Source organism: Streptomyces griseofuscus (assembly GCF_014673495.1).
In the GTDB taxonomy this organism is placed as follows: Bacteria; Actinomycetota; Actinomycetes; order Streptomycetales; family Streptomycetaceae; genus Streptomyces; species Streptomyces murinus.
Genome location: NZ_CP051006.1, coordinates 4,953,603 through 5,067,051 on the forward strand (window position 1 = coordinate 4,953,603; position 113,449 = coordinate 5,067,051).

The 113,449-nt window shown below is 71.1% G+C and carries 111 protein-coding genes, 2 tRNA genes and 1 riboswitch (1 of these 114 running past the window's edge); of the genes, 78 read left to right on the plus strand and 35 right to left on the minus strand.

Annotated elements, in window-relative coordinates; translation table 11 throughout:
* Positions 1-12 precede the first annotated feature (12 nt).
* Positions 13-237: a hypothetical protein gene (locus tag HEP81_RS22225; RefSeq protein ID WP_037663571.1), complete on the plus strand. Its 225-nt coding sequence runs from the start codon at positions 13-15 to the stop codon at positions 235-237.
* A gap of 46 nt (positions 238-283) precedes the next feature.
* Here HEP81_RS22225 and HEP81_RS22230 read toward each other — a convergent pair whose 3' ends face one another.
* Positions 284-3,571, minus strand: a complete 3,288-nt coding sequence (locus HEP81_RS22230; protein ID WP_037663572.1) for a S41 family peptidase — start codon at positions 3,569-3,571, stop codon at positions 284-286.
* Between the two features lie 205 nt (positions 3,572-3,776).
* Here HEP81_RS22230 and HEP81_RS22235 point away from each other — a divergent pair, with 205 nt between their 5' ends.
* The 7 genes from HEP81_RS22235 (at position 3,777) to HEP81_RS22265 (ending at position 9,464) form a co-directional block, all read left to right on the plus strand.
* Positions 3,777-4,370, plus strand: a complete 594-nt coding sequence (locus HEP81_RS22235; RefSeq protein WP_037663606.1) for a TetR/AcrR family transcriptional regulator — start codon at positions 3,777-3,779, stop codon at positions 4,368-4,370.
* A gap of 111 nt (positions 4,371-4,481) precedes the next feature.
* Positions 4,482-6,692: an MMPL family transporter gene (locus HEP81_RS22240; protein WP_037663577.1), complete on the plus strand. Its 2,211-nt coding sequence runs from the start codon at positions 4,482-4,484 to the stop codon at positions 6,690-6,692.
* Positions 6,693-6,841: 149 nt separating this feature from the next.
* On the plus strand, positions 6,842-7,687 hold the full coding sequence (locus HEP81_RS22245) for a helix-turn-helix domain-containing protein (RefSeq protein ID WP_037663609.1): 846 nt from the start codon (positions 6,842-6,844) through the stop codon (positions 7,685-7,687).
* A complete protein-coding gene (locus HEP81_RS22250) occupies positions 7,684-7,875 on the plus strand; it encodes a DUF397 domain-containing protein (RefSeq protein WP_037663580.1) in 192 nt (63 codons plus the stop codon). Before HEP81_RS22245 ends, HEP81_RS22250 begins: the two co-directional genes overlap by 4 nt.
* Before the next feature lie 4 nt (positions 7,876-7,879).
* Positions 7,880-8,071: a DUF397 domain-containing protein gene (locus HEP81_RS22255; protein ID WP_037663583.1), complete on the plus strand. Its 192-nt coding sequence runs from the start codon at positions 7,880-7,882 to the stop codon at positions 8,069-8,071.
* A 9-nt stretch (positions 8,072-8,080) separates the two neighbouring features.
* Entirely contained in the window at positions 8,081-8,602 is a 522-nt protein-coding gene (locus HEP81_RS22260; RefSeq protein ID WP_037663585.1) for a YbaK/EbsC family protein, read from the plus strand.
* 79 nt (positions 8,603-8,681) lie between these two features.
* Positions 8,682-9,464 carry a hypothetical protein gene (locus HEP81_RS22265; RefSeq protein WP_051850696.1) on the plus strand — a complete coding sequence of 261 codons (783 nt, stop codon included), beginning with the start codon at positions 8,682-8,684 and terminating at the stop codon, positions 9,462-9,464.
* Here the strand turns inward: HEP81_RS22265 and HEP81_RS22270 are convergent.
* The gene (locus tag HEP81_RS22270) at positions 9,461-9,904 is read right to left on the minus strand and encodes a hypothetical protein (protein WP_051850697.1); all 444 of its coding nucleotides are present in this window, start codon (positions 9,902-9,904) and stop codon (positions 9,461-9,463) included. The two genes, HEP81_RS22265 and HEP81_RS22270, sit on opposite strands and share 4 nt — an antisense overlap.
* Before the next feature lie 94 nt (positions 9,905-9,998).
* On the opposite strand from HEP81_RS22270, the gene HEP81_RS22275 reads away from it, so the two are divergent.
* Both HEP81_RS22275 and HEP81_RS22280 read left to right on the plus strand, forming a co-directional pair.
* Complete coding sequence (locus HEP81_RS22275; RefSeq protein ID WP_037663587.1) at positions 9,999-10,889, plus strand: NAD(P)-dependent oxidoreductase; 891 nt, start codon at positions 9,999-10,001, stop codon at positions 10,887-10,889.
* A 112-nt stretch (positions 10,890-11,001) separates the two neighbouring features.
* Entirely contained in the window at positions 11,002-11,277 is a 276-nt protein-coding gene (locus HEP81_RS22280) for a DUF1876 domain-containing protein (RefSeq protein ID WP_037663616.1), read from the plus strand.
* A gap of 69 nt (positions 11,278-11,346) precedes the next feature.
* On the opposite strand, the gene HEP81_RS22285 is transcribed toward HEP81_RS22280, so the two are convergent.
* The 4 genes from HEP81_RS22285 to HEP81_RS22300 all read right to left on the minus strand — a co-directional run bounded on the left by HEP81_RS22285 (position 11,347) and on the right by HEP81_RS22300 (position 15,285).
* On the minus strand, positions 11,347-12,525 hold the full coding sequence (locus HEP81_RS22285; RefSeq protein WP_182787995.1) for a serine hydrolase domain-containing protein: 1,179 nt from the start codon (positions 12,523-12,525) through the stop codon (positions 11,347-11,349).
* A 100-nt stretch (positions 12,526-12,625) separates the two neighbouring features.
* The gene (locus HEP81_RS22290; RefSeq protein WP_051850698.1) at positions 12,626-13,432 is read right to left on the minus strand and encodes an energy-coupling factor ABC transporter ATP-binding protein; all 807 of its coding nucleotides are present in this window, start codon (positions 13,430-13,432) and stop codon (positions 12,626-12,628) included.
* Between the two features lie 7 nt (positions 13,433-13,439).
* Complete coding sequence (cbiQ, locus tag HEP81_RS22295; RefSeq protein ID WP_037663589.1) at positions 13,440-14,201, minus strand: cobalt ECF transporter T component CbiQ; 762 nt, start codon at positions 14,199-14,201, stop codon at positions 13,440-13,442.
* A gap of 1 nt (position 14,202) precedes the next feature.
* Positions 14,203-15,285 (minus strand): energy-coupling factor ABC transporter permease, encoded by a 1,083-nt coding sequence (locus HEP81_RS22300; protein ID WP_037663591.1) that lies wholly within the window; start codon positions 15,283-15,285, stop codon positions 14,203-14,205.
* Between the two features lie 161 nt (positions 15,286-15,446).
* Here HEP81_RS22300 and HEP81_RS22305 point away from each other — a divergent pair, with 161 nt between their 5' ends.
* The gene (locus tag HEP81_RS22305; RefSeq protein WP_037663593.1) at positions 15,447-15,785 is read left to right on the plus strand and encodes an SsgA family sporulation/cell division regulator; all 339 of its coding nucleotides are present in this window, start codon (positions 15,447-15,449) and stop codon (positions 15,783-15,785) included.
* A 9-nt stretch (positions 15,786-15,794) separates the two neighbouring features.
* Here HEP81_RS22305 and HEP81_RS22310 read toward each other — a convergent pair whose 3' ends face one another.
* The gene (locus HEP81_RS22310) at positions 15,795-17,459 is read right to left on the minus strand and encodes a penicillin-binding transpeptidase domain-containing protein (protein WP_037663595.1); all 1,665 of its coding nucleotides are present in this window, start codon (positions 17,457-17,459) and stop codon (positions 15,795-15,797) included.
* A gap of 137 nt (positions 17,460-17,596) precedes the next feature.
* Positions 17,597-18,025 carry a hypothetical protein gene (locus HEP81_RS22315; protein ID WP_157854664.1) on the minus strand — a complete coding sequence of 143 codons (429 nt, stop codon included), beginning with the start codon at positions 18,023-18,025 and terminating at the stop codon, positions 17,597-17,599.
* Positions 18,026-18,362: 337 nt separating this feature from the next.
* On the opposite strand from HEP81_RS22315, the gene HEP81_RS22320 reads away from it, so the two are divergent.
* Positions 18,363-19,472 carry an IS630 family transposase gene (locus HEP81_RS22320; protein ID WP_182786078.1) on the plus strand — a complete coding sequence of 370 codons (1,110 nt, stop codon included), beginning with the start codon at positions 18,363-18,365 and terminating at the stop codon, positions 19,470-19,472.
* Positions 19,473-19,493: 21 nt separating this feature from the next.
* Here the strand turns inward: HEP81_RS22320 and HEP81_RS22325 are convergent.
* Positions 19,494-20,368 (minus strand): IS5 family transposase gene (locus tag HEP81_RS22325; RefSeq protein ID WP_207748323.1). Its coding sequence is split into 2 segments (ribosomal slippage): positions 19,494-19,975 and positions 19,975-20,368, totalling 876 coding nucleotides; the frame shifts between segments, so codons are not numbered across the junction.
* 44 nt (positions 20,369-20,412) lie between these two features.
* Positions 20,413-22,161, minus strand: a complete 1,749-nt coding sequence (locus tag HEP81_RS22330) for a dolichyl-phosphate-mannose--protein mannosyltransferase (protein ID WP_037653777.1) — start codon at positions 22,159-22,161, stop codon at positions 20,413-20,415.
* 105 nt (positions 22,162-22,266) lie between these two features.
* Here HEP81_RS22330 and rsmI point away from each other — a divergent pair, with 105 nt between their 5' ends.
* The 10 genes from rsmI (at position 22,267) to HEP81_RS22380 (ending at position 35,074) form a co-directional block, all read left to right on the plus strand.
* Positions 22,267-23,115, plus strand: a complete 849-nt coding sequence (gene rsmI, locus HEP81_RS22335) for a 16S rRNA (cytidine(1402)-2'-O)-methyltransferase (RefSeq protein ID WP_037653828.1) — start codon at positions 22,267-22,269, stop codon at positions 23,113-23,115.
* Positions 23,116-23,375: 260 nt separating this feature from the next.
* Positions 23,376-23,795, plus strand: a complete 420-nt coding sequence (locus HEP81_RS22340) for a hypothetical protein (RefSeq protein ID WP_037653776.1) — start codon at positions 23,376-23,378, stop codon at positions 23,793-23,795.
* A 57-nt stretch (positions 23,796-23,852) separates the two neighbouring features.
* Positions 23,853-24,758 carry a TatD family hydrolase gene (locus HEP81_RS22345; RefSeq protein ID WP_037653775.1) on the plus strand — a complete coding sequence of 302 codons (906 nt, stop codon included), beginning with the start codon at positions 23,853-23,855 and terminating at the stop codon, positions 24,756-24,758.
* Positions 24,759-24,799: 41 nt separating this feature from the next.
* Entirely contained in the window at positions 24,800-26,053 is a 1,254-nt protein-coding gene (locus HEP81_RS22350; protein WP_078967260.1) for a resuscitation-promoting factor, read from the plus strand.
* A 51-nt stretch (positions 26,054-26,104) separates the two neighbouring features.
* Positions 26,105-26,974: a 16S rRNA (adenine(1518)-N(6)/adenine(1519)-N(6))-dimethyltransferase RsmA gene (gene rsmA / locus HEP81_RS22355; protein WP_037653773.1), complete on the plus strand. Its 870-nt coding sequence runs from the start codon at positions 26,105-26,107 to the stop codon at positions 26,972-26,974.
* A gap of 31 nt (positions 26,975-27,005) precedes the next feature.
* Positions 27,006-27,899, plus strand: coding sequence for a 4-(cytidine 5'-diphospho)-2-C-methyl-D-erythritol kinase (locus tag HEP81_RS22360; RefSeq protein ID WP_037653772.1), 894 nt, complete (start codon positions 27,006-27,008; stop codon positions 27,897-27,899).
* 255 nt (positions 27,900-28,154) lie between these two features.
* Complete coding sequence (locus tag HEP81_RS22365; RefSeq protein ID WP_037653771.1) at positions 28,155-29,963, plus strand: ABC-F family ATP-binding cassette domain-containing protein; 1,809 nt, start codon at positions 28,155-28,157, stop codon at positions 29,961-29,963.
* 271 nt (positions 29,964-30,234) lie between these two features.
* Complete coding sequence (locus tag HEP81_RS22370; protein ID WP_037653770.1) at positions 30,235-32,232, plus strand: outer membrane protein assembly factor BamB family protein; 1,998 nt, start codon at positions 30,235-30,237, stop codon at positions 32,230-32,232.
* Between the two features lie 75 nt (positions 32,233-32,307).
* Positions 32,308-34,182 carry an outer membrane protein assembly factor BamB family protein gene (locus HEP81_RS22375; RefSeq protein WP_078967259.1) on the plus strand — a complete coding sequence of 625 codons (1,875 nt, stop codon included), beginning with the start codon at positions 32,308-32,310 and terminating at the stop codon, positions 34,180-34,182.
* 217 nt (positions 34,183-34,399) lie between these two features.
* Positions 34,400-35,074 (plus strand): helix-turn-helix transcriptional regulator, encoded by a 675-nt coding sequence (locus HEP81_RS22380; protein ID WP_078967258.1) that lies wholly within the window; start codon positions 34,400-34,402, stop codon positions 35,072-35,074.
* Between the two features lie 144 nt (positions 35,075-35,218).
* Here HEP81_RS22380 and HEP81_RS22385 read toward each other — a convergent pair whose 3' ends face one another.
* Both HEP81_RS22385 and HEP81_RS22390 read right to left on the minus strand, forming a co-directional pair.
* Positions 35,219-35,518 (minus strand): hypothetical protein, encoded by a 300-nt coding sequence (locus tag HEP81_RS22385; protein ID WP_037653767.1) that lies wholly within the window; start codon positions 35,516-35,518, stop codon positions 35,219-35,221.
* Between the two features lie 20 nt (positions 35,519-35,538).
* The gene (locus HEP81_RS22390) at positions 35,539-37,233 is read right to left on the minus strand and encodes a sodium:solute symporter family protein (protein WP_037653766.1); all 1,695 of its coding nucleotides are present in this window, start codon (positions 37,231-37,233) and stop codon (positions 35,539-35,541) included.
* 159 nt (positions 37,234-37,392) lie between these two features.
* On the opposite strand from HEP81_RS22390, the gene galT reads away from it, so the two are divergent.
* Genes galT through galK form a run of 3 tightly spaced genes read left to right on the plus strand, consistent with a single transcriptional unit; the run spans position 37,393 to position 40,567 of the window.
* Positions 37,393-38,454: a galactose-1-phosphate uridylyltransferase gene (gene galT, locus HEP81_RS22395; protein ID WP_037653764.1), complete on the plus strand. Its 1,062-nt coding sequence runs from the start codon at positions 37,393-37,395 to the stop codon at positions 38,452-38,454.
* On the plus strand, positions 38,451-39,413 hold the full coding sequence (gene galE / locus HEP81_RS22400) for a UDP-glucose 4-epimerase GalE (protein WP_037653762.1): 963 nt from the start codon (positions 38,451-38,453) through the stop codon (positions 39,411-39,413). Before galT ends, galE begins: the two co-directional genes overlap by 4 nt.
* Complete coding sequence (gene galK, locus HEP81_RS22405; RefSeq protein WP_037653761.1) at positions 39,413-40,567, plus strand: galactokinase; 1,155 nt, start codon at positions 39,413-39,415, stop codon at positions 40,565-40,567. The genes galE and galK overlap by 1 nt, the downstream gene beginning before the upstream one ends.
* 2 nt (positions 40,568-40,569) lie before the next feature.
* On the opposite strand, the gene HEP81_RS22410 is transcribed toward galK, so the two are convergent.
* On the minus strand, positions 40,570-41,013 hold the full coding sequence (locus HEP81_RS22410) for a GNAT family N-acetyltransferase (protein WP_037653824.1): 444 nt from the start codon (positions 41,011-41,013) through the stop codon (positions 40,570-40,572).
* Positions 41,014-41,132: 119 nt separating this feature from the next.
* On the opposite strand from HEP81_RS22410, the gene HEP81_RS22415 reads away from it, so the two are divergent.
* The gene (locus tag HEP81_RS22415) at positions 41,133-41,900 is read left to right on the plus strand and encodes a LuxR C-terminal-related transcriptional regulator (RefSeq protein WP_037653760.1); all 768 of its coding nucleotides are present in this window, start codon (positions 41,133-41,135) and stop codon (positions 41,898-41,900) included.
* Here HEP81_RS22415 and tamR read toward each other — a convergent pair.
* Complete coding sequence (gene tamR, locus HEP81_RS22420; protein WP_037653759.1) at positions 41,859-42,356, minus strand: MarR family transcriptional regulator TamR; 498 nt, start codon at positions 42,354-42,356, stop codon at positions 41,859-41,861. The two genes, HEP81_RS22415 and tamR, sit on opposite strands and share 42 nt — an antisense overlap.
* A gap of 103 nt (positions 42,357-42,459) precedes the next feature.
* Here tamR and HEP81_RS22425 point away from each other — a divergent pair, with 103 nt between their 5' ends.
* Both HEP81_RS22425 and HEP81_RS22430 read left to right on the plus strand, forming a co-directional pair.
* Positions 42,460-43,272, plus strand: coding sequence for a trans-aconitate 2-methyltransferase (locus HEP81_RS22425; RefSeq protein WP_037653757.1), 813 nt, complete (start codon positions 42,460-42,462; stop codon positions 43,270-43,272).
* 2 nt (positions 43,273-43,274) lie between these two features.
* A complete protein-coding gene (locus HEP81_RS22430) occupies positions 43,275-43,655 on the plus strand; it encodes a VOC family protein (protein WP_037653756.1) in 381 nt (126 codons plus the stop codon).
* Here the strand turns inward: HEP81_RS22430 and HEP81_RS22435 are convergent.
* Genes HEP81_RS22435 through HEP81_RS22450 form a run of 4 tightly spaced genes read right to left on the minus strand, consistent with a single transcriptional unit; the run spans position 43,630 to position 45,877 of the window.
* Positions 43,630-43,878, minus strand: a complete 249-nt coding sequence (locus HEP81_RS22435) for a type II toxin-antitoxin system RelE family toxin (protein ID WP_037653755.1) — start codon at positions 43,876-43,878, stop codon at positions 43,630-43,632. The genes HEP81_RS22430 and HEP81_RS22435 overlap by 26 nt on opposite strands.
* Complete coding sequence (locus HEP81_RS22440; protein ID WP_037653754.1) at positions 43,875-44,129, minus strand: type II toxin-antitoxin system Phd/YefM family antitoxin; 255 nt, start codon at positions 44,127-44,129, stop codon at positions 43,875-43,877. The genes HEP81_RS22435 and HEP81_RS22440 overlap by 4 nt, the downstream gene beginning before the upstream one ends.
* A gap of 60 nt (positions 44,130-44,189) precedes the next feature.
* Complete coding sequence (locus HEP81_RS22445; protein WP_037653752.1) at positions 44,190-44,873, minus strand: TetR/AcrR family transcriptional regulator; 684 nt, start codon at positions 44,871-44,873, stop codon at positions 44,190-44,192.
* Complete coding sequence (locus HEP81_RS22450) at positions 44,870-45,877, minus strand: acyl-CoA desaturase (protein WP_037653751.1); 1,008 nt, start codon at positions 45,875-45,877, stop codon at positions 44,870-44,872. Before HEP81_RS22450 ends, HEP81_RS22445 begins: the two co-directional genes overlap by 4 nt.
* A gap of 305 nt (positions 45,878-46,182) precedes the next feature.
* On the opposite strand from HEP81_RS22450, the gene ppc reads away from it, so the two are divergent.
* A complete protein-coding gene (gene ppc / locus HEP81_RS22455; protein ID WP_037653750.1) occupies positions 46,183-48,915 on the plus strand; it encodes a phosphoenolpyruvate carboxylase in 2,733 nt (910 codons plus the stop codon).
* Positions 48,916-48,981: 66 nt separating this feature from the next.
* Here the strand turns inward: ppc and HEP81_RS22460 are convergent, their stop codons facing one another.
* The 6 genes from HEP81_RS22460 to HEP81_RS22485 all read right to left on the minus strand — a co-directional run bounded on the left by HEP81_RS22460 (position 48,982) and on the right by HEP81_RS22485 (position 53,794).
* Positions 48,982-49,491: a hypothetical protein gene (locus HEP81_RS22460; protein WP_106979883.1), complete on the minus strand. Its 510-nt coding sequence runs from the start codon at positions 49,489-49,491 to the stop codon at positions 48,982-48,984.
* 52 nt (positions 49,492-49,543) lie between these two features.
* Complete coding sequence (gene pth, locus HEP81_RS22465; RefSeq protein ID WP_037653749.1) at positions 49,544-50,146, minus strand: aminoacyl-tRNA hydrolase; 603 nt, start codon at positions 50,144-50,146, stop codon at positions 49,544-49,546.
* 74 nt (positions 50,147-50,220) lie between these two features.
* Entirely contained in the window at positions 50,221-50,820 is a 600-nt protein-coding gene (locus tag HEP81_RS22470; RefSeq protein WP_037653748.1) for a 50S ribosomal protein L25/general stress protein Ctc, read from the minus strand.
* Between the two features lie 198 nt (positions 50,821-51,018).
* The gene (locus HEP81_RS22475) at positions 51,019-51,999 is read right to left on the minus strand and encodes a ribose-phosphate diphosphokinase (RefSeq protein WP_037653747.1); all 981 of its coding nucleotides are present in this window, start codon (positions 51,997-51,999) and stop codon (positions 51,019-51,021) included.
* 155 nt (positions 52,000-52,154) lie between these two features.
* On the minus strand, positions 52,155-53,603 hold the full coding sequence (gene glmU, locus HEP81_RS22480) for a bifunctional UDP-N-acetylglucosamine diphosphorylase/glucosamine-1-phosphate N-acetyltransferase GlmU (protein ID WP_078967257.1): 1,449 nt from the start codon (positions 53,601-53,603) through the stop codon (positions 52,155-52,157).
* 119 nt (positions 53,604-53,722) lie between these two features.
* Positions 53,723-53,794: transfer RNA gene (locus HEP81_RS22485), tRNA-Gln, on the minus strand.
* A gap of 640 nt (positions 53,795-54,434) precedes the next feature.
* Here HEP81_RS22485 and HEP81_RS22490 point away from each other — a divergent pair.
* Positions 54,435-55,760, plus strand: coding sequence for a sensor histidine kinase (locus tag HEP81_RS22490; RefSeq protein WP_037653744.1), 1,326 nt, complete (start codon positions 54,435-54,437; stop codon positions 55,758-55,760).
* A 25-nt stretch (positions 55,761-55,785) separates the two neighbouring features.
* Here the strand turns inward: HEP81_RS22490 and HEP81_RS22495 are convergent, their stop codons facing one another.
* A complete protein-coding gene (locus HEP81_RS22495; RefSeq protein WP_037653743.1) occupies positions 55,786-56,280 on the minus strand; it encodes an SUKH-3 domain-containing protein in 495 nt (164 codons plus the stop codon).
* A 62-nt stretch (positions 56,281-56,342) separates the two neighbouring features.
* Entirely contained in the window at positions 56,343-56,855 is a 513-nt protein-coding gene (locus HEP81_RS22500) for a YwqJ-related putative deaminase (protein ID WP_037653742.1), read from the minus strand.
* Positions 56,856-57,140: 285 nt separating this feature from the next.
* Between HEP81_RS22500 and HEP81_RS22505 the strand changes: the two genes are divergently transcribed.
* From HEP81_RS22505 to HEP81_RS22535, 7 genes are all read left to right on the plus strand, one after another.
* Positions 57,141-58,163, plus strand: a complete 1,023-nt coding sequence (locus HEP81_RS22505) for an SMI1/KNR4 family protein (RefSeq protein ID WP_078967256.1) — start codon at positions 57,141-57,143, stop codon at positions 58,161-58,163.
* A gap of 7 nt (positions 58,164-58,170) precedes the next feature.
* Positions 58,171-60,888 carry an SUKH-4 family immunity protein gene (locus tag HEP81_RS22510; RefSeq protein ID WP_078967255.1) on the plus strand — a complete coding sequence of 906 codons (2,718 nt, stop codon included), beginning with the start codon at positions 58,171-58,173 and terminating at the stop codon, positions 60,886-60,888.
* A 171-nt stretch (positions 60,889-61,059) separates the two neighbouring features.
* On the plus strand, positions 61,060-61,947 hold the full coding sequence (locus HEP81_RS22515; protein ID WP_037653739.1) for a coiled-coil domain-containing protein: 888 nt from the start codon (positions 61,060-61,062) through the stop codon (positions 61,945-61,947).
* Positions 61,948-62,336: 389 nt separating this feature from the next.
* Positions 62,337-63,125 carry an ABC transporter ATP-binding protein gene (locus tag HEP81_RS22520; protein WP_037653738.1) on the plus strand — a complete coding sequence of 263 codons (789 nt, stop codon included), beginning with the start codon at positions 62,337-62,339 and terminating at the stop codon, positions 63,123-63,125.
* Positions 63,122-65,704, plus strand: coding sequence for an ABC transporter permease (locus HEP81_RS22525; RefSeq protein ID WP_037653736.1), 2,583 nt, complete (start codon positions 63,122-63,124; stop codon positions 65,702-65,704). The genes HEP81_RS22520 and HEP81_RS22525 overlap by 4 nt, the downstream gene beginning before the upstream one ends.
* 292 nt (positions 65,705-65,996) lie before the next feature.
* On the plus strand, positions 65,997-69,530 hold the full coding sequence (gene mfd / locus HEP81_RS22530; RefSeq protein ID WP_037653734.1) for a transcription-repair coupling factor: 3,534 nt from the start codon (positions 65,997-65,999) through the stop codon (positions 69,528-69,530).
* Between the two features lie 213 nt (positions 69,531-69,743).
* Positions 69,744-70,460 (plus strand): HNH endonuclease family protein, encoded by a 717-nt coding sequence (locus HEP81_RS22535; protein ID WP_037653733.1) that lies wholly within the window; start codon positions 69,744-69,746, stop codon positions 70,458-70,460.
* Positions 70,461-70,483: 23 nt separating this feature from the next.
* On the opposite strand, the gene HEP81_RS22540 is transcribed toward HEP81_RS22535, so the two are convergent.
* From HEP81_RS22540 to HEP81_RS22550, 3 genes are all read right to left on the minus strand, one after another.
* Positions 70,484-71,596 carry a hypothetical protein gene (locus HEP81_RS22540; protein ID WP_051850043.1) on the minus strand — a complete coding sequence of 371 codons (1,113 nt, stop codon included), beginning with the start codon at positions 71,594-71,596 and terminating at the stop codon, positions 70,484-70,486.
* A gap of 66 nt (positions 71,597-71,662) precedes the next feature.
* Entirely contained in the window at positions 71,663-73,405 is a 1,743-nt protein-coding gene (locus tag HEP81_RS22545; RefSeq protein ID WP_051850042.1) for a M48 family metalloprotease, read from the minus strand.
* 72 nt (positions 73,406-73,477) lie between these two features.
* Positions 73,478-74,185 (minus strand): hypothetical protein, encoded by a 708-nt coding sequence (locus tag HEP81_RS22550; RefSeq protein WP_037653731.1) that lies wholly within the window; start codon positions 74,183-74,185, stop codon positions 73,478-73,480.
* 178 nt (positions 74,186-74,363) lie between these two features.
* Here HEP81_RS22550 and HEP81_RS22555 point away from each other — a divergent pair, with 178 nt between their 5' ends.
* The 7 genes from HEP81_RS22555 to HEP81_RS22585 all read left to right on the plus strand — a co-directional run bounded on the left by HEP81_RS22555 (position 74,364) and on the right by HEP81_RS22585 (position 82,938).
* Positions 74,364-76,532 carry an N-6 DNA methylase gene (locus tag HEP81_RS22555; RefSeq protein ID WP_037653730.1) on the plus strand — a complete coding sequence of 723 codons (2,169 nt, stop codon included), beginning with the start codon at positions 74,364-74,366 and terminating at the stop codon, positions 76,530-76,532.
* A 101-nt stretch (positions 76,533-76,633) separates the two neighbouring features.
* Entirely contained in the window at positions 76,634-77,296 is a 663-nt protein-coding gene (locus HEP81_RS42180) for a hypothetical protein (RefSeq protein ID WP_037653729.1), read from the plus strand.
* Positions 77,293-78,828, plus strand: a complete 1,536-nt coding sequence (locus HEP81_RS22565; protein WP_037653728.1) for a serine/threonine-protein kinase — start codon at positions 77,293-77,295, stop codon at positions 78,826-78,828. The genes HEP81_RS42180 and HEP81_RS22565 overlap by 4 nt, the downstream gene beginning before the upstream one ends.
* 87 nt (positions 78,829-78,915) lie before the next feature.
* The gene (locus HEP81_RS22570) at positions 78,916-79,743 is read left to right on the plus strand and encodes a glycoside hydrolase domain-containing protein (RefSeq protein ID WP_037653819.1); all 828 of its coding nucleotides are present in this window, start codon (positions 78,916-78,918) and stop codon (positions 79,741-79,743) included.
* Between the two features lie 194 nt (positions 79,744-79,937).
* Complete coding sequence (locus tag HEP81_RS22575) at positions 79,938-80,591, plus strand: SurA N-terminal domain-containing protein (protein ID WP_037653726.1); 654 nt, start codon at positions 79,938-79,940, stop codon at positions 80,589-80,591.
* A 77-nt stretch (positions 80,592-80,668) separates the two neighbouring features.
* Positions 80,669-81,658 (plus strand): nucleoside triphosphate pyrophosphohydrolase, encoded by a 990-nt coding sequence (locus tag HEP81_RS22580; protein WP_037653724.1) that lies wholly within the window; start codon positions 80,669-80,671, stop codon positions 81,656-81,658.
* Positions 81,655-82,938 carry a cytochrome P450 family protein gene (locus HEP81_RS22585; protein ID WP_037653723.1) on the plus strand — a complete coding sequence of 428 codons (1,284 nt, stop codon included), beginning with the start codon at positions 81,655-81,657 and terminating at the stop codon, positions 82,936-82,938. Before HEP81_RS22580 ends, HEP81_RS22585 begins: the two co-directional genes overlap by 4 nt.
* On the opposite strand, the gene HEP81_RS22590 is transcribed toward HEP81_RS22585, so the two are convergent.
* Positions 82,932-83,615 (minus strand): DUF899 family protein, encoded by a 684-nt coding sequence (locus HEP81_RS22590; RefSeq protein WP_037653722.1) that lies wholly within the window; start codon positions 83,613-83,615, stop codon positions 82,932-82,934. The two genes, HEP81_RS22585 and HEP81_RS22590, sit on opposite strands and share 7 nt — an antisense overlap.
* A gap of 272 nt (positions 83,616-83,887) precedes the next feature.
* On the opposite strand from HEP81_RS22590, the gene HEP81_RS22595 reads away from it, so the two are divergent.
* From HEP81_RS22595 to HEP81_RS22630, 8 genes are all read left to right on the plus strand, one after another.
* Positions 83,888-85,003, plus strand: a complete 1,116-nt coding sequence (locus HEP81_RS22595; RefSeq protein WP_037653721.1) for a LysM peptidoglycan-binding domain-containing protein — start codon at positions 83,888-83,890, stop codon at positions 85,001-85,003.
* Positions 85,004-85,181: 178 nt separating this feature from the next.
* Positions 85,182-85,351, plus strand: a riboswitch (cyclic di-AMP (ydaO/yuaA leader).
* 4 nt (positions 85,352-85,355) lie between these two features.
* Positions 85,356-86,081 carry a LysM peptidoglycan-binding domain-containing protein gene (locus HEP81_RS22600; RefSeq protein WP_037653720.1) on the plus strand — a complete coding sequence of 242 codons (726 nt, stop codon included), beginning with the start codon at positions 85,356-85,358 and terminating at the stop codon, positions 86,079-86,081.
* Between the two features lie 416 nt (positions 86,082-86,497).
* Positions 86,498-87,793 carry a phosphopyruvate hydratase gene (gene eno / locus HEP81_RS22605; RefSeq protein ID WP_037653719.1) on the plus strand — a complete coding sequence of 432 codons (1,296 nt, stop codon included), beginning with the start codon at positions 86,498-86,500 and terminating at the stop codon, positions 87,791-87,793.
* Positions 87,794-87,944: 151 nt separating this feature from the next.
* Positions 87,945-88,421, plus strand: coding sequence for an FtsB family cell division protein (locus HEP81_RS22610; RefSeq protein WP_037653718.1), 477 nt, complete (start codon positions 87,945-87,947; stop codon positions 88,419-88,421).
* Between the two features lie 66 nt (positions 88,422-88,487).
* Positions 88,488-89,027: a DUF501 domain-containing protein gene (locus tag HEP81_RS22615; RefSeq protein WP_037653715.1), complete on the plus strand. Its 540-nt coding sequence runs from the start codon at positions 88,488-88,490 to the stop codon at positions 89,025-89,027.
* Complete coding sequence (locus tag HEP81_RS22620) at positions 89,024-89,965, plus strand: Ppx/GppA phosphatase family protein (RefSeq protein ID WP_037653714.1); 942 nt, start codon at positions 89,024-89,026, stop codon at positions 89,963-89,965. Before HEP81_RS22615 ends, HEP81_RS22620 begins: the two co-directional genes overlap by 4 nt.
* 444 nt (positions 89,966-90,409) lie before the next feature.
* Complete coding sequence (locus HEP81_RS22625; protein ID WP_078967253.1) at positions 90,410-91,783, plus strand: NAD(P)/FAD-dependent oxidoreductase; 1,374 nt, start codon at positions 90,410-90,412, stop codon at positions 91,781-91,783.
* A 225-nt stretch (positions 91,784-92,008) separates the two neighbouring features.
* Complete coding sequence (locus tag HEP81_RS22630; protein ID WP_037653712.1) at positions 92,009-93,307, plus strand: SAM-dependent methyltransferase; 1,299 nt, start codon at positions 92,009-92,011, stop codon at positions 93,305-93,307.
* Positions 93,308-93,374: 67 nt separating this feature from the next.
* On the opposite strand, the gene HEP81_RS22635 is transcribed toward HEP81_RS22630, so the two are convergent.
* Both HEP81_RS22635 and HEP81_RS22640 read right to left on the minus strand, forming a co-directional pair.
* Entirely contained in the window at positions 93,375-95,903 is a 2,529-nt protein-coding gene (locus HEP81_RS22635; RefSeq protein ID WP_037653711.1) for an ABC transporter permease, read from the minus strand.
* Positions 95,903-96,673 carry an ABC transporter ATP-binding protein gene (locus HEP81_RS22640; protein ID WP_037653710.1) on the minus strand — a complete coding sequence of 257 codons (771 nt, stop codon included), beginning with the start codon at positions 96,671-96,673 and terminating at the stop codon, positions 95,903-95,905. The genes HEP81_RS22635 and HEP81_RS22640 overlap by 1 nt, the downstream gene beginning before the upstream one ends.
* Before the next feature lie 397 nt (positions 96,674-97,070).
* On the opposite strand from HEP81_RS22640, the gene HEP81_RS22645 reads away from it, so the two are divergent.
* Positions 97,071-97,157 (plus strand) — tRNA-Leu (locus tag HEP81_RS22645).
* Between the two features lie 33 nt (positions 97,158-97,190).
* Positions 97,191-99,062: a tyrosine-type recombinase/integrase gene (locus HEP81_RS22650; RefSeq protein ID WP_243279550.1), complete on the plus strand. Its 1,872-nt coding sequence runs from the start codon at positions 97,191-97,193 to the stop codon at positions 99,060-99,062.
* Positions 99,063-99,111: 49 nt separating this feature from the next.
* Here HEP81_RS22650 and HEP81_RS22655 read toward each other — a convergent pair whose 3' ends face one another.
* Entirely contained in the window at positions 99,112-99,750 is a 639-nt protein-coding gene (locus HEP81_RS22655) for a hypothetical protein (protein ID WP_157854391.1), read from the minus strand.
* 5 nt (positions 99,751-99,755) lie between these two features.
* Positions 99,756-100,238, minus strand: coding sequence for a helix-turn-helix domain-containing protein (locus HEP81_RS22660; protein WP_078967252.1), 483 nt, complete (start codon positions 100,236-100,238; stop codon positions 99,756-99,758).
* 243 nt (positions 100,239-100,481) lie between these two features.
* On the opposite strand from HEP81_RS22660, the gene HEP81_RS22665 reads away from it, so the two are divergent.
* From HEP81_RS22665 to HEP81_RS22750, 18 genes are all read left to right on the plus strand, one after another.
* Positions 100,482-100,745 (plus strand): helix-turn-helix transcriptional regulator, encoded by a 264-nt coding sequence (locus HEP81_RS22665; protein WP_037653707.1) that lies wholly within the window; start codon positions 100,482-100,484, stop codon positions 100,743-100,745.
* 50 nt (positions 100,746-100,795) lie between these two features.
* Positions 100,796-101,068, plus strand: a complete 273-nt coding sequence (locus tag HEP81_RS22670) for a hypothetical protein (RefSeq protein ID WP_243279555.1) — start codon at positions 100,796-100,798, stop codon at positions 101,066-101,068.
* Positions 101,069-101,186: 118 nt separating this feature from the next.
* Positions 101,187-101,543, plus strand: coding sequence for a hypothetical protein (locus HEP81_RS22675; protein ID WP_037653704.1), 357 nt, complete (start codon positions 101,187-101,189; stop codon positions 101,541-101,543).
* On the plus strand, positions 101,540-101,683 hold the full coding sequence (locus HEP81_RS22680; RefSeq protein WP_157854388.1) for a hypothetical protein: 144 nt from the start codon (positions 101,540-101,542) through the stop codon (positions 101,681-101,683). Before HEP81_RS22675 ends, HEP81_RS22680 begins: the two co-directional genes overlap by 4 nt.
* Positions 101,684-101,810: 127 nt before the next feature.
* A complete protein-coding gene (locus tag HEP81_RS22685; RefSeq protein WP_037653703.1) occupies positions 101,811-102,674 on the plus strand; it encodes a hypothetical protein in 864 nt (287 codons plus the stop codon).
* Positions 102,671-103,756 (plus strand): YqaJ viral recombinase family nuclease, encoded by a 1,086-nt coding sequence (locus tag HEP81_RS22690; protein WP_037653702.1) that lies wholly within the window; start codon positions 102,671-102,673, stop codon positions 103,754-103,756. The genes HEP81_RS22685 and HEP81_RS22690 overlap by 4 nt, the downstream gene beginning before the upstream one ends.
* On the plus strand, positions 103,753-104,757 hold the full coding sequence (locus HEP81_RS22695) for a RecT family recombinase (protein WP_037653701.1): 1,005 nt from the start codon (positions 103,753-103,755) through the stop codon (positions 104,755-104,757). Before HEP81_RS22690 ends, HEP81_RS22695 begins: the two co-directional genes overlap by 4 nt.
* Positions 104,758-104,762: 5 nt before the next feature.
* Positions 104,763-105,479 (plus strand): exonuclease domain-containing protein, encoded by a 717-nt coding sequence (locus HEP81_RS22700; RefSeq protein WP_037653699.1) that lies wholly within the window; start codon positions 104,763-104,765, stop codon positions 105,477-105,479.
* Positions 105,480-105,554: 75 nt separating this feature from the next.
* Positions 105,555-106,310 carry a hypothetical protein gene (locus HEP81_RS22705; RefSeq protein ID WP_037653698.1) on the plus strand — a complete coding sequence of 252 codons (756 nt, stop codon included), beginning with the start codon at positions 105,555-105,557 and terminating at the stop codon, positions 106,308-106,310.
* Complete coding sequence (locus HEP81_RS22710) at positions 106,307-106,879, plus strand: RusA family crossover junction endodeoxyribonuclease (protein ID WP_051850041.1); 573 nt, start codon at positions 106,307-106,309, stop codon at positions 106,877-106,879. Before HEP81_RS22705 ends, HEP81_RS22710 begins: the two co-directional genes overlap by 4 nt.
* Entirely contained in the window at positions 106,876-107,364 is a 489-nt protein-coding gene (locus HEP81_RS22715; protein ID WP_037653697.1) for a hypothetical protein, read from the plus strand. Before HEP81_RS22710 ends, HEP81_RS22715 begins: the two co-directional genes overlap by 4 nt.
* Positions 107,351-107,983, plus strand: a complete 633-nt coding sequence (locus HEP81_RS22720; protein ID WP_037653696.1) for a hypothetical protein — start codon at positions 107,351-107,353, stop codon at positions 107,981-107,983. The genes HEP81_RS22715 and HEP81_RS22720 overlap by 14 nt, the downstream gene beginning before the upstream one ends.
* Positions 107,980-108,264, plus strand: coding sequence for a hypothetical protein (locus HEP81_RS22725; protein ID WP_037653694.1), 285 nt, complete (start codon positions 107,980-107,982; stop codon positions 108,262-108,264). The genes HEP81_RS22720 and HEP81_RS22725 overlap by 4 nt, the downstream gene beginning before the upstream one ends.
* The gene (locus HEP81_RS22730) at positions 108,264-108,572 is read left to right on the plus strand and encodes a WhiB family transcriptional regulator (protein ID WP_051850040.1); all 309 of its coding nucleotides are present in this window, start codon (positions 108,264-108,266) and stop codon (positions 108,570-108,572) included. Before HEP81_RS22725 ends, HEP81_RS22730 begins: the two co-directional genes overlap by 1 nt.
* On the plus strand, positions 108,544-108,783 hold the full coding sequence (locus HEP81_RS22735) for a hypothetical protein (RefSeq protein ID WP_037653692.1): 240 nt from the start codon (positions 108,544-108,546) through the stop codon (positions 108,781-108,783). Before HEP81_RS22730 ends, HEP81_RS22735 begins: the two co-directional genes overlap by 29 nt.
* Entirely contained in the window at positions 108,780-108,989 is a 210-nt protein-coding gene (locus HEP81_RS22740; protein WP_037653690.1) for a helix-turn-helix domain-containing protein, read from the plus strand. Before HEP81_RS22735 ends, HEP81_RS22740 begins: the two co-directional genes overlap by 4 nt.
* A 69-nt stretch (positions 108,990-109,058) precedes the next feature.
* Positions 109,059-109,541: a hypothetical protein gene (locus HEP81_RS22745; RefSeq protein WP_037653689.1), complete on the plus strand. Its 483-nt coding sequence runs from the start codon at positions 109,059-109,061 to the stop codon at positions 109,539-109,541.
* Positions 109,538-109,972: a hypothetical protein gene (locus tag HEP81_RS22750; protein ID WP_037653688.1), complete on the plus strand. Its 435-nt coding sequence runs from the start codon at positions 109,538-109,540 to the stop codon at positions 109,970-109,972. Before HEP81_RS22745 ends, HEP81_RS22750 begins: the two co-directional genes overlap by 4 nt.
* 77 nt (positions 109,973-110,049) lie before the next feature.
* Here HEP81_RS22750 and HEP81_RS22755 read toward each other — a convergent pair whose 3' ends face one another.
* Positions 110,050-110,418 carry a type II toxin-antitoxin system prevent-host-death family antitoxin gene (locus HEP81_RS22755; RefSeq protein ID WP_106979881.1) on the minus strand — a complete coding sequence of 123 codons (369 nt, stop codon included), beginning with the start codon at positions 110,416-110,418 and terminating at the stop codon, positions 110,050-110,052.
* Positions 110,419-110,436: 18 nt separating this feature from the next.
* Here HEP81_RS22755 and HEP81_RS22760 point away from each other — a divergent pair, with 18 nt between their 5' ends.
* The 6 genes in view from HEP81_RS22760 to HEP81_RS22785 are tightly spaced (at most 38 nt apart) and all read left to right on the plus strand, a layout consistent with a single transcriptional unit that may run on beyond the window.
* On the plus strand, positions 110,437-110,967 hold the full coding sequence (locus HEP81_RS22760; RefSeq protein WP_037653685.1) for a GIY-YIG nuclease family protein: 531 nt from the start codon (positions 110,437-110,439) through the stop codon (positions 110,965-110,967).
* 38 nt (positions 110,968-111,005) lie between these two features.
* Complete coding sequence (locus HEP81_RS22765; protein ID WP_157854386.1) at positions 111,006-112,043, plus strand: hypothetical protein; 1,038 nt, start codon at positions 111,006-111,008, stop codon at positions 112,041-112,043.
* Positions 112,040-112,450 (plus strand): hypothetical protein, encoded by a 411-nt coding sequence (locus tag HEP81_RS22770; RefSeq protein ID WP_051850039.1) that lies wholly within the window; start codon positions 112,040-112,042, stop codon positions 112,448-112,450. The genes HEP81_RS22765 and HEP81_RS22770 overlap by 4 nt, the downstream gene beginning before the upstream one ends.
* Positions 112,447-112,851: a hypothetical protein gene (locus HEP81_RS22775; RefSeq protein WP_157854384.1), complete on the plus strand. Its 405-nt coding sequence runs from the start codon at positions 112,447-112,449 to the stop codon at positions 112,849-112,851. The genes HEP81_RS22770 and HEP81_RS22775 overlap by 4 nt, the downstream gene beginning before the upstream one ends.
* Position 112,852: 1 nt before the next feature.
* Positions 112,853-113,329 carry a hypothetical protein gene (locus tag HEP81_RS22780; protein WP_037653682.1) on the plus strand — a complete coding sequence of 159 codons (477 nt, stop codon included), beginning with the start codon at positions 112,853-112,855 and terminating at the stop codon, positions 113,327-113,329.
* Positions 113,326-113,449, plus strand: partial view of a hypothetical protein gene (locus HEP81_RS22785; protein ID WP_037653681.1) — the 5' end (the start) only. It continues 221 nt past the right edge of the window; only the first 124 of its 345 coding nucleotides appear in the window; it begins with the start codon at positions 113,326-113,328; its stop codon lies beyond the right edge, outside the window. Before HEP81_RS22780 ends, HEP81_RS22785 begins: the two co-directional genes overlap by 4 nt.

Sequence of the window (113,449 nt, forward strand, 5' to 3'; positions counted from 1 at the left end):
GAGTGAACCCACATGGGTACGAAGGACCAGCAGCACCAGGACCAGGGCCAGTGGCAGCAGAAGGGCAAGGGCAAGATGGACCAGGCGCGTGAGCGCGCCGGTCAGCCCGGCCAGCCGGGCCAGCCCCAGCGCGGCCAGCGTGGTCAGCAGGGCTCGCAGGGGCAGCCCAGCCGTGGTCGTCAGGACATCGACGACACGGAGATGCAGGACCGGATGGACCACGACTACGACGCGTAGTTGATACGTGGGGCGCCCTTCTTGACGGAGGGCGCCCTGCGTTGTTTCAGGAGGCCGGCCTCGGCGGCAGCTTCGGGCGGGAGCGGTTCGGGACGTCCGAGTAGTCCGGGGGAGTCGCGGCCGGGTTGGATTCGAGGAGTTTCAGGGCGAGTTGGATCGCGTCGTCCATCTGGGCGTGGCGGCCCTCGGCCCAGTCCAGGGGGGTGCGCAGGATCTCCAGGTCCGGGGTGACGCCGCGGTTCTCGATGGACCAGCCGTAGGCGTCGAACCAGGCGGCGTTCATGGGCACGGTGATGACGGTGCCGTCGCCGAGGCGGTGGCGGCCGGTCATGCCGACGACTCCGCCCCAGGTGCGCTGCCCCACCACCGGTCCCAGCCCGAGGAGTTTGAAAGCGGCCGTGATCATGTCGCCGTCGGAGGAGGTCGCCTCGTCGGCCAGCGCCACCACCGGGCCCCGGGGCGCGTTCGAGGTGTACGACACCGGCTGGGCGTCCCGCGTCAGGTCCCAGCCCAGGATGGTCCGGGTCAGCTTCTCGATGACCAGCTCGCTGATGTGGCCGCCCGCGTTGCCGCGCACATCCACGATCAGCGCGGGCCGGGACACCTCCATGCGCAGATCGCGGTTGAACTGGGCCCAGCCCGAGCCGCCCATGTCGGGGATGTGCAGATAGCCGCACTTGCCGCCGCTCAACTCCCGTACCACGTCCCGGCGTTTGGCCACCCAGTGCTGGTAGCGCAGCGGCCGGTCGTCGACCAGCGGGACGACGGCGACCCGGCGGGGTGGTCCGGTGCCCTCGGCGGGCGTGAAGGTCAGCTCCACGGTCGTACCGCCCGCGCCGGCCAGCAGCGGGAAGGGGCCGGTGACGGGGTCGACCGGGCGGCCGTCGACATGGGTGAGGACCGCGCCCTCGCGGATGCCCGTACCGGCCAGCGGTGAGCGGGCCTTGGAGTCCGAGGAGTCGCCGGGCAGGATCCGCCGCAGGGTCCAGCCGCCTTCCCGGTGCACCAGATCGGCGCCGAGCAGGCCCTGCCAGCGCTGGTAGTGGGGCGGGCCCTCGTTGCGGCGGGCGGCGGTGACATAGGCATGGGAGGTGCCGAGTTCGCCGAGGACCTCGCGCAGCAGATCCGCGAACTCGTCGGGGGAGGCGACCCGTTCGACGAGGGGGCGGTACTGGTCGAGGACCGCGTCCCAGTCGATGCCGCTCATGCCCGGGTCCCAGAAGTAGGCGCGGGTGATCCGGCCCGCCTCGTCGTACGCCTGGCGCCACTCGGCGGGCGGGTCCACCTCGTGCAGGATGCGGCGCAGATCGATCCAGACGGTGCTGTCGGCGTCACCGACCTCGGTGGAGGGCACCGCGCGCAGCTCGCCCTCGTCCACCACGACCAGGCGGGTGCCGTCGCCGCTCATCGCGAACCAGTCGAGATGGCCGACGAGTTCGGACTTTTTCGCCTTGGTGATGTTGAAGTACTCAAGCGTGGGGCGGCCGCTGGTGTCGGCCGGGTTGACGAAGGTCTCGCCGAGCGCGCCGGAGATCGGCCAGCGCAGCCAGACCAGCCCGCCGCCCGCGACCGGGCACAGCGAGGAGTACTTGGAGGCGATCACCGGGAACGGGGTGACCCGGCTCGCCAGGCCCTCCACCTCGACCATCACCGTGCCCGCCTCCCCGGTCTCCTCGTCCTCCAGCGGGTCGAGCCCGCCCGCCGCCGGGCGCCCCTCGGGGTTCAGGGCGAACGGCGAGGGGGTCGCCGAGGACAGCGGGACCAGGTAGGGGCGGCTGCCGAGCGGGAAGGACAGATCGCCGGTGTGCACGTCGTACACCGGGTCGAAGCCGCGCCAGGACAGGAAGGCGAGGTAGCGGCCGTCGCGGGTGAAGACGGGGGTCTCGTCCTCGAAGCGGCCGTCGGTGACGTCCACGATCAGCCGGTCCTTGATGCGGGCCAGCTTGATCTGGCGCAGGGAGCGGCCGATGCCGGGATGGGACCAGGTGAGCCAGCTGCCGTCGGGGGAGAAGGCGAGGTCGCGCACGGGGCCGTTGACGGAGCGGATCAGCTCGGTGACGGCGCCCTCCTCGGACTCCGCGCCGACCCCGGTGCCGGGCGACTCGGGGACCCCGGCGCCGGGCTCCTCGGGCACGTCGATCAGCAGCAGCCGGCCGTCGTGGGAGGCGACGGCCAGGCGTTCGCCGTCCGGGTCGGAGATCATCTCCAGGACCCGGCCGAGGGCGCCGCGGGCGAGCCTGCGGGGCGGGCGGTCGCCGGTGGCGCGGGGCAGCTGGGCGATCTCCACCGCGTCCTCGCCCTCGGCGTCGGTCACATAGGCCACCTGCCCCATGGAGCCCAGCATCTCCGGCAGCCGGACCCGGACCCCGGGGGTGTCCGCGATGGTGCGGGCGGGGCCGTCGCGGTGGGTGAGCCAGTACAGGCTGCCGCGCACCACGACCGCACTGGCCCGGCCGGTCTCGTCCACGGAGATGCCGTCGATGTTCTGCGCGGCCGGCACCTGGTAGCGGCGCCGGCCCGCGGCGGGCCCGGCGAGGCGGACGTCGAGCCTGCGCGGGGTGCCCCGCGGCGAGAAGTCGTCCACGAGCCACAGGTCGCCCGCGCACTGGTAGACCACCCGGGTGCCGTCGCTGGACGCGTGCCGGGCGTAGAAGGCGTCGTGGTCGGTGTGGCGGCGCAGGTCGGTGCCGTCGTAGGCGCAGGAGTAGAGGTTGCCGACGCCCTCGTGGTCGGAGAGGAAGGCGATCCGCCCGGCGACGTACATGGGATTGGCCAGATGGCCGTCGATGTCGGACAGCAGGCGCTCGCCGTGCAGCCACAGCCGGCCCGTGGCGCCGCCCCGGTAGCGCTTCCAGGAGGCGGGTTCGTGCGGCGGGGTGCCGGTGAGCAGCAGTGTCTTGCGTTCGCCGTCGAGGTCGGCGACCTGGAGCTCGCTGACCGGGCCCCAGGGCAGCCGGCCGCCCGGGTCGCCGTCGGGGGTCACCTTGTAGGCCCAGGTGAAGTAGGAGAACGGCTGCCCGTGCGAGGCCACCGCCAGGATGTCGTCGTCCGGGGACCAGCCGCACACCTGCGTGTCGGTGCTGCCCCAGTAGGTCAGCTGGCGCGCGGGTCCGCCGGTGACGTCCACCAGATGGATCTCGGGGACCAGACTGCGCCAGCTCGTGTACGCGATCCGGCTCCCGTCGGGGGAGAGGCGCGGGTGCCCGGTCTTGGTGCGGTCCGCCGTCAGCCGCCAGGCGCGGCCGGGGGCGTCGAGGGGGGACAGCCACAGGTCGTCCTCGGACACGAAGCACAGCAGATCGCCACTGAGGTGGGGGAAGCGCAGATAGCTCACCCTCCCCATGCTTTTCCGCCTGCTGGGGGCGGGCAACTTATGTGCCGTTCTTATCCGTTCCTCACGTTCGTGATGGAGCACACGTACGAAACGGTTTCGTTTCGTATGCGGGGAGGGTATCTTCATGGACGTACGAAGATGGACGTACGCCAGGAAGTTCCGGAAAGAAGTCCGAAGAAAGTCCCGGTGCGAAAGGGTGGGCGACATGACCGAGGCCGTCGCGGCTGCACGTCGCAGTCGGATCACCCCCGAGCGCGAGGCCGAGCTGTACGGCGCCGTGCTCGACCTGCTCCGGGAGGTCGGCTACGACGCCCTGACCATGGACGCCGTCGCCGCTCGCACCCGCTCCAGCAAGGCCACGCTCTACCGCCAGTGGGGCGGCAAGGCCGATCTGGTGGTCAAGGCGCTGCGGCACAGCAAGCGCGGCCATCTCGGGGACATCGACACCGGCACCCTCCGCGGAGACCTGCACGCGCTCGTGGCGATGGAGGACGACTGCGTCATGGCGCAGAATTCCGCCCTGCTGCGGGGCATCGCCATGGCGATGCACCACAACGAGGATCTGCGTGAGGCCTTCAAGGAGCAGATCGTCGACGCCGAGATCGTCAACGGCCGGCGGATGCTCCAACGGGCCGTCGACCGGGGCGAGGTCCGCCCGGACTGCCCGGCGATCGACTTCATGGTGCACATGATGGTCGGCGGCTTCGCCACCAGGACCCTCCTGGAGGACCAGCCGCCCACCCAGGCATTCCTCATCTCGTACATCGACGCCGTGGTCCTCCCCGCCCTCGGCGTCTGACCCTCCTCGCACACCCCCCATCAAGCCCATCATCTGACGTCACCGCTCACGTCGTCGGGCTGATCACCCCTGCCCTGATGAACCCCACGACCTGACCGGGAGTACGCCTCCGTGGCCACATTCCTGTACCGAATCGGCCGGCTCGCCTTCCGGCGACGGCACTTCGTCGCCCTGATATGGGTCGCGCTGCTCACCCTCGCCGGGGTGGGCGCCGCCTCCGCGCCGCCCGCCGGCAACTCCTCCTTCTCGATCCCCGGCACCGAGGCCCAGAAGGCCTTCGACCTGCTGGAGCAGCGCTTCCCCGGGATGAGCGCCGACGGCGCCACCGCGCGGGTCGTCTTCAAGGCGCCGGCCGGCGAGAAGATGACCGACAAGCTCAACAAGGCCGCCGTCGACAAGACGGTGCGCGAGCTGGGCCACGGCTCCGAGGTCGCCTCGGTCGCCGACCCGTACACCGGGCACACCGTCAGCCGGGACGGCTCCATCGCCTACGCCTCGGTGAAGTACAAGGTCTCCGGCATGGAGCTGAAGGACTCCTCGCGCGACGCGCTGAAGGACGCCGCGCAGCAGGCGCGGGCCTCCGGGCTGACCGTCGAGATCGGCGGTGACGCGCTCACCGCGATGCCCGAGGAGGGCGCGGGTGAGCTGATCGGCATCGGCATCGCCGCCGTCGTCCTCGTCATCACCTTCGGCTCGCTGCTCGCGGCCGGGCTGCCGCTGCTGACCGCGCTCATCGGCGTGGGCATCGGCGTCTCCTCCATCACCGCGCTGGCCTCCGCCCTCGACCTGGGCTCCACCACCTCCACCCTGGCGATGATGATCGGCCTCGCGGTCGGCATCGACTACGCCCTGTTCATCGTCTCCCGCTACCGCGCCGAACTCGCCGAGGGCCGCGAGCGCGAGGAGGCGGCGGGCCGCGCCGTCGGCACGGCGGGCTCCGCGGTGGTCTTCGCCGGTCTGACCGTCGTCATCGCGCTGGTCGGCCTGTCCGTCGTCAACATCCCGATGCTGACCAAGATGGGCATCGCGGCGGCGGGCACGGTCGTCATCGCCGTACTGATCGCGCTCACGCTGATCCCCGCGCTGCTCGGATACACCGGCCGCAAGGTCAAGCCGGCCGGGGAGAAGAGCAAGCTGCTCGGCGGCGGGCGCCGGGTGAAGAAGCCGGGGCGCCCCAACATGGGCACCCGCTGGGCGAGTTTTGTCGTACGACGCCCCGTCGCGGTCCTCCTCCTCGGCGTGATCGGCCTCGGCGCCGCGGCCGTCCCGGTCTCCTCCCTCGAACTGGGTCTGCCCGACGACGGCTCCCAGCCCACCTCCACCACCCAGCGCCGCGCCTACGACCTGCTGTCCGAGGGCTTCGGCGCGGGCTTCAACGGCCCCCTGATGGTCGTCGTCGACGCCAAGGGCAGCGCCCACCCCAAGACGGCCTTCAGCGAGGTCGGCAAGGAGATCAAGGGCCTCAAGGACGTCGTCGCGGTCACCCCGGCCACGCCCAACAAGGCGGGCGACACGGCGATCATCACGGTCGTCCCCAAGTCCAAGCCGTCCTCCAGGTCCACCGAGGACCTGGTGCACGCGATCCGCGACAAGGGCGCGGACATCACCGCGAAGACGGACGCCAAGCTTTTGGTGACCGGCTCGACGGCGATGAACATCGACGTCTCCCAGCGCCTGAACGACGCGCTCCTGCCCTACCTCGCGCTGGTCGTGGGCCTGGCCTTCCTCCTGCTGATCGTGGTCTTCCGCTCGGTCCTCGTCCCGCTGAAGGCGGCCCTCGGCTTCCTGCTCAGTGTGCTCGCGGCGCTCGGCGCGGTCGTCGCGGTCTTCCAGTGGGGCTGGCTGTCCGGCCTGATGAACGTCCAGCAGACCGGCCCGGTCATGTCGATGATGCCGATCTTCATGGTGGGCGTGGTGTTCGGGCTCGCGATGGACTACGAGGTCTTCCTCGTCACCCGGATGCGGGAGGCGTACGTTCACGGCGAGAAGCCGACCCAGGCCGTGGTGACCGGCTTCCGGCACGGCGCCCGGGTCGTGACCGCCGCCGCCGTCATCATGATCGCCGTCTTCTCCGGCTTCATCGGCTCCAGCGAGTCCATGGTCAAGATGATCGGCTTCGGCCTCGCCATCGCCGTCTTCTTCGACGCGTTCATCGTCCGCATGGCGATCGTCCCGGCCGTCCTCGCCCTGCTGGGCAAGCGGGCCTGGTGGCTGCCGAAGTGGCTGGACCGGATCCTGCCCAACGTGGACGTCGAGGGCGAGGGTCTGCGCACCCGGGCCGCCGACGGCAAGGAGGACGAGCGGGAGCTGGTACGCGCCTGACGTACGGCTGCCGCCTGTGAACGGCCGGTGGGGGTGCCCGTGGGGACGGGGCTGCACCCTCACCGGCTTTTTCCTTGTCCGGGGGTTGTCCCGTGCGGTCCTGGCTGCCGTGTGCGTTGTACGGGTACGGCGACGACGGGAGGTGGCACGTGAACGACGGTGTGGACGAGGCGGGTTGGGACGTCGAGCCCGGTGATGAGATCGAACCGGTGGTGCAGGCGGTGGGACGGCTGCTGAGGGTGTGCCGGGAGGCGGCGGGGCTGCGCCCCGGTGAGCTGGCGGAAGTGCTCGGGTACGGCGAGGACCTGATCCGGAAGATCGAGCGGGGCCAGCGCATTCCACGCCCGGAGTTCCTGGACAAGGCCGACCATGTCCTGCACGCGAACGGCCATCTCCGGGCCTTCATGGAGGACATGAGACGGGCCCGGTACCCGAAGAAGGTGCGCCGGCTGAAGGAGCTGGAGGACCGGGCCGTGGAGATGCTGCTGTACAGCAACCACAACATCCATGGGTTGTTGCAGACGGAGGAGTACGCACGCACGCTGTTCGGGATGACCCAGCCCGCACTGCCGGACGACGTCATCGAGCGGGAGACCGCAGGTCGCGTGGCCCGGCAGTCGGTCTTCGAAAAGGATCCCGCGCCGACGCTCGGCTTCGTACAGGAGCAGGTGACGTTGGAGCGCCCTTACGGCTCGGAGGCAGTGCTGCGTCGTCAACTGGAACATTTGCTGGAACTCACCCGGTTGCGACATGTCACGCTCCAGGTGATGCCGACCAAGCGTCACGATCATGCGGGTACCCAGGGTCTCATCGAGATACTGAAGTTCGCGGACGGCTCAGCGATCGGGCGTTCCGACGGAGCGTTTAACGGTCGCCCGGTCCAAAACCCCAGGGAACTGCGGATCTTGGAGTTGCGCTATGGCATGATCCGGGCGCAGGCTCTCCCCCCAAGGGAGTCGCAAGCCTTCATCGAGCACGCGCTGGGGAGACTATGAGCACGCCGGAACTCCACTGGTTCAAGAGCAGCTACAGCAGCAGTGGCGAGCCCGGCGACTGCGTCGAGGTGGCCACCACCCCCGCCACGATCCACGTCCGCGACTCCAAGAGCCCTCACACCGCGCAGCTGACTGTGGCCTCTTCTGCCTGGACGAGTTTCCTTGTTCTGGTCGACGAGCATCTTTAGGGTTATGAGCACGCCGGAACTGCACTGGTTCAAGAGCAGCTACAGCAGCAGCAACGAGCCCGGCGACTGCGTCGAGGTAGCCGTCGCCTCCGCCGCGGTCCACATCCGCGACTCCAAGACGCCGCACTCCGCGCGGCTGGCGGTCGCACCGTCCGCCTGGGTAAATTTCCTCGCTGTGGTCGGGGAGCGTCGTTAATGTGCCGCTATGACGACACCAGCCACTGACACCGACGGATCCGGCGCGCACCCCCGTTTCGCCGAGGCACTGAAGGAACTCGGCCTGGAGGAGGTGCTCGGGCGGGCCCGGAGGTTTCCCGAGGGGACCCGGACTGCCGTGGAGGCCGCCGCGGCCGTGGGATGTGAACTCAGCCAGATCTGCAAGTCGTTGGTGTTCGCCGCCGACGGGGTGCCGGTGCTCGTGCTCATGGACGGGGCGTCCCGGGTGGACGTGGAGCGGGTCCGGGAGGAGCTGGGGGTCACCAAGGTGGGGCGGGCCGACGCGCAGGCGGTGCGGGAGGTCACCGGCTACGCCATCGGAGGCGTGCCGCCCTTCGGGCACCGCACCAGCACCCGGGTGCTCGCCGACCGCTCACTGCTCGCGCACGACGTGGTGTGGGCCGCAGCCGGGACGCCGTACGCCGTCTTCCCGATCGGACCGAAGGAACTCGTCACCCACGCACAGGCCACCCTCGTGGACGTGCGCGAGCGGCCCGCCGACGGGGTGTGATCGCGCCGCGAGCGAGTCGTTTCCGTCAGGGACGGTTGTAGCGGTCCCATCAGAGGTGCTTCCCTGCCACCCTGGTGCGATGGCAAGCGAACTCCCGCCGGGGCGCCCACCGCGAGTCCTCAACCCGCTGTGGATCATCGCGCTGTTCCTGGGGCTCTCGGAGACCACGGTGGGTATCGCCGCCGCTGAGTCGAGCGGCTGGGTGCAAGGGCTGCTCGCGGTGTTCGCCGTCTCGTTTCCCCTCCTGGTGTCCACCGTGTTCTTCCTCATCCTGTGGCAGCGGCCGGAGGTGCTCTACGCACCCGGGGACTTCCCCGAGCACGTCCCGATCAACACCTACGTGGACGGCATGCGCCGGCGGGCCGCGCATGATCCCGACATCATCCAGGCGGTCGTCAACGACACGCTGCGGGTGGTGCTGCCCGCGGCTCTGGAGAGTCCCTCGGACGCCTCCGATGTCCTGGAGGAGGCGATGGCCTCGGCCGAACAGGCCCTCGCCGAGCGCGTTCTGACCGTCGACATCAGCCCCATCACGAAGGCCCCCGGAGACACGTACCGCTGCACGGTCTTCAGCACGCAGACGGTGAGCGGCTTCCTCGACGCACTATGGGCGGACGCCCTCGACGGCTTCGTCCGACCGTTCAGATACGGCCGGGACTGGGTGCTGGTCGACCGGCGGAGCAAGCGGCAGCTCAGGGATCTGGGCTCCGACTGGGCCTGGAAGAACGCCATGGAAAGCGACGAGAGGCTCCTCAGCGCAGTGGGCATCACCCCCGGGTCCCACCTGGTCGCCGTGCGCCTGGACACCCCCCGCCACCACCTCCCCCACCCCACCGAACCCCGCGCGACCGCGCGCAACTAGGTCTTGTTGATCCGCCAGGCGATCATGCCCGCAGCGCCGGGTTTCCCCCGCACATCGACCTTGAGCGCGCTTTCGGCCGTCAAACGCTCGAAGACCACGGACCCGTCGCAGGGAACCGCCTTCTTCCCGGCCGCGCCGGCCGACGTCACGACGAGCTCCGCGGCCCCCTTCCCGACGCACACCACGGTGAGCTTGCAGGCCGCGCCGTGAGTCAGACCGGGCTGCGTGTGCACCCCGCCCGAGACGCGTTCGACGCCCGACTCGACCATGGAACTGCCGCCGTCACTCGCCGCGTCGAGCGCGGACTGCGCCTGCGCCGTGAGCTTTCTGTCGGCCTGGGCGCCGCCCCTGTGGTGCGTAGCCGCAGGCGCGGGGTCGCCCTTCGCTGAGCAGGCGGTGAGCAGGAGCGCCGGTATCACGGCGCTGACCGAGAGCCGCACCGGTCCGTGCCGTCGCATTCGTTCTCCGGTTCCTGCGGGGCTTCCCGTGGTACGGGAAGCTGGAGACGACACACTATGACTTCAGGGAGCGCCAATGAGTGACAAGCCGATCGTCAGCGTCCTGGGTACCGGCATCATGGGCGCCGCCATGGCGCGCAATCTGTGCCGGGCGGGGCTGGAGGTGCGGGCCTGGAACCGTACCCGGGACAAGGCCGAGCCGCTGGCCGCCGACGGAGCCCGGATCGCCGACACCCCCGCCGAGGCCGTCGAGGGCGCCGATGTCGTCCTGACGATGCTCTACGACGGCAACACCGTCCTGGAGGTCATGCGGGAGGCCGCCCCCGCACTGCGCCGCGGGGCCGCCTGGGTGCAGTCCACCACCGCCGGGTCCGAGCTGATCGGCGACCTGGCGGCCTTCGCCGACGCGCACGGACTGCTCTTCTACGACGCCCCCGTGCTCGGCACCAAGGAGCCCGCCGAGGCCGGGAAGCTCACCGTGCTGGCGGCCGGGCCCGAGGAGGGGCGCGCGGCGGTCACGCCGGTGTTCGACGCGGTCGGCGCCAAGACCCTGTGGACCGGCGAGGACGGGGCCGAGGGCAGCGCCAGCCGGCTGAAGCTGGTCGCCAACAGCTGGGTGCTCGCCGTCACCGCGGCCACCGGCGAGACACTGGCCCTCGCCAAGGGCCTCGACGTCGACCCGCAGAAGTTCTTCGAGCTGATCGGCGGCGGCCCGCTCGACATGGGGTACCTGCGGGCCAAGTCCCAGGTGCTGCTGGAGGGGAAGCTGACCCCGGCGTCGTTCGCGGTCACCACCGCCGAGAAGGACGCCCGGCTCATCGTGGCCGCGGGCCAGGGGAACGGCGTACGCCTCGACGTGGCCGAGGCCACCGCAGAGCGGTTCGCCCGCGCGGCCGCGCAGGGGCACGGCCAGGAGGACATGGCCGCCGCGTACTTCGCCAGCTTCGAGGAGAAGGACGGGAACTGAGCCCGGCCGCCGAGATGACGTGCGCCGCGCCCGGGAGCACCCTGGAGACAGCCGGAATGTGCGTTGCCCGGAGGTGGCCGACATGACGCAGACCATGCAGCAGACGCAGACCATGATGCACACCGCTGTCGGGTGGCATGTCGAGCTGGAGTTCGAGGAGGACGGTCAGCACACGCGCGCGGCGGCCCTGGTCCGGTTGCCCGACGGCAGCGAGGTGAGGGGGCACGGACACGCCAGCCGCCATCACATCGACCATGACCAGCCCAGGGTCGGCGAGGAGATCGCCGGGGCCCGCGCCCTCAACCAGATCGCCATGGAACTGCTGAACAAGGCGCACACGGAGATCGACGCGGATTCGGGGCGTACCTCGCACCCGATCCACGTCTGAGCCCCCAGGCCCAGCCCAGCCCGCAGCCCCCAGCCCCGAGCCGCGACCCGGGTCCTGAGCGCGGCCGGGTCACGCCTCCAGCGCCACCTTCAGCGCCCGTACCAGCGCCTGCGCCCTCGGGTCCGCCGTCACGCTCTTGCGGAAGCCGTTGGTGACATAGCCGAACGCGACGCCCGACTCCGGGTCGGCGAAGGCGAGCGCGCCGCCGCGGCCCGGGTGCCCGAAGGAGCCGGGGGACAGGAGCGGGGACGCGCTGCCGTGCAGCATGTGGCCGAGGCCGAAGCGGGTGGCGACCACGAGCACCCGGTCCGGTCCCGCCGACTGCTCCGCGCGGGCCAGCTCCACCGTCTCGGGCGTGAACAGCCGTACCCCGCCGTCCACTTCGCCGATCAGCGACGCGTAGACGCGGGCCAGTCCGTCGGCCGTCGCGATGCCGTTGGAGGCGGGCAGGGCGGCGGCGCGGTACGCGGGGTCGTTCTCGTCCGGGAGCGGGGTGATCGCGGCGAAGGCGCGGCGGGTGAGCGAGTCCGGGTCGGCGTAGGCCGCGGACACCGAGCGCTTGGGCCGCAGCTTCAGCCCGCCCGCCGACTGCGGCGCCTCGATGTCCCCGACCCGTCCGACGCGCCCCCGCTCGGCCTCGGGCAGCCCGAGCCACAGGTCCGCGCCGACCGGCCCGGCGATCTCGTCGGCCAGCCACTCGCCCACCGGGCGCCCGGTGACCCGCCGGACCAGTTCCCCGATGAGCCAGCTGTACGTCTGCGCGTGGTACCCGTGGTCCGTGCCCGGCTCCCACACCGGGGCCTGCGCGGCGACGGCCGCCGCGCCGAGGTCCGGGTCCGCCGCCTCGGCCGGGGTCAGCGGACGGTCCAGGACGGGCACGCCCGCGCGGTGCGCGAGCAGATGGCGTACGAGGGTCCGCTCCTTGCCCGCCGCCTTGTACTCGGGCCAGTACGTGCCGACCGGCGCGTCCAGGTCCAGCTCCCCGCGCTGGTGCAGCAGCAGAAGCCCGGCGGCGACGACGCCCTTGGTGGCGGAGCGCACGATCTGGGCGGTACCGGACTCCCAGGGGGCCGTACCGTCCACGTCCCGGGTGCCCGCCCACAGGTCGACCACCCGCCGTCCGTCGCGGTACACGGCGACCGCCGCGCCGTGCTCCCCGAGCAGGGCGAAGTTCGCCGCGAACGCCTCCCTGACCGGCTCGAAGCCCTCGGCCACCGTGCCGTTCACGACCACGTCCCCGCCCTCCATGTCCCGCATTCCCTTCCGCTCGCCTGCGACAGTGGGTGCAACAGCGGGTGTGGGCCTGCGATTCCTCGGCGAGTTCAGGCGTCCGTTTTCGTTGCCTTTGTCACTCGGGGTCCGTCACCCGAGTCTCTGCCACCCGCGGGTCGAAGCCGAACGGCAGCTCCAGGCGGTGCGCCCGCATCAGCTCCTCGTCGGACAGCAGGCCCGCCGTCGGTCCGTCGGCCACGATCACGCCGTCGCTGAGGATCAGCGAGCGCGGGCACAGCTCCAGGGCGTACGGCAGGTCGTGTGTGACCATCAGGACCGTGACGTCCAGCGAGCGCAGGATGTCGGCCAGCTCGCGGCGGGAGGCCGGATCGAGGTTGGAGGACGGCTCGTCCAGGACCAGGATCTCCGGCTCCATCGCCAGCACGGTCGCCACCGCGACGCGCCGCCGCTGCCCGAAGGAGAGATGGTGCGGCGGCCGGTCCGCGAAGTCCCCCATGCCGACCCGGTCCAGGGCGCCTCGTACGCGCTCCGCCAGGGCGGCCCCCCTGATCCCGGCCGCCGCCGGGCCGAACGCCACGTCCTCGCGCACCGTCGGCATGAACAACTGGTCGTCCGGGTCCTGGAAGACGATGCCGACCTTCTGCCGGATCGTCGCCATGTGCCGTTTGCCGACGGGCAGTCCGGCCACGGTGACCGCACCGGCGCCGCCGCCGAGGATGCCGTTGAGGTGCAGCACCAGGGTGGTCTTGCCGGCGCCGTTGGGGCCGAGCAGCGCGACCCGCTCGCCGCGCCCGATGGTGAAGTCGACGCCGAACAGGGCCTGATGGCCGTCGGGGTAGGCGAAGGCGAGACCGGAGACCTCCAGCGAGGCGGTGGTCGCACCGGCCGTACCGGTCGTACTGGTCGTACTCACAGAGTCCATCCCGGATTCACAGGGTCCATCCCAACAGGCAGACGACGAGGGCCGAGCAGGGGAGCGCGAGGGCGCGGCGCCACTGCGCGGGGGAGGCGGTGGCCTCCTCGATGACCGGCATCGACCCGGCGTACCCCCGGCTCACCATGGCCAGATGCACGCGCTCCCCGCGCTCGTAGGAGCGGATGAACAGCGCGCCGGCGGACTTGGCGAGCACCCCCCAGTGCCGTACGCCCCGTGCCTCGAAGCCGCGGGAGGCGCGGGCGATCCGCATCCGGCGCATCTCGTCGGTGATCACATCGCCGTAGCGGATCATGAAGGAGGCGATCTGCACCAGCAGCGGCGGCAGCTTCAACCGCTCAAGACCCAGCAGGAGTTGGCGCAGCTCGGTGGTGGTCGCGAGGAGCACGGAGGCGGCGACGCCGAGGGTGCCCTTGGCGAGCACGTTCCAGGCGCCCCACAGCCCGTTGACGCTCAGCGAGAGTCCGAGCACCTGCACCCGCTCGCCCTCCGCGACGAACGGCATCAGCACCGCGAACGCCACGAAGGGCACCTCGATCAGCAGCCGCCGCAGCAGGAACCCGGCGGGCACCCGGGCGCCGCGCGCCACGGCCGCGAGCAGTACGGCGTAGACCCCGAACGCCCATATCGCCTCGCGCGGGGTCGAGACCACGACCAGCACGAAGAGGAGGGCGGCCGCGAGCTTGGTGTGCGGCGGGAGCGCGTGCACGGGCGAGTCCGCGTGCCGGTAGAGGCGATGGGCGTGGCCCGCACCCATGTCAGAGACCGTGGCTCACGGGCGGGACATCGGTGTCGCGGCGCCTGCGCACCGCCCAGAACACCGCGCTGCCCGCGACCACCGTGACCCCGACCCCGATCACGCCCGCGAGCCCACCGGACAGGCGTGCGTCGGAGACGTCCTTGACGCCGTAGTCGGCGAGCGGGGAACCGGCCGAGGCGTGCTCCCTCGCCCGGGTGTCGATCCCCTTGTCGTGCGCGACCTTCTCCAGGCCGTCGGGGCTCGCGGAGGCGTAGAAGCTGACGAATCCGGCGAGCACGAGGGAGGCGACGAGACCGGTCACCCACACCTTGCGCCGCGAGGTGGGCGCCGCCGCGGGGGAGACGGGGGAGGCGGGCGCGTCGACCAGTTCGCCGTCCACCCGCAGCCGGAGCCGCTGCCGCAGCCCGCGCGCGCCGTGCACCAGGTCCGGGCGTACGGCGATCACGGCGCCGACCGTCAGCGCGGTGATCACCGCCTCGCCGACGCCGATCAGCACGTGGACGCCGATCATGGCGGTCGCGACCTTGCCGATCGAGACGTCGGTGGTGCCGCCGACCGCGTAGATCAGGGTGAAGGCGCAGGCCGCGGCCGGCACGGAGACGAGGGCTGCGACGAAGGAGGCCACGGTCACCGAGCGGCGCCCCCGGGGCAGCACGGCTAGCAGGCCGCGGAAGACGGCGTACGACACCACGGTGGTGACCAGCGCCATGTCCGTGATGTTGACGCCCAGCGCGGTCAGCCCGCCGTCCGCGAACAGCACGCCCTGCATCAGCAGCACCACGGACACACAGAGCACACCGGTGTACGGGCCGACGAGTATCGCGGCCAGCGCCCCGCCCAGCAGATGGCCGCTGGTGCCGGCCGCCACGGGGAAGTTCAGCATCTGCACGGCGAAGATGAAGGCGGCCACGAGACCGGCCAACGGTGCGGTCTTCTCTCCCCCACGCTCGGCTTCGCTCGCGCGGGAGGTGCCCCCAAGTTCCCGTCGGGCACCGCGCAGGCTCACCGCGAGGGCGCCGGCGGCGATCACTCCGGTGACGGCGGAGGTGGGGGCGTCGATGAATCCGTCAGGTACATGCACCGTTTGATTTTAGACGCTTGTTGCGAACCCTTTGCAAGTACTGGGTACTCGCCTCCTGCTCGGGGGGCGGCTCGGGCGAAATGTGCGACATTGGAGAGGAAACGGTTGAAAGTGGATGAAGTGGCTTTCGTAGGCGTCACTCAGGGTGAAAGGGCGTTCCCATGTCTGTGATCGAGCAGTACGCGCGCGCCCATGTCGTCACGGACGACGAGGACCCGGGAGCCGTCCCGGTACGGCTGCGGTACGACCCCGAGGACGATCCGCGCTCGGTACGGATCGATCTCCCGGGCGCCCATGAGTGGACCTTCTCCCGCTCCCTGCTGGAGCGCGGGCTGCGGGCACCGGCCGAGAGCGGCTCCGTACGGGTGTGGCCGTGCGGCCGGGTCCAGGCGGTCGTGGAGTTCCACTCCGACCAGGGGGTCGATGTGCTCCAGTTCGACTCCAAGGCACTGATCCGCTTTCTGCGCCGGACCTACACGGCCGTGCCCGTACACAACTGACCGGTCCGGTCAGCCGCCCTTCTTGAGCAGGTCCGCCACGATCGGGCCGGCCGTGTCACCGCCGTGCCCACCGGCCTGCACCACGCCCGCGGCCACCAGGTCGCCCCGGTAGGCGGTGAACCAGCCGTTCGGCTTCTTCTGCCCGTCGACCTCGGCCGAGCCGGTCTTCGCGCCGTAGTCCGGGCCGAGGCCGGCCATCGCCTTGGCGGCCGTGCCGTAGTCGGCCGTGAACTTCATGACCTCCTTGAGCTGGGACTGCGTCTTCGCGGACATGGTGCGCGCGGCCGTCGCCAGGGTGCGGTGGTCCACGTCCGGGGAGACCAGGTACGGCTGGCGGAAGCGGCCCGACTGCACGGTGGCCGCGACGGAGGCCATGTTCAGCGGGTTCATGCGCACCCCGCCCTGCCCGATCAGCGAGGCACCCATCTGCGCGCCGCTCTGAACCGGGACGGAGCCGTCGAAGGTGGGCACGCCGATGGCCCAGTTGTCCATGCCGAGGCCGTAGACCTGCTGGGCCTCCTCGGTCAGATCGCTGTTGGAGAGCTTGGGCGCGAAGTTGATGAAGGCGTTGTTGCAGGAGGCGCCGAAGGCGGTCTTGAAGGTGCCCTTCTTGATCTCGGAGTCGTCGTCGTTGTGGAACGTCCAGCCCGCGAGCTTGTATGTCTTGGGGCAGGGGTGCGAGGCGTCCGGGGTGATGAGCTTCTTCTCGAACAGCATGGTCGAGGTCACGATCTTCATCGTGGAGCCCGGCGCCAGCGAGCCCTGGAAGCCGACGTTGAAGCCGTGCTCGCTGTTGGCGACCGCGAGGATCTCGCCGGTGGAGGGCCGCAGGACGACCACGGAGGCGTGTGTCCGCTTGCCGACCTGTGCCTCGGCCTCCGCCTGGAGGGCCGGGCTCAGGGTCGTCTTCACGGTGCCCGGGGTGCCCTGGCTCAGCGTCACCAGCGTCTTGTCGGACAGCTTCGCCTTCTGCGACGCCTTGCCGCGCACCACGCGCAGCTCCACGCCCGCCGTGCCGCCCGCCTTCTTGCCGTACTTCTCGCGCAGCCCGTCCAACACGGTGCCGAGCGAGGGGTACTTGGCGGCCGTCAGCTCGCCGCCGTCGCGGTCCAGGGCCTTGACCGGCGGGGTGCCGGCGTGGCCGGTGACCAGTGTGTCGCCGTCCCGCAGATCGGGCTGGACGACGGAGGAGTGCCAGTCGACCAGCGGCTTGCCGTCGCTCGCCCGCCGTACGACGGTGAGCGAACTGCCGTACGCCAGCGGCCTGGAGACGCCCTTGTACGCCAGCGTCGCCTTGACGGAGAAGGGCACCTCGGCGCCCTTGGCGGTGCCCGGGGTGAGTGTGACGCCCGTGAGGTGGGCGTCCTTGCCGTAGCCGGTGAGCAGGGCGGTGGCGGCCGAGGCGTTGTCGGTGGCGGCCGCCGCGTCGGCGACCCGGCCCTGCTGCCAGGAGGTGAGGAAGGCGGTGGCGGCGGTGTGCACCTCGGCCGCGCTGAGGGGGCCTGTCTTGACCTGCTTGTGGTGCGCGGTGGCGCTTGTCTCACCGGCCGCCGAACCGCCGTCGTACAGCGCGTAGGCGGTGAGTCCGGCGCCGCAGACGACCAGGGCGATGACTCCGCCTATCACGCCGGGCGGCGCGATGCGCCGTTCGGCGGCCCGTCTCCTCTTCCCCACAGCCTCTGCTCCTCCGCGCTTCCCAGGGTCCCCCGCCCCTCGACTCCCCAACGACGGCACTCACCCTAAAGTCCTGAGCGGGGTGGGTGATGTCTTCGGTCATTCCGTAGCACGGTTGCGACAATCGGACCGGAAACTCAGCCCAGGAGAGCGCGGAATTGCTCGATGTTTCGGCGGCGCATGGTGAGGAAGGCGAGCCAGGAACCATCGGCGTAGTGCACCCGGAAACGCGCCATCAGCTGAAGCCGGGGCCGCCGTTCGACCCGCGCCACCCACGCCCTGGGCACCTCCCACACCGGCGTGCCGTCCAACGGCTTCACCAGCCCGACCCGCTGGTCGGTGACGCGCAGCAGCAGCGCCCCGGACGTGGCCGGCATCTGCGACGCGATGCCGCCCGCCATCCCGCCCTGCGCGCCGACCTGGCTCATCAGATCGTTCGCGAGCACACCACCGAGGTTCACACTGACACCCTTGGCCCCGGCCGCGGGCACGACGGAGGCGTACGCCAGGAGCTGTTCCCCGGCCGCCAGCTGATTGCGCACGGCACGCTCACGCAGTTCGGACATGCTCATGATCATAGGCGGCGTTCTTCGCTCGGGGGTCAGGTCGTCCCTGGCGAGAAGTTTCTTCAGGACGCGCGCCGAGCGCCACACCTTGAAATTCACGCCCCACCTCGCGCCCTGCTCCTTCATCATCGGCAGCAAGGCGCCCGAAAGCGCGGCGAAACTCAGGACAGGACCAGGTCAGGATCGCCGGCCAGATGGTGTTCTGGGGGACGCCTTCCTCGGCGCCGTCTGCGTGTCGGTCTTTTGTCGAGGGCCTCGCTCCTCAAGAGGTGCTCATCGCCTGTTTTGGGTCTGCCCAGCTAGTGTCCTGAGTCCTTGATCCATCGTTGGTCAGGACATGGGACGTCCTGGGCCGAGACTGGCCGAGTTGGTGTTGTCGGATCACGAGCGGCGGGTGCTCGGTGGGTTGGTGCGGGGGCAATCGACGCCGCAGGCTCTGGCGTTGAGGGCCCGAATCGTGCTGGCGTGCGCCGAAATGGAGCCTGATGGACTGCCCCGGTCGGCCAGTTCGGTGGCCGCTGCCGCCGGGGTGACCACGGAGACGGTATCCAAGTGGCGGGGCCGTTTCCTCAGAGACCGGCTGGACGGCCTGGGTGACGCGCCCCGCCCGGGCCGGGAGCGGACGGTCACCGATGAGCAAGTCGCCGAGCTGGTCCGGATGACGCTGGAGACGAAGCCGAAGAACGCCACGCACTGGTCGACACGCTCGATGGCCGAGCGGGTCGGCCTGTCCCAGTCCACCGTCTCCCGGGTCTGGCGGGCCTTCGGCCTTCAGCCCCACCGGGCCGAGTCATTCAAGCTGTCCACCGATCCATTCTTCGTCGACAAGGTCCACGACGTGGTCGGGCTCTACCTCGACCCGCCCGAAAGGGCACTGGTGCTCTGCGTCGACGAGAAGTCCCAGATCCAGGCACTGGACCGCTCTCAGCCTGTGCTGCCGATGATGCCCGGTGTCCCGCAACGGGCCAGCCACGATTACGTGCGCGCGGGCACCACGACGCTGTTCGCCGCTCTGAACACGGCCACCGGCAAAGTCATCGGCTCACTGCATCGCCGCCACCGCACTGCCGAGTTCAAGAAGTTCCTGGCCAAGCTGGAGCGCGAGATCCCGACCGGCCTGGAGGTGCACCTCGTCCTGGACAACTACGCCACTCACAAGACCGAGACGATCAAGAAATGGCTGCTGGCCCATCCCCGTTTCCAGCTGCATTTCACACCCACCGGCTCGTCCTGGCTGAACCTGGTCGAGCGGTGGTTCGCCGAGCTGACCAGCAAGAAGCTCCGCCGCGGCGTCCACCGCTCCGTCCAGGCCCTCGAACGAGACATCCGGGCCTGGGTCGCCGACTGGAACGACAACCCTCGCCCATACGTCTGGACCAAGACCGCCGATCAAATCCTCGAATCCCTCGCCAGCTACTGCCGACGGATCAAAGACTCAGGACACTAGGGCGTGTTGTGAAAGTGCTGGTCAAAGCCACTCGTTGATGGCTGCGACCAGCACTGTCGCTTCGTAGCGGACGGCGAGTTTGTCGTACCGAGTGGCGACGGCCCGGTGGCGTTTGAGCCGGTTGATCCCGCACTCGACCGCGTGCCGCTGCCTGTAGTCGTCCTTGTCGAACGCCGGTGGACGCCCGCCGCGCGAGCCGCGCTTGAGGCGGTTGCGGACGCGGTCCGCAGGGACTGGGATGGTGGCTTTGATGCCGCGTCTGCGCAGGTAGGAGCGGTTGCTGCGGGAGTCGTACGCCTTGTCGGCCCGCACCCGGTCCGGCCTCTTGCGCGGCCTGCCGAGTCCCAGCCTCGGAACCCGGATGGCTTCCAGGACCGCTTCGAACTGCGGGGAATCGCCCCGCTGTCCAGCCGTGATCACGACGGACAAGGGCTTCTGCCCCTGCTCGACCGCGAGGTGGATTTTGCTGGTCAGCCCGCCGCGGGATCGTCCGAGACCGTGGTCGGCCGGCTCGACGAAGATCCCGCCGGGCGGTTCCTTCTGGAGATCCCCCTTTTCACCGCGCCGGCAGCGTGCTGGTGAGCCCGGCAGACGGTGGAGTCGACGTTCACGTCCCAGGTGACCAGGCCCTCCGCATCGGCCTCGGCCTGGAGCTGGGTGAGGATCCTCGCCCAGGTGCCGTCCCGCTGCCAGCGCCGGAACAGGTCATAAACCCGGTCCCACGGCCCGTAGCGTTCGGGCACGTCACGCCATGGGGCACCGGTCCGGGTCCGCCACCGTATGCCGTCTATCAGCTGCCGCCGCGTCCACACCTGCGGACGACCCGGCTTGATGCCTTGCGGCAGCAACGGCTCAAGCCGGGCCCACTGGCCGTTCGTCAGATCCCCACGTCCCACGAAAGGTGATCATCAACGAACAAGATCCACTTTCGCAACAGACCCTAGACCCAGGTGTCCAGCCACATCCTCGCCCGCCAGCTGTCGATCGGGATCGCCGTGCCGGTGAACAGGGGCCAGAAGTAGATGAAGTTCCAGGCGATCAGCAGGACCAGGACGCCCGCAGAGGTGGCGCCGACCACGCGGCGGGTGTCGCTGGAGCCCGGTGGGCCGAGGATCGCGCCGATCATCATGGCCACGGCCAGGCACAGGAACGGCACGAAGACGACCGCGTAGAAGAAGAAGATCGTCCGCTCCTGGTACAGGAACCAGGGCAGATAGCCGGCCGCGATCGCGCAGGCGATGGCACCGGCCCGCCAGTCGCGGCGGAACGCCCAGCGCCACAGGATGTACACGATCGCGAAGCAGGCCGCCCACCACAGCAGCGGTGTGCCGAGGGCCAGCACCTCGCGGGCGCACTTCTGGCCCGCGTCCGCCGGGCAGCCGTCGGTGCCGGGGGAGGGGGACTCGTAGAAGTACGAGACCGGGCGGCCCAGCACCAGCCAGCTCCACGGGTTGGACTGGTAGGTGTGCGGGGAGTCCAGGTGCAGATGGAACTCGTACACCTCGTGCTCGTAGTGCCACAGGCTGCGCAGCCAGTCCGGCAGGAAGGACCAGGCGCCGCCCCGGCCGTCGGTGATCGCCCAGTTGCGGAAGTAACCGCCCGTGCCGTTGGTGGGGGAGAGGATCCAGCCCAGCCAGGACAGCAGGTAGACGGCGACGGACACCGGGACCGTCGCCAGGAAGGTGATGCCGAGGTCGTGCTTCAGGACCGCCAGACGCGGGTAGCGGGCGCCGGCCACCCTGCGCGCGCCGACGTCCCACAGCACCGCCATCACACAGAACGCGACCAGGATGTACAGGCCGTTCCACTTGGTGCCGATGGCCAGGCCCAGCATCAGCCCGGCCGCCCAGCGCCAGGGGCGCCAGCCGAGCCGCACGGAGTCCGCGACCTGCGCGTTCGGGCGGACCAGGCCGTCCGGTCCGACGGGCAGCGCGGCGGCCAGTCTCGCCCGTGACCGGTCCCGGTCGATGAGCAGACAGCCGAACGCGGCCACCACGAAGAACATCAGCACACCGTCGAGCAGCGAGGTACGGCTCATCACGAAGTGCAGCCCGTCCACCGCGAGCAGGGCGCCCGCCAGACAGCCCAGGAACGTCGAGCGGAACATCCGGCGCCCGATCCGGCAGATCATCAGCACGCTCAGCGTGCCCAGCAGCGCGGTCATGAACCGCCAGCCGAACGGGTTGAACCCGAACATCAGCTCGCCGAGCCCGATCACGTACTTCCCGACCGGCGGATGCACCACGTACGCCGCGTCCGCCGGGATCGCGAGATGCCCGTGCGTCTGGAGGACCAGGTCGTTGGCGTTCTTGTCCCAGTTGACCTCGAAGCCGCGGTGGACCAGCGCCCACGCGTCCTTGGCGTAGTACGTCTCGTCGAATATCACCGCCCGCGGGCTGCCCAGGTTCCAGAACCGCAGCAGGCCCGCGACCAGCGTCACCAGCAGCGGCCCCACCCAGCCCGACCAGCGGTTGATCCGGTCGGCCAGCACGGGCGGGGCGCCGAGCGCCCGCCACAGCCGGGGACCGGGCTGCGGGTACGGCGGCACCAGCCGGTCCCGGACGTCGCCCTCGGGCGTGTCCTTCGCCGGCGCGTACCCGAACCGGCGCAGCCGCTGCTGCCACGGCGGCCGCCGGTCGTGCGGCGCCTGGCCCTGCCTCAGATCCATGGAGGACGCGGTACTGGTCACCGCGCCATCGTAGGGAACGGTGCTGTGCGAGTCCCGTGCATGCGCGGCGCGGGCCGCGAAGCGGTCGTTTTCCTCCGGCTCGCGGACCCCTGCGAGGATGGGGGCGTGACTGGAACCCTTGTCCTCGCAGGTACCCCCATCGGCGACATCGCGGACGCGCCGCCCCGGCTGGTGAAGGAGCTGGAGACCGCGGACGTCATCGCCGCCGAGGACACCCGGCGGCTGCGCCGGCTCACCCAGGCGCTCGGTGTCACACCGGGCGGCCGGGTGCTGTCGTACTTCGAGGGCAACGAGTCGGCGCGCACCCCCGAACTGGTCGAGGAGCTGGTCGGCGGGGCGCGGGTGCTGCTCGTCACGGACGCGGGCATGCCGTCGGTGTCCGACCCCGGGTACCGGCTGGTCGCGGCGGCCGTCGAGAAGGACATCCGGGTCACCGCCGTACCCGGGCCGTCCGCCGTGCTCACCGCGCTCGCCCTGTCCGGGCTGCCCGTGGACCGGTTCTGCTTCGAGGGCTTCCTGCCGCGCAAGGCGGGCGAACGGCTCTCCCGGCTGCGCGAGGTCGAGGGCGAGCGGCGCACGCTGGTCTACTTCGAGGCCCCGCACCGCCTCGACGACACCCTCGCCGCGATGGCCGAGGTCTTCGGCGCCGAGCGGCGGGCCGCGGTCTGCCGGGAGCTGACCAAGACGTACGAGGAGGTGCGCCGGGGTCCGCTGGCCGAGCTGGCGAGCTGGGCCGCGGAGGGGGTGCGCGGCGAGATCACGGTCGTGGTCGAGGGCGCGCCCGAGACCGGCCCGGAGGAGCTCGACGCGGCGGAACTGGTGCGCCGGGTGCGGGTGCGCGAGGAGGCCGGGGAGCGGCGCAAGGAGGCGATCGCTGCGGTGGCGGTGGAGGCCGGGTTGCCGAAGAGGGTCGTGTTCGACGCCGTTGTGGCAGCGAAGCGAGCCGATCAGTGAGGGGTCTGCCCGGACGCGGGGCTTGAGTAAAAACTGCCCTCTGAGCAGGGATCTTCTCGGATGAGCGAATCGGCCAATGGGCGGCAAAAGGCTGTCGCCATTGGCAAAGCGCACAGGCGGTCCGCGGGGGCGTTTCGGCAAGGAAGACTCAAATCGACTCCAACACTCGACAGCCCCGGTGCATTCGCGTCGGCGAAGGCGTCCACTGGTCGAAGGGACCCCGCTCAGGGGTGCTCGTCCAGCGGAAACGAGGAGCTGGCATGAGTGAGATCGCAGGGCAGACCGGCCTCCGCGGTACGGCCACAGCCGTTGTTCACGAGTCGTATTCATTCGCCTGCATGCGCTGCGGGCACGGCTGGGAGCAGTCGTACGAGATAGAGCACCACACGGACGCCGACGGGCAGCAGTACGTGCGGTACGTGGCCGACGGGCACGTCGTGCCGTCGCCGCTGCGCAGCCCCAGCTGCCAGAACTGCGATGGCCATGTGCTGCGGATCATGCGCGCCGGACAGGTGTCGTCGGTACGGGGCACGGACGCCCGGCGCGGCTCGCCGCTCGCCGGGCCGGTGGAGGTGCCGCAGGTGCCGGGCGCCGGTGAGGGCGCGGGGGCCGCGGCCGGGACGCCGCACCACTGGCATCTGTCGGACCTGCTGCACCCATTCCAGCGCAAGGCGGGCTGAGCCCCCCGGCCTCGGGCGCCGGAGCCCGGGGCCGCGTCCCTTTCGTAGGATCGGGACATGCCTTCGAACGCCGGCCAGAACGGCTCCCCGGGCGACAAGAACGCGGCACCGCCGCCGCCCGCACCCCTGCGGGTGCCCGTCGCCGACTCCCACACCCACCTCGACATGCAGTCCGGCACCGTCGAGGAGGGCCTGGCGAAGGCCGCGTCGGTCGGGGTCACCACGGTCGTCCAGGTCGGCTGCGACATCGACGGCTCCCGATGGGCCGCCGAGACCGCGCGGACGTACGAGAACGTGCACGCCGCCGTCGCCCTGCACCCGAACGAGGCCCCGCGCATCGTCCACGGCGACCCCGACGGATGGTCCCGCAAGGGGGCCAGGGAGCCGGGCGGGCAGGCCGCGCTGGACGAGGCGCTCGCCGAGATCGACCGGCTCGCCGCGCTGCCCCACGTCAGGGGCGTCGGCGAGACCGGCCTCGACTACTTCCGGACGGGCCCCGAGGGCAAGGAGGCCCAGGAGCGGTCCTTCCGCGCGCACATCGAGATCGCCAAGCGGCGCGGCAAGGCGCTCGTCATCCACGACCGCGAGGCCCACGCCGACGTGCTGCGCGTACTCAAGGAGGAGGGTGCCCCCGAGCGCACCGTCTTCCACTGCTACTCCGGCGACGCCGAGATGGCGGAGATCTGCGCCCGCGAGGGCTACTTCATGTCCTTCGCGGGCAACGTCACCTTCAAGAACGCCCAGAATCTGCGCGACGCCCTCGCCGTCGCCCCGCTGGAACTGGTCCTCGTGGAGACCGACGCGCCCTTCCTCACCCCGGCGCCGTACCGCGGACGGCCCAACGCGCCGTACCTCGTTCCGGTCACCGTGCGCGCCATGGCCGCCGTACGCGGCATCGACGAAGACGCGCTGGCGACGGCCCTGAACGCGAACACGGCCCGCGCCTTCGACTACCCGGCATAGCCCCCCTTTCGTAGCGTTCCGTAGTCGCGTCGCTTTGGAGAGTGGCCGAGGCTCCGCTAGGTTCTGCCCCCGATCCGGACCTTTCGGCCCCTGTGGAGCGTGTCGGCGTGAGCGGTAAACGGCGGTTGGAGACCTGCGCGTCGCCGGAGCGGCGCGGTGGCCGGCGTGCGCGCCGGCGCGGGGCGCGGGCGGCCGAACGGCCGGACTCCCTGGTGCGCCGGCTGCTGCCGCAGGCGCTGGTGGTGGCCTTCCTGGCCGGCGGCACCACCGCGTTCGTCGCACAGGACCGGGCGATCCGGCTCGATGTCGACGGCCGGCCGCGGGCGCTGCACACCTTCGCCGACGATGTGCACGCGCTGCTCGCCGAGGAGGGCGTCCAGGTGGGCGAGCACGATCTGGTCGCGCCCGCCCCCGACACCCCGCTCGCCGGCGGCGACGCGATCGCGGTGCGCCACGGCCGCCCCGTGCGGCTCACCCTGGACGGCCGACCGCACCAGGTGTGGACGACGGCGCGGACCGTGGACGGGGCGCTGCGGGAGCTGGGGGTGCGCGCGGAGGGCGCGTATCTGTCGGCCTCGCGCTCCCAGAGCATCGGCCGCGCCGGGCTCGCGCTCGATGTGCGCACCGAGCGGACGGTCACGGTCATGGCCGACGGGCGCGCCCGCACCATCCGCACCAACGCGGCGACGGTCGGGGAGGCCGTCGAGGCGGCCGGGGTCACCCTGGGCGCCGACGACATGCTCTCCGTCCCCGCCGACAGCTTCCCGCGCGACGGCCAGACCGTCACGGTGCTGCGGGTGACCGGAGGGCGGGAGGTCCGCGAGGAGGAGATCCCGTTCCGCACCGAGCGGACGTACGACCCCACGCTGCTCAAGGGCACCGAGGTCGTCGCCAGCCCCGGGCGCCCCGGGCTGCGGCGGATCACGTATCTGCTGCGCACGGTCAACGGGGTGCGCCAGGAACCGCGCCGGGAGGGGACGGAAGTGGTGCGCAGGCCGCGGCGGCAGGTGGTGAAGGTCGGCACCAAGGCGGCGCCCCGCTCGGCCGCGGGGGTCGACGCGCTGAACTGGCACGGGCTCGCGGTGTGCGAGTCCGGCGGCGATCCGCATGCGGTGGACGCCTCCGGGACGTACGGGGGTTTGTACCAGTTCGACGCGCATACCTGGCACACGCTGGGGGGCACGGGGCTGCCCCAGGACGCGTCGGAGTCGGAGCAGACGTACCGGGCGAAGAAGCTGTACGCGCGGCGGGGGGAGAGCCCCTGGCCGCACTGCGGGGAGCGGCTGCACGGGTAGGTCCGGGGGCGCTTGTCAGGGGCGCCCACCGGCGCCCCGTACCCTTGTCCCGTGAGTAGCCCCGCCCCCGACGCCCTCCTCGGCCCCGCCGACATCCGCGAGCTCGCGAGCGCGCTCGGTGTCCGGCCCACCAAGCAGCGCGGCCAGAACTTCGTGATCGACGCGAACACGGTCCGCCGTATCGTCCGCACCGCCGAGGTCCGCCCCGACGACACCGTCGTGGAGGTCGGCCCCGGGCTCGGCTCGCTCACGCTCGCGCTGCTGGAGGTCGCCGACCGCGTCACCGCCGTGGAGATCGACGACGTCCTCGCCGCCGCTCTCCCCGCCACCGTCGCCGCCCGGATGCCCGCCCGCGCCGACCGCTTCGCGCTGGTCCACTCCGACGCGATGGACGTCACCGAGCTGCCGGGCCCCGCCCCGACCGCGCTGGTCGCGAACCTGCCGTACAACGTCGCCGTCCCCGTGCTGCTGCACATGCTCGCCACCTTCCCGAGCATCGAGCGCACCCTGGTGATGGTGCAGGCCGAGGTCGCCGACCGCCTCGCCGCCGCACCCGGCTCGAAGGTGTACGGCGTCCCGTCCGTGAAGGCCAACTGGTACGCCGAGGTCAAGCGGGCCGGCGCCATCGGCCGCAATGTCTTCTGGCCCGCGCCGAACGTCGACAGCGGGCTCGTCTCCCTGGTGCGGCGCACCGAGCCGATCGCGACGACGGCCACGAAGCGGCAGGTCTTCGCGGTGGTGGACGCGGCCTTCGCGCAGCGCCGCAAGACCCTGCGGGCCGCGCTCGCCGGGTGGGCCGGTTCCGCGGCCGCCGCCGAGGCCGCCCTGGTCGCCGCCGGGATCTCCCCGCAGGCCCGCGGCGAGTCGCTGACGGTCGAGGAGTTCGCCCGTATCGCCGAGCACGCCCAGACCGGCGCCTGACGCCGGCCGCCCGCACAGTCCAAGGAGCCCAGTGAGCGTCACGGTCCGCGTCCCCGCCAAGGTCAACGTCCAGCTCGCGGTGGGCGCCGCCCGCCCCGACGGGTTCCACGACCTCGCCAACGTCTTCCTCGCCGTCGGCCTGTACGACGAGGTCACGGTCACCCCCGCCGACGAACTGCGCGTCACGTGCGCGGGCCCGGACGCCGCCCAGGTCCCCCTGGACCGCACCAACCTCGCCGCCCGCGCCGCCCTCGCGCTCGCCGCGCGCCGGGGCATCGAGCCGAACGTGCACCTCCACATCGACAAGGACATCCCCGTCGCCGGCGGCATGGCGGGCGGCAGCGCGGACGGCGCGGGCGCGCTGCTCGCCTGCGACAGGCTGTGGGGCACGGGCGCATCGCGGGCCGAACTGCTCGCGATCTGCGCCGAGTTGGGCAGCGATGTGCCGTTCAGCCTGGTCGGCGGTGCCGCGCTGGGCGTCGGCCGCGGGGAGCTGCTGACCGGCCTCGACGTCGGCGGCACGTTCCACTGGGTGTTCGCGATGGCCGAGCGCGGGCTGTCCACGCCGGCGGTCTTCCGCGAGTTCGACCGGCTGGCCGAGGGCCGGCGGATCCCGGAGCCGGTGGCCTCGCAGGACCTGCTGGACGCCCTGGCCAAGGGGGACGCCGACGCGCTGGCGGCCGCCGTCACCAACGATCTCCAGCCGCCCGCCCTGTCCCTCTTCCCGGAACTGGCGGCCACCCTGGCGGCGGGCCGCGCCGCGGGCGCCCTCGCCTGCCTGGTCTCCGGCTCGGGCCCGACGACCGCGTTCCTCACCCGGGACGCCGCCACGGCCGAGAAGGTCGCGGGGGCCCTCTCTGCCTCCGGCACCTGCCGCACCGTACGGACGGCGGCGGGGCCGGTGGCGGGGGCGACGGTCCTCTAGGACCTCAGAGGGTGTAGCCGTCGTGCGGCGGCACCGGCCAGTGGACCCGGTGCTCTGCGGACTCGGCGGTCATGGTTCCTCCCATGGACGGGATCCTGCTGCCTCCCCTCTACGGTCGTGGCCCGTTCCCGACCACGTCATCACAAAGAGTGACCATCCCCTCGCGCGTCACCCCCCACCCCCGAGGCCCTACGCTAGAAGGCTGACCGACGCGGCGGAGCCGCATGTCGATACCGCCCCGCGCACAGGAGTGAAATGGCCGTCAACCTGGTCAATGTCGAGAACGTCAGCAAGGTGTACGGCACCCGTGCCCTGCTCGACGGCGTCTCGCTCGGTGTGTCGGAAGGGGACAGGATCGGGGTCGTGGGCCGCAACGGTGACGGGAAGACCACCCTGATCCGGATGCTGGCCAAGCTGGAGGACGCCGATACCGGCCGCGTCACCCACTCCGGCGGGCTGCGCCTCGGCGTGCTCACCCAGCACGACTCGCTCGACCCCGCCGCCACCGTCCGCCATGAGGTGATCGGTGACATGGCGGACCACGAGTGGGCGGGCAACGCCAAGGTCAGGGACGTACTGACCGGACTGTTCGGCGGCCTGGACCTGCCGGGCTTCCCCAAGGGGCTCGACACGGTCATCGGCCCGCTGTCCGGTGGCGAGCGGCGCCGGATCGCGCTGGCCAAGCTGCTGATCGAGGAGCAGGACCTGCTCGTCCTGGACGAGCCCACCAACCACCTCGACGTCGAGGGCATCTCCTGGCTCGCCCGGCACCTCCAGAACCGCCGCTCGGCGCTCGTCTGCGTCACCCACGACCGCTGGTTCCTCGACCAGGTCTGCACCCGCATGTGGGACGTGCAGCGCGGTGATGTGTACGAGTACGAGGGCGGCTACTCCGACTACGTCTTCGCCCGTGCCGAACGCGAGCGCATCGCCGCCACCGAAGAGGCCAAGCGGCAGAACCTGATCCGCAAGGAGCTGGCCTGGCTGCGCCGCGGCGCGCCCGCCCGTACCTCCAAGCCCCGCTTCCGGGTGGAGGCCGCCAACGAGCTGATCGCGGACGTGCCGCCGCCCCGCGACAGCAGCGAGCTGATGAAGTTCGCCTCCTCCCGGCTCGGCAAGACCGTCTTCGACCTGGAGGACGTCACCGTCCAGGCCGGCCCCAAGGTGCTGCTCAAGCACATCACCTGGCAGCTCGGCCCCGGCGACCGGATCGGCCTGGTCGGCGTGAACGGCGCGGGCAAGACCTCGCTGCTGCGCGCCATGGCCGAGGCCGCCCGCACCGAGGGCGAGACGCAGCCGGCCGGCGGGCGGGTCGCCGTCGGCCGGACGGTCAAGCTCGCCTACCTCTCCCAGGAGGTCGCCGAACTCGACCCCGCCTGCCGGGTCCTGGAGGCCGTGCAGCAGGTGCGCGAGCGCGTCGACCTCGGCAAGGGGCGCGAGATGACCGCGGGTCAGCTCTGCGAGACCTTCGGGTTCACCAAGGAGAAGCAGTGGACGCCGGTCGGCGACCTCTCCGGCGGTGAGCGCCGCCGCCTCCAGCTGCTGCGGCTGCTGATGGACGAGCCCAACGTCCTCTTCCTGGACGAGCCCACCAACGACCTCGACATCGAGACCCTCACCCAGCTGGAGGACGTCCTCGACGGCTGGCCCGGCTCGATGATCGTCATCTCCCACGACCGGTTCTTCGTGGAGCGCACCACGGACCGGGTGTTCGCCCTGCTCGGCGACGGCGCGCTGCGGATGCTGCCGCGCGGCATCGACGAGTACCTGGAGCGGCGGCTGCGCATGGAGGAGGCCGTCGCCGAGCGCAACGCCGCCGCGGCCCCCAAGCCGGCCACGCAGGAGAAGAGCGCCGCCGACCAGCGCGCCGCCAAGAAGGAACTCCAGAAGATCGAGCGGCAGTTGGACAAGGTCGCCGAGAAGGAGACCAAGCTGCACGCGCGGATCGCCGACAACGCGACGGACTTCGCGAAGGTGGCCGAACTGGACGCCCAGCTGCGGGAACTCGCCGGTGAGCGCGAGGAGCTGGAGCTGCGCTGGCTGGAACTGGCCGAGGACGCGTAGCACTTCGCCGCCGCGAATCAGCCAGTGCGGCGAACGGCCGCTCCCCGGCGCACGACGGCTCGCGCGTGCGCCGCGTGAAGGGGGCGTGAAGGCGCGTAACGGAGGCATCACGGGCCGGTTCTCCCTTGGGAACAGGGCGGATCCGGCCCGCTGTGCTGTCCGTAGCGGGTGATAGAAAGAGCCGTCTGAAACCTGTCTCCACAACGACCTTGGGTCCGTCAAGAACCTCAGGGCGTGGCTAAAAATCAGTGAACGAGGGGGAAGAGCGCTGATGACTCAGCCGCCCGACCAGTCGCCCAGCGGCGGCTTCGGAGCACCGCAGGACCCGAGAGATCCCAGGGACCCCCGGGACCCGAGAGAACCGGGGAACCCGGGGGATCCGGGGAATCGGCCGCCGGTCCCGGCCCAGCCGCCGACGGCTCCCGCCGCCCCGGCCCAGCCGCCCGCCGCGACCCCGGCCGCCCCGCCGCCGACGGTCCTCTCCAAGCCGGCCGCGACCCCGGTCCCGCCCGCGCCCCAGGCCCAGCCCGGCCCGCCGCCGCAGCCGGGGCAGCCGCCCCAGCCCCCGCAGCAGCCGGCGCCCGGCTACGGCTACCCGCAGCAGCCCGGCCCCTACGGCGCCCCTACGGGACCCGGCGCCCCCGGCCCCTACGGATCCCCCGCGGCTCCCGGGACCCCCGCCCCCTACGGCGCCCCCGGGGCCCCCGGCCCCTACGGGTACCCGCAGCATTCCCAGCAGCCGGGCCCCTACGGGCAGCAGCCCCAGCCCGGTTACGGCTTCCCGCCGCAGCCGCCGTACCCCGGCGCGCCCGGCACCGCCCCCGGCGACCCCTTCCCGCCCCAGGGCGGCGGCAGCAAGAAGAAGACGGCGCTGATCGTGGGCGCCGCGGCGGCCGCGCTGCTCGTCATAGCCGGCACCGTCTACGCCGTCACCAGCGGCGACGACGGCAAGAAGAAGCCCGTGGCCGAGCAGAGCGGCAGCAGCGCCCCGGCCTCGTCCGGCGCCCCCTCCGCCTCCTCGTCCGCCACCGGCGGCGACGACCCCGAGGACCTCAACAAGGGCCGCGCGTCCGGCGAGGCGAAGGTGCTCTGGTACAAGTCGGCGCCGGACGCCCCCGGCTCGGGCGCCGACGCCCCCGGCATGTGGGTCGCCGGGAACACCGTGGTGAAGGCGGCGTACAAGCAGGTCTTCGCCTACGACACCGGCAACGGCTCCTCCCCCTGGGGGCCTGTCGACTTCCCGCAGAAGATCTGCGCGGTCACCCCGCAGAAGTCGGACGACGACAAGGTCGTCGTGGCGTACATGAACGGCGCGGGCGACAACGCCAAGTGCAACCAGCTCACCCAGCTCGACCTCGCCACCGGCAAGAAGGGCTGGAACGCCCAGGTCGCCGACGGCGGGCTGTTCGACAGCGCGCTCAACGTCGAACTCAGCGTGGCCGGCGGCACATTGATGGTGGGCCGCTCCGAGTCGGGCACCGCCTACGACATCGACAGCGGCAAGAAGCTGTACGACAAGAAGCGCTACGGCAACGCCTGCTTCCCCGCCGGGTACGCGGGCGGCGCAGGCCGGCTCGTCCAGGTGGCGTCCTGCGCGGCCTCGACCAGCACCGAGCACGACGAGCTCCAGGAACTCGACCCGGCCACCGGCAAGGTGAAGTGGACCCAGCCCCTCAAGAAGGGCTGGCAGGTCAGCCGGGTGTACTCGATGAACCCGCTGGTGGTCTATCTGACCAACGAGGACAAGAAGACGTGGAACATCTCCACCTTCACCTCGGACGGCAGGTTCCGCTCGCAGGTCAAGGTCGACGAGAAGTTCTCCCCGAGCTGCGGCTGGGCGATCCTGGAGCGCGACCTCCAGGGCTGCCAGGGCGTGGCGGCCGACGCCGACACGCTCTACCTGCCCACGTCCGCGACCTCCAGCGCCAACGAGATCGTCGCGATCAGCCTCTCCACCGGTACCGCGAAGTGGCGGGTCAAGTCCCCGGCGGACGAGCCGATGGCCCCGATGAAGACCGAGGGCGGCAAGCTCATCGCGTATGTGCAGCCGTCGTACGACGCGGGCGGCCAGGTGGTCTCGATCCCGACCGCCGGAGCCACCCACACCCCGGTGAAGCTGCTCCAGAACCCGCAGGGCACCGCGCAGATCGAGGACACCTTCTACAACGGCGTCATCGACTGGGCCGACGGGCGCTTCATCATCTCGGCCGGCCGGCTGAACGGGAACGACCAGTCGAAGGAGAAGCTGATCATGGCCTTCGGCAACTGAGCCCGGCCCGCTTCCCGGCCTTCTCCCGTTCCGTCCGCCGTCCGGCCTTCCGAGTGTCACCGAGGTACCCGAGCCATGACCCAGCCGCCCCCGCCCCCGCCGAACCAGCCCCCGCAGCAGGGGGGTTTCGGTCCGCCGACCCCGCCGCAGCAGACCCCGCCCACCGGGCCGCACTCGCTGGACAAGCAGCCCCCCGCGGACCCGCCGGCCCCGCAGGGCGCCCCGCCCCCGCCGCCCGGACCCCCGCAGCAGCCGGCGCCCGGCTACGGCTACCCGCAGCAGCCGGGCCCCGGTTACGGCTACCCGCAGCCGACGCCCCCGGCCCCGCCGGCCGGCTACGGCTACCCCGCCGCGCCCCCGAACCCGTACGGCCAGCAGCCCCCCGCCCCCTACGGGGCGCCGCAGCAGAACCCGTACGCCATGCCCACCCAGCCCATGCAGCAGTCCGGGCAGCCGGGCTACGGCTATCCGGGCCAGCCCCCGACCATGCCGATGCAGCAGGGCGGGGGCGCCGGGGGCGGGCGGAACAACACCGCGCTGTACATCGTCATCGCGGCGGTCGTCGTGATCGCGCTGATCGTCGGCGGCGGCATCTTGTACGCGGGCTCCGGTGACGGCGGCACCAAGCAGGACACCGCGTCCTCCGGCGGCGGCAACGGCGGCGGCCAGGACAAGGGTTCCGGCGGTTCGACCGGCGGCCAGGAGAAGGCGCCGGCGAACCCGGCGGCCAAGGTCCTCTTCCAGGTCCCCTCGCCCTCCGTCACGGACACGGTGAGCACCGCCGGCTCCTGGCTGACCGACAAGGTGTACGCCAAGACCGGCGTGAACGAGATCGTCGGCTACGACCCGGTCAAGGGCACCGAGCTGTGGACGGTCAAGCTGCCCGGCCCGGTCTGCGCGGCCAGCCGGCACATCACCGCCGACGACAAGACCGCGATCACGTACCAGCCGACGACCAAGAAGTACCAGGGCTGCTCCGACATCGCGGCGATCGACCTCGACGCGGGCAAGAAGCTATGGACGAAGACCGTCAACGTCGGTGACTACCCGGTCAATTACCAGAACGTGACCGTCTCCCAGCACACCGTCGCGCTCGGCGACAGCAACGGCGGCGCGGCCTTCGACATCGACTCCGGCAAGCCGCTGTGGCAGCCGAAGCCGGGCGAGGACTGCTACGACTCGGGCTACGGCGGCGGCGCCAAGCTGGTCGCGGTGCGCAGCTGCGGCGACTCGGACAACACCCAGCTGTCCATCCAGACCATCGACCCGACGTCGGGCAAGGTCCTCTCCGAGTACAAGATGGACCCGGGCATCGAGTACGCCTCGGTCGTCTCCACCGATCCGCTGGTGGTCGCCGCCGACGTCGGCGACAGCGCGGGCGACGGCAGTGGCATCTCGGACTACTTCTCCATCGACAACAAGACCGGCAAGCTGCTCGCCCGGATCTCCGCGCCCGGCAAGACCTACGGCGGCCGCTGCGACGGCATCACCCGGATCGAGGACTGCCACGAGGTCGTCGTCGGCGGCGGCAAGCTGTTCGTGCCGACCGAGGAGCACGACGGCAGCGGCACCTCCTACAGCACCACCAACGAGGTCGTCGCCTTCGACCTGGCCACCGGCAAGCCCACCGGCCAGCGCGCCGAGGCCGGGGACGGCTATCTGCTGTCGCCGCTGCGCATGGACGGCGCCAACCTGATCGCCTACAAGAAGCCGCCGTACGACAAGGGCGGCCAGATCGTGAGCATCGACGGCTCCACCTTCAAGGAGACCAAGCTCCTGGAGAACCCCTCCACGGAGAGCGTCCGGCGCGCCGAGGGCAGCATGCTGCCGGACTACGCGGAGATCCTCTTCGCGAACGGCCGGCTCTACATGTCCGACGTCTTCGTCGACAAGGCGGACCCGAACGACGACAAGTCGTATCTGGTGCTGGCCTTCGGCACGGACGGCTGACCGCCGCCACACAATCACCCGAACAGGTGACTTAGTCAGCAGTGCCCCGGATGTCATCGGTCCGGGGCACTTCTGCTGTCCAGGGGCAGCGCGGCGTCGAACAAGCGTGTAGCTTCCGGGGGCATGCAAAGGGGCGGGGTGCCGGGGGGCCCTCTGTCCTTCGGGCCGGTGGACGTCCATAGTGGGGCATCCAGGGGCGGGACTGGGGGGTTTCTCAATGGGAGTACGGCTCATGGTCGTGGACGACCATCGCCTGCTCGCGGAGGCACTGGCATCGGCGCTGAAACTGCGCGGACACCGGGTGCTCGCCTCGGCCGCGCCCGCCGCGGGCGCGGCCGACCTGGTGATCGCGCGGGCACCCGAGGTGTGCCTGCTGGGTACGGCCGCCCCGGCCGAGCCGGGCGCCTTCGACCCGGTGGCCAAGATCAAGCGGGAGCGGCCGCAGGTGGCGGTCGTGGTGCTGGGCCCGGTGCCCTCGCCGCGGGGGATCGCCGCGGCGTTCGCCGCCGGGGCGGCGGGGTACGTACGGCACGACGAGCGCATCGAGGGCGTGGAGCGGGCGATCCTGAAGGCTCGGGCGGGCGAGTCGGCGGTGGCCCCCGGCCTTCTCCAGGAGGCGTTCGAGGAGCTGCTGAACCCCACGGCCCAGCCCGATGACGAGGCCCAGCGGCTGCTCGGCGTGCTGACCCCGCGCGAGGTCGAGGTGCTGGTCCGCGTCGCCGACGGGGAGGACACCCGGGTCATCGCCTCCGGTATGCACATAGCCCCGAGCACGGCCCGCACCCATGTGCAGCGGGTGCTGATGAAGCTGGGTGTGGGGTCACGTCTGGAGGCGGCGGCGCTGGCCGCGCGCACGGGCCTGCTGGACCGCGCGGCGGGGCCGGGAGCCTAGCTCCCGGCCCCGCCGCAGCGCCCCGTCAGGGGCGCGGGGAACTGCGCGATCAGCCACGACGCGGCCGCCCGGCGGACGGGCCGCCCCCCGACGGCGCTAGGGTCTTTCGTTTGGCTCAGGCCGGCATGATCCAAACGAGAGGCCCTAGTCCTCCCGCTGAGGTGCCACCGGCCGGAGTTTCAGCCAGACCAGGAAGAAGACGCCCAGCGCCAGCATTCCGACCCCGGTCCACAGGTTGATGTTGACCCCCTGCGCCTTGTCGATCGCGGACTGCGAGTCCGTGATGCCGGTGATGGTGACGATCACGCCGTAGACCACGAAGAGCCCGCCGATGATGCGCCGCAGATCGAAGATGCGGGACGCCGTCGCCGACTTGGTCTCCAGCTCGGTGACCTCGCGCGCGATCTCGCCCTCGGTGTAATGGTGTTCGGAGTTCTCGGACATGTTCCCTCGATCCTCCCGCGTCAGAACGAGAACGGGATGTAGCAGAGTGCGGCCAGCACGACCGCGCCCCAGCCCAGCAGTGCCGGCTTGCGGTACCACGCGTCGTCACCGGGGGCCGGCGGCTCGGACATCCCCGGCGACCGGGTGCCGTAGACCAGCCCCTGGAGCTCCCGCGCGGGCTTCGGCTCGGTGAACAGCGTCACCAGGACCATCACGACCGCGCCGGCGAGGAACCCGGCGATCGCCGAGACGAAGTTGGCGCCCTGGTCGGAGGGGATGGAGATGATCCCCCTCTTGTAGAGCACGAAGTAGTTGACCATCGCGGTGACGGTGCCCGCGAGCAGGCCCCAGAAGCCGGACTTGACCGACGCCCGCTTCCAGAACATGCCGATGATGAAGACGACGAACATCGGCACGTTGAAGAAGGAGAACAGCGTCTGGAGGTAGGACATGATGTTCGAGAACGACGACGCGAGGAACGCCGTGCCGACCGAGGCGCAGACGCCGATCACGGTGATCCAGCGGCCGAACCGGACGTAGTACGCGTCCTCCCGCCCGCGCACCACGTACTTCGCCCAGATGTCCGTGGTGAACACGGTGTTGAAGGACGACACGTTGGCCGCCATGCCGGCCATGAACGCGGCGAGCAGACCGGTGACCGCGATGCCGAGCACACCGTTGGGCAGCAGCTCCTGCATCAGGTACGGGATGGCGTCGTTGTACTGGAGGCCGGAGGCGCTGGTGCCGATATTGGGCACGAGCGCGGCCGCGACCAGGCCCGGGATCATCACCAGGAAGACGATGAAGATCTTCGGGTACGCGGCGATCAGCGGTGTGCGCTGCCCCGCCGAGAGGTTCTTCGCGGACAGGGCGCGCTGGACCTCGGCGAAGTTGGTGGTCCAGTAGCCGAAGGAGAGCACGAAACCGAGGCCGAGCACGATCGTCAGCCAGTTCGCGCCGAGCGGGTTGGTGCTGCCGATCCCGGTGCCGCCCCACGCGGTGGTGAAGTTGTGCCCGTGGGTCTCGGCGAGCTTGTGGGTCAGTCCGCCCCAGCCGCCGACCTTGCGCAGCCCGAGGATGGTGATCGGGATGAGCGCGGCCAGGATCACGAAGAACTGGAGCACCTCGTTGTAGATCGCCGAGGACAGGCCGCCCAGGGTGATGTACGCGAGGACGAAGGCGCCGGCGACCACGATGGCCACCCACTGGGGCCAGCCCAGCAGGGCCTCGACCACGATCGCGAGGGCGTACAGGTTGACGCCGGCGATCAGGATCGCGGCGAAGGCGAACAGGATCGAACTGAGCAGATGGGCTGCCTTGTCGAAGCGCAGCAGCAGGAACTCGGGGACCGAGCGGACCTTGCTGCCGTAGTAGAAGGGCATCATCACCAGGCCGAGGAAGACCATGGCGGGGATGGCGCCGATCCAGTACCAGTGCACGGTGTAGGCGCCGTACTGGGCGCTGTTGGCGGCCATGCCGAGGATCTCGGTGGCCGCCAGGTTCGCCGAGATGAAGGCGAGGCCGGTGATCCAGGCGGGCAGCGAGCGTCCGGACAGGAAGAAGTCGAGGCTGGTCTTGACCGAGCGGCGGGCGGCGAATCCGATCCCGAGCACGACGACGAAGTAGATCGCCAGGATCGTGTAGTCCAGCCAGTTGGTCGGGAGCCGTAGCCCGGCCGCCGCCAGATACGTATGCGCGTATGTGGGGGTTTGCATGAGAACTCGCTTCGTTGCGCGAACTGATCAGAGCGGCAACCTACGCCTGTGTATTTAGAAAATGAACAGTTGTGATGGTGATCTTTGTTCGATTGTGATGATCTGATTCTGTGTCGGGTTGTGGTCTGTTATGTTTGATTCTGTTGAGAGGAGTCCGGCGTGAAGAAGACCCCGACCCTGCTGGCCGACGGTCGCGAGCTGATCTACTACGACCTGCGGGACGACACCGTGCGCGACGCCGTCGACCGCCGTCCGCTGGACCGCACGGCCACCACCTCCGAGATCCGCCGCGATCCGCTGCTCGGGGACCGGGTCGCCGTCGCCTCCCACCGGCAGGGCCGCACCTACCACCCGCCGGCCGACCAGTGCCCGCTGTGCCCGACCGAGGGCGAGCGGCTCAGCGAGATCCCGGACTCCTCGTACGACGTCGTCGTCTTCGAGAACCGCTTCCCCTCGCTCGCCGGTGACTCCGGCCGCTGCGAGGTCGTCTGCTTCACCTCCGACCACGACGCCTCCTTCGCCGATCTGACCCCCGAGCAGGGGCGCCTGGTGCTGGACGCGTGGACCGACCGCACGGCGGAGCTGTCGCAGCTGCCCTGTGTCGAGCAGGTGTTCTGCTTCGAGAACCGCGGCGCCGAGATCGGTGTGACCCTCGGTCACCCGCACGGACAGATCTACGCCTACCCCTTCACCACCCCGCGCACCGCGCTGATGCTCCGCTCGCTCGCCGACCACAAGGCGGCCCACGCGGGGGAGAACCTCTTCGACGCCGTCCTGGAGCGTGAACTCGCCGCCGAGCGGGTCGTCCTGGCGGGTGAACACTGGGTGGCCTTCGTGCCGTACGCGGCGCACTGGCCGTACGAGGTCCACCTGTACCCCAGGCGCCGCGTCCCCGATCTGCTCGCCCTGGACGAGGCGGCGCGCACAGAGTTCCCCCAGGTGTATCTGGAACTCTTGAGGCGCTTCGACCGGATCTTCGGGACCGGTGAGCCGCCGACGCCGTACATCTCCGCCTGGCACCAGGCGCCGTTCGGGGCGCTCACCGGCTTCGACGGGGTGACGCGGGAGGACTTCGCGCTCCATCTGGAGCTTTTCACCATCCGCCGCACTCCCGGCAAGCTGAAGTTTCTCGCGGGTTCCGAGTCCGGCATGAACGTGTTCATCAACGACGTGCCGCCGGAACGCGCGGCCGAGCGACTGCGAGAGGTAGCGACTTCATGAAGTACCTGGTGACGGGTGGCGCGGGATACGTCGGCAGCGTGGTGGCACAGCATCTGCTGGAGGCCGGACACGAGGTCACCGTCCTCGACAACCTCTCCACCGGCTTCCGTACGGGTGTCCCGGCCGGCGCCGCCTTCATCGAGGGCGACATCCGCGACGCCGCCAAGTGGCTCGACGCCTCGTACCACGGCGTACTGCACTTCGCCGCGTTCTCCCAGGTCGGCGAGTCCGTGGTGAAGCCCGAGAAGTACTGGGACAACAATGTCGCCGGGACCCTCGCCCTGCTCGGCGCGATGCGCGAGGCGGGCGTGCGCACCCTCGTCTTCTCCTCCACGGCCGCCACCTACGGCGAGCCCGAGCAGGTCCCGATCACCGAGAGCGCCCCGACCCGCCCGACCAACCCCTACGGGGCGTCCAAGCTCGCCGTCGACCATATGATCACCAGCGAGGCGAACGCCCACGGCCTCGCCGCGGTCTCGCTGCGCTACTTCAACGTGGCGGGCGCGTACGGCGCGTACGGCGAGCGCCATGACCCCGAGTCGCACCTCATCCCGCTGGTCCTCCAGGTCGCCCAGGGCCGCCGCGACGCCATCTCCGTCTACGGCGACGACTACCCGACGCCCGACGGCACCTGTGTACGCGACTACATCCATGTGGCCGACCTCGCCGACGCGCACCTGCTGGCGCTGACGGCCGCACGCCCCGGCGAGCACCTGATCTGCAACCTCGGCAACGGCAACGGGTTCTCCGTCCGCGAGGTGATCGAGACCGTCCGCGAGGTCACCGGGCACCCGATCCCCGAGGTCGTCGCACCGCGCCGGGGCGGCGACCCGGCCGTCCTGGTCGCCGCCGCGGACACCGCCCGCGAGAAGCTGGGCTGGAACCCGACCCGCGCGGAGCTCGCGGGCATCGTCGCGGACGCCTGGGAGTTCGCGCAGCAGCTGTCCAAGGAGGACTAGTGGGGGCACAGCAGGTCGCCGAGCGCTTCGCCGAGTTGTACGGAGCGCGTCCGCAGGGAGTGTGGGCGGCGCCGGGACGGGTCAACCTGATCGGCGAGCACACCGACTACAACGACGGCTTCGTCATGCCGTTCGCCCTGCCCCACCAGGCCCTCGCGGCGGTCTCCCGCCGGGACGACGGCCTGCTGCGCCTGCATTCGGCGGACATGGCGGGCGGCGTCGTGGAACTGCGCCTCGACGCCCTCGCGCCGGGCGGCGACCCCGCCTGGACGGCGTACCCGGCGGGCGTCGTCTGGGCCCTGCGCGAGGCGGGCCACCCGGTCACCGGAGCGGACATCCACCTCTCCTCGACCGTGCCCACCGGCGCCGGCCTGTCCTCCTCCGCCGCCCTCGAGGTCGTGATCGCCCTCGCGCTGCGCGACCTGTACGGCCTCGACCTCGCCCGGTGGCAGCTCGCCCGGCTGTGCCAGCGCGCCGAGAACGTCTACGTCGGCGCGCCGACCGGGATCATGGACCAGACCGCGGCCGCGTGCTGCGAGCCGGGCCACGCGCTCTTCCTCGACACCCGCGACCTGTCCCAGCGGCAGATCCCCTTCGACCTCGCGGCCGAGGGCCTGCGCCTCCTCGTGGTCGACACCCAGGTCAAGCACGCGCACAGCGGCGGCGAGTACGGCAAGCGCCGGGCCGGCTGCGAGAAGGGCGCGGCCCTGCTCGGCGTCACCGCCCTGCGCGACATCGCCTACGCCGACCTGGACGCGGCGCTGGCCCGGCTGGGCGAGGAGGAGGAGATCCGCCGTCTGGTCCGCCATGTCGTCACGGAGGACGAGCGCGTCGAACGCACGGTCGCCCTGCTGCGCGCCGGCACCCCCCGCGCCATCGGCCCGATCCTCACCGAGGGCCACGCCTCGCTGCGCGACGACTTCCGCATCTCCTGCCCGGAACTGGACCTGGTCGTGGAGACGGCCCTCGCCCACGGCGCCCTGGGCGCCCGTATGACCGGCGGCGGCTTCGGCGGCTCGGCCATCGTCCTCACCGACACGGCCGCCGTCCCCTCCCTGACCGAGTCCCTGGAAACGGCCTTCACCGCGGCGCAGTTCAAGGCTCCCCGGGTGTTCGAGGCGGTGCCGTCGGCGGGGGCGCGGCGCCTGGTCTGACGTCAGCGCAGCCGCTTCACCAGCGTGTACTCCGTGATCCCCGGCGGATAGTCGGGGATCTCGCACACCACCTCGTAACCCTGTCCGCGGTAGAAGGCCGGGGCCTGGAAGTCCCAGGTCTCCAGGCGGGCGGCGGTGCAGGCGCGCTCGGTGCCGGCGAGGTGCTCGGCGCGGGCCAGGAGATGGGAGCCGAGGCCCGTGCCACGGTGGGCGGCGTCCACCCAGAGGTAGGTGACGTGCAGCCAGGCGGTCCAGGTGTGGCCCACCAGACCGCCCGCGAGATCTCCGGCGGGATCGAGGGCCCAGACGTGCAGGGGGACTTCGCGCTCGGCGGGGGTGCCGCGCAGAGCCGCGAGGACCGGGGAGGCCGCCGTGTTGGTGTCCAGCAGCCGGCTGCGGAGCAGTTCCTGTCGTGCCTTGTCGACTTCCGCCTCGATACGAAACATGCGGCACACCATAAACGCGCCGGACGGCCAGTTCTGTAAATCTCCTTCCGCTGCGTGCCGGTATCCGTACGCTGAGATACCAGCGACCGGTCGGGGGCCGGTGTCGTTCAGGGGGTTCTGTGGTTCGTATCCGAGTCCTGGTCGTGGACGACCACCGCATCTTCGCCGAGTCGCTCGCCGCCGCCCTGGCCGCCGAGCCCGATGTCGAGGTCGCCGCCGCCGGCAGCGGCCCGGCCGCGCTGCGCTGTCTGGAGCGGGCCGTCGCCGAGGGCCGCCGCTACGACGTCCTGCTCGTGGACGCCGACCTGGGCGGCAGGCCGACCGGTGGCCGCTCGCCGGTACCCGTGCGGGACACGGACGAAGAGGGGCTGGTCGACGGGCTCTCGCTGGTCGCGGGGGTGCGCACCGCCCAGCCCGCCGTACGCACCGTGGTCCTCGCCGGGAAGGACGACCCGCGCCGCGCCGCCCTCGCGCTCGGCGCCGGTGCCTGCGGCTGGGTCGCCAAGGACTGCTCGCTGTCGCGGCTGCTCGCGGTGATCCGGGGTGTGCTGCGCGACGAGACGCATCTACCGCCCGCCCTGCTGACCGGCGTGCTCAAGGAGCTGACCGCCGCCCGCAGACACCGCAGCGAGAGCGAACGCCTGGTGGAGTCCCTCACGCCGAGGGAGCGGGAGGTGCTGCGCTGCATGGTCGCGGGCCTGGGCCGCAAGGCCGTCGCCGAGCGGCTGTACCTCTCCCCGCACACCGTCCGCACCCATATGCAGAACGTGCTCGGCAAACTCGGCGTCCACTCCACCCTGGCCGCCGTCGCCCTCGCCCGCCGGGCCGGGGTGGGCCCGGTGGACCTAACCGGGAATGTTGTCGAACGGGGCGGTCAACTGGCGTAGCAGGCCCGCCAGTTCCGCCCGCTGCGCCTGGGACAGCTCACCGAGGATGGCCCGCTCCTGTGTCAGCAGCCCCGCGAGGGACTGGTCGGCGCGGTCCCGGCCGGTGTCGGTCAGCCGCACCAGCACACCACGCCGGTCGCTCGGGTCGGGGAGCCGTTCGACCAGGCCCTTCTTCGCCAGGCGGTCGATCCGGTTGGTCATGGTGCCCGAGGTGACCAGGGTCTGGGTCAGCAGCTGCCCGGGGGAGAGCTGGTACGGCGTGCCCGCGCGCCGCAGCGCGGTCAGCACGTCGAACTCCCAGGGCTCCAGCTGGTGTTCCGCGAACGCGAGCCGACGGGCGCGGTCCAGGTGCCGGGCGAGCCGGCTCACCCGGCTGAGTACTTCCAGCGGCTCCACGTCGAGGTCCGGGCGCTCCCGGCGCCATGCTGCGACCAGCCGATCGACCTCGTCCTCCATGAGATCAGTGTAGTGGTTGTGTCGACGTGAAGTCTCTTGGAATCGAGTATCTCTTTCTCAAGTATCTTGACGTCGAGATATGCGAGGCGGGAAGGTGGAAGGCATGACGACACCGACCTGGGACCCCGGCCAGTACCTCCGGCACGCCGGCCACCGCGCCCGCCCCTTCGCCGACCTCCTCACCCGCGTCCCCGACCTGCCCGGCACCCCGCCCCGCATCGCCGACCTCGGCTGCGGCCCCGGCAATGTCACCGCGAGCCTCGCCGGACGCTGGCCCACCGCGCACATCACCGGGTACGACAACTCGCCCGAGATGCTGGACGCGGCCCACACCGGGCACGAGGGCCCCACCCCCGGCGGCGGCCGGCTGGACTTCGCCCGCGCCGACGCCCGCACCTGGGCGCCCGAGGAGCCGTACGACCTGATCGTCTGCAACGCCACCCTCCAGTGGGTGCCGGGGCATCTCGACCGGTTCGCCGACTGGACCGGGGCCCTCGCGCCCGGCGGGACCTTCGCCTTCCAGGTGCCGGACAACGTCGACGCCCCGCAGCACGTCCTCATGCGCGAACTGGCCGCCGCCCCGCGCTGGCGGGACCGGCTCGCCGGGGTCCTGCGTCGCACCGACTCCGTGCACACCCCCGGCACCTATCTGGACCGCCTCGCCCGCCTCGGCTGCGCCACCGACGTCTGGCGGACGACGTATCTGCACGTCCTGGAGGGCGAGGACCCGGTCCTGGACTGGGTGAAGGGCACCGGGCTGCGGCCCGTCCTGACCGTGCTCGCCGACGACCCCGAGGCCCGGGACGCGTTCCTCGCCGAATACCGCGATCTGCTGCGCGCGGCCTACCCGCGGGCGCCCTACGGCACCGTCCTGCCCTTCCGCCGCCTGTTCGCCGTCGCCGTGAAGGGGGCCTGACCATGCTGGTGGCCCTCGATCACGTACAGCTCGCGGCGCCGCCCGGATCGGAGGACGCGCTGCGCTCGTACTACGTCGATGTCCTCGGCATGACCGAGGTCGCCAAACCGCCGGTGCTCGCGGCCCGCGGCGGCTGCTGGTTCGAGGCCGGCCCCGTCCGCATCCACCTCGGCATCGACCCCGCCTTCCACCCCGCGAAGAAGGCCCACCCGGGCCTCCAGGTCCACGACATCGCGTCCTACGCCACCCGGCTCACCACCCACGGCGCCTCCGTGACCTGGGACGACAACCTCCCCGGCCATCTCCGCTTCTACTCCGAGGACCCGGTCGGCAACCGGCTGGAATTCCTGGAACCGGTCAGACGGTCCGGCCGAGGTGGGTGACCAGGATGTGGATCACCGCGTCGTCGATGACGTAGAGGACGCGGTAGGCGTCGACGCGAAGGCGACGGATACCCGGGCCGTATGCCGCCGATGTCACCGGCCGTGGATTGTGCGCCAGTTCGTCGATCGCGTCCAGCACCTTCGCGAGCCCCGCGGGGTCGTCCTTCAGGAACCGTGTCGCGGCATTGAGGGCGTGCGGTTCGAAGATGATCTCGTATGTCACGGCTTTTCGAGCCCCAGTCGCCTGCGCACCTCTGCCATCGGGATGCCCTCGCCCAACGTCCCCTCCGCCTTGCGTCGCTGGTAGTCGGCGACCGCCAAGGCGTCCTCGAGATCCTCTATCACCTGTGGCGATACGAGGAGCGCGGCCACATGCCCGTGATCGGTCAGGGCGATGGTCTCGCGACTGTGCGCAGCGCGACGAACGAGGTCGCCGAGCTGGGAACGGGCGGCGCTGATCGCGATCTGAGTCATGCGGCCATCATTCCACAAGGTGCACTCAAGTGACCACTAGTGTCACCTTTCCGGTGAACCTCAGCTCTTCCGGTGACCTATCAGCCGCGGTCGCTGCTCCAGGCCGTCCAGGCCGTGCCAGGCCAGGTTCACCAGATGTGCCGCCACCTCCGCCTTCTTCGGGCGGCGCACGTCCAGCCACCACTGGCCGGTCAGGGCGACCATGCCGACCAGGGCCTGGGCGTAGAGGGGGGCGAGTTTGGGGTCGAAGCCGCGGGACTTGAACTCGCGGCCCAGGATGTCCTCCACCTGCGTGGCGATGTCGGAGATCAGCGACGCGAAGGACCCCGTCGACTGCGGGATCGGCGAATCGCGCACGAGGATACGGAAACCGTCCGTGTACTCCTCGATGTAGTCGAGCAGCGCGAACGCCGCCTGCTCGCACAGCTCACGCGGATGGCCGGCCGTCAGCGATCCGGTCACCATGTCGAGCAGGCACCGCATCTCACGGTCGACCACCACCGCGTACAGCCCCTCTTTGCCGCCGAAGTGCTCGTACACCACCGGTTTGGAGACCCCGGCCTTCGCCGCGATCTCCTCCACCGAGGTGCCCTCGAACCCCTTCGCCGCGAAGAGCGTGCGACCGATCTCCAGCAACTGCTGGCGGCGCTCGGCACCGGTCATACGGGTCCGGCGGGTCCGCCGCTGCTTGTCTTTGTCAGTTCCTGGATTGCTGCTGGAATCGGTCGCCACGGCGTCAATCATGCCGCCTCAGCGGCCTCCTTCCGGCGCCGGGAGCCGCCATCCGCGTCGTTGCGGCGCGAATCGATACGCGAGCGTGACGGCCAGCGCACGTCGTACGCCCAGCCCAGCCGCTCGAAGATCCGGATGAACCGGGCCGAGGAGTCGAGCTGCCCGCGCATCACCCCGTGCCGCGCCGACGTCGGATCGGCATGGTGCAGGTTGTGCCAGGACTCGCCGCAGGACAGCACCGCCAGCCACCACACATTGCCCGAACGGTCCCGGGACTTGAACGGCCGCTTGCCGACCGCGTGACAGATCGAGTTGATCGACCACGTCACATGATGCAGCAGCGCCACCCGCACGAGTGAACCCCAGAAGAACCCGGTGAACGCGCCCCACCAGGACATCGTCACCAGGCCACCGATCAGCGCCGGCAGCGTCAGGGACAGCGCCGTCCACAGCACGAACTGCCGGGAGATCGCCCGCAGCGCCGGGTCCTTGACCAGATCCGGCGCGTACTTCTCCTGCGAGGTCTGCTCCTCGTCGAACATCCAGGCGATATGTGCCCACCACAGTCCCTTGAGCAGCGCCGGAACCGTCTCGCCGTACTTCCACGGGGAGTGCGGATCGCCTTCCGCGTCGGAGAACTTGTGGTGCTTGCGGTGATCGGCCACCCAGCGCACCAGCGGCCCCTCCACCGCCAGCGATCCCATGATCGCCAGCGCGATCCGCAACGGCCGCTTCGCCTTGAACGAACCGTGGGTGAAATAGCGGTGGAAACCGATGGTGATGCCGTGGCACCCCAGGTAATAGAAGAACACCAGCAGGCCCACATCGAGCCAGCTCACCCCCCAGCCCCAGGCCAGCGGCACCGCGGCCACCAGCGCCAGGAACGGAACGGTGATGAACAGCAGCAGCGTGATCTGCTCGATCGACCGCTTCTTCTCACCGCCCAGCGTGGCCGGCGGAGGGGAAGTGTCGGTGGCCTTACGGGCTTCGTCGATCACATCGGAATGTGAGGTCATGCGCGTCCCCTGTGGGGTCGAGGGTCGGGGGTGGGTGTGCCGGGCCGGCGAAACCGGACGCGGGGAGTCCACACGTCCCTACGGTTCCGTAACCTACGGCAACGTAAGTATGGCAGTGAGTCGAGCGGCGGCAAGAGCCCTGCTAGCCTGCGCGTCCCCATCGACACCTATCCTTGGAATCGGTCGGACAGCGCGGTCCGCTGAAGTTTCCTTCCCGGACGCTCCGGCCCGTATGCGGCACAGACCGCGCGGCAGACGGCCGGGTACCTCCCCGAGACGCTTCAACACTGCAAGGAGCCGCACCTGTGAGCAGTGCCGACGACCAGACCACCACGACGAGCACCGAGCTGCGCGCCGACATCCGCCGCCTGGGTGATCTCCTCGGCGAGACCCTCGTACGGCAGGAGGGCCCCGAACTCCTCGAACTGGTCGAGAAGGTCCGCCGCCTCACCCGCGAGGACGGAGAGGCCGCCGCCGAGCTGCTGCGCGGCACCGAACTGGAGACCGCCGCCAAGCTCGTCCGCGCCTTCTCCACCTACTTCCATCTCGCCAACATCGCCGAACAGGTGCACCGAGGCCGCGAACTGCGCGCCAGGCGCGCCGCCGAGGGCGGCCTCATCGCCCGTACGGCCGACCGCCTCAAGGACGCCGATCCCGAACACCTGCGGTCCACCGTCCACCACCTCAACGTCCGGCCCGTCTTCACGGCGCACCCCACCGAGGCCGCCCGCCGGTCCGTCCTCAACAAGCTCCGGCGCGTCGCGGCCCTCCTGGACACCCCCGTCCTGGACTCCGACCGCCGCCGCCACGACATCCGCCTCGCCGAGAACATCGACCTGGTGTGGCAGACCGACGAACTGCGCGTCGTCCGCCCCGAACCCGCCGACGAGGCCCGCAACGCCATCTACTACCTGGACGAACTGCACGCCGACGCCGTCGGCGACGTCCTGGAGGACCTCACCGCCGAACTGGAGCGCGTCGGCGTCCACCTGCCCGACGACACCCGCCCCCTCACCTTCGGCACCTGGATCGGCGGCGACCGCGACGGCAACCCCAACGTCACCCCCCAGGTCACCTGGGACGTCCTCATCCTCCAGCACGAACACGGCATCAACGACGCCCTGGAGATGATCGACGAACTGCGCGGACTCCTCTCCAACTCCATCCGCTACACCGGAGCCACCGAGGAACTCCTCGACTCCCTGCGCACCGACCTCGACCGGCTGCCCGAGATCAGCCCCCGCTACAAGCGCCTCAATGCCGAGGAGCCCTACCGCCTCAAGGCCACCTGCATCCGGCAGAAGCTGGAGAACACCAAGCAGCGCCTCGCCAAGGGCACCACCCACGAGGACGGCCGCGACTACCTCGGCACCGCCGAACTCCTCGCCGACCTGCGCCTCATCCAGGAATCCCTGCGCCGCCACCGCGGCGCCCTGTTCGCCGACGGCCGGCTCGCCCGCACCATCCGCACCCTCGCCGCCTTCGGCCTCCAGCTCGCCACCATGGACGTCCGCGAACACGCCGACGCCCACCACCACGCCCTCGGCCAGCTCTTCGACCGGCTCGGCGAGGAATCCTGGCGCTACGCCGACATGCCCCGCGAGTACCGCAGCAAGCTCCTCGCCAAGGAACTGCGCTCCCGCCGGCCGCTCGCCCCCGTCCCGGCCCCCGTCGACGCCGCGGGCGCCAAGACCCTCGGCGTCTTCAGCACCGTCAAGAAGGCCCTCGACGTCTTCGGACCCGAGGTCATCGAGTCCTACATCATCTCCATGTGCCAGGGCGCCGACGACGTCTTCGCCGCCGCCGTCCTCGCCCGCGAGGCCGGACTCCTCGACCTGCACGCCGGCTGGGCCAAGATCGGCATCGTCCCCCTCCTGGAGACCACCGACGAACTGCGCGCCGCCGACACCATCCTGGAGGACATGCTCTCCGACCCGTCCTACCGGCGCCTGGTCGCGCTGCGCGGCGACGTCCAGGAGGTCATGCTCGGCTACTCCGACTCCTCCAAGTTCGGCGGCATCACCACCAGCCAGTGGGAGATCCACCGCGCCCAGCGCCGGCTGCGCGACGTCGCCCACCGCTACGGCGTGCGCCTGCGCCTCTTCCACGGCCGCGGCGGCACCGTCGGCCGCGGCGGCGGCCCCTCCCACGACGCCATCCTCGCCCAGCCCTGGGGCACCCTCGAAGGCGAGATCAAGGTCACCGAACAGGGCGAGGTCATCTCCGACAAGTACCTGATCCCGTCCCTGGCCCGGGAGAACCTGGAACTGACGGTCGCCGCCACCCTCCAGGCCTCCGCCCTGCACACCGCGCCCCGCCAGTCCGACGAGGCCCTCGCCCGCTGGGACGCGGCCATGGACGTCGTCTCCGACGCCGCCCACGCCGCCTACCGCGAGCTCGTCGAGGACCCCGACCTGCCGACGTACTTCCTCGCCTCCACACCGGTCGACCAGCTCGCCGACCTGCACCTGGGCTCACGGCCCTCCCGGCGCCCCGGCTCCGGCGTCTCCCTCGACGGACTGCGCGCCATCCCCTGGGTGTTCGGCTGGACCCAGTCCCGGCAGATCGTCCCCGGCTGGTTCGGCGTCGGCTCCGGCCTCAAGGCCCTGCGCGAGGCGGGCCTGGACGGCGTCCTCGACGAGATGCACGAACAGTGGCACTTCTTCCGCAACTTCATCTCCAACGTCGAGATGACCCTCGCCAAGACCGACCTGCGGATCGCCCAGCACTACGTCGACACCCTCGTCCCCGACGAACTCAAGCACGTGTTCGACACCATCAAGGCCGAACACGAACTCACCGTCCGCGAGGTTCTGCGCATCACCGGCGGCGACGAACTCCTCGACGCCCAGCCCGTCCTCAAGCAGACCTTCACCATCCGCGACGCCTACCTGGACCCCATCTCCTACCTCCAGGTCGCCCTGCTCAAGCGCCAGCGCGACGAGGCAGCCGCCGGCGGCGAACCCGACCCGCTGCTCTCCCGCGCCCTGCTCCTCACCGTCAACGGCGTGGCGGCGGGCCTGCGCAACACCGGCTGACCGACAGCCGCGAACAAGGGTGCCCCCGGGGTCGTACGACCCCGGGGGCACCCCCATGTCACAGCCTCACTGCACCGCGATGAACGCCGCCGTCAGCAGCCCTGCGCCCGCGAGCCCCAGCCCCCACGCCAGCCGCCGCAGCCGCATCCCGCCCGCGACCACCACCGAGGCCAGCAACAGCGCGCCGCCCAGCGGCACCCAGGCGTACAGGATCCCCGCCGGACCCGAACGCAGCGCGTCCGAACCACCCGGCTTCAGCACCACGTCGTACGTCCGCCCCCTGCGCACCGCGACCGCCTCCGCGATCTCCACCCGCGCACGGGCCCGCGCCCCCGCCGACGTCGGCGAGAACGGCCCACTGCACGTACCGTCCGCACACGCGGTCACCTTCACCGTGCCCTGCTCGCGGCCCTTGGTCAGCAGCACATGCTGGGCGTTCCCCCAGGAACCCCACACCCCCGCGAACACGATCAACGCGGCGATCGCGCCCATCGTCGCGACCCGCCCGAACCGCAACGCGGACAAGGACGCCTGACGGGCGGAACGGCTGGCGGTGGGGGGCATGGCCGGGATCATTGGCCATACCCCTGCGACCGGTCAACTCGGCCCCGCGGCAAAGCCGTACAAGTCAGGAGTTGTACGTGCCCTGCGCCCGCTCCAGGCCCTCGATCACCAGAGCCTCCACCGCGTCCGCCGCACGGTCCACGAAGTAGTCCAGCTCCTTGCGCTCCGCGGACGAGAAGTCCTTCAGCACGAAGTCCGCCACCTGCATACGACCCGGCGGACGACCGATCCCGAACCGGACCCGGTGATACTCCGCGCCCATCGCCTTCGTCATCGACTTCAGACCGTTGTGCCCGTTGTCACCGCCGCCCAGCTTCAGCCGCAGCGTGCCGTAGTCGATGTCCAGCTCGTCGTGCACGGCCACGATGTTCGCCACCGGCACCTTGTAGAAGTCCTTCAGCGCGTTCACCGGGCCACCGGACAGATTCATGTACGACATCGGCTTCGTCAGGATCACCCGGCGATTGCCCGGACCCGCGGGACCGATCCGGCCCTCCAGGACCTGCGCCTGCGCCTTCCCCGCCCGCTTGAACTTCCCCCCGATCCGCTGCGCGAGCAGGTCCACCACCATGAAACCGACGTTGTGCCGGTTCATCGCGTACTCCGGCCCGGGATTCCCGAGCCCGACAACCAGCCAGGGGTCATTGGCGGGGGTGGTCACGTCCATGTCTCCTCGATACGCGCCAGCCGCCGCTCCCCCTCAGGAGAGCGGCGGCTGAACAGATGATGACGGGGCGAGGATCAGGCCTCGGCGGCCTCGTCGCCCTCGGCCGCGGCCGCTTCGCCCTCGGTCTCCTCGGCCTGGGCCTGGAGAACCTGGAGAACGACGGCGTCTTCCTCGACGGCCAGCGAGACACCACTGGGGAGCTTGATGTCCTTGGCGTGGATGGAGGCACCGGCCTCCAGGCCCTCCACGGAGACGGTGACCGACTCCGGGATGTGCGTGGCCTCGGCCTCGACCGGCAGCGCGGACAGGACGTGCTCCAGCAGGTTGCCACCCGGGGCCAGCTCGCCCTCGGTGTGCACCGGGATCTCGACGTTGACCTTCTCGCCGCGCTTGACCAGCAGCAGGTCGACGTGCTCCAGGAAGCCCTTCAGCGGGTCGCGCACGACCGACTTCGGGATCGCCAGCTCGTTGGTCTTGCCGTCGATGTCCAGGGAGATCAGGACGTTCGGCGTGCGCAGCGCCAGCAGCAGCTCGTGGCCCGGCAGGGTCAGGTGCACCGGGTCGGAACCGTGGCCGTACAGGACACCCGGAACCTTGTTCTCACGGCGGATGCGGCGGGCCGCACCCTTGCCGAACTCGGTGCGGGACTCGGCGGCGATCTTCACCTCGGACATGTGAATCACTCCTCGTAGTACTAGGAACGGACGTGGTCACCCGGCCACGAACGGCCTGCTACGAAGAGCGCGTCGATAACGGACCGCCGTACGCACACGTACGGCCTCCCTCGCCGAGCAACTCCAGAAGCTTACCCGGACCCGGAGGCCGTACCAAAAGGATCTTCAGCTAGCCGGGACGGCCGACCTGAAGAAACCTCACTGCTCGTCGAAGAGGCTGGTCACCGAACCATCCTCGAACACCTCACGCACCGCACGCGCGATCGTCGGAGCGATCGACAGCACCGTGATCTTGTCCTGCTCACGACCCAGCTCCGCCGGCGTCGGCAGCGTGTTCGTGAACACGAACTCGCTCACCCGGGAGTTCTTCAGCCGGTCCGCCGCCGGACCCGACAGCACACCGTGCGTCGCCGTCACGATGACATCCTCCGCACCATGCGCGAACAACGCGTCCGCGGCCGCGCAGATCGTGCCACCGGTGTCGATCATGTCGTCCACCAGCACACAGACCCGGCCCTTGACCTCACCCACGACCTCGTGGACGGTCACCTGGTTCGCCACGTCCTTGTCACGCCGCTTGTGCACGATCGCCAGCGGCGCGCCCAGCCGGTCGCACCAACGGTCCGCCACCCGCACCCGGCCCGCGTCCGGCGACACCACCGTCAGCTTGTTCCGGTCCACCTGCTCGCCCACGTAGTCCGCCAGCAGCGGCAGCGCGAAGAGATGATCCACCGGACCGTCGAAGAAGCCCTGGATCTGATCCGTGTGCAGATCCACGGTCAGAATCCGGTCGGCACCCGCCGTCTTCATCAGATCCGCGATCAGACGCGCCGAGATCGGTTCACGACCACGGTGCTTCTTGTCCTGACGGGCGTAACCGTAGAACGGCACGATCACCGTGATGGAGCGGGCGGACGCACGCTTCAACGCGTCGATCATGATCAACTGCTCCATGATCCACTTGTTGATCGGAGCCGTGTGGCTCTGGATCAGGAAGCAGTCCGCACCACGGGCCGACTCCTGATAGCGAACGTAGATCTCACCGTTGGCGAAATCGAAGGCCTTCGTCGGGACGACCCCGACACCCAGCTGCTGGGCGACCTCCTCGGCAAGCTCGGGGTGGGCGCGGCCGGAGAAGAACATCATCTTCTTCTCGCCGGTCGTCTTGATCCCGGTCACAGCACTGTCTCCTCAGAGGTTGTCTCAACCCAGCCGAAGTCTCGACCGGCCTCCCGTCCGAGCGTGAGAGGCCGAATCAGCTGGTAGGGGTGCGGGTGCACACGTGCGGATGTGCACTTATCACGGTACGCCGACTTTGACGCACCCGTTTCCGGTCAGTCCTCGCCACCGACCTGCCGGGAGGCGTCCTCAGCAGCCTTCGCCGCCGCACTCCCCGGCCGCTTCCGAGCCACCCAGCCCTCGATATTCCGCTGCTGACCACGGGCCACGGCCAGCGAACCGGGCGGCACATCCTTCGTGATCACGGACCCGGCGGCGGTGTACGCACCGTCCCCGACCGTGACAGGCGCCACAAACATGTTGTCCGAACCCGTACGGCAATGCGACCCGATCGTCGTGTGGTGCTTGTCCTGCCCGTCATAGTTGACGAACACACTCGCCGCACCGATGTTCGTGTGCTCACCGATCGTCGCATCGCCCACGTACGACAGATGCGGCACCTTCGTGCCCTCACCGATCCGCGCGTTCTTCGTCTCGACGTACGTCCCGATCTTGCCCTTCGCGCCGAGCCGCGTCCCCGGACGCAGATACGCGTAGGGCCCCACGCTCGCCCCCGCACCCACCACGGCCCCGTCCGACACGGTGTTGTCCACCCGCGCCCCCGCGCCCACCTTGGTGTCCTTCAGCCGGCTGTTCGGGCCGACCTCCGCGCCCTCCGCGAGATGCGTGGCGCCGGTCAGCTGCGTACCCGGGTGCACCACCGCGTCCCGCTCGAACGTCACGGTCACATCCACCCACGTGGTCGCCGGGTCCACCACGGTGACACCGTCCAGCATCGCCAGCGTCAGCAACCGGTCGTTCAGGATCCGGCGTGCCTCCGCCAGCTGCACCCGGTTGTTGATCCCCGCGATCTCCCGGTGATCACCCGCCACCGACGCCCCGACCCGGTGCCCGGCCTCGCGCAGGATCCCCAGTACGTCGGTCAGGTACTCCTCGCCCTGGCTGTTGTTCTTGCGCACCTTCGTCAGCGCGTCCGCCAGCAGCCGGCCGTCGAACGCGAACACCCCGCTGTTGATCTCCCGGATCGCCCGCTGCTCCGCGCTCGCGTCCTTGTGCTCCACGATCGCGGTCACCGCGCCCGACGCCTCGTCCCGCACGATCCGGCCGTACCCGGTGGCGTCCGGGACCTCGGCGGTCAGCACGGTCACGGCGTTGCCGTCGGCCTGATGGGTCTCGGCGAGGCCGCGCAGCGTCTCGGCGGTCAGCAGCGGGGTGTCGCCGCAGACCACGACGACGGTGCCGGTCACGGTCCCGCCCAGCTCTTCCAGGCCCATCCGTACGGCGTGTCCGGTGCCGTTCTGCTGCTCCTGCACGGCGGTGCGGGCGGCCGGGTCGGTCTCCGTCAGATGCGCGGTGACCTGCTCACGGGCGTGGCCGACGACGACGACCAGGTTCTCGGGCTTCAACTCGCGGGCGGCGGCGAGCACATGGCCCACGAGGGAGCGGCCGCAGATCTGGTGCAGCACCTTGGGTGTGGCCGACTTCATACGGGTGCCCTCACCCGCTGCGAGAACGACGACGGCTGCCGGGCGAATGGCACTCACGGTTTGCCCTTCGGCTCTGAGGGTGGGGAACAGCCGCAGGATACCGGGGCGGGGTTTGGGGGATATGGGGGCGGGGCCTGAGGGGGCGTCGGCCGGTCAGGACCCGAACTTGGCAATTGCTCCCCCGCCAGGACTCGAACCCGGACAGATGGCACCAAAAGCCACAGTGCTGCCAATTACACCACGGGGGAACGACTAAACCGGACATTTATTCCGGCTGCCGAACGGCGCCTCCTACTATGCCGTACCAAGCGCCTTCCATGCGACGGTACAAGGCGGCGCTCTGCCTGACATGGATCGTGAGGCAACCGCGGTAGCTGTCACCCGTGTTCTTCCGGACGGTTCGCGGGTTGTGCTTCTTCAGCGTGGCCCTGCTGAATGCGGACACGTCGATGCCGGCGATGTCTGCCCAGTACTTCTCGGCGGCTTCGACGTCCGCGGTTTCGTGGATGCGGACGCGAAGGGTGAGACGGTCCCGCGTCACCCTCCGCTTGCCTCGTCGCCGCCCTCTCTCCTTCCTGGGACGCCCGCAGTCTCGCCAGCCCCGCGTTCATCCGGGCCCGCTGTTCTTCCGGCGTGCACCTCGGCTCGCCCGCCCGTCGCAGTGCCACCGCCTGTTTCCGTAGGTCCTCGAAGTCGGTGTGTTTGCCGTGGGTGTGTGCCATGGGCATACCGTCCAGGCGGAACGCGTACTTCCGGGGTCGAACGGAACGAGTTCAGTAGTTCGAGTGATACCGGGAGGTTTCGATGTCGGTTGGTTACGGAGTGTGGTGTGTGGAGGTAGGCGAAAGTCACCGGAAAAGCCGCACGCGTCGCCCGTAGGCTGGACGCATGACCATGACGGGGGAAGAGCACACCAGGGGGCTGACCGGCCCTTGGTGGTGGCCACGCCGGCGCAGCGCGGTGTTCGACGGCGCGCTGGCGCTGGCGTCCGCGCTGGAGTGCGGCGCGGAGGGGATCGGTTTCGCCCGGGACGCGGGGATCCCGGTCTGGGCGGGTGTCCTGTTCGGCGCGGTGGCCGGTGTCGTGCTGCTGGTACGGCGCAAGTGGCCGGTCGCCGTGGTGCTGGTGGCGATCGCGGTGACCCCGGCGCAGATGGGTTTCCTGCTGGGCATCGTCGGCCTGTACACGCTGGCCGCGGCCGAGGTGCCGCGCCGGGTGATCGGGGCGCTGGCGGGGATGTCGCTGGTGGGCACGGCGGTGGTGACGTTCGTACGGGTCCGGCAGGACATGGCGCGCGGCGATCTGACGCTCGGTGACTGGTTCGTGCCGTTCGCCGCGGTGGCGACGGCGTTGGGGCTGACGGCTCCGCCGGTGCTGCTGGGGCTGTACGTGGGGGCGCGGCGGCGGTTGATGGAGAGTCTGCGGGAGCGGGCGGACAGTCTGGAGCGGGAGCTTCAGCTGCTGGCGGAGCGTGCCGAGGAGCGGGCCGAGTGGGCGCGTAACGAGGAGCGGACGCGGATCGCGCGGGAGATGCACGACGTGGTGGCGCACCGGGTGAGTCTGATGGTGGTGCACGCGGCGGCGTTGCAGGCGGTGGCCCGTAAGGATCCGGAGAAGGCGGTGCGCAATGCCGCGCTGGTGGGGGACATGGGGCGGCAGGCGTTGACGGAGTTGCGGGAGATGCTCGGGGTGCTGCGGGCGGGGGATGCGGACGCGGGCGGCGGCCGGCGTCCGGTGGGGGTGCCGTTGGCGGCGGTGGGTGAGGCTGCCGCGGCGGCCGCCGCCGCTGCTTCGCGGGTGGTCGAGGAGGCCGGTGAGGGGCCGTGGCTGTCGGAGCTGGAGGAGTTGGTGGGGCAGTCGGCGGCTGCGGGGATGGTCGTGGAGCTGTCGGTGCAGGGGGAGGCGCGGTCGTACGCGGCGGAGGTGGAGCAGACGGCGTACCGGGTGGTGCAGGAGGCGCTCACGAACGTGCACAAGCATGCGGCGGGGGCGAAGACGCATGTGCGGTTGGCGCATCGGGTGTCGGAGATCGCGATGCAGGTGGAGAACGAGCCGCCGTCGGAGCCGGGCTCGGCGTCGGCGGCGGGTCTGCCGTCGGGTGGCAATGGGCTGCTGGGGATGCGGGAGCGGGTCCTGGGGCTGGGCGGGGTGTTCGTGTCGGGTCCGACGGATGCGGGGGGTTTCCGGGTGTCGGCGGTGATTCCGGCGGTGTAGGGCGGGGGTTTTCGGGCCCCGGTGCTCAGCCCGCGGTGAGTCGTACGGGTTCTATGCCTGTGATGAGGGCGGCCAGGGCGTGGTCGATGTCGGGGCCGAGGTACCAGTCGCCGGTGTGGTCGAGGCCGTAGACGCGGCCCTCGGTGTCGATGGCGAGGGCGGCGGCTGTGTCGGTCTCGGTGCCGAGGGGGCAGAGCTCGGTGCCGAGGGCGCGGCCGAGGTCGCCGAGGGTGCGGGCGAGGTGGCGGCCGTGCAGGGGGTCGAGGTGGAGGGTGGCGGGGGCGATCTGGCGTCCGCTGCCGCCGGGGGCGATGTGCAGGCCGCCGAATTCGGCCCAGGCTTCGACGGCGGCGGGGAAGACGGTGTGCCGGTGTCCGGCGGGTGAGGTGTGTTCGCGCAGGGTGTCGGCCCAGATCTCGGCCTGCTTTATGTCCCAGCGTCCGGGTTGCCAGCCGGCGGCGCGCAGTGCGGCGTCGACGGGGACGGGGAAGCGCGTGGTGGAGGTGCGGTCGGCGTGCATCTGCCCTTCGTTCGTCGTGCTCGTCCGTCGTGCTGACGGGGTGGTGCGGGGTGTCCGCGTGGTCAGTCGTTGGCGGTGGGGTCGACGACGCGGACGCCGAAGTGGGAGGTGAGGGCGCTGCATGCGCGGCAGGGGGTGGCGAAGCTGCCGTGCAGGGGGTCGCCGTCCTCGCGTATGCGGCGGGCGGTGAGTTTGGCGTGTTTGAGGGCTTTGCGGGCCTCGCCGTTGGTCATGGGTCTGCGGGAGGCGCGTTTGCTGCGGGTGGCGTCGGCGGCCGCGAGGTGCCGGGAGATGAGGATGGTTTCGGCGCAGCGGCCGGTGAAGCGGTCGCGTTGGGCGCTGGGGAGGGTGTCCAGGAAGTCCTGGACGAGGGGGTGCAGGGTGGGGGGTTCCTCGCCGCGGGCGGCGGTGCCGGTGAGGGTGGTGCCGTGGACGGAGAGGGCGGCGGCGACGGTGGGCAGGATGCCGTCGCGGCGTTGCCGCAGGGTGGGTGCGGTGGGTGCCTCGGTGCCGCTCCAGTCGATGCGCGGGTCGCCGGCGCGCACGTCGGTACCTCCGGTCTGCAAGGTATTCATGTTGGCTTTCCCTCCCCGGGCTGTCCCCCGAAGGACACAGGGTGCCAAATGCCGTGGGTCGCGCGGAAGCTGGGGCGGTGCGACACGCCCGTGATGGGTGGGGTCGGTCACGGTGGGGTGACGGTTGGTCACGGAGGTGGGGTGGGGGTGGTGGGTGGCGGTTGTGGTGTGTGTCGCGGGGACGCGGTGGGCCGGTGACCGGGGTTCGGGTACCGCTTAGGCTGTCGGCATCCGCGATGGACACCGCCGTTCAGGCCTAAGAGAACGCCTCAGGGGGCAACCGCCATGACGACAGGTCGGCTCGGGCTGGGGACACCTCCCGGCCGCCAGGGGGGACAGGCCGTGCCGCCGAACGCGGCGTACTCGGGGCAGGTCGTGCATTTCCCGGATCCGGTGCGGGCGGCGCGGCATCCTGGTGGGGTGCGGGTCGACGAGCGGGGTTTTCCGGACTTCTCGCCGTACGCGCGGGTGGCGGTGGAGATCGCGGAGCCGCCGGAGGGTTTTGGCGTCGACGAGTTGCGGCTGACGGACTATGTGTCGGCGAACGCGGCGCTGGCCGCGGCGGGGCACGAGTGGTGGGACACGGTGCCGGATGTGGCGACGCCGCATGGCTGGACGTGGCATCACGTGGCGGGCACGCGGCGGCTGGAGCTGGTTCCGGTCGATGTGAAGGCGTTGCTGCGGCATCACGGTGGGGTGGCGACGGCTCCGGTGGACCACGGCAAGCGGGGTACGCGGCCGTTGCAGGAGACGCGGCCCGCGCATTTCGGTCTGCCGAAGTCGGGTGTGGCGGTGACCGAGGCGCAGGTGCAGGGTGTCGAGGAGGATCTGGGGTACCGGTTGCCGGGTGCCTATCGTGACTTCCTGAAGGCGGCGGGCGGTTGTGCTCCGGTGGGTACGGCGCTGCTCGCCGAGCTGGGGTTGCTGCTGGACCAGCCGTTCTTCACGGTGCGGGACGAGGCCGCGGTCAATGACCTGGTCTATGTGAACAAGTGTCTGCGCGACCACCTGACGAAGGACTATCTCGGGGTGTCGTTCGTGCAGGGCGGGTTGCTCGCGGTGAAGGTGAAGGGCGAGCGGCTCGGTTCGGTGTGGTTCTGCGCGTACGACGATGTGCGGGATGTGGATCCGTCGTGGCCGCCGGCGGAGCGGGTGGAGCGTCTGCTGCTGCCGTGCGGTGATGACTTCGACGCGTTCCTGTCCCGGCTGGCGGGTAATCCGCCGGAGTTGGAGACGGTGGCGAATCTGATGGTGGACGGCGGTTTCGCGCGTGTCGTCCCGGTGTCTTCCGGCCCGGTGGGGGAGTGAGCTGGCGATGGTGACGTACGCGCAGGCGCAGGAGCGCGCCGAGGAGTGGATCAACGGCGATGTGCCCGCGTATCAGCACCGTGAGGTGCGGGTGCGGGAGTTCGAGCTGGGGTTCGTGGTGTGGGGTGAGGACCGGGCGGAGGGGCCGCGGTCGGATGCGGGTGCGCAGCGGCTGGTGATCGCCCGGGACAGCGGTGAGGCCACGTTGTGGCCGGCGTTGCCGGTGGGTGAGGTGATCCGCCGGTACGAGGAGGAGTACGGCCGTCCTGACGGGCCGGAGGAGCCGGCGCCGGCGCCGGCGGCGCGGTTGGATCTGAATCAGACGTCGTTCCTGCTGACTCCTCCGGAGTGGTTGCAGGAGGCGGCGGACAAGATGGGGATAGGGGAGCGGCGGCAGCCGGCCGCGGATTTTGGTGCCTCGCAGGGGGCCGGGGCCGCGGGTTCGGGTGCTTCGGAGGGCGCCGGGGTCTCGGCCGGGGGCGATCCGGCGCGGACGCCGGCCGGGCCTCCGTCGACTCCCGCGGCTCCTGCGGCTCCCGCACCTGCGGTTCCCGCGCCTTCTCCCGCTCCCGCCGAGGTGCCCGTAGGGGCGACCCCGTGGGCCGGTACGGACACGAACGGGGGCGCGGGTGAGGACGACGACCGTTCGGTGCCGTTGCCCGCGACGGTGTTCGCGCCGCCGCTGAGCGGTGCCGACGATGACGCGCCGCGGCCGCCGGTCTCGGTGCCGGACGCGAAGACGGCGCTGATGTCGGGCGGCAGCCAGTTGCCGCGTACGGCGATCGCTCCGGCGCTGGATCTGCCGAACGCGCCGGGCGTGCCGGGTGGTTCGCCTGTTCCGGGTGGTGCGCCGGGCGCGCCGCTGGGGAGTACGCCGCCCCCGCCGCCGGTTCCGGACGCTTCGGCCTACGGCTATCCGCAGGGTCCCGGTGCGCCGGTGCCGCCGGGCAGCACGCCGCCGCCGGCCGTTCCGCCGCAGGTTCCGGGCGGTCCGGGTGTTCCGGTCGCCGGTCCCGGTGCGGGCGAGCGGCCGCTCGCGCCGAACGCCGGGGACATCGCGGACGCCGCGACGAGCAAGGCCGCGCCGCCGCCGAAGAAGGCGCGCGGCGGGGTGGGGGTGCCGCCTCCGCCGCCGGGCGCCCCGGGTGCGCCGGGCGCGCGTCCGGGGAGTGTGCCACCGCCGCCCGCGCCGGGTGCGTCCTCGGGCGGTTATGTGCCGACGCGTCTTGTGTCCGCGATCGACCCGGAGGGCCTGGCGGGACAGGACGGTACGGCGGGCGGTCGCGGCGGCGCGCCGGCCGCCCCGGAGCCGTCCATGACGCCCCCGGGCGATGTGCACCACGCGGCCACGATGCTGGCCGGCCCCGCTCAGATGGGTCCCGGTGTCCCGCAGCCTCCGGCGCCCCCGGGGATGCCGGGCGCGCCCGGTGCGCAGGGTGCTCCCGGGATGCCTCCCGTCCCCGGCGCGCCCCAGCCCCCCGCGGCTCCCGGTGCCCCGCAGCCCCCTGGCGCTCCCGGTGCGCCCGGTGCCCCCGCGGCGCCGGGTGCGCGCGGTGCCGTACACCAGGCGGAGACCATGCTGGCGGCGCCTCCCGTGGGCGGCCCCGGTGTGCCGCCGCCCCCGCCGCCGGCCATGCCCGGAGCGCCCGGTGTGCCTCCGGGTGCGCCCGGTGCGCCGCCGATGCCTCCCGCGCAGATGGCCGCCCCCATGCCGGGGCAGCCCGCGGGGTACGGGTATCCGCAGGCCGGGCAGCCGACGGTGGGCCCGGGGTATCAGGCCGTGCTGCGGTACCGGGCGCAGGACGGTTCGGAGCAGCAGCTGATCCGGCGTTCGGCGCCGGGTACGCCGCATCCGGAGTGGCAGATCTTCCATGAGCTGCGGTCGATGAACGTGCCGCCGGACCAGGTGCTGGAGCTGCACACGGAGCTGGAGTCGTGCGAGCTGCCGGGTGCCTACTGTGCGCGGATGATCCGGGAGCAGTGGCCGCAGGCGCGGATCACGAGCATCGCGCCGTACGGCACGGACCATGCGAGCCGGCAGCAGGGGATGGGTCAACTGCTGGCTCATCAGGGTGAGTTGCATCAGGTGGCGGACGGTCCCGCGCGGCCCGCGCCGGTGCGTGCGCCGTTGCCGCCGGTGCAGGCCGCGCCGCCGGTGCCGCCGGAGGCCGCCGGGCAGGAGCTGGCGGCGGCGTTCGGGCCGGGGGTCTTCCGGTTCGAGCAGCAGGCGGTGTCCCGGCAGGGGGTGCCGCCGGTCGTGGCGCACACCTTGGTGGTGGCCGGACTGCCGGTGGACATGGGCCCGTTCTTCTGGGCGCAGGCGCAGCCGGGCCGTCCGGTGCCGACGCTGGCGGAGCTGGCGGCCGAGCGCGGGGTGGCGCCCGCGGCGGACGCGGGGTCGTACCTGGTGATGGGCACGGACTTCGGCAAGGCGCTGTGTGTGCAGTACGGGACGGCGCACATCGTGGCCGTGCCGGTGGAGGCCGGTCCGGGTGGTGCGCCGGTGCCGCCGCAGTTCGTGAACACCGGGCTGCCGGAGTTCGTGCGCTGCCTGGCGCTGCTGGGCCGGATGTGGCGGCTGCGGTACGGGCTGAACCAGGAGCAGGCGGGCCGTTGGACCGTCGACTTCCAGGCGCAGCTGGCCGCGTTGGACCCGGCGGCGCTGGGATCGCCGGAGAGCTGGTGGTCGGTGCTGCTGGAACAGATGTGGGACGGGCTGCTGTAGCCCGGCCCGCGGGAACGCCCCGGGGGCCGGGAACACCCCGGGGACGGTGAACCGCGGCACTCCGCCCGTGACACGGCCGCGGAGTGTCGCGTTATGAACAGTTAAGCCCTATCCGTCACGATGTGCGCGAACTCTTGCTGTCGTGCCTGTCCGTCGGAGAGGGGTTCCCGAGTGAGCTGCGCATGGATGCCGCCGGACGGCTTCGCGACCGGCCGGGGGCGCGGGTACCGCCCCGCGCAGGTCGACGCGTACCTGGAGGCGCTGTCCGCGGACCGGGACGCCGCGTGGGAGCGTGCCGCGCGGCTGACCGTGCTGGCCAAGGAAATGGCGGCGGAGGCCGCGCGGCTGCGCGAGGTGGTCTCCCGGCTCCGGCCGCAGGAGTACGACACGCTCGACGACGGCGCCCGCCGGCTGTTCCAGCTCGCGCTGGAGGAGGCGCGGCAACTGCGGGAGCGTGCGCGGTGCGAGGCGCGTGAGCGGGTCGCACGGGCGGTGGCGGAGGCGGAGGGCGTGCGCCTGGCCGCGCAGGAGGACGCGGACGCACTGCGCGCGGAGGCCCATGAACGTGCCCGCCAACTGCTGCTCGCCGCCCGGGCGGAGGCCGACGCGCTGCGTGTCGGCGCGCGGCGCGCGGTGAAGGAGGGCCGCAAGGAATCCCTGGAGGCGCTGCGCGAGGTACGGCGGCGCACCGCCGATCTGCTCGCCGAGCGGTCCCGGGAACAGGCCGAGCACTGGGCCAGTGCCGAGCGCGCGGAGAGCGGGGAGGCGGCGGCCCTGGAGGCGCGCGAGGCCGAGCTGGTGGCCCGCGCGGAGGAGGAAGTGGCCGCGGCGGGGCGCGCCTTGGCGGAGGCGGAGGAGTACGGCCGCCGGTGCGAGGAGGAGGCGCACGCCCGCGCGGCCACGATTGTCGCCGAGGCTCATGCCCGCGCCGACCGTATCGCCCAGGAGACGGAGCGGGTCCTGCGCGAACACAGCGCGACCTGGGACGATGTGCAGGCCCATATGGACCTTGTGCGCAGCAAGTTGACGGCGCTGACCGGCCAGGCGGTCCTGGAGTAGCGACCGGGGCGGAGAAGGACCCACCCCGAGGGTGGAGGCGAACCCTGAGAAGGGGTCCACCCGGGGGTGGGGGACCCCTAGGGGTATCTCCGTACAAGGGGTCGGGGAGGGCTCGTCCCGGCGGAGGACGAGCGGGGGCGGGGGCGTTCCTTAAGCTGGCTTTACGCCGCTGGGGGGTGGCGGCCCGACCGCAGGGGTGGGGTTTTCCCCCTGCTGAAGAGGGGGCTCCGCACCAGCGCGCCGCACCCTCGCCGGACGCGAGACTCATCGATGAAGCCGGGACCACGCCCGACGCGGACAGCACCGCGCACGGACGTGGCCGGAACCCGCATGCACCGGACCACCGGGGCATCGCACACGCATCTGCCGACCGATATAGGAGACATACCGTGACATCGGCTGTGACCATTCCCAGGCACGGGGGCACTGGAGGGCTGACGGCCGTTGCCGCGCGGGCGCGGCAGGTCGTGAAGGCGTACGGCTCCGGGGAGACCCGTGTCGTCGCCCTGGACCATGTCGACGTGGACATCGCCAGGGGCCAGTTCACCGCGATCATGGGCCCCTCGGGGTCCGGCAAGTCCACACTGATGCACTGCCTCGCGGGCCTGGACACCGTGACGAGCGGTCAGATCCATCTGGACGAGACCGAGATCACCGGCCTGAAGGACAAGAAGCTCACCCAGTTGCGCCGGGACCGTATCGGCTTCATCTTCCAGGCGTTCAACCTGCTGCCGACGCTGAACGCGCTGGAGAACATCACGCTGCCGATGGACATAGCCGGCCGCAAACCCGACCGCGTCTGGCTGGACCGGGTCGTGGAGACCGTCGGCCTCGCCGGGCGGCTCAAGCACCGGCCGACCCAGCTGTCCGGCGGCCAGCAGCAGCGCGTCGCCGTGGCCCGCGCGCTCGCCGCCCGCCCGGAGATCATCTTCGGTGACGAACCGACCGGAAACCTGGACTCGCGGGCGGGCGCCGAGGTGCTGGGCTTCCTGCGCCGCTCGGTGGACGAACTCGGCCAGACCATCGTCATGGTGACCCATGACCCGGTCGCCGCCTCGTACGCGGACCGGGTGCTGTATCTGGCCGACGGCCGGATCGTGGACGAGATGTACCAGCCGACGGCCGATCAGGTCCTGGACCGCATGAAGGACTTCGACGCCCGGGGACGTACGTCATGACCGTGCTCAGAACCTCCCTGCGCAACTTCTTCGCGCACAAGGGCCGCATGGCGCTCTCGGCGGTCGCGGTCCTGCTGTCGGTCGCCTTCGTCTGCGGCACCCTGGTGTTCACGGACACCATGAACACCACCTTCGACAAGCTGTTCCAGGCGACCGCCTCGGATGTCACGGTCAGCGCCCAGGGCTCCTCCGACACCGGCCAGACCACCTCCCGCACCGGCAAGCCGCCGGTGATGCCGGCCTCCGTCGTCTCCACCGTCCGCGGGACACAGGGCGTGCGGTCGGCCGAGGGCACGGTGTTCTCCACCTCGGTGACCGTGATCGACGCCAAGCAGGACAAGCTGTCGCCGACCAGCGGCGCCCCGACCATCGTGGGCAGCTGGAACGGCAATGACGCCCGCACCATGGAGATCACCACCGGTACGGCCCCCAAGGGCCCGGACCAGGTGATGGTCGACAAGGACACCGCCGCCAAGCACCATCTGAAGCTGGGCGACGACATCGGCATGATCTCGGTCGTCGGCACGCACCACGCCCGTGTGTCCGGCATCGCCGCCTTCAAGGTGACCAACCCCGGCGCGGCCATCTTCTACCTGGACACCAGGACCGCCCAGCAGACCCTGATCGGGCGCACCGGTGTCTTCACGGACGTCGATGTCACCGCCGCCAAGGGCGTCACGGACGACCAGCTGAAGAAGAACGTGACGGCCGCCCTCGGCCACGGCTACAAGGTGCGCACCGCCAAGGAGGTCGCCGACGCCAACCAGAAGAGCGTCGAGAGCTTCCTGAATGTCATGAAGTACGCGATGCTCGGCTTCGCCGGGATCGCCTTCCTGGTCGGCATCTTCCTGATCATCAACACCTTCTCCATGCTGGTCGCCCAGCGCACCCGCGAGATCGGCCTGATGCGTGCCATCGGCTCCTCCCGCAGGCAGGTCAACCGCTCCGTGCTGATCGAGGCGCTGCTGCTCGGTGTGCTCGGCTCCGTGCTCGGTGTCGGCGTGGGCGTCGGTATCGCGGTCGGCCTGATGAAGCTCATGAGCGGCATGGGCATGGAGCTGTCCACGGACGACCTGACGATCGCCTGGACCACGCCCGCGCTCGGTCTGCTGCTGGGTGTCGTGGTCACCGTCCTCGCGGCCTATCTGCCCGCCCGCCGGGCCGGCAAGGTCTCCCCGATGGCCGCCCTGCGCGACGCAGGCGCCCCGAGCGACGGCAGGGCCGGTGCGGTGCGCGCCGTGCTCGGACTGGTGCTCACCGGCGCCGGCGGCTGGAGCCTGTACGCCGCCGCGACCGCCGACAAGGCCACGTCCGGATCGAGCCTGCTGGGCATCGGCGTGCTGCTCACCCTGGTCGGCTTCGTGGTGATCGGCCCGCTGCTCGCCGGCGGTGTGGTCCGTGTCCTCGGCGCGATCATCCTGCGGGTCTTCGGCCCGGTCGGCCGGATGGCGGAGCGCAACGCGCTGCGCAACCCGCGCCGCACCGGTGCCACCGGCGCCGCCCTGATGATCGGCCTCGCTCTGGTGGCCTGCCTGTCGGTGGTCGGCTCCTCGATGGTGGCCTCGGCCACCGATCAGCTGGACAAGACCGTCGGCGCGGACTTCATCATCCAGGGCGACCAGGAGTTCACCTTCATCAAGCCGCAGATGGTCCAGCAGATCAAGGCCACGCCCGGCCTCGAACGGGTCACCGAGTACAAGCTGCTCGACGCCACCCTGAGCACGCCCGACGGCAAGGTCTCCAAGAACGAGACGATCAACGCCGCCGACGCGACCTACGCGAAGGATCTGCGCACCAAGACGGTCGCCGGTGACCTCGCCGACGCCTACCGGCCCGACTCGATGTCCGTCTTCGAGGGCTTCGCCAAGGAGCACGGCATCAAGCTCGGCTCCACGGTCACGGTCGGCTTCAAGGACGGCCGGGCCGCCAAGCTGACGGTCCGCGCCATCACCAGCGACGACGTCGTGATCGACAAGGGCGCGATGTACGCGTCCATCGCGACCGCCGCGAAGTATGTGCCGGCGAGCAGGATGCCGCTGGACCAGCTGGTCTTCGCCACCGCCAAGGACGGGCAGCAGGCCGCCGCCTACACCTCGCTGAAGCGGACGCTGCACGCCGACCCGGCGCTGACCGTGCGCGACCAGACCGACTACAAGAAGGTGCTCAAGGACCAGATAGGCCAGCTGCTCAACATGATCTACGGCCTGCTGGCCCTGGCGATCATCGTCGCGGTCCTCGGTGTGGTGAACACCCTGGCCCTCTCGGTGGTGGAGCGGACCCGGGAGATCGGCCTGATGCGGGCCATCGGTCTCTCCCGCCGCCAGCTGCGGCGCATGATCCGCCTGGAGTCCGTGGTGATCGCCGTCTTCGGCGCGCTGCTCGGCCTGGGCCTGGGCATGGGCTGGGGCGCGACCGCCCAGCGGCTCCTCGCCCTCCAGGGGCTGAACGTCCTGGACATCCCCTGGCCGACGATCATCGGCGTCTTCATCGGCTCCGCCTTCGTGGGCCTCTTCGCCGCCCTCGTCCCGGCCTTCCGCGCGGGCCGCATGAACATCCTGAACGCCATCGCCACGGACTAGCCGCCGCGGGTTCGGCCGACGACCACCGCATACGGGGGTTGCGGGGGGAGCACCCGGTACCGAGGAGTCTTGGGGGACTTCTCGGTACCGGGTTCTGCTGTTTTGTTCTTTTTGGGCAAGTTCCCGGGTGGCGGTTTCGGGTGGGTGAGTGGGGAACGCGGTGCGGCGACGGCAGCGCAGGGCCACTTGTCCACAGGCTCCGACGGCCGAGCCGACGGCGTCGTACGCTGGACACCCCCGGTCGCGCCCCGCGCCGGGCTGCTTGCGTTGCCCACCCTGGACGGAAAGCCCCATGAGCCTGCACGGTCTGCTCGACGCCATCGTCAAGGACCCCGCCCTCGCGGAAGCGATCACGGCGGCCGCGGACGGCAACCGTATGCACGTCGACCTCGTCGGCCCCCCGGCCGCCCGCCCCCTCGCGATCGCCGGCCTCGCCCGCGAGTCCGGCCGTACGGTCCTCGCGGTCACGGCGACCGGCCGCGAGGCGGAGGACCTGGCCGCGGCGCTGCGCTCGCTGCTGCCCGCCGAGGGCGTCGTGGAGTACCCCTCCTGGGAGACGCTGCCGCACGAACGCCTCAGCCCCCGCAGCGACACCGTCGGCCGGCGCCTGGCCGTGCTGCGCCGCCTCGCCCACCCCCGCGCGGACGACCCCGAGACCGGCCCGGTCTCCGTCGTCGTCGCCCCCGTGCGCTCCGTGCTCCAGCCGCAGGTCAAGGGCCTCGGCGACCTGGAGCCCGTGGCCCTGCGCACCGGTCAGAACGCCGATCTGAACGAGGTCGTCCAGGCCCTCGCGGCGGCGGCGTACGCCCGCGTGGAGCTGGTGGAGAAGCGCGGCGAGTTCGCGGTGCGCGGCGGCATCCTGGATGTGTTCCCGCCCACCGAGGAACACCCCCTGCGCATCGAGTTCTGGGGCGACGACGCCGAGGAGATCCGCTACTTCAAGGTCGCCGACCAGCGCTCCCTGGAGGTCGCCGAGCACGGACTGTGGGCGCCGCCCTGCCGTGAGCTGCTGCTCACCGACCAGGTGCGCGAGCGCGCGCGGCTGCTCGCCGAGGAGCATCCGGAGCTGGGCGAACTCCTGAACAAGATCGCCGAGGGCATCGCGGTCGAGGGCATGGAGTCCCTCGCCCCGGTCCTGGTCGACGACATGGAGCTGCTCCTCGACGTGCTGCCCCAGGGGTCGATGGCCGTGGTCTGCGACCCGGAGCGGGTCCGTACCCGCGCCGCCGACCTGGTGGCCACCAGCCAGGAGTTCCTCCAGGCATCCTGGGCGGCCACCGCGGGCGGCGGCGAGGCACCGATCGACGTCGACGCGGCCTCCCTGTGGTCCATCGCCGATGTCCGCGACCGGGCGCGCGAGCTGGACATGATGTGGTGGTCCGTCTCGCCCTTCGCCGCCGACGAGGAACTGGACGCGGGCACCCTGAAGCTGGGCATGCACGCGCCCGACACCTACCGCGGCGACACCGCCAGGGCGCTCGCCGACACCAAGGGCTGGCTCGCCGACGGCTGGCGCACGGTGTACGTCACCGAGGGCCACGGTCCGGCCTCCCGTACCGTCGAGGTGCTCGGCGGCGAGGGCATCGCCGCCCGGCTGGACACCGACCTCGGCGAGCTGAGCCCCTCCGTCGTGCACGTCTCCTGCGGCTCGATCGAGTACGGCCTCGTGGACCCCGGGCTCAAGCTCGCCGTGCTCACCGAGACCGACCTGTCCGGGCAGCGCACCGCGAGCCGCGAGGGCGCCCGGATGCCGGCCCGCCGCCGCAAGACCATCGACCCGCTCACCCTGGAGCCGGGCGACTACATCGTCCATGAACAGCACGGCGTGGGCCGCTACATCGAGATGGTGCAGCGCACCGTGCAGGGCGCCACCCGCGAGTACCTGGTCGTGGAGTACGCCCCCGCCAAGCGCGGCCAGCCCGGCGACCGCCTCTACATCCCCACCGACCAGCTGGAGCAGATCACCAAGTACGTCGGTGGCGAGGCACCCACCCTGCACCGCCTGGGCGGCGCCGACTGGACGAAGACCAAGGCGCGCGCCAAGAAGGCCGTCAAGGAGATCGCCGCCGACCTGATCAAGCTCTACAGCGCCCGGATGGCCGCCCCCGGCCATGCCTTCGGCTCCGACACGCCCTGGCAGCGCGAGCTGGAGGACGCCTTCCCCTACGCCGAGACCCCGGACCAGCTCACCACCATCGCCGAGGTCAAGGACGACATGGAGAAGTCGGTCCCCATGGACCGGCTGGTCTGCGGCGACGTCGGCTACGGAAAGACCGAGATCGCGGTGCGGGCCGCCTTCAAGGCCGTACAGGACGGCAAGCAGGTCGCGGTCCTGGTGCCGACGACACTGCTGGTGCAGCAGCACTTCGGGACGTTCTCCGAGCGGTACGGACAGTTCCCGGTGAGTGTGAAGGCGCTCTCCCGGTTCCAGACCGACACCGAGTCCAAGGCCGTCCTGGAGGGGCTGCGCGAGGGCGCGGTGGACGTCGTCATCGGCACCCACCGGCTGTTCTCCTCGGAGACCAAGTTCAAGGACCTGGGCCTGGTCATCGTGGACGAGGAGCAGCGCTTCGGCGTCGAGCACAAGGAGCAGCTGAAGAAGCTGCGCGCCAACGTCGACGTGCTCACCATGTCCGCCACCCCCATCCCGCGCACCCTGGAGATGGCGGTCACCGGCATCCGCGAGATGTCGACCATCACCACCCCGCCCGAGGAGCGCCACCCGGTGCTCACCTTCGTGGGGCCGTACGAGGAGAAGCAGATCGGCGCCGCCATCCGGCGTGAACTGCTGCGCGAGGGCCAGGTCTTCTACATCCACAACCGGGTCGAGTCCATCGACCGCGCGGCGGCCCGGCTGCGCGACATCGTGCCCGAGGCCCGTATCGCCACCGCGCACGGACAGATGTCGGAGGCGGCCCTGGAGCAGGTCGTGGTCGACTTCTGGGAGAAGAAGTTCGACGTGCTGGTCTCCACCACCATCGTGGAGTCCGGGATCGACATCTCCAACGCGAACACCCTGATCGTGGAGCGCGGTGACACCTTCGGCCTCTCCCAGCTGCACCAGCTGCGCGGCCGGGTCGGGCGTGGCCGCGAGCGCGGGTACGCGTACTTCCTGTACCCGCCGGAGAAGCCGCTCACCGAGACCGCCCATGAGCGGCTCGCGACCATCGCCCAGCACACCGAGATGGGCGCGGGCATGTACGTGGCCATGAAGGACCTGGAGATCCGCGGCGCCGGCAATCTGCTCGGCGGCGAGCAGTCCGGGCACATCGCGGGCGTCGGCTTCGACCTGTACATGCGCATGGTGGGGGAGGCGGTCGCGGACTACCGGCGGCAGTTGGAGACGGGGGAGGTCGAGGAGGAGGCGCCGCTGGAGGTCAAGATCGAGCTGCCCGTCGACGCGCATGTCCCGCACGAGTACGCGCCCGGCGAGCGGCTGCGCCTCCAGGCCTACCGCGCCATCGCCTCCGCCAACTCGGAGGAGGACATCAAGGCCGTCCGCGAGGAACTCACCGACCGCTACGGCAAGCTGCCCGAGCCGGTGGAGAACCTGCTGCTGGTGGCCGGGCTGCGGATGCTCGCGCGGGCCTGCGGGGTCGGCGAGATCGTCCTTCAGGGCCCCAACATCCGCTTCGCGCCCGTCGAGCTGCGCGAGTCGCAGGAGCTGCGCCTCAAGCGGCTGTACCCCGGTACGGTCATCAAGCCGGCCGTGCACCAGGTGCTGGTGCCCCGCCCGAAGACCGCGAAGGTGGGCGGCAAGCCGCTGGTCGGACGCGAACTGCTCGCCTGGGTCGGGGAGTTCCTGGCCTCGGTGCTGGGGTCCTGACCTCGATCCCACCCCGGGAGTGAGCCGGCGCACGGACGAACGGTCCGTGCGCCGTTCCATGGCCGCCGTGTGCCCCACCTCACGCCCCGCTTGCCCCTGAATCCTCCCTTTGGGACCCATCTGCCGCTCCGTAGTGGGCAGTTACCGTAAGGGGCGGAACGATCCGCCCCGCTTCCGAGGGCGGACCCACAGGGCGAGCAAGGGGGGCGTGGCATGACGCGTCTGAAGAGTGCGACGGTCTGTGCGGTGGTCGTACTGGCCGCCGCGACCGGCTGCAAGTCGGGCCAGGACAAGGGGGCTTCGGGCCCCGAACCGAAGAGCGGCGGCGGCGTCGTGCTGACCGCCGTGAAGGCGCTGCCCGTCAAAGGCCGTGCCCCGAAGACCGGTTACTCCCGGGAGCGGTTCGGCAGCGCGTGGGCGGACACGGACTCCAACTCCTGCGACACCCGGGACGACATCCTCAAGCGCGATCTGAAGGACGTGAAGTTCACCGGCGGCACCTGCAAGGTCACCTACGGGCTGCTGGACCCGGACCCGTACTCGGGCAAGGACATCACCTACCGGCGCGGCGCCAGCAAGGTCGACATCGACCATGTCGTCGCCCTCTCGGACGCCTGGCAGAAGGGCGCCAAGTACTGGGACGCCAACAAGCGGATCGCGCTGGCCAACGATCCGCTCAACCTCATCGCGGTCGACGCGAGCGCCAACCGCGGCAAGGGCGACGGCGACGCGGCCACCTGGCTGCCGCCGGACAAGGACTACCGCTGCTCGTACGTGGCGACGCAGGTGGCGGTGAAGAAGAAGTACGGCCTGTGGGTCACCTCCGGTGAGAAGGCGGCGATGGAGAAGGTCCTCACCGCCTGCCCGAACCAGAAGCTGCCCTCCGGCGGCAACCCGACCGAGGCCCCCGCGCGCTTCAAGGCCCGCTAGGGCCTGTCTGGCCATTCCCGTCGTCAGTGCGCGCGCGGCGGCGGGGCCGGGCGGCCCGCCTTCTCCCAGCCGACGAAGGTGTTGGTACGGGCGTGCACGAACGCCTTCACCGGGTCGCCGGAGTACGTCCACGGCACACTGCCGACGTACCCGCCGACCGCCCGGAACTGCTCCACCGCCTCCGCGTACCGCTTCCTCTCGAACAGCATCTTGGCCAGCAGATGCCGTACCAGCGGCAGCCGGTGATGCCCGGCCGGGATCCGGGCCACGGCGTCCAGGGTGGCGTCGATGGCCGGGTCCACGAACGGCTGGTCGTACACGGGCCCCTTGGCCTCCCGGCAGGCGTGCTCGAACAACGCGTACAGGCGCAGCACGGGCAGCGGGCTGCCGGGCGGGGCGGCGGCTGCCGCCTGCTCGGCGAACGCGTACATCAGTTCGTGGGAGCCGCGCCATTTGGCGCACCAGTACTGGAGCGCGCTGACATGGGCGCCGAAGTGGTGCGGGTCGCGCGCGGTGATCTCGGCCCACAGGGCGCGGAAGTCGTCGTGCGCCCAGCCGAGTCCGAGGGCGATGGTGATCTGCGCGATCCAGGGGCAGGGGTCCTCGGGCGCCATCCGGGCGGCCTCACGGCAGGCGGGCAGCGCCTCGGCCAGCAGCCGGTGGAAGCCCTCGAACTGCTCGGAGGTGGTGTGCTTCGCCAGCTGCGCGCCGCGGACCTCGCCCGCGAGCGAGACGAGCGCGTCCGCGTGCACGAGCGCGGCGGACGGGTCGCCGGGGTACTCGGTGCGCCAGGCCTTCACCCAGGAGTCGTCCTCGACGGCGGCGTTGACCAGGATGCCGAGCCGGTACCAGCGCAGATCCCAGTCGCGGCCCGCGTTCGCGAGATAGCCGGCGGCCCGCCGCCAGTCACCGGCGAGGGCGGCCGCGGCCACGGCGTCGGCCTCGGGGTCGGGGCCCGCGTGCCGCTTGTCGAGCCGCGCGGCGGGCACCAGGCCGTAGGCGGCCGCGTCGATGGTGACCGGCGCCTTGGCCTTCTCCTCGGCCTTCTGGGCGCGCGCCTTGCGGATGTTGCGCGGGATGGTGACGGCCGCGTAGGCGAGGACGCCGACGCCGGCTATGTCGATCAGGACGTTCATGAACGGGTCTCTCGGGTGATCGGGGCCGCCTGGGGGAGGTGACCGGGGAGGGCGGGCGAGCGGCCGTCAGGCCAGGGTGTGGGGTGCCGGTCCGGTGCCGTCGAGCGGTCCATGGGCGCCGCCGCGCAGCAGCAGAGTACGCAAGGGCGCGGTCACGGCCGGTTCGGCCACCGCCCGGTCCAGCGCCGCCGGCAGGTCCTCGGTGAACCACGCGGGCGCCGTCCGCCGCACCGGGGGCCCCGCCCAGCACAGCTCCCACCGGCACAGACCCGTCTCCAGCGCGGCGCCCAGCGCCAGTTGGCGCAGGGCCGAGCGGAAGGCCGTACGGGCGAACTCGCGCGCCGCGCGCCCACTGCTGCGGGCGGCCCGCTCGGACCGCGGCAGCCGGGCGGCCAACTCGTCAAGCAGGCCCCGGTCGAGCAGGTCGAGGAGGTGGCCCAGGGCGATGACGCCGGGGGCGGCCGGGGCACCGGTCAGCTCGGCCATGGCCGCGAGCAGCGGTTCCGTCTCCCGCGCGGCAATATCCCGGCGTGCCTGCCACGGAAGTTCGGCCCAGGGGACCCGGTGTTTGGACAGCGCTTCCGTGCTCAGGGTGGCCTGTTCCAGGCCGGCCAGGAGCCGGTCCGGCGCGCGGAGCAGGGCGGTGGCCGGACGGCGTACGAGGGTGAGGGTACGGCCGTCGTCGGGGAGTGACTCCAGTGCCCTGATCCGGTCGGCCGTGGGCGGGTGGGAGGCGTACGGGGACCGGTCCTCGCCGGGCTCCTCCGGCAGTGGTTCGCGCGCCAGTGCCGCCAGCTGCTCACGGCGGGTGTCGTCCACGAGCAGCAGGGCGAACCCGCCGTAGAACTGCCCTTCCGGGGGCAGCAGTCCGGCGTCCCAGCCCATCAGGGCGTACTGGTTCAGATAGAGCTCGTCGGCCGCTTCCAGCGCGGGGACGCGGCGCAGGGCGGCGGCCGTGGTGGCGGGGCCGGCGATCCGGGCGGCGACCAGGTCGGCCGCGTACTCCTGGCGGCGGCTGACCGCCTCGGTCAGGCGCAGGCACAGCTTCGCGTACGCGGTGAAGACGAGCGCCAGGTAGTGGTCGGGCCCTCGCGTACCGCCCCGCCTCAGGGGCGGCGGCCTGCCCTCCGCACGGCGCCGGGCGGTCTTCGCGGCGAACTCCGCCCGCTCCTCCGCCTCCTCGCGCGCGGCCCGCTCCCGCAGCGCGCCGACGGTGTGCGCCAGCCGGCCGCGCAGCGCCGCCACCACATGGCCCAACCGGGTGTCATGGTGGGCGTAATGGCCCAGCTCGTGCCCGAGCACGGCGTCCAGCTCGGCCCCGGGCAGACCCAGCAGCAGGGCCACGCCGAGGAAGAGCCGCCGCTCGCCCGGGACCAGCCCGAGCCACCGGGCGTCCTCCCGCACCATGGCGACGGCACCCGGGACGATCCGTATCTCCGCGGGCGGCCGGGTGCCCACCCGCTCGGCCAGCCGCCGTACGTGCTCCCACAGTTCGGGCTGCTCCCGGGGTGTCAGCGAGAGACCCGGCGGTCCCTCCCGCCCCTCCTCGCGCCGCCGGCCGAGCGCGACGACCCGCAGCACGCACCAGGCGACGGCCAGCGAGCCGAGCCAGCCCTCGACGGTGACGACGGTGAACGTGCCCCGGGCCAGTACGACGTCCAGGGCCGCCACTGCGACGAGGAGCGCCAGGGCCAGCAGATAGAACCCGAGCAGCAGCCCGAGGGCGAGCGCGGCGCGCAGGGAGGCTCCCGGCGCGCCGCGCCCCGCGGCCGGTCCGGAGGCTGCCGGACCGGCGGGACGGAGAGGCATCGGCACCTCTTCCATCGGCACCCTTCGCATCGGCGCCCTTTCGGGGGGACGGGACGGAGGACGGCGGGCGGGCTACTTCTTCAGACCGGCGAGGATCGTCGTCGTCAGCTTCTTCGCGGAGGCGGCGCCGTTGTCGCTGCCCGCCGTGGACAGCACGGTGACCACGGAGGAGCCGGAGCGGGCCGCCACGAGGGTGGTGCCGTTCTGCCACTTCCCGCTCGTCAGCGTCATCGTGTACGCCTCGTCGCCGAGCCCGGCGGTGGCCTTGCCGGCGACCTTCACCTTGGCGTGCGCGTCGGTGTCCGTGAACGTGGCGCACCGGGTGGCGACGGCCTCGATCTGCTTCATCGCGTCCTTCGCCTGGGCGGCCGGGAACTCGTCGATCTCCTGGGCGACCTCCTCGGTCTTCTGCGCGTTCACATAGTCGTTCTGCGCGAACGAGGAGCTGTTCTTGTAGCCGGTCACCTGTATCCAGGACGTGCTCTCCAGGCTGACGCAGTCCGGCTTCGTGGTCTTCCGGGCGGACGTGGAGAGCAGCTCGGCGCCGCTGTCGGCGGTGTTGTCGTCCTCGACGGTGTAACCGGCCGGGAAGGCGGAGGCGGGGGCCAGCAGCTTCTTCAGCTGCGTACCCGTGAGCAGACCGGCGTTCGGGTCCTTCGCCTTGGTCTGCTTCGCGCTCGGGGCGGAGGCGTCCGTGGAGCCGGTGGAGCAGGCGGTGAGGGCCAGGGGCAGGACCGCGGCGACGGCGAGCAGCGTGGCGGCACGGGACGAGAGACGCATGACAGTCCTTCAGGGCTGGTGGAATACGAACGGATGAGCGTTCGCTGGGTCAATAACAGCAGAGCCTGTGAACCGAGTCAACATGGTTCACGGTGTTCCGCAGCGAACACGCTGTGAATGAAGGGATCTTGTGTACGCCGGTATGCTCGGTACAAACGGGACGAGGGGAGCGGGGCCGGTGCAGGATCAGGCGACAGAGGTGACCGCGGCCGGTATCGCGCGGCTCGCCGGAGTGGGCCGGGCCGCCGTCAGCAACTGGCGCCGTCGGCACGCTGATTTCCCCAAGCCGGTCGGGGGCACCGAGACCAGCCCCTCCTTCGCGCTCGCGGAGGTCGAGGGATGGCTGCGCAAGCAGGGGAAACTCGCCGAAGTCCCGTTGCGCGAAAGGGTCTGGCAGCAGCTCGCGGGGCATCCCGAGGGCCCGCTCACCGCGCTGGTGCACGCCGGGTGCACGCTGCTGCTGATCCATGAGCGCTCCACCGTCTGGCTGGCGGCGAGCGCTGGTTCCGACGAGCGCCTGGCCCGGCTGCTGCCGGGCGCCCTGGCGCAGGTGCTGACCCCGCGGCTCGGGGCGCTGGCGGGGGTGCTGATGTCCGGGGTCGGGGCGCCGGATGATGTGAACACGCCGGACGGCTCTCAGGCGACGGACAGGAGATCGACAGCCCCGGGTGTGAACACCGCGCCGACGACCCCCGATGTGAACATCCCCGACTCCTCCGGCGCCTCCGGCTCCCCGAGCACCCCGCCCCCGCTCCTCCCCTCCGTCCCCCTCCTGCGCGGCGCCGCCGAACTCGCCGTCGAGGTGGGGGCGCGGCAGGCGTTCGAGTTCCTGCTGGGCCGGCATCTGGACGCCAACCCCCGCCAGTACACGCTCACCCCGGCCGAACTCGCCGCCCTCATGGCCGACCTGGCCGGTCCGGCCCGTACCGCCCTGGACCCGGCCTGCGGCACCGGCGCCCTGCTGCGGGCCGTGGACACCCGCCCCGAGCAGTGGCTGCACGCCCAGGACAGCGCCCCCGACCTCGCCGCGCTCACCGCACTACGGCTCGCGCTGCACTCGCGCGCCGGCGTGCGCGCCGCCGCCGGGGACGCCCTGCGCGCCGACGCCTTCCCGGAGCTGCGCGCCGACGTGGTGCTGTGCCACCCGCCGTTCAACGAACGCAACTGGGGCCACGACGAACTCGCCTACGACCCCCGCTGGGAGTACGGCTTCCCGGCCCGCACCGAGTCCGAGCTGGCCTGGGTGCAGCACGCCCTGGCCCGGCTCACCGACGGCGGCACGGCCGTCCTGCTGATGCCCCCGGCCGCCGCCTCCCGCCGCTCCGGGCGCCGGATCCGCGCCGACCTGCTGCGCCGGGGCGCGCTGCGGGCGGTGCTCGCGCTCCCGGTCGGGGCGGCGCCGCCGTACAACATCCCGCTGCACGTCTGGGTGTTGTGCCGGCCCGAGCGGAACCCGGCCGCGCCCGAGGTGCTGCTCATGGACACCGGGCGGTTCGCCGGGGAGGCGCGCGGCGGCCCGGACTGGGCGGCGGTGCGCGAGGCCGTCCTGGACGCCTGGCGTGCCTTCACCCGCGCGGGACGGCTGGCGGAGCGGCCGGGCCTCGCCCGTTCGGTGCCGGTCATCGAGCTCCTCGACGACGACGTGGACCTGGCGCCCGCCCGCCATCTGCCGCCGCCCGCCGTGGCCGACGGCGCCGAGCAGCTCGCCGCGGTGCGCGAACGCCTCGGCGAGACCCTGCGTCTGACCACCGACCTCACCCCGCCGGCCGCCGACCCGGCCCCGCCCGTGCGCTGGCCGCTCACCACCATCGGCGAACTGGCGCGCGCCGGCGCACTGGTGATGCGCACCGGGGGCAGCGGCGGCCACGCGCGGCTGCCCGCGCTCACCGACACCGACGTCCTCGCCGCGACCGCGCCCTCGGGCACGCTGCCCGAGAGCGACGAGGAGGCCGTGCTGACCGAGCCGGGCGACGTCGTCGTACCGGTGCTCGGCGGCGGCTCCGTGGCGCGGGTGATCGAAGAGGCGACGGCGGGCGCCGCCCTGGGGCGCAACCTCGTCCTCCTGCGCCCCGATCCCACGGCGCTCGACCCCTGGTTCCTCGCCGGATTCCTGCGCGGCACCGCCAACAACCGGCAGGCCAGCAGCTACGCCTCCACCGCCACCCGCCTCGATGTGCGCCGCCTCCAGCTGCCCCGGCTGCCGCTGGCGGAACAGCGGCGCTACGGCGCCCGGTTCCACGCCCTGGACGAGTTCGAGCGGGCGCTGCGGCACGCGAGCCGGCTCGGGGACCATCTGGTGCGCGGAATGTACGACGGCCTCACGGACGGCACCGTCGCCCCCGACTGATCCCTGACAACGGTTTGATACATCCCGGATGTGTTGTCGGCGCCGGGCCATATGCTCGATCCGCACGCCAGTACCAGGGACTTCGGGCAACAGGAGCAGCCATGCAGGGCCACGGCTACGGACAGCCGGCCAAGAAGCCGCCGCATCTCGCGGTGCTGGTCCTGCTGCGCGTGCTGTTCGTGGCGGCCGGATTCCTCAGCATCGGGTTCCTGGCCTGGGCGATGCTGCTGCGGCTGGCCGCCGTCACCCGCAGGCCCCTGGACTGGGGACTGTTCGTGACCACGCTGTTCGCCGACATCGCGGCCATCGTCCTGGTGGCGAACGATCCGTCCGACGACGCCTCGGGCGTCGGCGGCACCCTCGGCATGTGGCTGGTGCTCATCACCCTGGTCTCCGCGACCACGTACTACCTCATCGCGGAGATACGCCATTACGGGCGCCGCGAGCGGGAGTTCGCGGCCCGTTCGGCACCGGCGTACGGCTACCCGGGCCCGGCGGCCCGGCCGTACGCCACACCCGTCATACCCACCATGCCGGCCGCCCCCACCATGCCGGCCGCCCCCGCCATGTCCGGCATGCCCACCCCGCCCCCGGCGGCCCCGCACACCCCCGTGCCCGGCCCGCCGCCGGTCGTGCCGCCTTCGCACCGCCCCGCCCCCGCGCGCATCGACCAGGTGCGGGCCGAGCTGGACGAACTCAGCGACTATCTGCGCAAGCACGACGGACAGCACGACGGCCGGCGTGAGGACGGAATCGAAAGGTGACCGTGGCGACAGGACGTCTCGTCGCCGGCCGCTACGAACTCTCCACCCTCATCGGCCAGGGCGGTATGGGCCAGGTGTGGACGGCGTACGACCAGCGGCTCGACCGGCGGGTGGCCGTGAAGCTGCTGCGCCCCGACAAGGTCGCGGGCCAGGAGGCCGACGAGCTGCGCCGCCGCTTCGAGCGCGAGTGCCGGGTGACCGCCCAGGTCGACCACCCCGGCCTGGTCACCGTGCACGACGCGGGCAGCGAGGGCGAGGAACTGTTCCTCGTCATGCAGTACGTGGACGGCGCCGACCTCGCCGACCACCTCGCCGAGCACGACCCCTACCCCTGGCCGTGGGCGGTCGCGGTGGCCGCGCAGCTGTGCGCCGTGCTCAGCGCCGTACACGCCGTGCCGATCGTCCACCGCGACCTCAAGCCGCGCAATGTCATGGTCAAGCAGGACGGCCTGGTCACCGTGCTCGACCTGGGCGTGGCCTCCGTCATGGACACCGACACCACCCGGCTCACCCACACCGGCTCCCCGATCGGCTCGCCCGCCTACATGGCGCCCGAGCAGGCCATGGGCGGCGCGGTCGGCCCGTACACCGACCTGTACGCGCTCGGGGTGCTGCTGCACGAACTGCTCAGCGGCGACGTGCCGTTCACCGGCGCCACCGCGCTCGGCGTGCTGCACCGGCACCTGTACGAGCCGCCGCTGCCCGTGCGCCGGATCCGCCCCGAGGTCCCGGAGGCGCTGGAGAGCCTGGTGCTGCGCCTGCTCGCCAAGGACCCGCAGCGCCGGCCGGACTCCGCACAGGAGGTGTACGAGCATCTGGCGCCGCTGCTGCCCGCGCGCGGCATGCCCAGCGGAGCGCCCCTGGACCCCACGCGCCCCTTCCTGCGCCCGCACGCCCCCTGGCCCGATCGCGCCCGCACCCCCGCGCACCGGCCGGCCCCCGCCGCACCCGCGGCCCCGGCCACCGGCAAGCCCGATGTCGCCGCCGCCGTCGACGAGGTCAAGCGCCTGCTGGGGGAGGGCCGGATCACCCAGGCCGTCGACATCCTGGGCTCGATCCTGCCCGCCGCGGCCGAACAGCACGGCGAGCACTCCCCGGTGGTGCGCACCCTGCGCAAGCAGTACGCGGCGACCCTCATGGACGACGGCCAGTACCGGCGGGCCCTGCCCGAACTGCGCCGCCTCGCCGACGAACGCGCCGCCGAGGCCGGCCAGGCCGACCCGGCGTCCCTGCGCTTCCGCTACGACGCCGCGCACTGCCTCGAACAACTGGGCGAACCCGCGGCGGCGCTCGCCGAGTACCGCGCCCTGCTGCCGTACTACGAGAACCAGTACGTCTCCGGCGATCCGCAGCAGGCCCACGAGGTCCGCCGGCGCATCGGCCATCTGCTGCTCGCCCTCGGCGACCGGCCCGCCGCGCACGACACCCTCGCCCGCCTGGTGCTGGACGTGGAACGCCTCGGCGGCCCCGGCCACCCGATGGCCGTCGAGATCCGCCGCACCCTGCACTGGCTGGGCCAGGTACGCGGCTAAAGTCATCCGGGCGCATTCGGCCCCGCGTACGAACGTCGCACAGGCATCGCGCAGGCATCGCACAGAGAACCATCAGGGGTGGGCACCATGGCCGGACACCGGCAGTCCAAGAAGCGCAGACACATCACCTGGGCGGTGGCGGGCGCCGCCGTCGTCGCGGGAGCAGGGCTCGCCGCGCAGACCTCCATGGCCGCCACCACCTGGCCGGCCCAGAAGACCTTCACCGGGCGGGCGTTCGACACCTGCACCGCGCCCTCGCTGTCCACCATGAAGGCATGGCACACCGGCTTCTACGGCGCCGCCGCCGTCTACGTGGGCGGCAAGAACCGCGGCTGCGCCCAGCCCAACCTCACCGCCTCCTGGGTGAAGTCCGTCAGCTCCCTGGGCTGGAAGCTCGTCCCGATCTACGTCGGCGCCCAGCCGCCCTGCCGGTCCGGCTCCGACCCGGAGAAGATGACCGCCTCCAACGCCGCGGCCCTCGGCACGCAGGACGCCAACGACGCCGTCGCCAAGGCCGCCGCCCTCGGCATGAGGGCGGGCAGCCCCGTCTACCTCGACATGGAGGGGTACGACACCGCGAACACGTCGTGCAACACCGCCGTGCTGACATACGTGCGCGCCTTCGACAAGCAGCTGCACGCCAAGACGTACCGGGCCGGGTTCTACGGCTTCACCAGCTCCAGCGCCAAGGCGATCGCCACCGCCTCCGACAAGACGGATCTGCCGGGCAACCTCTGGTACGCGCTGTACGACAAGCAGAACACCACGACCACGGACTGGCCCTGGGGCGCCAAGCAGTACACCGGGCACAGCCGCGGCCACCAGTACATGGTCAACAGCAAGGAGGCGCACGGCGGGGTGACCCTCACCGTGGACCGGGACGCGTGGGACGGCCCGGTGGCGATCACGGGCTGACCGGCGAACTCGCGGGCGGGCGCCGGTGCCCGAAGTCGCGGTGAATCGTTGGTCGAATGGGTTGGCCGGAGCAGCGCCACTGCCTACCATCGATCACCGCAAGACTTTGTGCGCCCGCCCGTCGCCCGGCCACCACCCCTGGCGGAGGCGCTGGCGCGCCGCACCTGTCCTTGCAATCTCCCTTGGAGGCCCCCTTGCACCGCCGCCGTCGCACCGCGCTCGTCCTCACCGCCGCGATCGCCGCCGCGGCCCCCCTGCTGACCGCCTGCGGAAGCGACGTGCACCCGGGCGCGGCCGCCGTCGTCGGCGGACAGCGGATCACCGTCGCGCAGCTGGAGAACCGGGTCGGCGAGGTCCGGGACGCCCAGCGGGCCGCGCTGCCCGACCAGGGCCAGTACCAGCAGGTGCTCACCCAGACCAGCGGTCTCACCCGCGACACCCTGCACAACATGGTCCTGGACCAGGTGATCCACCGGGCCGCGCAGGACGAGGGCGTCTCGGTCACCCGCAAGGAGGTCCAGCAGCTGCGCGCGAGCCTGGAGCAGCAGGCGGGCGGCTCCAAGGGCCTCCAGACCACCTGGCTCCAGAAGTACGGCATCGCCCCCGCGCACCTGGACGAGAACCTCCGCCTCCAGCTGGAGGCGCAGAAGCTCGCGGCCCGGCTCGGCACCGACACCACCCAGCCCGCCTTCTGGAAGGCCCTGTCCAAGGCGTCCGGGGAACTGCACATCGACGTCAACCCGCGCTACGGCACCTGGGACGTGCAGAAGAGCAGCCGGGTGGACGCGAAGACGCCGTGGGTGCGGGAGGTCACCTCGGTGTCGGGCGGCGGACCGGTCACGGCGTAGGTCGTACGATCACACGACTCGGGTGCCCCTGTGGATAACCGAATCCACTCGTCACGGCGGTGGGTTACTTTCGGATCGTGAACGCATCCAGCCCCGCCGCCGACCCCGGCCGCATCGTCCTCCTCACCACCAGCCACCGTGTCGCCCCCGGCCTGCTGTCCTGGCCCGCGTGGGAGGCGCTGCGCGCCGCGGACACCGTGCTGTGCGCGGACGGCGCCCATCCGCAGCTGCCGTATCTGCGGGAGGCCGGTATCGAGGTGTCCGAGGCGGCGCCCACGGCGCAGGAGCTGATCGACGCCTGCGCCGGCGGACGCACGGTGGTGGTCGTGGCCACGGGCGAGGGAGAGCCCGCCCTCACCGACGGCCTGGCCCGGCTGGCCGGCTCCGGCCGGGTCCGCATGCCCGATCTGGAGCTGCTGCCCGCCTCGTACGATCTGCCCGGCGCCCGGCTGCTCGACCTCGTCCAGGTCATGGACCGCATCCGCGTCGAATGCCCCTGGTCCTCCCGGCAGACCCACGAGGGCCTGGCCAAGTACGGCATCGAGGAGTCGTACGAACTGGTCGAGGCGATCGAGGCCGGCGACCGCGAGGAGCTGCGGGAGGAGCTGGGCGACGTCCTGCTCCAGGTCGTCTTCCACTCCCGGATCGCCGAGGAGCACCCCGAGACACCGTTCTCCATCGACGACGTGGCGGGCGGCATCGTCGCCAAGCTCATCCACCGCCACCCCCATGTCTTCGGCGACGCGGTGGCCGAGACCCCCGAGGACGTCAAGGCGCACTGGCTGCGCACCAAGGCCGAGGAGAAGCGCCGCACCTCGGTCACCGAGGGCATCCCGCTCGGCCAGCCCGGCCTCGCCCTCGCCGCCAAACTCGCCTCCCGCGCCCGCCTCGCCGGTCTCGACGTCCCGCTCCCCGAGGGCGACGACATCGGGTACGCCCTCCTCGCCCTCGCCGCCCGGGCCGAAGCCGCAGGCACCGACCCCGAGACCGCCCTGCGCGCCGCGGCCCGCACGTACCGGGACGCGATACGGAAGGCGGAGGGGTTGCCGGATACCGTCGAGGAGTGACCGACCAGCTTCCCCCCGATGACACCGTTCCCGCCGCTCCCGAGCTGTTCACCTGGGAGTTCGCCGCCGATCCCTACCCGGCGTACGCGTGGCTGCGTGAGCACGCGCCCGTGCGGCGGACCCGGTTGCCCAGCGGGGTGGAGGCATGGCTGGTCACGCGGTACGCGGACGCCCGGCAGGCGCTCGCGGACCAGCGGCTCAGCAAGAACCCGGCGCATCACGACGAGCCCGAGCACGCCAAGGGCAAGACCGGCATCCCCGGCGAGCGCAAGGCCGAGCTGATGACGCATCTGCTGAACATCGACCCGCCGGACCACACCCGGCTGCGCCGACTGGTCAGCAAGGCGTTCACGCCCCGCCGGGTCGCCGAGTTCGCCGACCGGGTGCAGGAGCTGACCGACGACCTCATCGACCGGTTCGCCGAGCGCGGCTCGGCCGACCTCATCCATGAGTTCGCCTTCCCGCTCCCCATCTACGCCATCTGCGACCTGCTCGGCGTACCGCGCGAGGACCAGGACGACTTCCGGGACTGGGCGGCCATGATGATCCGGCACGGAGGAGGACCCCGGGGCGGTGTCGCCCGGTCGGTGAAGAAGATGCGCGGCTACCTCGCCGAGCTGATCCACAAGAAGCGCGAGGCGCTGCCCACCGAGCCCGCGCCCGGCGAGGACCTGATCTCCGGCCTCATCCGCGCCTCCGACCACGGCGAACACCTCACCGAGAACGAGGCCGCGGCGATGGCCTTCATCCTGCTGTTCGCCGGCTTCGAGACCACCGTCAATCTGATCGGCAACGGCACCTACGCCCTGCTCACCCACCCCGAGCAGCGCCGCCGCCTCCAGGAGGCCCTCGCCCGCGGCGACGAGGAGCTGCTGGCGACCGGGGTGGAGGAGCTGCTGCGCTACGACGGCCCGGTGGAGCTGGCCACCTGGCGGTTCGCCACCGAACCGCTCACCGTCGGCGGGCAGGAGATCGCGCCCGGCGACCCGGTGCTCGTCGTCCTGGCCGCCGCCGACCGGGACCCGGAGCGGTTCGAGGACCCGGACACCCTGGACCTCGGCCGACGGGACAACCAGCACCTCGGGTACGGACACGGCATCCACTACTGCCTGGGCGCCCCGCTCGCCCGCCTGGAGGGACAGACCGCGCTGGCCACCCTGCTGACCCGGCTGCCCGATCTGCGGCTCGCCGCCGACCCGGACGAGCTGCGCTGGCGCGGCGGACTCATCATGCGGGGCCTGCGCACCCTGCCGGTGGAGTTCACCCCGCCCGCTCAGTAGTCCAGGCCCGCGAACCAGTCGCCCCGGCCGCCCGGGGTCAGATCGAGCAGATGCCACACGGGGCTGAGGAGATCGAGACCGCGCTGGTCGATGTCCTCGGCCATCCGGGGGTGCGCGGAGTAGTGGTGCCGGACCGAGCCGTCCGCGTCCCGGGTGAAGACCGAGACGGTCGAGTCCTGGACGCCGTCCTCGTCCTCGCTGCCCAGGTCGTACTTGAAGGTGCTGTCCCCGGCGCTGAGCAACCGCAGCCGGGACCAGCCGCGGGCGCGGGCGTGCCTTCGCAGCGTGGGCAGGTCGGCGGCGGCCACCACCACCAGGTCGGCGTTCCGCGCGACATGGCGGGCGACACCGTCGAAGCCGTCGATCCACAGGGTGCACATCGGGCAGGGGTCGGTCTGCCGTTTGCCGTACATGAAGTGATAGACGAGCAGGGGCCGCTCCGGGCCGCCGGTGAACAGCTCGCTCAGCCGGACCTCGCGCGCCGGCGCGTCGCCCGCGTCCAGGTCGGCCGGGCCCTCCAGGAAGACATAGTCGTCGACCTCGGCACCCGGCGGCAGCGACCTGCGCAGGGCCGCGACCCGTTCGCGCTCGCGCATCAGCTCGATCTCGGCGCGGCGCAGTTCCTCGCGGGCGGCGAGGTACTCCGCGGACTCGCCGTGCAACCGGGTGTGCCGCATCGTGTGTCCTCCTGGGTGAACAGCCCCCCGGAATCAGGTCGGTTCCATGGTTCCGGGAGCCCCGCGCCCCGAGGCCGAGGCGCCGCCGTGCCCGACGGGTGAAACAGGACGTGACGGAGCGGAGGGGCAGACGTTCAATCCTGTGATCTTCGCGTTATCCGCGCGGCATGAACTTGTGACAAGTGATCGTGTGCGGCTACCTTCACCCCTCAGCGCGGCGACCCGGCACCATCCGCCGCGCCGGTCCCCGCCGTCGTACGAAAGGCTTCCGCATGATCTCCGGGAACGGTCGTCACCGCCGCCCCCGTCAGGCTCCGGCCCTCCTCGTCGCGGCCGGCGTGACCGGCTCCGCCATCGCCATCCCGCTGCTCGGCGCCGCGAGCGCCCACGCGGCCGACGGCACCACCTGGGACAAGGTCGCCAACTGCGAGAGCGGCGGCGCCTGGAGCGCCGACCCGGGCAACGGGTACTACGGCGGCCTCCAGATATCCCAGGACGACTGGGTCGCCTACGGCGGCACGCAGTACGCCTCCTCCGCCGACCAGGCCAGCCGCTCGCAGCAGATCGCCGTGGCCGAGAAGATCCTCAAGGACAAGGGCACCTCGCCCTGGGCCACCTGCGCCCTGCTGTCCGGACTGACCTCGAACTCCGGTTCCGTGAACGTCGATCCGGGCACCGGCGACCACAGCGGCGACCAGGGCGGCGCCACGACCGACCCGTCCGGACTGCCCGACCCCTCCACCCCGGCGGGCACACAGGGCGGCGACCAGGACGGCACCGGCACCGGCTCCGACGCGGGCACCGGCACCGGCTCGGGCACCGGCTCGGGGAAGGACTCCACCGGCCCCTCCTCCTCGCCGACCCACGGCTCCGGCAAGCAGACCGGCAAGCACGCGAGCCCGAACCCGGGCAAGCACACCGGCAAGCCCGGGAACGGCAGTTCCGGCTCGGACCCGTCCGGCCCGTCCTCGTCCGACCCGTCTTCCTCGGACCCCTCCGCCCCGGCCACGCCGTCCGCGCCCGCCGACGGCTCCGCGACCCCCGCGCCGTCCACCGGCACCCCGGACAACCCCCAGCAGACCGTCGGCTCTTGGAACCTGGTCGACACCGGGGCCCTCACCGGCCGCCACCGTGGTGGCAACGCGGACGAAAGCACGGCAAACGGGCAGAACGACTCGAACTCCGGGCGGCACGCCTCCCGTGAGCCGGGCAGCTACACCGTGCGCCAGGGCGACTCGCTGAGCGCCATCGCCGACTCCCTTGGCGTCGACGGCGGATGGCACGCGCTCTACGCCGCGAACATGAAGGTCGTGGGCGCCGACCCGAACCACATCACCGCCGGTCAGACCCTGAAAGTCAGTGACGAAACGGGCGCGGACCAGGGCTAGTTGACGCCCCACTTGATCGCTAAATGTCCGATTTGGCGAAAGTGTGGGATGAGTCTCAGAAGCCCTGATCGTCTTTGACAATCCCGCGGATCACCTGGCTACGGTCAAGGCCGCTCGTCACCACGAGCCCCGGCGGCCGCAACGCCGAATCCTGCCAGCGGCTGCCCGGGAACAGTCGTCGCGTCAAGCGCCGCAGGCAGGAGCGGGGGACCCAAGGTAAGTGCCGGGCCCGGCAGTTGATGCCGGACCGGCTTGGGGTGAAGCCACGCCTCCATGAGGAGGGGTGGCCGGGCAACTCAACCGGCCCGAACCCGACAGCTCACCTCGCAGGCGTCGGTGAGGGGATCGTTCCATGCTGTTTTCCGGCAAGGGCAAGCACCGTCGTCCGTCCAAGGCCGTCCGCGTCGTCACGCTGGCCGGTGTCACCGGTGCCGCCGTGGCCGCGCCGCTGATGGCCACCGGCACCGCCTCCGCCGCCACCGCCTCCCAGTGGGACGCGGTCGCCCAGTGCGAGTCCGGCGGCAACTGGTCCATCAACACCGGCAACGGTTACTACGGCGGCCTCCAGTTCTCCGCCTCGACCTGGGCCGCGTACGGCGGCACCGCCTACGCGTCGAGCGCCGACCAGGCCACCAAGTCGCAGCAGATAACCGTCGCCGAGAAGGTCCTCGCCGCGCAGGGCAAGGGCGCCTGGCCGGTCTGCGGTACGGGCCTGAGCAGCACCCCGTACAGCGGCTCCGCCTCGTCGACCCCCTCGTCGTCGGGCAGCACCGCCACCCGCTCCACGGACGAGCAGGCCGCCACGCGCTCCACGCAGCGCACCACCCCGGCGCCGACCAAGTCCACGAGCACCTCCACCGGCTCGTCCACCGGCAAGAGCAAGACCGTCACCACCCCGACCGGCAAGAAGGTCAAGAAGGGTGACGGCGAGTACAAGGTGGTCAAGGGCGACACCCTCAGCTCCATCGCGGCCGGGCACCACGTGGCCGGCGGCTGGAAGAAGCTGTTCGACCTGAACAAGGACATCGTGGACAACGCCGACCTGATCTACCCGGGCCAGCAGCTCCACCTGAAGTAGCCCGACCCGGCCACGGCCGCCGGGGACCCCGCTGTACGGGGCTCGTCCGGCGGCCCGGCCGTACGGACCCGCCGGGTGGCCGCTCCCCGGCGTCTGGTCCGCCGGGCCCCTCGGGAGCGGCGGCCCCTGACGCCGTACCCCCTAAGGGCCCGCCCCCGTCCCCCCCCAAACCCCCCACCCCGGCGCGTTTCCCCCGTTCGCGCCGGGGTGGGGTCTTGTGTTTTCCGGGACTTCAGTCAGCTCTCATCCGCGAACCCCTTTGTTCCGGTGGTGAACAATGGATACCGTCTGCATGTCCCCGTCGCCCACCAGACGGTCGGTCGGTGGCCGGCGACCCCGGGACGGTTAGGCTCTAGTCGCAAGGCGCAGCCGTACGGCCGCCGCCCCGCACTTCCAGCGTCACATCCAAGAAGGAGATGCTCGTGCCGTCCATCGACGTCGTCGTAGCCCGGGAAATCCTGGACTCCCGAGGCAACCCCACGGTCGAGGTCGAGGTCGGCCTCGACGACGGCAGCACCGGTCGTGCCGCCGTCCCGTCCGGCGCCTCCACCGGCGCCTTCGAGGCCATCGAGCTGCGCGACGGTGACCCCAACCGCTACCTGGGCAAGGGTGTCGAGAAGGCCGTCCTCGCCGTCATCGAGCAGATCGGCCCGGAGCTGGTCGGCTACGACGCCACCGAGCAGCGCCTGATCGACCAGGCCATGTTCGACCTGGACGCCACCGACAACAAGGGCTCGCTGGGCGCCAACGCCATCCTCGGCGTCTCCCTGGCCGTCGCGCACGCCGCCTCCGAGGCGTCCGACCTGCCGCTCTTCCGCTACCTGGGCGGCCCCAACGCGCACCTGCTGCCGGTGCCGATGATGAACATCCTGAACGGCGGCTCGCACGCCGACTCCAACGTGGACATCCAGGAGTTCATGATCGCCCCGATCGGCGCGGAGTCCTTCTCCGAGGCGCTGCGCTGGGGTGCCGAGGTCTACCACACCCTCAAGAAGGTCCTGAAGAGCAAGGGCCTGGCCACCGGTCTCGGCGACGAGGGCGGCTTCGCCCCGAACCTCGGCTCCAACCGCGAGGCCCTCGACCTGATCCTCGAGGCCATCAAGGAAGCCGGTTACGCGCCCGGCGAGCAGATCGCCCTCGCCCTGGACGTCGCCGCCTCCGAGTTCTACAAGGACGGCAAGTACCTCTTCGAGGGCAAGGAGCGCTCCGCCGCCGAGATGACGGAGTACTACGAGGAGCTGGTGGCGGCCTACCCGCTGGTCTCCCTGGAGGACCCGCTGTTCGAGGACGACTGGAGCGGCTGGAAGGTCCTCACCGACCGCCTCGGCGACAAGGTCCAGATCGTCGGCGACGACCTGTTCGTGACCAACCCCGAGCGCCTGGCCCGCGGCATCGAGGAGGGCTCCGCCAACGCCCTGCTGGTCAAGGTCAACCAGATCGGCTCGCTGACCGAGACCCTGGACGCCGTCGAGCTGGCCCAGCGCAACGGCTTCAAGTGCATGATGTCCCACCGCTCCGGTGAGACCGAGGACGTCACCATCGCCGACCTGGCCGTCGCCACCAACTGCGGCCAGATCAAGACCGGCGCCCCGGCCCGCTCCGAGCGCGTCGCCAAGTACAACCAGCTGCTGCGCATCGAGGAGATCCTCGACGACGCCGCGGTGTACGCCGGCCGCAGCGCCTTCCCGCGGTTTCGCTCCGCGAACCAGTAAGTACCGCAAGGGCTGAGGCGCCGGCCCACCCCGGGCCACCTCTTGGCCAGTCGTACGTACGTCCCCGTACCCGGTCCCGTACCGTGTCCGGGGACGTACGCACGTGTGCGACCGCCCGAGCAGGGCGTGAAAGGGGAGGCGGAGAGCCGACATGGCCGCAAGGGACCGGGACCGTTTCTCCACCGCGACCAGGCTCCGGCTGCTCGGCGAGCAGACGGCCGCCCGGGTCTACCGCTCGCAGACCAAGCGGCAGGCGCGCCGCTCCCGGCTGACCGGCCGCGCCGCGCTGCTCGCGCTGGTGCTGTGCTCGCTGGTCGTCGCGCTCGCCTACCCGATGCGGCAGTACGTCTCGCAGCGCGCCCAGATCTCCGACCTCCAGCGGCAGCAGACCGATGCCCGCAAGCGAGTCGAACAGCTGCGCGACCTCAAGGCGCGCTGGCAGGACGACGCCTATGCCGAGCAGCAGATCCGCAAACGTCTGCACTATGTGATGCCCGGCGAGACCGGGTACGTGGTGGTCGACCCGGGCGCGGCCCGGCAGTCCCGCACCGACCTCAAGGCCGCCCACCGGCCCTGGTACACGAACATCTGGGACGGCGTCGACAAGTCCGACGCCTCCGACCAGTGATCCGGCCCCGACCAGTGATCCGGCTCTCCGGCCGGTGACCCACAGAAAGCCACTCTGAAAGCAGTCATGGAAACCCCTCCGCCGCCCACCCCGCGCACCGAGCCCACCGACGCGGACGTCGAGGCCTTCAAGCAGCAGCTCGGCCGCCCCCCGCGGGGTCTGCGCGCCATCGCGCACCGCTGCCCGTGCGGTCAGCCGGACGTCGTGGAGACGGCGCCGCGCCTGCCCGACGGCACCCCCTTCCCGACGCTGTACTACCTGACGTGCCCCAAGGCCGCCTCGGCCATCGGCACGCTGGAGGCCAACGGCGTCATGAAGGAGATGACCGAGCGCCTCCAGAGCGACCCGGAGCTGGCCGCCGCCTACCGGGCCGCGCACGAGGACTACATCCGGCGCCGGGACGAGATCGAGGTCCTGGCGGGCTTCCCGAGCGCGGGCGGCATGCCGGACCGGGTGAAGTGCCTGCACGTCCTGGTCGGCCACTCGCTGGCCGCGGGACCCGGCGTCAACCCGCTCGGCGACGAGGCGATCGCGATGCTGCCCGAGTGGTGGCGCAAGGGCGCGTGCGTGACGCTCGCGCAGGAGCCCGAAGGGGAGGCGCAGTGACCCGGGTCGCCGCGATCGACTGCGGTACGAACTCCATCCGGCTGCTGGTCGCGGACGCCGACCCGGCGACGGGCGAACTGGTCGACCTGGACCGTCGGATGACGATCGTGCGGCTCGGCCAGGGCGTCGACCGCACCGGCCGGCTCGCCCCCGAGGCGCTGGAGCGCACCTTCGCCGCGTGCCGCGAGTACGCCGCGATCATCAAGGAGCACGGCGCCGAGCGGCTGCGCTTCGTCGCCACCTCCGCCTCCCGGGACGCCGAGAACCGCGAGGACTTCGTGCGCGGTGTGCTGGACATCCTCGGGGTGGAGCCGGAGGTCATCACCGGCGACCAGGAGGCCGAGTTCTCCTTCACCGGCGCGACCCGGGAGCTCACCGGCCGTACGGATCTCGCCAGGCCCTATCTGGTGGTGGACATCGGCGGCGGCTCCACCGAGTTCGTCGTCGGCGACGAGAAGGTGCGCGCCGCGCGCTCGGTGGACATCGGCTGCGTACGGATGACCGAACGGCACCTGGTGCACGGCGGCGAGGTCTCCGATCCGCCCACCGAGGAGCAGATCGCCGCGATCCGCGCCGACATCGAGGCCGCGCTGGACCTGGCCGAGCAGACCGTCCCGCTGCGCGAGGCACGCACCCTGGTCGGCCTCGCCGGCTCGGTCACCACGGTCTCCGCGATCGCCCAGGACCTGCCGGACTACGACTCCGCGCGCATCCACCACTCCCGGGTCTCGCGCGCCCGCGTCCGCGAGATCACCGAGCACCTGCTGCACTCCACCCACGCCGAACGCGCCACCATTCCCTCCATGCACCCGGGCCGGGTCGATGTCATCGGAGCCGGCTCCCTGGTGCTCCTCGCGATCATGGAGCGCACGGGCGCCGAGGAGGTCGTCGTCAGCGAGCACGACATCCTCGACGGCATCGCCTGGTCGGTGGCGTAGCTCTCTTTTGTTACCCGCCAGTAGCATCCGGCTGAGCAGGTCGGATAACGTTTGAGCGCCTTCGAGGGGCCCCCAGGGGCCCCTCGTTCGCACCCCGGCGGAAACCTTCGTGAAGTTCTTCACAAGGAAATGGGTCCTGACCGCTTCCCGAAGGGGGCCGCTTGGCCCTTCCGGGGGGTCAAAACCCGTTTGAACATGTTCAGATGAGGCGCGCAAAGATGGCCGGAAGGAGGGGTTCCACGGGGCGCACCGGAGTCTCTACGATCACCTCGAAGACCCGGACCAGCAGCTCACACGGCCTTGACAACGGTACGAACCGCCTCGCGGTTCCTCCTCGGCGACATGATCTGCGTCACGCGGGCCGCGGAGTTTAGCACAGCCCCTCCAGAACCTTGTGAAGGGGCGCACGAGCCACCCCCCTTGAGCGGGTGGATACTCGATGCCATGAGCACCACGGAGCGTCCCAGGATCCTCGTAGTAGGCGGTGGGTACGTAGGCCTGTACGCAGCTCGGCGCATTCTCAAGAAGATGCGCTACGGCGAGGCGACCGTCACGGTCGTCGACCCCCGGTCGTACATGACCTACCAGCCCTTCCTCCCCGAAGCCGCCGCCGGCAGCATCTCCCCTCGCCACGTCGTCGTCCCGCTGCGACGCGTGCTGCCGAAGGCGGAGATCCTCACCGGTCGGGTCACCACCATCGACCAGGACCGCAAGGTCGCCACGATCGCCCCCCTCGTGGGCGAGGCGTACGAGCTGCCGTTCGACTACCTGGTCATCGCCATGGGCGCGGTCTCCCGCACCTTCCCGATCCCCGGCCTCGCCGAGCAGGGCATCGGTATGAAGGGCATCGAGGAGTCCATCGGCCTGCGCAACCACGTCCTGGAGCAGCTGGACAAGGCTGACTCCACGACCGACGAGGAGATCCGCCGCAAGGCGCTCACCTTCGTCTTCATCGGCGGTGGCTTCGCGGGTGCGGAGACCATCGGCGAGGTCGAGGACATGGCCCGCGACGCCGCCAAGTACTACAAGAACGTCTCCCGCGAGGACATGCGGTTCGTCCTCGTGGACGCCGCGGACAAGATCCTTCCCGAGGTCGGCCCGAAGCTCGGCCAGTACGGCAAGGAGCACCTGGAGAGCCGGGGCGTGGAGATCTACCTCTCCACCTCCATGGACTCCTGCGTCGACGGCCACGTGGTCCTCAAGAACGGCCTCGAGGTCGACTCCAACACGATCGTGTGGACCGCCGGCGTCAAGCCGAACCCGGCCCTGTCCCGCTTCGGTCTGCCCCTCGGCCCGCGCGGCCACGTCGACTGCGAGCCCACGCTCCAGGTCAAGGGCACCGACTACATCTGGGCCGCGGGCGACAACGCCCAGGTGCCGGACCTCGTCGGCCGCAAGGCGGGCAACGAGAACGCCTGGTGCCCGCCGAACGCCCAGCACGCGCTGCGCCAGGCCAAGGTCCTCGGCGACAACGTGGTCTCCGGTATGCGGGGCTTCCCGCAGAAGGAGTACGAGCACGCCAACAAGGGCGCGGTCGCCGGTCTCGGCCTGCACAAGGGCGTGGCGATGATCGTCCTGGGCAAGACCAAGATCAAGCTCAAGGGCCGTCTCGCCTGGTACATGCACCGCGGCTACCACGGTCTGGCGATGCCGACCTGGAACCGCAAGATCCGCATCTTCGCCGACTGGACGCTGGGCATGTTCCTCAAGCGCGAGGTCGTGTCCCTGGGCGCCATGGAGAACCCCCGCGAGGAGTTCTACGAGGCCGCCAAGCCGGCGCCGGTCGCCGCCGCGAAGACCGAGGCCAAGGCTTCCTGACCCCAGGTCAGCCGCTGTTCGACGCACGACCCGAAGGACCTCCCGCCATCCGTGGTGCGGGAGGTCCTTCGGCGTTCTGGGCCGCTCCTTCGCCCCTCCCGGCCCACCCAGGTGGCTACTGCAACTATTTTGCCCAGTCGTAACTCCTTCGCGGGACTGTGCGGACGGCCCCACGGTGTTTACGTGGTATCCGGCATCCGGGATCTCGTCTTGGAGGTGTGCGTCATGGCAGACGCCGCGTCGCGGCTGAGCAGTCTTGCCGAGCAGGTACTGGGGGTTCCGCTCCCGGTACGGCTGCGGGCCTGGGACGGATCACAGGCCGGACCCCCGGGCGCCCCCACGCTCGTCGTGCGCAACCGGCGCGCTCTGCGCCGCATTCTGTTCAAACCGGGGGAGCTGGGCCTGGCGCGCGCCTGGGTCTCCGGCGACCTGGCCATCGAGGGCGACCTGTACACCGCGCTGGATGCCATGTCGGGACTGATCTGGGAGCGCGACGGCGACGACCGCACGCTCCTCCAGGCGCTGCGCGATCCGGCCGTCCGGGCCGCGGGCCGCGAGCTGCTGAAGCTCGCCGGGCCGCCGCTGCCGCCCGCGCCGCCGCAGGAGGAGGTCCGCAGGCCCCGCCATCTGCACACCCGGCACAGCGACAGACGGGCCATCAGCCACCACTACGACGTCGGCAACGACTTCTACGAGCTCGTCCTCGGCCCCTCCATGGTGTACTCCTGCGCCTACTGGGAGACCTTCGACGAGGACACCACCCTGGAGGCCGCCCAGCGCGACAAGCTCGAACTGGTCTGCCGCAAGCTCGGTCTCCGGGAGGGCCAGCGGCTGCTGGACGTCGGCTGCGGATGGGGCTCCATGGCCCTGCACGCGGCCCGTGAGCACGGCGTGAGCGTCGTCGGCGTCACCCTCTCCCAGGAACAGGCCGGCTACGCCCGCAAGCGCATCGCGGACGAGGGCCTGACCGACAAGGTGGAGATCAGGGTCCAGGACTACCGGGACGTCTCCGACGGCCCCTTCGACGCCATCTCCTCCATCGGCATGGCCGAGCATGTGGGCGCCGAACGCTACCTGGAGTACGCGCGACAGCTGTACGGCCTGCTGAAGCCCGGCGGGCGGCTGCTCAACCACCAGATCGCCCGCCGTCCGCAGACCGACGAAACGGCCTACAGCGTCGACGAGTTCATCGACGCCTATGTCTTCCCGGACGGCGAACTCGCCCCCATCGGCACCACCGTCACCCAGCTGGAGCTCGCCGGGTTCGAGGTGCGCGACGTGGAGGCGCTGCGCGAGCACTACGGCCGCACCCTGCGCGAGTGGGTGACCAACCTGGAGGCCGACTGGGACCGCGCGGTCCGTCTGACCAGCCCCGGCCGGGCGCGCGTGTGGCAGCTGTACATGGCCGCCTCCGCGCTCGCCTTCGAGCACAACCGCATCGGCGTCAACCAGGTCCTCGCGGTCCGCACCCCGCCCTCGGGCGCCTCCGTACTGCCGCCGCGCACCCGCACCTGGCAGGTTTGATCCCCGCGGTACGACGAAGGGGCCCCGCTCCGGTTGACGGAACGGGGCCCCTTGCCGATGCCGGGCGCTACTCGGCCTTGATGGCCGTCAGCATGTTCAGCCTGGCCGCGCGACGGGCCGGCCACAGGGCGGCCAGGATGCCGACCACGCCCGCCAGCGCCAGGAAGAGCACCAGCCGGCCCCAGGGCAGGACCAGTTCGTACGTGGGCATCTTGGTGCCGAGCAGCTCACCGGCCGCCCAGCCGAAGAACACGCCGAGTCCGATGCCGAGCACACCGCCGAAGAGCGAGATCACCAGGGACTCCAGGCGGACCATCCGCTTGACCGACCGGCGGTCCAGGCCGATCGCACGGAGCATGCCGATCTCCTGGGAGCGCTCGAACACCGACATCGCCAGGGTGTTGATGACACCGAGGACCGCGACGATCACCGCCATGCCGAGCAGGCCGTAGACCATGTTCAGCATCATGGTGAACATCTGCGCGATGTCGTTGGAGATGTCCTTCTTGTCCTGGATCTTGATCGCCGGGTTGGTGCCCAGGGCGCTCGTCAGCCGGTCCTTGGTCGCGGTCGAGGCGCCGTTCGCCGTCTTGACCATGACCTGCATGTCGGTGGGCCTGCTCAGATGCGGGGTGAGCACCTTGTTGTCGAGCATGATGCCGCGGATCATGTCGTTGCCGTCGTAGATCCCGGCGACCGTCAGGGTCTGCGCCTTGCCGTCCTCGAAGTGGGCGGTGAAGCGCGAGCCGGTCTTCCAGCCGTACTCCTCGGCCCGGACCTTGTCCACGACGACACGGTCGCCGCCGATCGTGAAGCTGCCCCGGTCGACCTTCAGGTCCGTCAGCTCGGCGATGGACGCGCCGTCGACACCGGTCACGTACTCGGTGGTGCCGTCGATGCGGGTCTCGGCGTTGCGCAGCGGGCTGCTGGCGCTCACGCCGTCGGTGGCCGCGATCTTCTTCGCCACGTCCGGGGAGAGCGGCGAGCCGTTCGCCATGGAGACCACGTAGTCGGCGCGGATCGCGGAGGCGGCCATCTTGTCGATGGACGACTGGAGGCTGCCCGCCATCACCGTCATACCGGTGATCAGGGTCAGTCCGATCATCAGCGCGGAGGCGGTGGCGGCCGTACGGCGCGGGTTGCGCACCGAGTTCTGGCGGGCCAGCTTGCCCGAGACACCGAACGCGCGCAGCAGCGGGGCGGCGGCCGCGATCAGCGGGCGGGACAGCAGCGGGGTCAGCACGAACACGCCGATGATCAGCAGGACGGCGCCGAGACCCATCGGGGCCTCGCCGGAGGAGGCGTCCATCGAGGTGGCGGCGACGATCACCGCGGCACCGGCCGCCGTGAACAGCGCGCCGATCGTGTTGCGCAGCACCAGCGACTTGGTGGTCGCCGTGGCGTGCACGCTGTTCATCGCCGCCACCGGCGGGATCTTGGCGGCCCGGCGGCCGGGCAGCCAGGCGGCGAGCATGGTGATGAGGATGCCGACCGCGAGGGCGGCCACCACGGTCCCCGGGCTGATCACGAGCGGCCCGTCCGGCATGCTCGCGCCGAAGGAGCCCACCAGGGCGCGCAGGCCCGCGCCGATGCCGATACCGGCCACCAGACCGGCCACACCGGCGATCGCGCCGACCACGAACGCCTCGATCAGCACCGAGCGGGTGACCTGGCGGCGGGAGGCGCCGACCGCCCGCATCAGGGCCAGTTCCTTGGTGCGCTGGGCGACCAGCATGGTGAAGGTGTTGGCGATGATGAACGTGCCGACGAACAGGGCGATCCCGGCGAACACCAGCAGGCCCTGCTTCAGGCCGCTCATCGAGTCGGCGATCGTCTTCGCCTGGTCGTCGGCGAGCTGCCGGCCGGTGGTGGTCTTCACCTGGTGCGCGGGCAGCGCCGCGTCGAGCGCCTCCTTGAGCGCGGCCTGGCCGGTGCCCGGCTTCGCCTTGACGTCGATCTCGTCGTAGGTGCCGTGCTTGCCGAACAGCTTCTGTGCGGTCGGCGTGTCGAACAGGGCGAGGCTGCCGCCCGCTGTCACGTTGCCGTCGTCGGTGGTGAAGATGCCGGCGACGGTCGGGGTGAGCACGGGGCCGTCGACCGAGAGCCGCACGGTGTCGCCGACCTTGTAGCCGGCCCGCTGGGCGGTCTTGGCGTCGAGCAGCACCTCGTTCGCGCCGTGCGGCGCGTGGCCGCTGGTCAGCGGGTACCGGGCGTCCTTGGTGCCCCAGTAATTGCCGCCGGCCGACTGCCAGTTGCCGCCTGCGAGCTTGCCGTGCTTGTCCGCGACGGCGGTGAAGCCGCTGACCACCCCGGTGGCGGAGGCGGCGCCGGGCACCTTGGCGGCCTTGTCGAGCGTGGCCTGGGTGAGGTCCGCCGGCTTGCCGACCTTGTCGCCCTCGGAGTCCTGGTACTTCGGTACGACGGCGACGTCGACGTGATCGAAGCCCTTGGCGGAGCTGTTCTGGTAGGCGTCGGAGATGGTGTTGGTGAAGACGAGCGTCCCGGAGACGAAGGCCACGCCGAGCATGACGGCGAGCACCGTCATCAGCAGCCGGGCCTTGTGCGCGAGGACGTTGCGCAGGGCGGTGCGGAACATCAGCTGGTCCGGCCCTTCGCGTCGAACTGCTTCATGGTGTCGAGGACCGAGTCGGCGGTCGGGCCGTACAGCTCGTCCACGATCCGGCCGTCGGCCAGGAAGATCACGCGGTCCGCGTAGGCGGCGGCCACCGGGTCGTGGGTCACCATGACCACCGTCTGGCCCAGCTCGCGCACGGAGTTGCGCAGGAAGCCGAGGACCTCGGCGCCGGAGCGCGAGTCGAGGTTTCCGGTCGGCTCGTCACCGAAGATGATCTCCGGCTTGGAGGCCAGGGCGCGGGCGACGGCGACGCGCTGCTGCTGGCCGCCGGACAGCTGGGACGGCCGGTGGCTCAGCCGTCCGGACAGACCCACCATCGAGATGACCTGGTCCAGCCAGGCCTTGTCGGGCTTGCGCCCGGCTATGTCCATCGGGAGGGTGATGTTCTCCAGCGCGGTCAGGGTCGGCAGCAGGTTGAAGGCCTGGAAGATGAAGCCGATCTTGTCCCGGCGCAACTTGGTGAGCTGCTTGTCCTTCAGCGAGCCCAGCTCGGTGTCGCCGATGCGCACGGAGCCGGAGGAGAAGGTGTCGAGGCCGGCCACGCAGTGCATCAGGGTGGACTTGCCGGAACCCGAGGGGCCCATGATCGCGGTGAACTCGGCCTGCCGGAAGTCGACGGAGACCCGGTCCAGGGCGACCACCCGGGTCTCACCCTGCCCGTAGATCTTCGACAGCTCCGTGGCGCGAGCGGCCACGGCGGTGGCCGTGCCTGCGGTGGGTGTGGTGGTCACGGGACGGTGCTCCTCGGGACGATAGGTCGTGGGGACTTCTCTATCGTCCCGGTGCCCGGGGCCCGGGAAGTCAGCCGCTGTTCCGGTTCCCGGGGGCGACTCGGGTCGGACCGGGCGGGTGCCGTGTCATACCTGGGGAGGACCCCGGACCCTGAGGCGAAGAGAGGGCCCCGGCACCGATAACAGGGAGAGCGCCCTTCTTCAGACGGTGAAATTCCGTCATTTCACATACAGGCGCACATGCGTCACGTCACGCTACTGGCAAGTGCGGATGGCGAGTTCCATGGTCTGATGCACCCTCAGGCGTCAATAAAATAAGACAACATCGGTCCGACGTTCCGCTGTTCGGGGGATGCGTCCCGATAGGCTCGGACCCTCGAAGCGGAGCCCATGGCCTGCCCGGATGGTGGAATGCAGACACGGCGAGCTTAAACCTCGCTGCCCCTTCGCGGGCGTGCCGGTTCAAGTCCGGCTCCGGGCACCACTCTCCTCACCGCTTGTGACCAGTGCAAACGCCGTGTTCCCGCATCCGGCTTGTCTGGAAGCGGGAACACGGCGGGAACGCAGCGCGTACCCTCCCGTCATGGCGAGCGTGATTTCCCGCACAAACAAGATCGGCGAGGTCGTCAGCCACCAGGTGAAGTGGCGCCTCGGAGGCGGCAGGACCGCCCCGTGGCAGACCGAGCGCTTCGACGGCGGCGAGGATGGCCGAAAGGCCGCCGAAATCTTCTGCCAGGCCGTCAACGACTGCGGGCAGCAGTGGCCGCCCGGGTGGGTGAAGGGCGTCGGCTACGTCGACCCGAACGCCGGCGAGACCGACGAGCGGCGCTACCGCTTCCGCGAGTACGCCCTCACCTTCGTGGAGAACAAGACCGGCGTCGAGGACCACTACCGCGAGGCATGCAAGGGCGACCTGGCCCGGTGGATCTTCCCGACGTTCGAGCACTGCGACGTCCGCTCGGTCGAGCACTTCTCGCACGACACCATCCAGGCATGGGTGCGGAAGCTGGAGCAGACGAAGGTCCACAAGGGGCAGAAGCCGAAGAACGGTGAGCCGAAGTGGCGGACGATGTCGCCCAAGACGATCCGCAACCTGCACGGCCTGCTGTTCTCGGTGTTGCAGCGCGCGGTCGAAGCGGAGCCGCCTCTGCGGGCCCGCAACCCCTGCGAGCTGACCCGGCTGCCTCGCACTGACGACGACAGCGCAGACGGCGAGGACATCGAGTTCCTGACACCTGACGAGGTGGAAGGCATCCTCGAATGCCTGGAGCGCCGCAGCGACCGGGAGTTGTGCATCATCAAGTACGGCACCGGCATGCGCTGGGGCGAGATCAGCGCGCTGTGTCCCGCGCAGCTGATCGACTGGAACACCGGCAAGCCGAAAATCCGCGTCATGCGGGCCTGGAAGAAGGACGGCAGCGGCGGGTACAAGATCGGGGCGCCGAAGTCCAAGAAGTCCCGCCGCACCATCCGGGTGTCCCTGTCCGTGGTGGATTCGGTGCAGAGGCTCGGTGGCGAGAACCTCCAGAACGGCGAGCGCCTGTTCTTCACAGGCGAGGCTGGCCAGAGGCTGCACTACTCGACGTTCTACGACCGGTGGATGCGCGCGGTGGTCCGGGCGAAGGCTCGTGGCCTGCTGCCGCAGTACAAGAACCCGACCCCGCACGACTTGCGGCACTCGCATGCCGCCGTCCTCATCTCCGAGGGCCGCGGCCTGACGTACGTGCAGCGGCGCCTCGGCCACGAGTCGATCAAGACGACGTCCGACACCTACGGCCACCTGCTGCCGGAGGCCGATGACGAGGCCATGGTGGTCATCGATAGGTCGCTCGGGCGCAGGCCGCCGGAAGTCGGCCTGATGGAGGCCGAGGATCGCAACGATCGCAGCCGCGTACACGTCGTGCACATGGACGGTGAGTCCAAGAGCTACGTCCAGGCATTCTGGTCCCACAGCGATGCGTCGGCGGTTGCCGATCAATGGCAGCTCGATCACCCCGAGGACTTCGTCCGCGTCGAGACGATGGCGGCAGACTGGTGGCGGCGACAGCAGACCAACGGTCTCAAGGACGTGCGCTCCGAGATGCCGCAGCGTCTGCGCATCTGGATCGGTTCCGCGCTCTACATGCTCGACGGCTCTCCCTTCAGTACCGGCGTGGACATCGAGTCGGTCGCCGACCGCTGGACGTGGGAATGGGAAGACCGGTTCACGGGCCGCGATGTCCTGACGAGCGTGACGCACGAGCCTGGCATGCTGGCGCTGACCCGGGCCACGGCGTGGGGCTGCACCCGAGAGAAGGTGACGGCCGCTTTCGCCAGGGTCCGCGAAGAGGCGCTGAGTGCGGTCAGCGCGCATCCGGCGCGCGGCGGCTCGGGCGAGCCGGTCGCCTGACCTGAGGCAAACCGAAGGGGCCCCCGTGGGGGCTCCGGTGTTGCTCGCGTTAGCCTTCGGCGGGCCGGCTGTGGTGCTGCGGCTCGTCCTGCGGCTGCCGTTGGATCCGGCGCGAGCGTGGGATCTTCGGCACGGTGCCTTCCGCCCGAGCCCGCTGCCGCTCGGGCAGTGCCGGGCGGCGCGACGAAGTGCGCTGACGCCGGGAGAAGTTGTCAGCGCGCTCCTGCATGTGGCCCATCACCAGGCCGGTGAAGTCGCTGCACAGCTCCTCGTTCTCCTCCTCCAGGAGTTTGTAGGCGTGCTGCAGCTCGGCGATCTCGGTGTATGCCTGATCAAGGCGAATGACGAGACGCCGGTATGAGTCCTGGTCAGACTCGGAGAGACGATTTAGCCGGTCCTCGCGCTCGTCCAGTTCTCTGGAGCGGCGGTTGAAGTCCCACCGAAGCAGTCGGCGTTGTTCGGTGAGGTTCTCGACGTCCCGTCTGCGACGCGCGTCTTCGGCTGCGAGCCACCGGCGTAGCGCCGTCATGGCGACCGCGGTGACGATGCTGGCTGGGAGAAACAGGAGTCCGACCAGCAGCAGTTTTCCTGAGATGTCGTCGGTCGAGATGCCGTCAATGTCGGCTACTGCGAGTAGCAGACCGGCGGCGAATCCCCCCACGGCGCTTGCTGCGGTCTTTCCCGGCATCCCCGTTACCCCCTTGCTGCGGCGCCTCCCTCGCTGGAGTCGCCGTCCTCTCCGGCCTGCCTCGCTTGCAGCTGTCGTGCGGTGTGGATCTGCGACAGCAGCATGCTGCGGATCATCGCGTCTCGGATACCCCAGGCGTCCATCGCCGCCTCTGGAGTGAGCGGTTGTGACTGTGGAGTAACCGAGAGTACATCCGGAGTGGCGCCTTCAGGCCATGCATTGGCGGAGATGACTCCCGCTTCAACCAAAAGGTTGCGCACATCAATGCTGAGGATTTGTGCGATAGATGCAAATTTCTGGGGATGAGGCAGGCTTTTTCCGTCCAGGAACCGGCCGACGGCCGACTGGCTCATGCCGAGGTCGCGCGCCAAGGCGGCGCGGCCTCCTCCGCCAGGTCTCACGTCGTACCCGGCCCGCTGTGCGTATTCGGTAACCAGGGCGCCGAAGCGCCTTGCTACCTGATCCGTTTGATCTTCCATGCTCCGCATGGCCCCCGAGGTTAACGTGCGCGCGAGCCAGGGTCTACGGCTTGCGCGCACGCAAGCCCGCAGGTCAAGACGGGGGAATCGGATACATGCAGGCCAGTGGGGTAGTGCGCGGGGGTGTTCGCGCCGGAACGACACACCCGGAATCCATTTTTTGATCTGTCTTGCGTGCGCGCAAGACAGGCTCTAGGTTGTCTCTCACGCAAGGCTTGCGTCCGCGCAAGCCTCAACGTGAGAGGAGTGAACGTGTCCAGGCCCCGCCTTCACACGCAAGCTCTGGAGAAGAAGACGGAAAAGGTCGGTGACGACACCGCTCGCAAGATCGCGCAGCGGATCGGTGTCGCCGAGTCGACCATCTCCCGGCTGCTCGCCGGCGCGACGCCGACGGTCGAGACGCTGATCGCCCTGTCCGACGCCTACGGGCTGCGCATCGAGGACCTGGTCATCCGCTCGGACGGAACCCCGCTGCGAGTGCCCGGCCAGGCCGCCCCCGAGGCGGTACCGGCATGACGACGGCGATCCGACCTCTGGCCGGCGTCCGGCGCCCGCACTGCACGTGCGTGGCGGTCCAATGCTTCGACTACGACCAGGCGGCCGAGAAGCTCGGCTGCAAGAAGTCGTACCTCGAGCGCCACATCAGCACGCTGCCGCACATCAAGATCGGCGAATCGACGGTCTTCTGCGACTGCGACCTGCGGCTGATTCTCCAGATGTTCACCGTCATCCCGGAGTCCGTGCGGGCCGCCTTGCAGCCCAACGACTCCGAGAAGACCGAGCCCGTTCCGACGCTGCGATCCATCAAGCCGTCCGGGCGCAGAACTGCCGCGAAGTGATGCGGCTGCGGGGCCGCCAGACCGTGCCGGGTCCGACAGCCCCGCGAACCAGGCCACCTCAATCCGCTGAATCGAGGTTTCCGTGAACCCGCATGTTAGCCCCGAGCAGGCGCCAGCCGTGGCGCTCGCTCACCTCCTCGTCCAACACCCGCAGTTGACCGGGCTCGTGTGGACCGTCGGCGAGACGCCGGGCGTGCTGAGCGCCCGCCAGGTCGCCGAGTCCGGCCAGGGCGAGATCATCGACGTCTGCGCTGCGGCGATGGGCGGCACGGTCATCCGCTCTGTCCTGAACCGGGGTGACGACCGTCAGGGCGTCGCCCAGCTCGTCACCTCCTTCGACGGCGTGAACGTCGAGGCGTGGGCGAGCTACCCGCTGCCCGACGACCACGGCCTGACCTCCGCCGACCTGCGCGAGCTGTTCGCCTCCCGCTCGCTCGGCGAGCTGGTCTGCCTCCCAGGCGGAGGTGGCCGGTGAGGGACGAGCTGATCCTCGGCCTGATGGCTGCGTGCTTCCTCCTTCTGGTGGTCTCCATCGTCGTCGGCCGGGCGCGCACCGACCGATCCGCGCACGGCGCGCGGGTCCCTCACCCCCGCAGGGGCGGTGATCTGTCGTGAGCCACAAGTCGAACCTCTGCCCCCTGTGTGCCCCGCTGCGGCATCCCTCGTCGCGGGCGGCCCGCAAGGCACTGGCCGCACATCCGCTGCCCGGTCCGCGCGTCAGCTCGGAGAACGGAGACGTGAAGTGACCAGGAGTAGGGCCCCACGGCCCCGCAAGGACGCGCCGCGCAAGCCGAACGGCCTTGACCACCTGGCCGTTGCCGCCGACGCCCAGACGCACCCCGGTCAATGGCTGCACTGCAACGACTACCGCACCGGCCAGGCCGCAGAGCACGTTGTCCGCATGATCCGCGACGGGCGGATCCGCTCGTACCAGCCCCAGGCGGCCTACGAGACATACGCAGCTCACCTCGCCGGCGGAAACGCTGCCGTCTGGGTGCGCTACATCATCGGCGTCGAGACGAAGCCGATGCCCGAGTCCCTGTGGGTGCGGGTGCCGGACTACGGCAGCCAGCCTGGCTACTCGGGCGTGCGCATCCGGGCGGTGGAGATCTACCCGTACTGCCCGGCGTGCGGGGGTCCGCGGGGCGAGCTACGCAACGACCGGTTCGTCCGCGACGGCGTCCACCTGGTCCGTGACGCCTGGGACAACGCGTGCGGGCACCGGGACACCTACCCCGGCGTGATCGCTGAGGCCCATCGGCTTTCCACCCGCAGGGCGGCCGGCGACGGCAGGAAGTCGCTGCGTGGCGTGCCGGGTGGTCGTTACGAAGCCGCCGTCAACCTGCTTGCCCGCGCAGTCGAGGAGAACGTCCGGGTCAGCGCGCATACGGCAGTGGAGCTGCTGGAGGAGGCCGGGCACAAAGCGGCGGCCGTCGAGGTGGCCGCGTTCCACCGGGTCCTCATGGGCCGGTCCAACGTGTCTGCGCGGTCGGCCCTGCTCTACCTCAACAGCCAGGACGAGGAGGCGCTGAAGACCGGCAGGGCCGGCGCGTGGGTCGACGGTCCGATCCGCCCCGGTAACCACGAGAGGGGGCGGCGCAGGTGACTACAGCAACCCTCACGCGCGAGGACGCCACCGCGGGTCTGCCGGACGCCCCGGCCGCGCGGCTGATCCTGCCGTCCGGTTCGCTGGACGACCCCGAGTACTACCGGAGGTGGCTGGCCACCCGCCGCGACGGCATCGGCGGCTCTGACGTCGCCGCCCTGTTCGGCCTCGCCGGGAAGTACAACTCCCCGCGCCGCGTGTACGAGGAGAAGCACGGGCGGACGGTCGATCAGGACACCGAGTACGCCGAGGTCGGCCGCGAGATCGAGGGCTTCATCGCCCACCTGTTCTCGAAGCGGTCCGGGGTGCCGATCGCGATGCCGCCCGGCACGCTGCAGAACCTGGAGCGGCCGTGGATGCAGGTCAACGTCGACAGGTACGCCCTGGACGACACCGGCGCCGTGGTGGCTCCGGTGGAGTGTAAGAACCGCAGCGAGTACCAGATCAAGGACTGGGACGGCGAGACCCCGCCCGACGCCCCCGCGATCCAGTGCTACTGGGCGATGGCGGTCGGCGGCTGGAAGCACGGCTACGTCGCCGGTCTGGTCGGCGGCAACAAGCTCCGCTGGTTCCGGCTGGAGCGGGACGAGGAGATCATCGGCGAGCTGGTCGAGCACTGCGAGCAGTGGTACCAGCGGCACATCGTGGAGGGCTTCCCGCCGGTCGCTGACGGCCTGGAGGACACCGCGAACCTCCTCGCCCAACTGTGGGAGGTCAAGCCCGAGTCGATCGCCACGGTGGACGACGACCAGGCGAAGGCGATCCTGGAGCGCTTCGAGGCGGCAGACGCGGCGGTCAAGGCAGCCGAGGAGGCCCGCCGCACGATTCAGAACGAGATGCGGCTGCTCGCCGGTGCGAACGAGATCGTCCGCAACGCCAGCGGCGAGGTCGTCTGGACGAACAAGCAGAACGGCACCCTCGCGCCCAAGCGGCTCGAGAAGGCCCGTCCCGACATCGCTGCGAAGTACCGCAAGACGGTCGATGTCCTCGACGTCGACGCCCTCAAGTCCGGTCCTGACAAGGCCGTTTACACCGAGTTCCGGGCCCGGCAGCTGCGGCCCTCCGTGAAGGGATCAGCATGAGCACCGCACTGAAGGACCGTCTGCGCGCCGCCCGTCAGGCGAGCATCCCGGCCTCGGCGGGGCCGGGTGAGGAGCACGGCCAGGCGCCGGACTCCCCGGCCGAGCTCGTGGACATCAAGGGCCACGAGCAGGTTGAGCCCGCCATGTCCGCCACGGTGATGGAGTGGCTGAACGTCTACCGCAGCCACTTCGAGGGGGCCCTGCCCGCCTGCGTGGACAGTGCCGCGTTCTTCGCGGCCGTCCGCTCGGTGCTGCCGACGCTGGCGAAGTGCAAGCCGGCGAGTGTGCTGCAGACGCTGTTGACCTGCGCGCGGTTCGGGCTGATCCCGGACGGTCACCAGGCCGCCATCACCCGGCAGGGCACCACTGCGGCTTTCGTGCCGATGTACCAGGGCTACATCGAGTTGATGTACCGCTCGGGCCTGGTGGAGTCGGTGCACGTCGGCGTGATCCGCGAGCAAGACGAGTTCGACTACGTGCCGACCGCGAAGGCGCCCGAGGATTTCGTGCACCGGCCGAACCTGCGGCTGTCGCAGAAAGAGCGCGGCGAGGTCGTCATCGCGTACGCGTACGCGTGGCTCAAGAACGGCGCGCGCTCCCAGGTGATCCTGCTGACGCGGGAGGACGCCGAGGAGATCCGCGACGAGTACAGCGAGTCGTACCGGCGGGCCGAGGAGACCGAGGCTCGTGACTCGTACTGGCACCGCTTCTTCCAGCGGATGTGGGAGAAGAGTGCGATCCGCCGCCTGATCCGGGTCGTGCCGAAGTCCGCCGAGCTGCGGGCGCTGGCCGACGCCGACGACGCCGGCGACCGGGGCCAGGTGCAGATCCTGCACGCCCCCGACACCGAGGCCGCCCGGCTCCTCGTCGAGGCGGAGCGGGCCCACACCGCCGCGGAGGCGTCCCAGGACATTCCCCCGGCCCCCGCGAAGGCGCGGCCTCTCAAGAAGCGCAGGCAGCCCCGTCGTTCGACGCGGGCGGCCCGCAAGGGACGGAAGTGACCGATATGCGAAAGACCTGGCTGGACTTCCCGCTGATCGGCTTCGATCTGGAGACCACGGGCGTCGACGTCGCCCGGGACCGGATCGTGTCGGCCGCCGTGGTCCGCTACGGCGGCGGGCAGACGACCGAGACGCGGACGTGGCTGTCGAACCTCGACGGGGTGGAGATCCCCGCGGAGGCGACCCGTATCCACGGCATCACCACGGCGCAGGCCCAGGCCGAGGGCCGCCCGGCCGCCGATGTGATCCAGGAGATCACCTCGGCCCTGGCCGCCTACTGCGACGTCGGCCTGCCGCTGGTGGTGATGAACGCGCCGTTCGACCTGACGCTGCTGGAGCGCGAGTGCGAGCGGCACGGCGTCAAGAGCCTGTGGAACTCGACGCCGGTCGTTCTGGACCCGCGCGTGCTGGACAAGAAGGTCCAGAAGTACCGCAAGGGCAAGCGGCGTCTGCAGGACCTCTGCTCTTTCTGGTGCGTGAAGCTCGACGGCGCGCACAACGCGGCGGTGGACGCCAAGGCCGCGTGCGGCGTCGTCACGAAGATCGCTCGCCGGTATTCGTGGCTGACCCGCGAGGAGCTGGGGGAGCTGCACGAGCTGCAGGCCCGGTGGGCGCGGGAGCAGAACGCGGAGTTCCGCGAGTACCTGGCCAGCATCGGCGGCGAGGTCGATGACTCGCCGTTCGACTGGCCGCTCCTCCCGGCCTCGGCCTCCACGGCCTGACAGGCCCCCGGCCGCCGCCCGGGCGTCCTGGGCGGCGGCCGCCACCACTCTCCCCATCGCCAGGCAGGACATCCCATGACCTACGAAGAGGGCACCTTCCACGAGCCGTTCGGTCCCGAGTACGTGCGGCCGAAGCAGGCCGACTGCCCCAACTGCCCGTGCTGCTCGGCAGCCCTGTGCGAGCGCGGCCGTGCGGACGTGAGCCGCTGCGAGGGCCACACCAGCGACGAGACCCGCCCGACGGTCGCCGACTGCCCGTGCTCGGCGGAGACGACGCCCGGCACGATGGCCTGGCACATGGCGCGGATCCGCGCGGTCACCGCGGCGAAGATGAAGCCGCTCGACGCGGCGGCCGAGAACCTGCTGCGGACGGTCGCCACCGACCAGCCGGTCACCGATGAGGCCGAGTTGCTGCCTCAACTGACGCTGCGCCGCTACGTCGAGCTGATCGGCGGCCAGCCACGGCTGACCCAGTTCGGCCGCCTGTACCTCGACGCCCGGGTCCAGCAGTGGGCGGCGACCGCGGTGACCGTCGTGGACGTCGACAAGAAGACGCGGATGGCGCGGGTCGTCCTCGGTCGTCGCAGCGGCGAGTCGACGGTCGACGTGCCGATGTACCAGCTGGCCAACTCCAGCACCGGCCTGGGCGCCGACGAGCTGCCGGGCGTGACGCTCCACGCGTACGCGAACACCGCGGCGGTGCACGACGCGGACGTGGTCCTGCTCGGGGTCAGCAACCCGCGTGTCCCGGCACCGCTGTACAAGCCGGGCGGCATCGTCACCGTCCCGGCCGCCCCGGTGGGGCCCGAGCCGGCCGGGGGCGAGGGATGACCGTTTCGGCAACGGCGCGGCCGGGGGACCGCGAGCGGGCTGAGCACATCGGGGGCTTCCTGGCCCCCGGCCGTACGGACGAGCTGTGGGGCACGGTCTACCCCGGCGAGCCTCACAGCAAGGCGCGGCCGCGTTTCGACAAGGAGGGCCGCGCGTACAAGGACCCGGCGGACAAGCAGGCCGAAGAGACGACGAAGTGGTGGCTGCGGCAGCGGTGGCGGAGGGCCCCGCTGACCGGCAATGTCTCCCTCGGCTGTGTCTTCTTCCGGTCGTCCATGCAACTCATCGACGGCGACAACATGCTCAAACACGTGGCCGATGCCGGTAACGGCATCTTGTGGGTGGACGACTCGCAGGTCACCGCGAAGTACGTCGAGGTCCAGCTCGACCCCGAGCACCCCCGCACAGTGCTCGTGGTCGGCCCGCACGTCTCCACGATGCGTCGGGGCACCGACAACACCCGTACCTGTCCCGGCTGCACGGAGGAGTTCGTGCCGTCGCGGGGTGCGCAGGTGTACTGCGATGCGGACTGCTACAGGGTCAACCGCCGGAAGGCGGTGCGGTCATGAGCGGGTGCCGCGGGGCGAGCTGGGAGAGCATCGCCCGCACCCTGAAGACGGACAACGCCCCGGACGCCGAGATCGCGGACCGGCTGCACTGCGCGCCCGCGTTCGTGAGGCGGGTCCGTAAGGACCTTGGGATGCGGCCGTGGCCGGTGCGCGTGGAGCTGCAGCGGCGGTCCGTGAAGCCGGGTGACTGCGAGGTGGCCGCCGAGGTGGAGCGCCGCTACTTCGAGCTGGCCGTGGTCATCGAGGACGGCCACCGCCGCTGGCGGGGCCGGTTCTCCAAGGACAACGTGCCGATGTACAGCCACAAGGACAGCGCCTACCGGGTCGCCTTCCGTATCCAGCACCGCCGCGAGCCGGTCGGCCAGGTCCGGGTGGAGTGCGAGCGCGCGCGCTGCGTGGAGGGCCTGCACCTGTCCGACCAGTTGATGCGCGAGCGGGCCAAGGAGCTGCGCCAGGAGATGGAGGCGCTCGATGGCCGGCTGTGAGTCCCGCGCCGAGCGGTGGGAGCGGGCGGCACGCCTGCTGAAGGCGGAGCACAACATCTCGAACTGCGAGGCCGCGCGCAGGCTCGGGCTGTACAAGGACTTCGTCCGTCAGGTCCGGGCCGACCTCGGGATGCCGGTGTACCGGCAGAACACCTGGACGCAGGCGAAGTTCGACGCCACGACGATGCCGGTTGCCGGAGGGCACCGGCTGTGGCTCGGCCGGTGGGAAGACGGCCGAAAGCCGATGGCGGGGAAGGTCGCGGCCAGGAGGCTGTCCTACCGGCTGCAGCACGGCCGTGAGCCGGTGGGCCGCGTCGAGGGCACCTGTACGCGGGGCCGGTGCGTGGCCGGCGAGCACCTGGAGGACGACGTCCTTCGGGCCGCCCAGCCCGGCCGGCTCACCTTGCACGGCATGGACCTGGTGGCGATCAGGACCGCGCTGCGCGACGAGCCGCCGTATCCCTCGTTGGGGCGGCACGAGCAGCGGATGGCGTTCCGGCTCGCCGACCCCGTGCTCGGCGTCGTCCGCGAGGAGATCCCTGTGGTCGAGCTGGCGCGGCGTCTGGGCTGCGTCGACAAGACGGTCCGTCGGTGGCGCGACGAGGGGGTCCCGGTGTGACCGTGCGCCTGTTCATCGCCTTGCTCGACGTGGGGATGGCCGTGGACGCGTTCCTGTCGGCCGCCCAGGTGTGGGGCCCGTCCGCCGTGGCCTCGATCATCCTGCTCGCCCTCGCCTGGATCGTCCTGCCGGACAGTGCCCGGACACGCGTCCGGACTCCGTCCGCGCCCCTCCTGCTTCTGACTCGCTGCAAGCCGCTGACCTGCCGGGACACGTGTCCGGACACGTCGGCGGACACCGGCCCGGACCCGTCCGGACACGACTCCCGAGGAGGCCGCTGATGCGCACCAGCTACGACGCCCCGACCACGCACAGCCGGTCCGAATGGTGGGGTGACGACGCCCTGTGCCGCAAGGGCGGCGAGTACCAGCAGCCCGACCAGTGGTTCCCCGAGGACTGGCGGCGCGGCCCCGGCAAGCTCGACGCGCTCATTGCCAAGCGGGTCTGTGCCCGCTGCCCGGCCATCACCCCGTGCCTGGAAGGTGCCCTCGCGCGCCGCGAGCCGGTCGGTATCTGGGGCGGCCTCGACCCCGACGAGCGCACCCAGCTGAGCAACGACCGTGGCCGCGCGCAAGCCCCGGCGGCCTAAGCGGCCCGAGCCGCCACCGACCGGCGTCCTCGACTGGACGCGCGGCCACTGGGCCGGCGTCGAGAAGAGGTGCCGCTACTGCCCCGGCCTCACCCCGCTGCGAGACAGCGACGGGAAGCCCGCACACAAGGTGTGCGCGGAGGAGGCCATCGCCCGCCAGGTCGAGGAGTACGCCGAGGCCTGGGAGAACGAAAGGCTCCGCGAACAGTGACGCACGCGAAGATCCCCGCCGACGGCCGGGAACGGCTCGCCCTGGACATGCAGGCCCGCTACTACGCCGGGTCGTCCATCCGCAACCTGCGCGACCACTACGGCTACTCGTACGGCACCGTCCACAGCCTGCTGCTTTCGGTCGGCACCACGCTGCGCGGCCGCGGCGGAGTGAAGGGCGCCAAGCACAAGCGGAAGCAGTCCTGACCCCACCGACCGGCCCGGGGCGCGGCCACTCCTCACCGCGCCCCGGGCCTCCACCCCACGGAGCACCCGATGATGGACACCGAAGCCGCAGCGCGGCACGTCTACGCGGCCCTCGCCGCGGCCATGAACGGCGACGCCGACACCGCCGCCGAGCACATCGAAGCCGTCGCCACCGACGGCGACATAAACCGCGTGTACGGGATCTGCTGCGCGCTCGGGCACGCCGCCCACCGCTCCTTGCAGGTCCTCTTCGGCGACCAGGCCCCGCATCCCGAACGCGGCGACATGTGGGTCCTGCGCCAGCTGGAGCCCGAACTCCGCCCCGACCGCGCCCGATCCGGCGAGGACAACCCGGCGCAGGTCTTCTCGCTACGGTTCATCACGGCGTACGCCAACGGCGACACCGCCACCGACGAAGCCCTCTTCGAGGCCGCCGCGTACATCGGCGGCGAGCACCTGGTCCGCTGCGTCGTCCAGCTCGTCGCCGACACCGCTGGCCTGTGCAACGCCGGACACGCCGCCCTCGGCACCACCCCCGGAGCAGCCGCGTGACCACCCCGCCGCCCGGCCTCCGCCTGTTCCACGGCGGCGGCGCAGGCCTCCGCCCCGGCGCCCTCGTCCTCCCGCCGATCGTCACCGGCGTCGAGCACACGCTGACCGGCACCGCACAGGCCCTCGGCGCCAGCCACGAACACGCCCGAGACGACCGCGTGTACGTCACGACCGGCCGCGACGTCGCCCGCGTCTACGCCGCGTTCAAGCCCGACGGGTCGCTGTACGAGGTCCGCGCCGAAGGCGTCCTCGAGGCAGACCCGGACTGCACGGTGCCCGGCGTCTCGTTCGCGTGCACAGCCGCCGTCGTCGTCCGCGTGGTCGACCCGGTCGTCCTGTTCCGCGACCGGTCGTTCGACGCCTGGGTGCGCATGCTCAACCGGGCCACCGAGACAGCCGGAGCACTCGCCGGCGGGCGGCAGGCCGGATGAACGGAAGAACAGCGCACACGCGCGAGGCGGGGACAGCCCGGATGGGCTGCCCCCGCCTCGGCGTGCCTACGCACCGGTCAGTCTCCCCGCGGCAGCGTGTACCTCTTGAACTCGACGAGCAGGGTGTCGCCATTCGGCAGCGTCAGCGTGAGGTCGGCGCCGTCGTCCGCATGGGCCCCCGCCGAGTGCTCGGAGGCCTCGGTGAGAAGCCTCTCGATGGTCCGGCCCGTCTCGTAGAAGTCCATGGAGACAAGGGCGGCCACCCGCTTACCGCGGCTCGTCAAAACCGTTGGTTCGTTGCTGTATCGAGCACGCCCGATGGCGTCGGCGAAGGAGTTCCGGACGTCCGCGATCCGCTCGACGTGCTCGGTCTTAGCAGCGCTCATGGCGTCAGTGTACGGGACCGCACTCATGTACATCACAGACTTCATGTACTTCGTGTACATGAACGCTATGATGGGTACGTGATCAAGAAGACGTCGAGGTCACGCGGCATTCCTGTGCTCACTGCGCAGGACCTGCCTGTGCACCTGCCTGCTCAGAAGCTGGATCGGAGCGACCCGTATCGCTCGCTGAAACTGCCCGATTGGACGTGCACGGTGTCGGCGGTCTACCGCTTCTACGACGCAGAACGGCGGCCCCTCTACATCGGACAGAGCGCATGCCTCGGGCTCCGGCTTGACGACCACCGCCGCTACGCGCGGTGGTGGCCCATGACTGAGTTCATCGCCGTGTCGCTGTACGAGGGGCAGCGCGGCGCTGTGGTCCCCGAGCGGACGGCCATCCGCTGGGAGCGCCCCCGGTTCAACCAGCCGCCCGCGCTGTGCCGCAAATCGCTGCTGGTGCTGCTCGATGAGCCCGCCGAGGACGCTGCCGCCGCCCTGCTGAAACACGCAGAGCCTGAGTTCCTTCGAGAACTGGCCGAGTTGCTTCGGACGCCGGATCGCTTCCCGGGCATAGCAGCGCCACCTCGGCCGTGTTTCGGCCCGGCCTGACCCCGACTACCTGTCCAGCACTATCCAGAGAGAAGCCTGTGAGCGCAGAAGAGCCTGAGGGGCGGACCGGTGGGGGACCGGCGCACTCGTTCGGCAACGCGCTGGCCTGGAAGTGGTCACGCGAGATGCCGCGATCTCTCAAGGGCGGCTTTCTGACCTTGCTGTACGCCCTGCGCGCTATGGCGTCGGCGAACGGCTATCTCCGCTTCAGGGACGGCAAGGTCATCCGCATTCAGGACATCGCCAAGGCTGCCGGATGCCGCGAGCAGGACGCTCGCCGCTATCTGGAGGCTGCCATCCGTGCTGGCGTGGTTGTCGTGGAGGGCGAGCGTCGGCGGGGCACCGCGACGCTGTACGTCATTGCCAACACGAACTGGCCGGACTGGAAGGCCGCCGAGGCGTACCTGAAGGGCACTGCTCGCCGCCGCAAGGAGGACGAGGAGGTCAACGACGGTTCGGGCCACAGTGGCACGAACCTCGAAGGCGAAGGTTCGGGCCACGGAGGCACGAACCAGTTCGGTCCACAGAGGTCCGAACTCGGCTCGGACGACGCGGAGTCGGTTCGGTCCACTGTGGACCGACCGGGTTCGGTCCACAGTGGCACGACCGGTTCGGGCCACAGCGGCACGAATATCCCAGGGGGAACCCAAGGGGTTCCCCACGACATGGCTGATGTAGTTCCTCAACCTCAGGTGGATGCGGGCGCGGACGAGGAAACCGACCAGCCTTCGCCCCAGCACGAGGAGCACCTGCCGTACGGCCGGTGCGAGGTCTGCACGACGCCGCTGACACGTCCCGGCAAGCCCCGGTGCTCGGTGCACAGCGAGCCGCTGCCCGGCCAGCGCCGCAGGGGCTCCTCGTCCCGCCAGCGGGCCATCCAGCCCCCGCTGCTGGCCTCGGTGCCCCCGGCGAGTGACAGGCCCGCCGGACCTGCGCGGCCGCCGTTCCAGTGGAAGCCCGAGGATCCGCTAGCCCCAGCCCGGATCTGCGGCTGTGGGCGTGAGTTCAAGGCGCGGACGGACCAGACCTGCCAGGACTGCCAGTTCGCCGCCCACCAGGAGGCAGAGACCGCATGAGCGAGAAAGTGACCGAGCTGGGCGAGGCGCTGCGCGCCCTGGGCGAGCGAGGTGAGCACCTGATCGCCCTGCAACCCGCTCCCGAGGACCTGGACGAGATCCGGGAGGAGATGGACGCAGCCCGGAGGCTCCTCGTCGTGGCGCGGGCGTCGCTGGCCCGCCGGTGCCCGCAGCACCCGAACGCGCCAGCCGACCCGACCGCCGACGGTGAGTGCCTGTTTTGCGCGACGAACCGGCGCCGCGGGGAGACCGCCAACGTCACCGAGGCGGTGCCGCTGCAGACGGTGGCCCGCGCGGTCGCCGAGCTGGGCCAGGACGAGGCCGTACGCCGGTACGGGGCGCAGACAGTGACCCGGGCGGTGCTGGTCTGCCGCAACGACCTCGCGCTGCTGCAGGAGTCGGCGTGAAGCGTAGCGTGGCGGCCGAGTTGTTCGACCAGGCGGCGCACGACCCGGCCCGCCGACAGGACGCGATGAGCGCCCTGTTCACCGGCCTGGCGACTGCCGCGCAGGCGGCGGCCGACGAGCGGCGGGCTCGGCGGGTGGCGGCCCGCGCGGAGCGCCGGAACCGGCCCGAGGCAGTCGCCGCCCGATCGGCGGCCGCGACGAAGGGCTGGGGGACCCGCCGGCGCCGCGCGGCCGAAAACGCGGCCCGCGACGGCTGGGACGACCAGCCGAGGCGCACCGGCCCGGTGTGCGACGAGATGAACCACAACTCGGTCGGCTGCGAGGTGTTCTGCGAGCTCGACCCGGACCACGAAGAAGACCACGACGACGGCTATGGCACGACGTGGCCGCGAGAGGACTGACGTGACAACGACTGCACAGGGTGAGGGGCCCCGGATCGTCGGCGACGCGCTCGCCAAGGGAGTGGCCGGCGACTTGGAGGGCGGCGTCGACCTGCTCGTGCTGCTGATCGCGGGCGGCTGGAGCAGCGCGTACGCGCTGGCGGCGATGCTCGCCGAGACCGCCTCGCACATCGCCCGCCGCGACCAGCAGCCCGGCACGGTGTTCGGGATGCCGGTCCAGAACACCGAGACCGGCGAGTGGGCGTCGGCGGAGGTTCTGCCGCCGCACGTACGGTTCGCCGCACAGTTCACAACCGCGTGGGCGAACCGCGACCGGGCACACGCCGAGGCCCTGTTCACCGCCCTGTACGAGCGGTCGGCGCCGGACGGTAGCGAGATGGTCGACGGGCTGCTGATGCTGTTCCAGATGGCCGTGTGCACCTCCGAGGAGGTCATCGCGGAGGAGCGGGCCAAGCGCGAGCAGGGGAGCGGCTCGTGAGCCTGGTGACCCGCGACCCGAAGACCGGACTGCGGCGGGGCCCGGTCCGCTTCCCTGACGGGCAGCCGCCGGTGCCGTCCGGCTGCCGCTGGTGCGGCATCCCCGAGGGCACCCACGGCC

Bases quoted from the DNA above. Each gene is read 5' to 3' on its own strand.
- HEP81_RS22225 (WP_037663571.1), top strand. From the start codon at position 13: ATGGGTACGAAGGACCAGCAGCACCAGGACCAGGGCCAGTGGCAGCAG.
- HEP81_RS22235 (WP_037663606.1), top strand. From the start codon at position 3,777: ATGACCGAGGCCGTCGCGGCTGCACGTCGCAGTCGGATCACCCCCGAG.
- HEP81_RS22250 (WP_037663580.1), top strand. From the start codon at position 7,684: ATGAGCACGCCGGAACTCCACTGGTTCAAGAGCAGCTACAGCAGCAGT.
- HEP81_RS22255 (WP_037663583.1), top strand. From the start codon at position 7,880: ATGAGCACGCCGGAACTGCACTGGTTCAAGAGCAGCTACAGCAGCAGC.
- HEP81_RS22260 (WP_037663585.1), top strand. From the start codon at position 8,081: ATGACGACACCAGCCACTGACACCGACGGATCCGGCGCGCACCCCCGT.
- HEP81_RS22265 (WP_051850696.1), top strand. From the start codon at position 8,682: ATGGCAAGCGAACTCCCGCCGGGGCGCCCACCGCGAGTCCTCAACCCG.
- HEP81_RS22275 (WP_037663587.1), top strand. From the start codon at position 9,999: ATGAGTGACAAGCCGATCGTCAGCGTCCTGGGTACCGGCATCATGGGC.
- HEP81_RS22280 (WP_037663616.1), top strand. From the start codon at position 11,002: ATGATGCACACCGCTGTCGGGTGGCATGTCGAGCTGGAGTTCGAGGAG.
- HEP81_RS22285 (WP_182787995.1), bottom strand. From the start codon at position 12,525: ATGGAGGGCGGGGACGTGGTCGTGAACGGCACGGTGGCCGAGGGCTTC.
- HEP81_RS22290 (WP_051850698.1), bottom strand. From the start codon at position 13,432: ATGGACTCTGTGAGTACGACCAGTACGACCGGTACGGCCGGTGCGACC.
- cbiQ (WP_037663589.1), bottom strand. From the start codon at position 14,201: ATGGGTGCGGGCCACGCCCATCGCCTCTACCGGCACGCGGACTCGCCC.
- HEP81_RS22305 (WP_037663593.1), top strand. From the start codon at position 15,447: ATGTCTGTGATCGAGCAGTACGCGCGCGCCCATGTCGTCACGGACGAC.
- HEP81_RS22315 (WP_157854664.1), bottom strand. From the start codon at position 18,025: ATGTCCGAACTGCGTGAGCGTGCCGTGCGCAATCAGCTGGCGGCCGGG.
- HEP81_RS22320 (WP_182786078.1), top strand. From the start codon at position 18,363: ATGGGACGTCCTGGGCCGAGACTGGCCGAGTTGGTGTTGTCGGATCAC.
- HEP81_RS22340 (WP_037653776.1), top strand. From the start codon at position 23,376: ATGAGTGAGATCGCAGGGCAGACCGGCCTCCGCGGTACGGCCACAGCC.
- HEP81_RS22345 (WP_037653775.1), top strand. From the start codon at position 23,853: ATGCCTTCGAACGCCGGCCAGAACGGCTCCCCGGGCGACAAGAACGCG.
- HEP81_RS22365 (WP_037653771.1), top strand. From the start codon at position 28,155: ATGGCCGTCAACCTGGTCAATGTCGAGAACGTCAGCAAGGTGTACGGC.
- HEP81_RS22370 (WP_037653770.1), top strand. From the start codon at position 30,235: ATGACTCAGCCGCCCGACCAGTCGCCCAGCGGCGGCTTCGGAGCACCG.
- HEP81_RS22375 (WP_078967259.1), top strand. From the start codon at position 32,308: ATGACCCAGCCGCCCCCGCCCCCGCCGAACCAGCCCCCGCAGCAGGGG.
- HEP81_RS22380 (WP_078967258.1), top strand. From the start codon at position 34,400: ATGGGAGTACGGCTCATGGTCGTGGACGACCATCGCCTGCTCGCGGAG.
- HEP81_RS22385 (WP_037653767.1), bottom strand. From the start codon at position 35,518: ATGTCCGAGAACTCCGAACACCATTACACCGAGGGCGAGATCGCGCGC.
- HEP81_RS22390 (WP_037653766.1), bottom strand. From the start codon at position 37,233: ATGCAAACCCCCACATACGCGCATACGTATCTGGCGGCGGCCGGGCTA.
- galE (WP_037653762.1), top strand. From the start codon at position 38,451: ATGAAGTACCTGGTGACGGGTGGCGCGGGATACGTCGGCAGCGTGGTG.
- HEP81_RS22410 (WP_037653824.1), bottom strand. From the start codon at position 41,013: ATGTTTCGTATCGAGGCGGAAGTCGACAAGGCACGACAGGAACTGCTC.
- tamR (WP_037653759.1), bottom strand. From the start codon at position 42,356: ATGGAGGACGAGGTCGATCGGCTGGTCGCAGCATGGCGCCGGGAGCGC.
- HEP81_RS22425 (WP_037653757.1), top strand. From the start codon at position 42,460: ATGACGACACCGACCTGGGACCCCGGCCAGTACCTCCGGCACGCCGGC.
- HEP81_RS22430 (WP_037653756.1), top strand. From the start codon at position 43,275: ATGCTGGTGGCCCTCGATCACGTACAGCTCGCGGCGCCGCCCGGATCG.
- HEP81_RS22440 (WP_037653754.1), bottom strand. From the start codon at position 44,129: ATGACTCAGATCGCGATCAGCGCCGCCCGTTCCCAGCTCGGCGACCTC.
- HEP81_RS22445 (WP_037653752.1), bottom strand. From the start codon at position 44,873: ATGATTGACGCCGTGGCGACCGATTCCAGCAGCAATCCAGGAACTGAC.
- HEP81_RS22450 (WP_037653751.1), bottom strand. From the start codon at position 45,877: ATGACCTCACATTCCGATGTGATCGACGAAGCCCGTAAGGCCACCGAC.
- HEP81_RS22460 (WP_106979883.1), bottom strand. From the start codon at position 49,491: ATGATCCCGGCCATGCCCCCCACCGCCAGCCGTTCCGCCCGTCAGGCG.
- pth (WP_037653749.1), bottom strand. From the start codon at position 50,146: ATGGACGTGACCACCCCCGCCAATGACCCCTGGCTGGTTGTCGGGCTC.
- HEP81_RS22470 (WP_037653748.1), bottom strand. From the start codon at position 50,820: ATGTCCGAGGTGAAGATCGCCGCCGAGTCCCGCACCGAGTTCGGCAAG.
- HEP81_RS22490 (WP_037653744.1), top strand. From the start codon at position 54,435: ATGACCATGACGGGGGAAGAGCACACCAGGGGGCTGACCGGCCCTTGG.
- HEP81_RS22495 (WP_037653743.1), bottom strand. From the start codon at position 56,280: ATGCACGCCGACCGCACCTCCACCACGCGCTTCCCCGTCCCCGTCGAC.
- HEP81_RS22500 (WP_037653742.1), bottom strand. From the start codon at position 56,855: ATGAATACCTTGCAGACCGGAGGTACCGACGTGCGCGCCGGCGACCCG.
- HEP81_RS22505 (WP_078967256.1), top strand. From the start codon at position 57,141: ATGACGACAGGTCGGCTCGGGCTGGGGACACCTCCCGGCCGCCAGGGG.
- HEP81_RS22510 (WP_078967255.1), top strand. From the start codon at position 58,171: ATGGTGACGTACGCGCAGGCGCAGGAGCGCGCCGAGGAGTGGATCAAC.
- HEP81_RS22525 (WP_037653736.1), top strand. From the start codon at position 63,122: ATGACCGTGCTCAGAACCTCCCTGCGCAACTTCTTCGCGCACAAGGGC.
- mfd (WP_037653734.1), top strand. From the start codon at position 65,997: ATGAGCCTGCACGGTCTGCTCGACGCCATCGTCAAGGACCCCGCCCTC.
- HEP81_RS22535 (WP_037653733.1), top strand. From the start codon at position 69,744: ATGACGCGTCTGAAGAGTGCGACGGTCTGTGCGGTGGTCGTACTGGCC.
- HEP81_RS22540 (WP_051850043.1), bottom strand. From the start codon at position 71,596: ATGAACGTCCTGATCGACATAGCCGGCGTCGGCGTCCTCGCCTACGCG.
- HEP81_RS22545 (WP_051850042.1), bottom strand. From the start codon at position 73,405: ATGCCTCTCCGTCCCGCCGGTCCGGCAGCCTCCGGACCGGCCGCGGGG.
- HEP81_RS22550 (WP_037653731.1), bottom strand. From the start codon at position 74,185: ATGCGTCTCTCGTCCCGTGCCGCCACGCTGCTCGCCGTCGCCGCGGTC.
- HEP81_RS42180 (WP_037653729.1), top strand. From the start codon at position 76,634: ATGCAGGGCCACGGCTACGGACAGCCGGCCAAGAAGCCGCCGCATCTC.
- HEP81_RS22570 (WP_037653819.1), top strand. From the start codon at position 78,916: ATGGCCGGACACCGGCAGTCCAAGAAGCGCAGACACATCACCTGGGCG.
- HEP81_RS22590 (WP_037653722.1), bottom strand. From the start codon at position 83,615: ATGCGGCACACCCGGTTGCACGGCGAGTCCGCGGAGTACCTCGCCGCC.
- HEP81_RS22595 (WP_037653721.1), top strand. From the start codon at position 83,888: ATGATCTCCGGGAACGGTCGTCACCGCCGCCCCCGTCAGGCTCCGGCC.
- HEP81_RS22600 (WP_037653720.1), top strand. From the start codon at position 85,356: ATGCTGTTTTCCGGCAAGGGCAAGCACCGTCGTCCGTCCAAGGCCGTC.
- eno (WP_037653719.1), top strand. From the start codon at position 86,498: ATGCTCGTGCCGTCCATCGACGTCGTCGTAGCCCGGGAAATCCTGGAC.
- HEP81_RS22610 (WP_037653718.1), top strand. From the start codon at position 87,945: ATGGCCGCAAGGGACCGGGACCGTTTCTCCACCGCGACCAGGCTCCGG.
- HEP81_RS22615 (WP_037653715.1), top strand. From the start codon at position 88,488: ATGGAAACCCCTCCGCCGCCCACCCCGCGCACCGAGCCCACCGACGCG.
- HEP81_RS22625 (WP_078967253.1), top strand. From the start codon at position 90,410: ATGAGCACCACGGAGCGTCCCAGGATCCTCGTAGTAGGCGGTGGGTAC.
- HEP81_RS22630 (WP_037653712.1), top strand. From the start codon at position 92,009: ATGGCAGACGCCGCGTCGCGGCTGAGCAGTCTTGCCGAGCAGGTACTG.
- HEP81_RS22635 (WP_037653711.1), bottom strand. From the start codon at position 95,903: ATGTTCCGCACCGCCCTGCGCAACGTCCTCGCGCACAAGGCCCGGCTG.
- HEP81_RS22655 (WP_157854391.1), bottom strand. From the start codon at position 99,750: ATGCCGGGAAAGACCGCAGCAAGCGCCGTGGGGGGATTCGCCGCCGGT.
- HEP81_RS22660 (WP_078967252.1), bottom strand. From the start codon at position 100,238: ATGCGGAGCATGGAAGATCAAACGGATCAGGTAGCAAGGCGCTTCGGC.
- HEP81_RS22695 (WP_037653701.1), top strand. From the start codon at position 103,753: ATGAGCACCGCACTGAAGGACCGTCTGCGCGCCGCCCGTCAGGCGAGC.
- HEP81_RS22700 (WP_037653699.1), top strand. From the start codon at position 104,763: ATGCGAAAGACCTGGCTGGACTTCCCGCTGATCGGCTTCGATCTGGAG.
- HEP81_RS22705 (WP_037653698.1), top strand. From the start codon at position 105,555: ATGACCTACGAAGAGGGCACCTTCCACGAGCCGTTCGGTCCCGAGTAC.
- HEP81_RS22710 (WP_051850041.1), top strand. From the start codon at position 106,307: ATGACCGTTTCGGCAACGGCGCGGCCGGGGGACCGCGAGCGGGCTGAG.
- HEP81_RS22715 (WP_037653697.1), top strand. From the start codon at position 106,876: ATGAGCGGGTGCCGCGGGGCGAGCTGGGAGAGCATCGCCCGCACCCTG.
- HEP81_RS22720 (WP_037653696.1), top strand. From the start codon at position 107,351: ATGGCCGGCTGTGAGTCCCGCGCCGAGCGGTGGGAGCGGGCGGCACGC.
- HEP81_RS22730 (WP_051850040.1), top strand. From the start codon at position 108,264: ATGCGCACCAGCTACGACGCCCCGACCACGCACAGCCGGTCCGAATGG.
- HEP81_RS22745 (WP_037653689.1), top strand. From the start codon at position 109,059: ATGATGGACACCGAAGCCGCAGCGCGGCACGTCTACGCGGCCCTCGCC.
- HEP81_RS22755 (WP_106979881.1), bottom strand. From the start codon at position 110,418: ATGTACACGAAGTACATGAAGTCTGTGATGTACATGAGTGCGGTCCCG.
- HEP81_RS22770 (WP_051850039.1), top strand. From the start codon at position 112,040: ATGAGCGAGAAAGTGACCGAGCTGGGCGAGGCGCTGCGCGCCCTGGGC.